At 65.5% G+C, this 115,343-nt stretch carries 95 protein-coding genes and 2 riboswitches (2 of these 97 running past the window's edge); of the genes, 45 read left to right on the forward strand and 50 right to left on the reverse strand.

All coding sequences use genetic code 11. From position 1 onward, the window contains the following. From EPB08_RS12885 to EPB08_RS12915, 7 genes are all read right to left on the reverse strand, one after another. On the reverse strand, window positions 1-1,312 hold the 5' portion of the coding sequence (locus tag EPB08_RS12885) for an ABC transporter permease (RefSeq protein ID WP_130619519.1). The gene continues 2 nt to the left of window position 1, outside the view; 1,312 of the gene's 1,314 nt are visible here — the first part of the coding sequence; its start codon is at window positions 1,310-1,312; its stop codon straddles the left edge of the window (only 1 of its three bases is visible, at window position 1). Between the two features lie 61 nt (window positions 1,313-1,373). After that, the gene (locus EPB08_RS12890; protein ID WP_130619520.1) at window positions 1,374-2,096 is read right to left on the reverse strand and encodes an ABC transporter ATP-binding protein; all 723 of its coding nucleotides are present in this window, start codon (window positions 2,094-2,096) and stop codon (window positions 1,374-1,376) included. 29 nt (window positions 2,097-2,125) lie between these two features. Beyond that, on the reverse strand, window positions 2,126-3,397 hold the full coding sequence (locus EPB08_RS12895) for an efflux RND transporter periplasmic adaptor subunit (protein ID WP_130619521.1): 1,272 nt from the start codon (window positions 3,395-3,397) through the stop codon (window positions 2,126-2,128). A 196-nt stretch (window positions 3,398-3,593) separates the two neighbouring features. Continuing rightward, window positions 3,594-4,172, reverse strand: a complete 579-nt coding sequence (locus EPB08_RS12900; RefSeq protein ID WP_130619522.1) for a hypothetical protein — start codon at window positions 4,170-4,172, stop codon at window positions 3,594-3,596. Between the two features lie 137 nt (window positions 4,173-4,309). Beyond that, the gene (gene hemP, locus EPB08_RS12905) at window positions 4,310-4,531 is read right to left on the reverse strand and encodes a hemin uptake protein HemP (RefSeq protein ID WP_130619523.1); all 222 of its coding nucleotides are present in this window, start codon (window positions 4,529-4,531) and stop codon (window positions 4,310-4,312) included. 91 nt (window positions 4,532-4,622) lie between these two features. Continuing rightward, on the reverse strand, window positions 4,623-5,516 hold the full coding sequence (gene bla / locus EPB08_RS12910; protein WP_130619524.1) for a subclass B3 metallo-beta-lactamase: 894 nt from the start codon (window positions 5,514-5,516) through the stop codon (window positions 4,623-4,625). Window positions 5,517-5,709: 193 nt separating this feature from the next. Next, window positions 5,710-6,678 (reverse strand): potassium channel beta subunit family protein, encoded by a 969-nt coding sequence (locus tag EPB08_RS12915; protein ID WP_130619525.1) that lies wholly within the window; start codon window positions 6,676-6,678, stop codon window positions 5,710-5,712. A gap of 148 nt (window positions 6,679-6,826) precedes the next feature. Between EPB08_RS12915 and ahr the strand changes: the two genes are divergently transcribed. Both ahr and EPB08_RS12925 read left to right on the forward strand, forming a co-directional pair. Continuing rightward, complete coding sequence (ahr, locus tag EPB08_RS12920; RefSeq protein WP_130619526.1) at window positions 6,827-7,846, forward strand: NADPH-dependent aldehyde reductase Ahr; 1,020 nt, start codon at window positions 6,827-6,829, stop codon at window positions 7,844-7,846. Window positions 7,847-7,879: 33 nt separating this feature from the next. Further along, the gene (locus tag EPB08_RS12925) at window positions 7,880-8,122 is read left to right on the forward strand and encodes a DUF6868 family protein (protein WP_130619527.1); all 243 of its coding nucleotides are present in this window, start codon (window positions 7,880-7,882) and stop codon (window positions 8,120-8,122) included. Window positions 8,123-8,176: 54 nt separating this feature from the next. On the opposite strand, the gene EPB08_RS12930 is transcribed toward EPB08_RS12925, so the two are convergent. From EPB08_RS12930 to glyA, 15 genes are all read right to left on the reverse strand, one after another. Further along, on the reverse strand, window positions 8,177-8,746 hold the full coding sequence (locus tag EPB08_RS12930; RefSeq protein ID WP_130619528.1) for a hypothetical protein: 570 nt from the start codon (window positions 8,744-8,746) through the stop codon (window positions 8,177-8,179). A gap of 352 nt (window positions 8,747-9,098) precedes the next feature. Next, window positions 9,099-9,647, reverse strand: a complete 549-nt coding sequence (locus EPB08_RS12935) for a phosphatidylglycerophosphatase A family protein (protein ID WP_130619529.1) — start codon at window positions 9,645-9,647, stop codon at window positions 9,099-9,101. Beyond that, complete coding sequence (thiL, locus tag EPB08_RS12940) at window positions 9,644-10,621, reverse strand: thiamine-phosphate kinase (RefSeq protein ID WP_130619530.1); 978 nt, start codon at window positions 10,619-10,621, stop codon at window positions 9,644-9,646. The genes EPB08_RS12935 and thiL overlap by 4 nt, the downstream gene beginning before the upstream one ends. A 37-nt stretch (window positions 10,622-10,658) precedes the next feature. Further along, entirely contained in the window at window positions 10,659-11,195 is a 537-nt protein-coding gene (locus tag EPB08_RS12945; RefSeq protein ID WP_130619531.1) for a GNAT family N-acetyltransferase, read from the reverse strand. After that, a complete protein-coding gene (gene nusB, locus EPB08_RS12950; protein WP_130619532.1) occupies window positions 11,195-11,641 on the reverse strand; it encodes a transcription antitermination factor NusB in 447 nt (148 codons plus the stop codon). The genes EPB08_RS12945 and nusB overlap by 1 nt, the downstream gene beginning before the upstream one ends. After that, window positions 11,641-12,102, reverse strand: coding sequence for a 6,7-dimethyl-8-ribityllumazine synthase (gene ribH / locus EPB08_RS12955; RefSeq protein ID WP_130619533.1), 462 nt, complete (start codon window positions 12,100-12,102; stop codon window positions 11,641-11,643). The genes nusB and ribH overlap by 1 nt, the downstream gene beginning before the upstream one ends. 47 nt (window positions 12,103-12,149) lie before the next feature. Then, window positions 12,150-13,115, reverse strand: coding sequence for a muramoyltetrapeptide carboxypeptidase (ldcA, locus tag EPB08_RS12960; protein ID WP_130619534.1), 966 nt, complete (start codon window positions 13,113-13,115; stop codon window positions 12,150-12,152). A 179-nt stretch (window positions 13,116-13,294) separates the two neighbouring features. After that, a complete protein-coding gene (gene ribB, locus EPB08_RS12965) occupies window positions 13,295-14,386 on the reverse strand; it encodes a 3,4-dihydroxy-2-butanone-4-phosphate synthase (protein WP_130619535.1) in 1,092 nt (363 codons plus the stop codon). A 144-nt stretch (window positions 14,387-14,530) separates the two neighbouring features. After that, window positions 14,531-15,172 carry a riboflavin synthase gene (locus tag EPB08_RS12970; protein ID WP_130619536.1) on the reverse strand — a complete coding sequence of 214 codons (642 nt, stop codon included), beginning with the start codon at window positions 15,170-15,172 and terminating at the stop codon, window positions 14,531-14,533. A 131-nt stretch (window positions 15,173-15,303) separates the two neighbouring features. Further along, a riboswitch (FMN riboswitch) is annotated at window positions 15,304-15,471 on the reverse strand. A gap of 97 nt (window positions 15,472-15,568) precedes the next feature. Then, window positions 15,569-16,585, reverse strand: a complete 1,017-nt coding sequence (locus EPB08_RS12975; RefSeq protein ID WP_130619537.1) for a Gfo/Idh/MocA family protein — start codon at window positions 16,583-16,585, stop codon at window positions 15,569-15,571. Continuing rightward, window positions 16,582-17,448, reverse strand: coding sequence for a phytanoyl-CoA dioxygenase family protein (locus EPB08_RS12980; RefSeq protein ID WP_130619538.1), 867 nt, complete (start codon window positions 17,446-17,448; stop codon window positions 16,582-16,584). Before EPB08_RS12980 ends, EPB08_RS12975 begins: the two co-directional genes overlap by 4 nt. A gap of 41 nt (window positions 17,449-17,489) precedes the next feature. Further along, on the reverse strand, window positions 17,490-18,590 hold the full coding sequence (ribD, locus tag EPB08_RS12985; protein ID WP_229238326.1) for a bifunctional diaminohydroxyphosphoribosylaminopyrimidine deaminase/5-amino-6-(5-phosphoribosylamino)uracil reductase RibD: 1,101 nt from the start codon (window positions 18,588-18,590) through the stop codon (window positions 17,490-17,492). 193 nt (window positions 18,591-18,783) lie between these two features. After that, on the reverse strand, window positions 18,784-19,305 hold the full coding sequence (gene nrdR, locus EPB08_RS12990) for a transcriptional regulator NrdR (protein WP_130619539.1): 522 nt from the start codon (window positions 19,303-19,305) through the stop codon (window positions 18,784-18,786). A 3-nt stretch (window positions 19,306-19,308) separates the two neighbouring features. Then, window positions 19,309-19,812 carry a hypothetical protein gene (locus EPB08_RS12995; RefSeq protein ID WP_130619540.1) on the reverse strand — a complete coding sequence of 168 codons (504 nt, stop codon included), beginning with the start codon at window positions 19,810-19,812 and terminating at the stop codon, window positions 19,309-19,311. Beyond that, window positions 19,805-21,058 carry a serine hydroxymethyltransferase gene (gene glyA, locus EPB08_RS13000; protein ID WP_130619541.1) on the reverse strand — a complete coding sequence of 418 codons (1,254 nt, stop codon included), beginning with the start codon at window positions 21,056-21,058 and terminating at the stop codon, window positions 19,805-19,807. Before glyA ends, EPB08_RS12995 begins: the two co-directional genes overlap by 8 nt. Before the next feature lie 142 nt (window positions 21,059-21,200). Between glyA and EPB08_RS13005 the strand changes: the two genes are divergently transcribed. From EPB08_RS13005 to EPB08_RS13015, 3 genes are all read left to right on the forward strand, one after another. Beyond that, complete coding sequence (locus EPB08_RS13005) at window positions 21,201-22,292, forward strand: alpha/beta hydrolase family protein (protein ID WP_130619542.1); 1,092 nt, start codon at window positions 21,201-21,203, stop codon at window positions 22,290-22,292. A gap of 1 nt (window position 22,293) precedes the next feature. Continuing rightward, on the forward strand, window positions 22,294-22,893 hold the full coding sequence (locus EPB08_RS13010) for a TetR/AcrR family transcriptional regulator (protein ID WP_130619543.1): 600 nt from the start codon (window positions 22,294-22,296) through the stop codon (window positions 22,891-22,893). 219 nt (window positions 22,894-23,112) lie between these two features. After that, window positions 23,113-24,108 carry an aldo/keto reductase gene (locus tag EPB08_RS13015; RefSeq protein ID WP_130619544.1) on the forward strand — a complete coding sequence of 332 codons (996 nt, stop codon included), beginning with the start codon at window positions 23,113-23,115 and terminating at the stop codon, window positions 24,106-24,108. 55 nt (window positions 24,109-24,163) lie between these two features. Here the strand turns inward: EPB08_RS13015 and EPB08_RS13020 are convergent, their stop codons facing one another. Next, window positions 24,164-25,072 (reverse strand): DUF817 domain-containing protein, encoded by a 909-nt coding sequence (locus tag EPB08_RS13020; protein ID WP_205746349.1) that lies wholly within the window; start codon window positions 25,070-25,072, stop codon window positions 24,164-24,166. Between the two features lie 209 nt (window positions 25,073-25,281). On the opposite strand from EPB08_RS13020, the gene ettA reads away from it, so the two are divergent. The 3 genes from ettA to EPB08_RS13035 all read left to right on the forward strand — a co-directional run bounded on the left by ettA (window position 25,282) and on the right by EPB08_RS13035 (window position 29,166). After that, entirely contained in the window at window positions 25,282-26,943 is a 1,662-nt protein-coding gene (gene ettA, locus EPB08_RS13025) for an energy-dependent translational throttle protein EttA (RefSeq protein WP_130619545.1), read from the forward strand. A 190-nt stretch (window positions 26,944-27,133) separates the two neighbouring features. Then, the gene (gene pyrF, locus EPB08_RS13030; protein ID WP_130619546.1) at window positions 27,134-27,946 is read left to right on the forward strand and encodes an orotidine-5'-phosphate decarboxylase; all 813 of its coding nucleotides are present in this window, start codon (window positions 27,134-27,136) and stop codon (window positions 27,944-27,946) included. Between the two features lie 263 nt (window positions 27,947-28,209). After that, the gene (locus EPB08_RS13035; protein ID WP_130619547.1) at window positions 28,210-29,166 is read left to right on the forward strand and encodes an MBL fold metallo-hydrolase; all 957 of its coding nucleotides are present in this window, start codon (window positions 28,210-28,212) and stop codon (window positions 29,164-29,166) included. Window positions 29,167-29,176: 10 nt separating this feature from the next. Here EPB08_RS13035 and EPB08_RS13040 read toward each other — a convergent pair whose 3' ends face one another. The 4 genes from EPB08_RS13040 to EPB08_RS13055 form a co-directional block, all read right to left on the reverse strand. After that, window positions 29,177-30,325, reverse strand: coding sequence for an acyltransferase family protein (locus EPB08_RS13040; protein ID WP_130619548.1), 1,149 nt, complete (start codon window positions 30,323-30,325; stop codon window positions 29,177-29,179). A gap of 282 nt (window positions 30,326-30,607) precedes the next feature. Beyond that, the gene (locus EPB08_RS13045; protein WP_130619549.1) at window positions 30,608-31,384 is read right to left on the reverse strand and encodes a virulence factor family protein; all 777 of its coding nucleotides are present in this window, start codon (window positions 31,382-31,384) and stop codon (window positions 30,608-30,610) included. Continuing rightward, window positions 31,381-33,942, reverse strand: a complete 2,562-nt coding sequence (mprF, locus tag EPB08_RS13050; RefSeq protein ID WP_229238327.1) for a bifunctional lysylphosphatidylglycerol flippase/synthetase MprF — start codon at window positions 33,940-33,942, stop codon at window positions 31,381-31,383. Before mprF ends, EPB08_RS13045 begins: the two co-directional genes overlap by 4 nt. Window positions 33,943-34,131: 189 nt before the next feature. Beyond that, window positions 34,132-36,147 carry an OPT family oligopeptide transporter gene (locus tag EPB08_RS13055; protein WP_130619550.1) on the reverse strand — a complete coding sequence of 672 codons (2,016 nt, stop codon included), beginning with the start codon at window positions 36,145-36,147 and terminating at the stop codon, window positions 34,132-34,134. Window positions 36,148-36,830: 683 nt separating this feature from the next. On the opposite strand from EPB08_RS13055, the gene EPB08_RS13060 reads away from it, so the two are divergent. Further along, on the forward strand, window positions 36,831-39,926 hold the full coding sequence (locus tag EPB08_RS13060; protein WP_229238328.1) for a TonB-dependent receptor: 3,096 nt from the start codon (window positions 36,831-36,833) through the stop codon (window positions 39,924-39,926). A 91-nt stretch (window positions 39,927-40,017) separates the two neighbouring features. Here EPB08_RS13060 and EPB08_RS13065 read toward each other — a convergent pair whose 3' ends face one another. After that, window positions 40,018-41,622: a tetratricopeptide repeat-containing sulfotransferase family protein gene (locus tag EPB08_RS13065; RefSeq protein WP_130619551.1), complete on the reverse strand. Its 1,605-nt coding sequence runs from the start codon at window positions 41,620-41,622 to the stop codon at window positions 40,018-40,020. Window positions 41,623-41,738: 116 nt separating this feature from the next. Continuing rightward, window positions 41,739-42,278, reverse strand: coding sequence for a peptide deformylase (def, locus tag EPB08_RS13070; RefSeq protein ID WP_130619552.1), 540 nt, complete (start codon window positions 42,276-42,278; stop codon window positions 41,739-41,741). A 204-nt stretch (window positions 42,279-42,482) separates the two neighbouring features. On the opposite strand from def, the gene EPB08_RS13075 reads away from it, so the two are divergent. From EPB08_RS13075 to EPB08_RS13105, 7 genes are all read left to right on the forward strand, one after another. Continuing rightward, the gene (locus EPB08_RS13075; protein ID WP_130619553.1) at window positions 42,483-44,558 is read left to right on the forward strand and encodes a carbon starvation CstA family protein; all 2,076 of its coding nucleotides are present in this window, start codon (window positions 42,483-42,485) and stop codon (window positions 44,556-44,558) included. Window positions 44,559-44,568: 10 nt separating this feature from the next. Continuing rightward, on the forward strand, window positions 44,569-44,766 hold the full coding sequence (locus EPB08_RS13080) for a YbdD/YjiX family protein (protein WP_130619554.1): 198 nt from the start codon (window positions 44,569-44,571) through the stop codon (window positions 44,764-44,766). 146 nt (window positions 44,767-44,912) lie between these two features. Continuing rightward, on the forward strand, window positions 44,913-45,416 hold the full coding sequence (locus EPB08_RS13085; RefSeq protein ID WP_130619555.1) for a DUF2127 domain-containing protein: 504 nt from the start codon (window positions 44,913-44,915) through the stop codon (window positions 45,414-45,416). A gap of 807 nt (window positions 45,417-46,223) precedes the next feature. Then, window positions 46,224-50,084, forward strand: a complete 3,861-nt coding sequence (gene purL / locus EPB08_RS13090) for a phosphoribosylformylglycinamidine synthase (protein WP_130619556.1) — start codon at window positions 46,224-46,226, stop codon at window positions 50,082-50,084. Between the two features lie 39 nt (window positions 50,085-50,123). After that, on the forward strand, window positions 50,124-50,876 hold the full coding sequence (locus EPB08_RS13095) for a hypothetical protein (protein WP_229238329.1): 753 nt from the start codon (window positions 50,124-50,126) through the stop codon (window positions 50,874-50,876). A gap of 71 nt (window positions 50,877-50,947) precedes the next feature. Then, window positions 50,948-51,856 carry a glycosyltransferase family 2 protein gene (locus tag EPB08_RS13100; protein WP_229238330.1) on the forward strand — a complete coding sequence of 303 codons (909 nt, stop codon included), beginning with the start codon at window positions 50,948-50,950 and terminating at the stop codon, window positions 51,854-51,856. Further along, window positions 51,853-52,755, forward strand: coding sequence for a DMT family transporter (locus EPB08_RS13105; protein WP_130619557.1), 903 nt, complete (start codon window positions 51,853-51,855; stop codon window positions 52,753-52,755). Before EPB08_RS13100 ends, EPB08_RS13105 begins: the two co-directional genes overlap by 4 nt. Window positions 52,756-54,211: 1,456 nt before the next feature. Here the strand turns inward: EPB08_RS13105 and EPB08_RS13110 are convergent. Then, window positions 54,212-54,955: a DsbC family protein gene (locus tag EPB08_RS13110; RefSeq protein WP_130619558.1), complete on the reverse strand. Its 744-nt coding sequence runs from the start codon at window positions 54,953-54,955 to the stop codon at window positions 54,212-54,214. Between the two features lie 108 nt (window positions 54,956-55,063). Further along, entirely contained in the window at window positions 55,064-55,975 is a 912-nt protein-coding gene (xerD, locus tag EPB08_RS13115; protein WP_130619559.1) for a site-specific tyrosine recombinase XerD, read from the reverse strand. A 64-nt stretch (window positions 55,976-56,039) separates the two neighbouring features. Between xerD and EPB08_RS13120 the strand changes: the two genes are divergently transcribed. From EPB08_RS13120 to EPB08_RS13130, 3 genes are all read left to right on the forward strand, one after another. Further along, window positions 56,040-56,549, forward strand: a complete 510-nt coding sequence (locus EPB08_RS13120) for an RDD family protein (protein WP_130619560.1) — start codon at window positions 56,040-56,042, stop codon at window positions 56,547-56,549. Window positions 56,550-56,559: 10 nt separating this feature from the next. Beyond that, window positions 56,560-57,321 (forward strand): class I SAM-dependent methyltransferase, encoded by a 762-nt coding sequence (locus tag EPB08_RS13125; RefSeq protein WP_229238331.1) that lies wholly within the window; start codon window positions 56,560-56,562, stop codon window positions 57,319-57,321. Between the two features lie 96 nt (window positions 57,322-57,417). Next, window positions 57,418-58,680 (forward strand): polyhydroxyalkanoate depolymerase, encoded by a 1,263-nt coding sequence (locus EPB08_RS13130; RefSeq protein WP_130619561.1) that lies wholly within the window; start codon window positions 57,418-57,420, stop codon window positions 58,678-58,680. Between the two features lie 114 nt (window positions 58,681-58,794). Here the strand turns inward: EPB08_RS13130 and ltaE are convergent, their stop codons facing one another. Then, window positions 58,795-59,811 carry a low-specificity L-threonine aldolase gene (ltaE, locus tag EPB08_RS13135; RefSeq protein WP_130619562.1) on the reverse strand — a complete coding sequence of 339 codons (1,017 nt, stop codon included), beginning with the start codon at window positions 59,809-59,811 and terminating at the stop codon, window positions 58,795-58,797. 134 nt (window positions 59,812-59,945) lie between these two features. Here ltaE and EPB08_RS13140 point away from each other — a divergent pair, with 134 nt between their 5' ends. Further along, window positions 59,946-60,224, forward strand: coding sequence for an HU family DNA-binding protein (locus EPB08_RS13140; RefSeq protein ID WP_130619563.1), 279 nt, complete (start codon window positions 59,946-59,948; stop codon window positions 60,222-60,224). A gap of 149 nt (window positions 60,225-60,373) precedes the next feature. Then, the gene (locus tag EPB08_RS13145) at window positions 60,374-62,122 is read left to right on the forward strand and encodes a glucan ABC transporter ATP-binding protein/ permease (protein WP_130619564.1); all 1,749 of its coding nucleotides are present in this window, start codon (window positions 60,374-60,376) and stop codon (window positions 62,120-62,122) included. An 887-nt stretch (window positions 62,123-63,009) separates the two neighbouring features. Here EPB08_RS13145 and lptG read toward each other — a convergent pair. Beyond that, on the reverse strand, window positions 63,010-64,110 hold the full coding sequence (gene lptG / locus EPB08_RS13150; RefSeq protein WP_130619565.1) for an LPS export ABC transporter permease LptG: 1,101 nt from the start codon (window positions 64,108-64,110) through the stop codon (window positions 63,010-63,012). After that, window positions 64,110-65,216, reverse strand: a complete 1,107-nt coding sequence (gene lptF, locus EPB08_RS13155; RefSeq protein ID WP_130619566.1) for an LPS export ABC transporter permease LptF — start codon at window positions 65,214-65,216, stop codon at window positions 64,110-64,112. The genes lptG and lptF overlap by 1 nt, the downstream gene beginning before the upstream one ends. A gap of 206 nt (window positions 65,217-65,422) precedes the next feature. Here lptF and EPB08_RS13160 point away from each other — a divergent pair, with 206 nt between their 5' ends. Continuing rightward, the gene (locus EPB08_RS13160) at window positions 65,423-66,910 is read left to right on the forward strand and encodes a leucyl aminopeptidase (RefSeq protein ID WP_130619567.1); all 1,488 of its coding nucleotides are present in this window, start codon (window positions 65,423-65,425) and stop codon (window positions 66,908-66,910) included. A 55-nt stretch (window positions 66,911-66,965) separates the two neighbouring features. Continuing rightward, entirely contained in the window at window positions 66,966-67,388 is a 423-nt protein-coding gene (locus EPB08_RS13165) for a DNA polymerase III subunit chi (protein WP_130619568.1), read from the forward strand. A 162-nt stretch (window positions 67,389-67,550) separates the two neighbouring features. Here EPB08_RS13165 and EPB08_RS13170 read toward each other — a convergent pair whose 3' ends face one another. Then, entirely contained in the window at window positions 67,551-71,108 is a 3,558-nt protein-coding gene (locus tag EPB08_RS13170) for a hybrid sensor histidine kinase/response regulator (protein ID WP_130619569.1), read from the reverse strand. 207 nt (window positions 71,109-71,315) lie between these two features. Here EPB08_RS13170 and EPB08_RS13175 point away from each other — a divergent pair, with 207 nt between their 5' ends. Genes EPB08_RS13175 through EPB08_RS13185 form a run of 3 tightly spaced genes read left to right on the forward strand, consistent with a single transcriptional unit; the run spans window position 71,316 to window position 73,038 of the window. After that, window positions 71,316-71,906: a YceI family protein gene (locus EPB08_RS13175; RefSeq protein WP_324615277.1), complete on the forward strand. Its 591-nt coding sequence runs from the start codon at window positions 71,316-71,318 to the stop codon at window positions 71,904-71,906. After that, complete coding sequence (locus EPB08_RS13180; RefSeq protein WP_130619571.1) at window positions 71,903-72,481, forward strand: cytochrome b; 579 nt, start codon at window positions 71,903-71,905, stop codon at window positions 72,479-72,481. Before EPB08_RS13175 ends, EPB08_RS13180 begins: the two co-directional genes overlap by 4 nt. Next, window positions 72,481-73,038, forward strand: a complete 558-nt coding sequence (locus tag EPB08_RS13185) for a YceI family protein (protein ID WP_130619572.1) — start codon at window positions 72,481-72,483, stop codon at window positions 73,036-73,038. Before EPB08_RS13180 ends, EPB08_RS13185 begins: the two co-directional genes overlap by 1 nt. A gap of 109 nt (window positions 73,039-73,147) precedes the next feature. On the opposite strand, the gene EPB08_RS13190 is transcribed toward EPB08_RS13185, so the two are convergent. Further along, the gene (locus EPB08_RS13190; protein ID WP_130619573.1) at window positions 73,148-73,393 is read right to left on the reverse strand and encodes a glutaredoxin family protein; all 246 of its coding nucleotides are present in this window, start codon (window positions 73,391-73,393) and stop codon (window positions 73,148-73,150) included. Window positions 73,394-73,596: 203 nt separating this feature from the next. On the opposite strand from EPB08_RS13190, the gene EPB08_RS13195 reads away from it, so the two are divergent. Then, window positions 73,597-75,765, forward strand: coding sequence for a TonB-dependent siderophore receptor (locus EPB08_RS13195; RefSeq protein WP_130619574.1), 2,169 nt, complete (start codon window positions 73,597-73,599; stop codon window positions 75,763-75,765). A 46-nt stretch (window positions 75,766-75,811) separates the two neighbouring features. On the opposite strand, the gene EPB08_RS13200 is transcribed toward EPB08_RS13195, so the two are convergent. The 5 genes from EPB08_RS13200 to EPB08_RS21080 are packed head-to-tail and all read right to left on the reverse strand — an operon-like array spanning window position 75,812 to window position 81,295. Then, complete coding sequence (locus EPB08_RS13200; RefSeq protein WP_130619575.1) at window positions 75,812-76,723, reverse strand: MurR/RpiR family transcriptional regulator; 912 nt, start codon at window positions 76,721-76,723, stop codon at window positions 75,812-75,814. Window positions 76,724-76,733: 10 nt separating this feature from the next. Next, window positions 76,734-78,056: a peptide MFS transporter gene (locus tag EPB08_RS13205; RefSeq protein ID WP_130619576.1), complete on the reverse strand. Its 1,323-nt coding sequence runs from the start codon at window positions 78,054-78,056 to the stop codon at window positions 76,734-76,736. A gap of 24 nt (window positions 78,057-78,080) precedes the next feature. Then, window positions 78,081-79,103, reverse strand: a complete 1,023-nt coding sequence (locus EPB08_RS13210) for a dipeptide epimerase (RefSeq protein ID WP_229238332.1) — start codon at window positions 79,101-79,103, stop codon at window positions 78,081-78,083. A gap of 15 nt (window positions 79,104-79,118) precedes the next feature. Beyond that, the gene (locus EPB08_RS13215; protein WP_130619577.1) at window positions 79,119-81,107 is read right to left on the reverse strand and encodes a serine hydrolase domain-containing protein; all 1,989 of its coding nucleotides are present in this window, start codon (window positions 81,105-81,107) and stop codon (window positions 79,119-79,121) included. 32 nt (window positions 81,108-81,139) lie between these two features. Further along, entirely contained in the window at window positions 81,140-81,295 is a 156-nt protein-coding gene (locus EPB08_RS21080) for a hypothetical protein (RefSeq protein ID WP_165418500.1), read from the reverse strand. Window positions 81,296-81,624: 329 nt separating this feature from the next. On the opposite strand from EPB08_RS21080, the gene EPB08_RS13220 reads away from it, so the two are divergent. Together EPB08_RS13220 and EPB08_RS13225 are read left to right on the forward strand one after the other, a co-directional pair. After that, complete coding sequence (locus EPB08_RS13220) at window positions 81,625-83,007, forward strand: L-serine ammonia-lyase (protein WP_130619578.1); 1,383 nt, start codon at window positions 81,625-81,627, stop codon at window positions 83,005-83,007. A gap of 304 nt (window positions 83,008-83,311) precedes the next feature. Beyond that, window positions 83,312-84,919, forward strand: coding sequence for an APC family permease (locus EPB08_RS13225; RefSeq protein WP_130619579.1), 1,608 nt, complete (start codon window positions 83,312-83,314; stop codon window positions 84,917-84,919). Between the two features lie 155 nt (window positions 84,920-85,074). Here the strand turns inward: EPB08_RS13225 and EPB08_RS13230 are convergent, their stop codons facing one another. The 4 genes from EPB08_RS13230 to EPB08_RS13245 all read right to left on the reverse strand — a co-directional run bounded on the left by EPB08_RS13230 (window position 85,075) and on the right by EPB08_RS13245 (window position 89,557). Continuing rightward, complete coding sequence (locus EPB08_RS13230) at window positions 85,075-86,160, reverse strand: homoserine dehydrogenase family protein (RefSeq protein ID WP_130619580.1); 1,086 nt, start codon at window positions 86,158-86,160, stop codon at window positions 85,075-85,077. Continuing rightward, window positions 86,157-87,347, reverse strand: a complete 1,191-nt coding sequence (gene metB / locus EPB08_RS13235; RefSeq protein WP_130619581.1) for a cystathionine gamma-synthase — start codon at window positions 87,345-87,347, stop codon at window positions 86,157-86,159. Before metB ends, EPB08_RS13230 begins: the two co-directional genes overlap by 4 nt. A 36-nt stretch (window positions 87,348-87,383) precedes the next feature. Continuing rightward, entirely contained in the window at window positions 87,384-88,412 is a 1,029-nt protein-coding gene (gene metX / locus EPB08_RS13240) for a homoserine O-succinyltransferase MetX (RefSeq protein ID WP_130619582.1), read from the reverse strand. A gap of 87 nt (window positions 88,413-88,499) precedes the next feature. Beyond that, window positions 88,500-88,616: riboswitch (SAM riboswitch) on the reverse strand. A gap of 149 nt (window positions 88,617-88,765) precedes the next feature. Beyond that, on the reverse strand, window positions 88,766-89,557 hold the full coding sequence (locus tag EPB08_RS13245; RefSeq protein ID WP_229238333.1) for a hypothetical protein: 792 nt from the start codon (window positions 89,555-89,557) through the stop codon (window positions 88,766-88,768). A gap of 209 nt (window positions 89,558-89,766) precedes the next feature. Between EPB08_RS13245 and EPB08_RS13250 the strand changes: the two genes are divergently transcribed. From EPB08_RS13250 to EPB08_RS13285, 8 genes are all read left to right on the forward strand, one after another. Continuing rightward, a complete protein-coding gene (locus EPB08_RS13250; RefSeq protein ID WP_130619583.1) occupies window positions 89,767-90,123 on the forward strand; it encodes a DUF1304 family protein in 357 nt (118 codons plus the stop codon). A gap of 82 nt (window positions 90,124-90,205) precedes the next feature. Continuing rightward, on the forward strand, window positions 90,206-90,868 hold the full coding sequence (locus EPB08_RS13255; RefSeq protein WP_130619584.1) for a M24 family metallopeptidase: 663 nt from the start codon (window positions 90,206-90,208) through the stop codon (window positions 90,866-90,868). A 204-nt stretch (window positions 90,869-91,072) separates the two neighbouring features. After that, on the forward strand, window positions 91,073-92,674 hold the full coding sequence (locus EPB08_RS13260) for a peptide chain release factor 3 (protein ID WP_130619585.1): 1,602 nt from the start codon (window positions 91,073-91,075) through the stop codon (window positions 92,672-92,674). 284 nt (window positions 92,675-92,958) lie between these two features. Next, window positions 92,959-93,870 (forward strand): CPBP family intramembrane glutamic endopeptidase, encoded by a 912-nt coding sequence (locus tag EPB08_RS13265; RefSeq protein ID WP_229238334.1) that lies wholly within the window; start codon window positions 92,959-92,961, stop codon window positions 93,868-93,870. Between the two features lie 74 nt (window positions 93,871-93,944). Next, window positions 93,945-97,607 carry a response regulator gene (locus tag EPB08_RS13270; protein ID WP_130619586.1) on the forward strand — a complete coding sequence of 1,221 codons (3,663 nt, stop codon included), beginning with the start codon at window positions 93,945-93,947 and terminating at the stop codon, window positions 97,605-97,607. Next, entirely contained in the window at window positions 97,604-98,473 is an 870-nt protein-coding gene (locus tag EPB08_RS13275; RefSeq protein ID WP_130619587.1) for a CheR family methyltransferase, read from the forward strand. Before EPB08_RS13270 ends, EPB08_RS13275 begins: the two co-directional genes overlap by 4 nt. A gap of 1 nt (window position 98,474) precedes the next feature. Then, complete coding sequence (locus EPB08_RS13280; RefSeq protein ID WP_130619588.1) at window positions 98,475-99,044, forward strand: chemotaxis protein CheB; 570 nt, start codon at window positions 98,475-98,477, stop codon at window positions 99,042-99,044. Then, entirely contained in the window at window positions 99,041-100,036 is a 996-nt protein-coding gene (locus tag EPB08_RS13285) for a diguanylate cyclase domain-containing protein (RefSeq protein ID WP_130619589.1), read from the forward strand. Before EPB08_RS13280 ends, EPB08_RS13285 begins: the two co-directional genes overlap by 4 nt. A 3-nt stretch (window positions 100,037-100,039) precedes the next feature. Here EPB08_RS13285 and EPB08_RS13290 read toward each other — a convergent pair whose 3' ends face one another. The 3 genes from EPB08_RS13290 to EPB08_RS13300 form a co-directional block, all read right to left on the reverse strand. Further along, window positions 100,040-100,510: a hotdog fold domain-containing protein gene (locus EPB08_RS13290; protein ID WP_130619590.1), complete on the reverse strand. Its 471-nt coding sequence runs from the start codon at window positions 100,508-100,510 to the stop codon at window positions 100,040-100,042. 107 nt (window positions 100,511-100,617) lie between these two features. Continuing rightward, entirely contained in the window at window positions 100,618-103,089 is a 2,472-nt protein-coding gene (locus tag EPB08_RS13295) for an acyl-CoA dehydrogenase (RefSeq protein ID WP_130619591.1), read from the reverse strand. Window positions 103,090-103,132: 43 nt separating this feature from the next. Continuing rightward, window positions 103,133-104,026, reverse strand: coding sequence for an alpha/beta fold hydrolase (locus EPB08_RS13300; RefSeq protein WP_130619893.1), 894 nt, complete (start codon window positions 104,024-104,026; stop codon window positions 103,133-103,135). A gap of 120 nt (window positions 104,027-104,146) precedes the next feature. Between EPB08_RS13300 and EPB08_RS13305 the strand changes: the two genes are divergently transcribed. The 5 genes from EPB08_RS13305 to EPB08_RS13325 all read left to right on the forward strand — a co-directional run bounded on the left by EPB08_RS13305 (window position 104,147) and on the right by EPB08_RS13325 (window position 108,863). Further along, window positions 104,147-104,725, forward strand: a complete 579-nt coding sequence (locus tag EPB08_RS13305; protein WP_130619592.1) for a TetR/AcrR family transcriptional regulator — start codon at window positions 104,147-104,149, stop codon at window positions 104,723-104,725. 235 nt (window positions 104,726-104,960) lie between these two features. Then, entirely contained in the window at window positions 104,961-106,721 is a 1,761-nt protein-coding gene (locus EPB08_RS13310; protein ID WP_130619894.1) for a phosphoenolpyruvate carboxykinase (GTP), read from the forward strand. A gap of 228 nt (window positions 106,722-106,949) precedes the next feature. Then, the gene (locus EPB08_RS13315; RefSeq protein ID WP_130619593.1) at window positions 106,950-107,501 is read left to right on the forward strand and encodes an RNA polymerase sigma factor; all 552 of its coding nucleotides are present in this window, start codon (window positions 106,950-106,952) and stop codon (window positions 107,499-107,501) included. Then, window positions 107,498-107,941: a hypothetical protein gene (locus tag EPB08_RS13320; RefSeq protein WP_130619594.1), complete on the forward strand. Its 444-nt coding sequence runs from the start codon at window positions 107,498-107,500 to the stop codon at window positions 107,939-107,941. Before EPB08_RS13315 ends, EPB08_RS13320 begins: the two co-directional genes overlap by 4 nt. Before the next feature lie 19 nt (window positions 107,942-107,960). Continuing rightward, complete coding sequence (locus EPB08_RS13325; RefSeq protein ID WP_130619595.1) at window positions 107,961-108,863, forward strand: DUF4097 family beta strand repeat-containing protein; 903 nt, start codon at window positions 107,961-107,963, stop codon at window positions 108,861-108,863. A 75-nt stretch (window positions 108,864-108,938) separates the two neighbouring features. On the opposite strand, the gene EPB08_RS13330 is transcribed toward EPB08_RS13325, so the two are convergent. Further along, complete coding sequence (locus tag EPB08_RS13330; protein WP_130619596.1) at window positions 108,939-109,850, reverse strand: hypothetical protein; 912 nt, start codon at window positions 109,848-109,850, stop codon at window positions 108,939-108,941. Between the two features lie 265 nt (window positions 109,851-110,115). Between EPB08_RS13330 and EPB08_RS13335 the strand changes: the two genes are divergently transcribed. Further along, on the forward strand, window positions 110,116-113,016 hold the full coding sequence (locus EPB08_RS13335; RefSeq protein ID WP_130619597.1) for a bifunctional diguanylate cyclase/phosphodiesterase: 2,901 nt from the start codon (window positions 110,116-110,118) through the stop codon (window positions 113,014-113,016). Between the two features lie 68 nt (window positions 113,017-113,084). Here EPB08_RS13335 and hslO read toward each other — a convergent pair whose 3' ends face one another. Beyond that, window positions 113,085-113,984, reverse strand: coding sequence for an Hsp33 family molecular chaperone HslO (gene hslO, locus EPB08_RS13340; RefSeq protein WP_130619895.1), 900 nt, complete (start codon window positions 113,982-113,984; stop codon window positions 113,085-113,087). A 119-nt stretch (window positions 113,985-114,103) separates the two neighbouring features. Between hslO and mtgA the strand changes: the two genes are divergently transcribed. Together mtgA and EPB08_RS13350 are read left to right on the forward strand one after the other, a co-directional pair. Then, on the forward strand, window positions 114,104-114,844 hold the full coding sequence (mtgA, locus tag EPB08_RS13345) for a monofunctional biosynthetic peptidoglycan transglycosylase (RefSeq protein ID WP_130619598.1): 741 nt from the start codon (window positions 114,104-114,106) through the stop codon (window positions 114,842-114,844). 410 nt (window positions 114,845-115,254) lie between these two features. Next, window positions 115,255-115,343 carry the start of a CBS domain-containing protein gene (locus EPB08_RS13350; protein WP_130619599.1) on the forward strand. It continues 340 nt past the right edge of the window, so only the first 89 of its 429 coding nucleotides appear in the window; the start codon lies at window positions 115,255-115,257; the stop codon falls past the right edge of the window.

Here is a 115,343-nt window from a genome sequence, read left to right on the forward strand (position 1 = left end):
AATTGGATTTCAGCTGCCACGCCGGCTGTACCTGGGCGGCGCGCCATGTGGGATAGAAGGCCGCCAGCACCGTCGCCAGGATGGCGACCAGTACGGTCAGCAGCACCAGCGACATATCCAGCGTGGCGAGCTTGGCGATGTCCGGTTCGAACACCAGCGACACGCCCATCACGCCCAGGCCCGTGAGCAACAGGCCCACCACGCCGCCGGCCAGGCCGATGGCCGCCGCTTCGATCAGGAACTGGAGATAGATCTCCCTGCGCGTCGCACCCAGCGCGCGGCGCACGCCGATCTCCGAAGAGCGCTTCATGAACTTCGCCAGCAGCAGGCCCACCGTGTTCACCAGGCAGATCAGCAGGAAGCCCAGCGACACCATCATCGAAACCTTCGCCTCCTGCGGCACCACCTTCTGGTAATCCAGCCAATCCACGACATCGCGCAGGCGCGTGTTGGGCGCCCAGCGGAAGCGACCGGCGCGCTGCTGTTCGGCGGAATAGCCGTTGAGGTACTGACGATACGCATCGGCATCGGCCTTGGTCGGCAGCTCGGCCCAGAAGCCCAGCCAGACGCATTCCGAGCGAATCCAGGCATCCCAGCCGTTGCCCGAGTCGTGATTGCAGTTGTTGTTGCCGTTGGTGGGTGTCTTCAGCTCCACGGCGCGCGTGAAGGGGATGAACACCTGGATGGGGTCATCGAAGCCACTGGTATTGATGACGTCGTAGAACACCGGCTCGGGGTTCCACTTGTCGGCTACGCCGACGATGCGGTAGTCGCGGCCATTGAGGTTGATGTTCTTGCCGACGCTGTTCGCGCCGTTGAACAGCTTGTCGTTGAGATCCTTGCCGATGACCGCCACGGCTGCGTGGGCGTCGTCCTCGCTGGCCGTCCAGCCATGGCCATACAGGAAGGGAATGTTGAACATGGGGAAGGCATCCGCATACCAGCCGTAGCTGGTCTCGCGGAACGGCAGCATCGCCGGGTCGGCCGGAACGATCGACATGGCCGCCGGATACAAGGCCGTCTGGCGCTTCGCACGCTTGTCGCGCATCAGGTTGATGGCGTCGGTGTACGTCATCGCATTGGGCGGCTCGCCCTTGTTGTCCTTGGCGGAATCCGGCCCCCAGTTGTCGATCTGCGGCACATAGAGCTGCGACGACTTCTCCGGAATGGGATTGTTGGACGTTGCGCGGAACACCGAATAGGTGGTCATCGACGCGGCCACGCCGCAACCGATCGCCATCACCATCAGCGCGGTCAACAACGGATTTTTGCGCAAGCTGCGCAGGCCAAGCTGGAGGTAATAGGCAAACATGGGCATCCGCTCAATGAGTGTCTGCCTCCCGCCGCGAGGCGGGAGGATTCCGTGACAAGAATCAGGCCGGCGAGTTGGCGCGCGCCGCATGCACCGCCTGGTGGAAGCGCGGATCTTCGGCAAGATCGACCACCTGGCCGTCGATGATGTGCACGTTGCGCTGCGCGCGGGCGGCGAGTTCCGGATCGTGCGTCACCATCACGATGGTGGCGCCTTCGCGGTGGATCTCTTCGAGCAGCTCCATCACGCCACGGGCCATCTGCGTATCCAGGTTGCCGGTCGGTTCGTCCGCCAGCAGCAGGCGCGGCGAACCGGCCAGTGCACGCGCGATCGCGACGCGCTGCTGCTGACCGCCGGAGAGCTCGGCCGGATAGTGCTTGGCGCGCGAGGCCAGGCCCACGCGCTCAAGCGCGTTCATGATGCGGTCCTTGCGCTCCGGACCCTTCATGCCGCGATAGCGCAGCGGCACTTCGACGTTGTCGTAGACGTTGAGGTCGGGGATCAGGTTGAACGCCTGGAAGATGAAGCCAATCTTCTCGTTGCGGATCTTCGAACGCTCGTTGTCGTTGAGGTTGCTCACCTCCACGCCATCCAGGTGGTACTGGCCGCCGGTAAAGGTCTCGAGCAGGCCGGCGATGGTGAGGAAGGTGGTCTTGCCCGAGCCGGACGGACCGGTGACGGCCACGAACTCGCCTTCGTTCACGTTGATGTTGAAATCGCGCAGCGCGTAGGTCTCCACCACTTCAGTGCGGTAGACCTTGGACAGGTGGGTCATCTTGAGCATGGTTGCGTCCTTCGGTGGTTCGGTGGTGGTTAGTTGCTGATGGCGACGCGCTGGGCGCCCTTGAAGCTGTCGGTGCCGGAGATCACGATGCTGTCGCCTTCCTTCAGGCCATCGAGGATCTCGACCTTGTCGATGCTGCTGGTGCCGACGCGGATCGGATGCTTCTCGGCGACGCCGTCGCGCACGATGTAGGCATAGCTGCCGCCGGACTCGTCGACGAAGGAGCCGCGCTGCACGGTGAGTACGTTGTCGCGCTTGTCGAGCAGGATGCGCACGGACAGGCGCTGGTTCTGGCGCAGCTGCTTGGGCGTTTCGCCTTCGAAGCGCAGGCGGGCAGCCACTTCGCCGTTCACGACTTCCGGCGAGATGGCGCTGACCAGGCCCTTCCACACGCTGCCGTTGCCGCTGATCTCGCCGGCCATGCCGATACCGAGGTCACGCGCGAAGCTTTCCGGCACCTTCATTTCCACTTCCAGCGCGCTCAGGTCGATCACGCTGAGCAGCTGCGCGTCCTTCGCCACGGTGGCGCGCTCGGCGATGAAGAGCTGGCCGACCTGGCCGTCCACCGGCGACTTCACGTTGAGGTCGTCCACCTGGCGCTGCAGGTCCTTCACCAGCAGCAGCTGGCGGTCATGCGCGAGCTTCTTCGACTCGATGTCGAAGTTGAGGCTGTCGGTGTTGGTAGAGAGATCCGTCTTGGCGTGTTCCAGCGTGATGCGCGCCTTCTCCAGCGCGTCCTTGGACTTGTCCACGTCCATGCTGGGCACGGCGCCGAGCGAGAACGCCTTCTGGTAGCGGGTCAGGTCACGCTGGGCGCTCTGCTGGTCGATGTTGGCGTTGTCGTAGGCTTTCTGCAGCTCGCCACGGGTCTTGCGCGCGTCGATCTGTGCACGCAGGTAGTCCACCTGCATGGCGTCGGCCGCGCTCTGTTCCTGTGCGAGCTTGTTGGCGAGCTCGGGGCTGTCGACCACGGCCAGCACCTGGCCCTTCTTCACGGCGTCGCCGGCGTGCACCTTGAGCGTCACGGCACCGCCGTAGGTGGCGTAGAGCGTGGGGCTGACCGCCGCCACCACCTTGCCCTCGGCCGCGATGTCGCGCACGAACGGGCCACGCGTCACGGTGGCGAAGGCCAGGCGGGAAGCGCTGACCGAGGCGTCTGCCGAAAACAGGCGGCCGATGCGCGGACCGAACAGCGCCAGCAGCGCCAGCAAGGCGACGCCGCAGCCGATCAGGATCATGCGGCGCTTGCGATTGGGTTTGACCTCGACCAGACGGTCTTGCGCGGAGGTGTCACGAATCATCGATGTGTCCCTGGCCGCGGACAATGCGGCCCCTGGTTCCCTGTCAGCAAGCGCCGTGCCAACCCGGAATCGATGATTTAGTGGATGATTTTCAGCGAGTTAGATCCGCACCCACGTGGCGGACAGTTGTCCGCGGACACCGGCACGGACAGACGGACAAGCGTCCGCGGACGCGTGAGACGCCCCGCCACGCGCTTCAGCCCGATGCGAGCTCCACCGCCGCGGTGCGGGCGGCCTCGCGGGCGATATCGCGTCCCAGCGTCGACAGATGGCCCAGCGGCACGGTTTCCAGCAGCTCCAGCGAGCCCAACCGCCGCGTGCGGAAGCACACCAGCTCGGCACTCGAGGCGCGGCAGGCCACGTGGTCCGGACACAGCGGCGTGGCAGGCAGTGGCTCGCTGCCGGCAAGCAGCGCATCCCAGGCGAGGTAGTCGGTGTCCGGCAGCAGGTGCACACGAGCACAGAAGTTGCCCTGCCCGTCGACGCCATCGATCCATTCACGCGGACCGTCCGCACCGATCATGCTCGACACGATCAGCTGCTCGATGCGCAGCACCGGCGCCAGTTCGCAGCGCGAGGCCAGCCAGCCTGCGGGCAGCGACCACGAATGCTGGGCCGCGCAGCGCGCCGGCAGATAGAGCACGCTGCCCAGCATCGGCAGGCGTGCCGCGAGTTCAGGCCCTTGCATCGACACCAGGCAACGGCTGATGGACCAGCTCACCGCGTCGCGGGACGGGCGAATGGTGGCGAAAGCGTGCGCGAGCCAACCGAACATCGTCAATCTCCTGAGGGGAGGCGACCCGGCTGGCGTTCCAGGGGAACGGCGTGGCGATAGGCCTGTGGCGTCCGGCGGCAGGCCGGACCGGGAATGAGGGGCATCCTTGCCCTTGCTGCTTCCGAGGGGAGAAGCGGCTACTTGGTGAGGATCAGCTTGTCGTTGCGGGTCAGGCGCAGGTGGTACTCGTTGCCCTGGTGCTGGATCACCAGCTCGCGCTCGCCCATGAGCAGCGACTGGCTGGAAACGCGGCGCGTCTCGCTGGCATCCAGGTGGGCCGGGGTCTTGAGGCTGAGCAGACGGAACGAGCGCGCCGGCAGTTCGGCGCCTTGCGGCAGGGACAGGACGCTGGTCGTCATGGTGAGGCTCCGCGGTCAGAGGGGTGACACTCAGATGATAATAATTCTCATTTGAGTGTCAAGCCACTGATGCGCCGATGCGACGTCCTGTTCAGCGACCGCCCTTGGCGCCCGTCGCCGCGGCCTTTTCCTTGGCCACGCGCGAATCCAGGTTCGCGCTCCCCTCCTCGGCATAGGCCCGGCAGGCATGGCCATTGATCACCGGATCGGGTTTGGTGCCCGTATCGCGCTGCGCCACGCGTTCGAGCAGGTCGCTCTGGTCCGGGTGCGGCGACAGCAGGATGTCGCAGGGCAGCGCCGCGATGGTCTCGATGCTGCGGCGATAGTCACGCAGGCGCTCCGGATGCGCCGGATCGCTGAAGCGGTAGCCGTCCGCCGCGAACGCACCGAGGCTGTCGGCGTACACGATGTTCATGCAGCGCCCGGCCTCGCACGATCGCCAGGTCCACGTCGTGGCGCCCGGCGTGTGGCCCGGCGTGTAGTGCGCGGTGATGGCGATGTCACCCACATGCACCACGCCGCCATCGGCCACGGTGGTGACCTTGGCGATCGGCGTGAACGGAGAGGCTTCACCGTACTGCGGGTCCGCGGGATCCTTGCCGCCCAGCATCAGCGCCTTGGCACCCGCGCTGCTCGCTTCCACGCGTGCGCCGCTGTCGCGTGCAAGTTCGGCAATGGCGCCGGCGTGATCGAAGTGCGCATGCGTGTTGAGGATCACCTTCACGTCAGTGATGCGAAAACCCAGCGCCTGGATGTTCGCCTCGATCTGCTTCGTGTTCTGCGGCAGCGTGCCGTCGATCAGCACCAGACCTTGTGGTGAGGTGATCAGGATCGAGGTGAGGCCGCGAGTCCCCACGTAGTACGTGTTGCCGTAGATGCGGAACGGCTTCTGCGGCTGGCTCCATTCGGGAGGGCCGGCGAATGCAGTGGAGACGGCAGTCAGCGTGAGCGCGGCGAACAGCGCGGTGCGAAGCGTGGGCTTCATGCGTGGGGAGTCCTTGAAGAGGTTTCGACACCGTGCCGCGAAGAACCGGCATCCGCAGGGCGTGACATGGCGAAACAGAGGCACGGCGCGGGCGATGTAGGAGCGCACCCAGTGCGCGAAAAGCCAACGAAGCGATGATGCCGCTCCGCTGCTATCGCGCACTGGGTGCGCTCCTACACAAGGCACCGGCGGGTCAGGCCAATGCTTGCTCGATCCGCTGGATCACGGCGGCATCCATCCGCGGCAGCACGTCGAGGGCGGCCAGATTGTGTTGCAACTGGTCCAGCTTGCTCGCGCCCAGCATCACCGTGGACACGTGGGGATTCACCAGACACCACGCGACCGCCAGCTGCGCCATCGACACGCCGAGATCCGATGCGATCGGCGCCAGGCGCCGCACCTTGTCGATGCGATCGCCGCCCTGCTCAAGAATCGCCTCGCGCAACCATTCGTAGCCAGGTTGCGCCAGGCGCGTATCGGACGGCACGCCATCGTTGTACTTGCCGGTGAGCAGGCCGGACGCCAGCGGCGACCAGATCGTGGTGCCCATGCCGTAGGCGTCGTACAGCGGCGCGTATTCCTGCTCCACGCGTTCGCGATGCAGCAGGTTGTACTGCGGCTGCTCCATCGTCGGTGCGAACATGTGGTTCTCGCGCGCAATCCGGTGCGCTTCGATGATCGCTTCCGCCGGCCACTCGCTGGTACCCCAGTACAGCACCTTGCCCTGGCGCACGAGGGTATCCATCGCGCCGACGGTTTCCTCGATCGGCGTATCCGGATCGGGCCGGTGGCAGAAATAGAGATCCAGGTGTTCCACACGCAGGCGCTGCAGCGCCTGGTGGCAGGCCTCGATCACGTGCTTGCGCGAGAGGCCGCGCTGCGTCGGCAACGGATTTTCCGCCGCGCCGAAATACACCTTGCTCGACACGCAGTAGCTGTCGCGCGGAAAGCGCAGGTCGGCCAGCACGTCACCCATCAGCGTTTCGGCCACGCCGTGGTTATAGGTTTCCGCGTTGTCGAAGAAGTTGACGCCGTGATCGTGCGCCATGGCCAGCAGGTCGCGCGCCAGCGACCGTCCCACCTGCCTGCCAAAGGTGACCCAGGCACCGAAGGACAACGCGGACAACTGCAGGCCGGATTTTCCGAGACGTCGATATTGCATGGGTTTACTCCGGTGCATGGGGATGGACCAGCATGCCAAGAGCACGCCCGCCGCGTCCATCGCCACGGCCTATACGCGACGCCAACGAGGCGCGAGCTAGGCTTCGGCGTTCCCCGTGATGTCCCTTCTTCCGCTTCGGAGTGCAGACATGTCGCAAATGCACGGTTGGTCGGCGCAGCAGGCAGGCAAGCCCTTGGTCCTGGAGCAATTCGACCTGGGTCCGCTGGGCGCCGAAGACGTGGAAGTCGCCGTCGATTACTGCGGCATCTGCCACTCCGATCTCTCCATGATCAACAACGAATGGGGCATGGCGCGCTTTCCCTTCGTGCCCGGCCACGAGGTGATCGGCCGCGTCACCTCGCTGGGTGAGCACGCCAAGGGACTGCAGGTCGGTCAGCGCGTCGGCATCGGCTGGACGGCCAGCAGTTGCATGCATTGCCATCCGTGCCTGTCAGGACATCAGAACCTGTGCCCGAACTCCGTAGCGACGATTGCCGGTGGCCACCAGGGCGGCTTCGCGGACAAGGTGCGCGCCCACTGGGCATGGGCCATTCCCCTGCCGGAGGGCATTCATCTCCCGAGTGCGGGACCGCTGCTGTGCGGTGGCATCACCGTGCTCAAGCCGTTCCTCGCCTATCGCATCAGCCCCAGCGCGCGCGTTGGCGTGGTCGGTATCGGCGGGCTTGGCCATATGGCGTTGAAATTCGCCCGTGCGTGGGGCTGCGAAGTCACCGCCTTCACCTCCACCGCCTCCAAGGCCGACGAGGCGCGATCCTTTGGTGCGCACCACGTCGTCTCCAGCCGCGATGCCGACGCCATCAAGGCGATCGCCGGCTCGCTCGATCTGTTGCTGGTGACGGTCAACGTGCCGCTGGACTGGAACGCCCTGCTCGGCACGCTGGCACCACTCGGGCGCATGCATGTGGTTGGCGCCGTCATGGAGCCGATCCCCATCTCCGTGTTCGCCCTGATGGGCGGCGAGCGCGAAGTGTCGAGCTCACCCACCGGCTCGCCAGTCGACATCGCCACCCTGCTCGATTTCGCTACACGACACGACATCCGCCCGCAGGTGGAGATGTTTCCGATGGATCAGGTGAACGAGGCGCTCAGGCATCTCGCCGACGGCAAGGCGCGCTACCGCATCGTGCTGGAGCAGAAGGCGCGCTAAGCTCGGGAGCACTATCCCGGGAGAGCAAAGCCCATGAGCGTCGACTTGCTGCGCGCCGTGCTTGGATGGTCGGCGATCTTCAACCTGGTGCTGGTTACGATATGGTTCGCGCTATTTCGCGGCCTGCACGACCGCATGTACGCGATGCACAGTCGCTGGTTCCATCTTTCCGAGGAAACCTTCGACAGCATCCACTATGCCGGCATGGCCTGGCACAAGCTCTCGACCTGGCTGCTGTTCATCCTGCCCTATTTCGCGCTGCGCCTGGCCGCCTGAGGCGATCCCTGCGCAGCGCGTCGGCGAGGCAACGGCCCCGCCGACGATCATCGATCAAGGCAGCAAATGGACGTCCATGCGCTGGTCGATGCCTTCGTCCGCTTCCGGCCGCGACACCGTCTTGCGCAGGTTGTCGCTGGTTCCCCAGGCCTTCAGCGCCGCCAGCACGGCATCGTCCTGCCCGTCCTTGCGCATGTAGATGTCGAGATGGCGAAAGTCCTCGCATCCGGTCTCGCAATGGAAGCTGGAGAACGCCATGCCCTCGATCTGGCCGAACTCGTTGAGCACGATCGCCGCCGCGCTGCCGCCGCAATCACGCGAGGGGCAGGCCGAAAACAGGTAACGCTTGTCGGCCAGCACCAGCATGTTTTCCGACGTGCCGCCGAAGGCGGACAGCGCCTGCGAACTCACGGAGCGATCGGTGCTGAAGTAACTGGCTTTTGCGTCGCCAGCGAAATGACTCAGCGCCTGCACGAAGCCATTGGCGCGCGCGAGCGCCTTGGCATCACTACAGGTCGAGGGATCGATCAATCGACACGGACCCGTTGCCGTCGCCGCCGAGACCGACATAGACGCGCTCCACGCGAGCGCGATCAGACACGCCAACTTGAGAAGCTTGCGCATGACACCATCCCCTGAATGGTCGAACCCTGCCCCCGACCGCAACCACCCTAGGGCTGCGTCGATACCCGCCATGGCAGCTAAATTCCCCCGTCATGGCCTCGCGAATTCGTCTCGCACGCGCCGCAAAAACCTGCGCAAGATGGCCATCCAAACGTACATCCTGTGCGACCTGGAGCCCATGAAACACCGTCTTTTGTGACAGCTACAGGCGGCCGGCGGCATGTGCTACTACGAATACGTACGTAGTAGATGCTACCCATACCACGCTTTCCATAGGAATTTTGACCGGCATTTGTGAAGGCTGCCTTACGAGGCGCGTTGCGCGCCATCCGCGGCCCGCACTCGGGAGTCGTTACAGGCGCAGAAAAAACGCCAGCACGATAGCAGCGAATACACCGGCGACGACGTCATCGACCATCACGCCCAGACCACCCTTGAGCTGACGATCCAGATTACGGATCGGCCAGGGCTTCCACACGTCGAACAGGCGGAACAGCAGGAAGCCGATCACCACGCTCGACCACGAGGCCCACAGTGCGGGAATCAGGGTGGGCGTCAGGGCAATCCACATGCCCACGAATTCATCCCACACGATGCTGCGGTGATCGTCCACGCCCACCGCGCGCCCCGCGATGCCGCAGGCCCACACGCCACCCACGAACGCGACCACGATGGCGAAGACATAAAGCTGCATGGGCAGCGTTCGCAGCAGCAGCCACGGGATGAGCGCGGCCAGCGATCCGAAGGTGCCCTGCGCGAACGGCGCGAGGCCGGAACCAAAACCACACGCAATCCATCCCGCCGGCGTGACCAGCAGCATGCGGCGTTGTTCCGGAGTCAGCGTCTTCTTGTCGGCGCCGATGTCATTGTCGTTGTCGGTGACGTCGTCGTTGTCGCTCATGCGAAGTGATCCCAGCCGCGATGTATGGTTTCCAGCCATTGGCCGTGCTCGTCACGCACGCGCACGCCGGCGCCCTCGACCATGCGCCCGATGCGCGTGGCGCCGCAGCCCAGTCTGGCCAGGTCTCCCTGTACTTCGGCAACCTGAGCGGGCGGCACCGTGAAGCAAAGCTCGTAGTCGTCACCACCGGAGAGTGCAAAGTCGCGCGTCACGACTTCGTCGAAGGCGCCCAGCAGCATGGATGAACGGGGCAACAGCGAAGCGTCGATCTCGGCCCCCAGCGCGCTGGCCTCGCAAATATGGCCGAGGTCGGCGAGCAGTCCGTCGGACACGTCGATGCATGCGGTGGCGCGGCCACGCAGGGCCAGTCCGGCCTGCAATCGGGGTATGGGGCGATGCAGGCGTTCGATCAGGTAAGCCGCACGACCGTCGCCCTCGGCCACGCGCGCACCGGCCTGCAGCAAGCGCAGGCCTGCCGCGGCATCACCGAGCGTACCGGTCACCAGCACCACGTCGCCGGCGCGGGCACCGGCACGCGTGAGCGCCTGGCCGGGAGGCACGAATCCGTGCACGGCCACGCTGATGGTCAACGCGCCACTCGTGGTGTCGCCACCGATAAGGGCCAGTCGGTGTGGCTGCGCGAGCTGGGCGAACCCCTCGGCAAAGCCATCGATGAACTGCTGCACCTGCTCCACCGGCTTGCGCGGCAAGGTCAGCGCAAGCAGCGCCCAGGCCGGGCTGGCGCCCATGGCGGCGAGGTCGGAGAGGTTCACCGCCAGCGACTTCCAGCCGAGGTCGGCCGGATCGGTGCCGTGTGGGAAATGCACGCCCTCGACCATGGTGTCGACGGCGATGGCCAGCTCCTGGCCGGCGGGCGGCGCCACCAGCGCGGCGTCGTCGCCTATCCCCAGGCGCACGTCCTCGCGGCCTTGCGCGGTACGTTCGCGGATGCGGTCGATCAGGCGAAATTCCATGGATGCGGCCCGTAGGTGTGAAGGGTCGCCGTCGATGCTACCGGCTGAACACGACGGTGGGACCGCCGTGGTAGGTCGATTCCTGCCAGCGCTTGAAGCCCGCCTTCTCGGCGACGCGGATCGAAGGCTGGTTGGCAGGGTCGATGATGCAGACCGCGCGCAGGTCCGGTCGATGCAGCTCGGCCCAGGCGATTGCCGCGGCCACGGCCTCGCTCGCATAGCCCTTGCCGTGGGCATGCGAAGCCAGGACCCAGCCGAATTCCAGCATGCCGTCCAGCGAAGGCTGCAGGTCACGCCTGAAGTCGGCGAATCCGATATCGCCGATATAGCGGCCCGTGGACTTCTCTTCGACAGCCCAGTAGCCATAGCCCAGCACGGTCCACAGGCCCATGTACTGCAGGAACCGGCGCCAGACTTCTTCCGACGTCTGCGGCCGACCGCCGATGAACCGGGTCACCGTCGGGTCGGACCAGATCGCGAGGCGCTCGGCGTGATCTTCGGCGCGATGCGCCCGCAACCGCAGGCGCTCGGTCTCGATGACGGGAACGGGGGACTGCCGCTCCGCGCCGGCCATCAGCCGCGCTTTTCCGTGGAGCGCAACGCGGTGGCGAGCTTGTCCAGCACGCCGTTGACGTAGCTGTGGCCGTGATCGGCACCGAAGCGCTTGGTGACCTCGATGGCCTCGTTGATGATCACGCGGTAAGGCACGTCCGGGCGGTACTTCAGCTCGTAGGTGGCCAGGCGCAGCGCAGCGCGCTCGATCGGATCGATCTGCTCGACCTCGCGGTCCACGTACGGCTTGATGGCCTCGTCGATGGCGGCGACATGGCGCTCGACGCCATGCAGCAGATCCTCGAAATACTCGAGGTCGGCCACTTCCATGTCCTGCTCATGGCGGAACTGGTCGATCACGGCACCCATGCGGCTGCCACCGATCTGCCAGGCGTACAGGGCCTGCAGCGCGCGGCGACGGGCGCGCGAGCGCGCGGCGAGGTCGATGCCTTCGGGACGGTTGCTCATCACAGCTTTCCGTACAGGTTGACCATCTCGAGCGCAGCCAGCGCGGCATCCGCGCCCTTGTTGCCGGCCTTGGTGCCGGAGCGCTCGATGGCCTGCTCGATGGTGTCGGTGGTCAGCACGCCGAACGCCACCGGCACGCCGGAGCTGTAGGCGGCCTGGGCCAGGCCCTTGGCGCACTCGCCGGCCACATAGTCGAAATGCGGGGTGGAACCACGGATCACCGCGCCCAGCGCGATCACCGCGGCGTACTTGCCGGAGTTCGCCACCTTGTGCGCGGCCAGCGCGATTTCCCAGGCGCCCGGCACGCGGATCAGCTCGATCGCGTCGTCCTTCACGCCATGGCGCACGAGCACGTCACGCGCGCCGGCCACCAGGGGCTCGACGACGAAGCCGTTGAAACGGCCGGCGACGATGGCAAAACGGCCTTTGGGCGTGGCGAAATCGCCTTCGATGGTCTTCATGAATAGGGGCTTCCTGAGGGCTCGATGGCCCATGCGGGCCGGCTATTTTACGGGATTTGGGGCAACTTGCCCGGATCCGGGCGGGAAACCGCCCCGGACAGGTGCGGATGGCCCCTGAATGTGAGGCTGGCCTGCCCGTCGGCGACGCGCAGCCGCGCGGGAACGCCGAACGGGAGGGTGAACTTGTTGGCCTCGTGCCCGAACGGCAGGTCGCGGACCACCGGGATATGGGCGACCCGGCTGATGTGATCCAGGGCGGCAGGCACGTCATAGCCGTTGTCGTAGTCGTGCGGACGACAGTGGGTGAAATGGCCCAGCACCAGCGCCCGCTGGCGATCCAGCACGCCGGACAGGTGCAATTGGTACAGGAGGCGCTCGATACGGAACGGCGGCTCGCCGACGTCCTCCAGGAACAGGATGCCGTCGTCGATCCGGGGGAAATAAGGCGTGCCGATCAGGCTGCAGAGCATGGCCAGGTTGCCGCCCCACAGCGGACCTTCGACATCGAGCATGGTGTCGGTGCTGGTCGCCCAGCGCGCCGTGGCTTCCGGCTGTGTTACCGCAGCCCAGAAGTGTTCCCACATCAACTCGTTGAGCACCGGCGCGCCAAAGTCGGCCCCCAGCATCGGGCCGCCGAACGTGACCATCCCGGTCTTCGCATACAGCGCCATCTGGATCACGGTGAAATCGCTATGCCCGACCAGCAGCGTGGACGTGCCCTCGAGCCGCTCGCGCAGCGCGCCGTAATGGATGTGCTCCAGCAGGCGCGTGGCGCCATAGCCGCCGCGCACCGCCAGCACGATGTCCGGCAGGGACGGATGGATGGCCAGATGGTTGAGGTCCGCCAGGCGCTCCGCGTCACTGCCGGCAAAACGGTGCTCGGCCCGGTCCAGCACGTCGAGCCCGTCGATGGTGCAACCGGCGACGCGCAGGCGCGCCACGCCACGCGCCATGGCGTCGTAGTCGTGCGGATAGCCCGAAGGCGCAATAAGGCGGACGGTCGTGGAAGTCATGGCTGGCCGATGGTGAGGAAAGCCCGAGTATGCCGGTGATGGTATGGCGTGGAAGTGGCGAAGCGATGCAAAGCTCCTGCCTGTAGGAGCGCACCCAGTGCGCGACCGCGGAGCTTCGGTGTATCGCTGCGTAGGCTTTTCGCGCACTGGGTGCGCTCCTACAAAGGAGGCTAGGTGCTTTACACGTGCTCGACCACTTCCAGCCCGAAGCCACCCAGGCCCACCATCTTGCGCGGCGTACCGAGCACGCGCAGCTGATGGATGCCCAGGTCGGCCAGGATCTGCGCGCCCAGGCCCAGCTGGCGCCATTCCTGCTGCTGTGCCTCTTCCGGCTCCTGCACCGGCGGCTGGCGATTGAGGCGGCGCAACAGCACGTCGGCGGTGTCCTCGCCCGACAGCACCAGCAATGCGCCGCGATCCTCGTCGGCAATGCGGCGCAGCGCGGAGGTCACCGTCAGGCCCAGGTCATCACGCTGCAGATGCAGCACATCCGACAGCGTGTTGCGCACATGCACGCGCGTCAGCACCGGCGCACCGTCATCCACCTTGCCGCGCAGCAGCGCGAAATGCAGGCCATGGCGGATCGCATCGCGATAGGCCACCAGGCGGAACGGGCCGAACTCGGTCTGCACGTCTTCCTCGTACACGCGCTGCACCGTCTTCTCGGTTTCCAGGCGGTAGCGGATCAGGTCGGCAATGCTGCCGATCTTGAGGCCATGCTTCTTGGCGAACACTTCCAGCTCGGGACGGCGGGCCATCGAGCCGTCCTCGTGCAGGATCTCGATCAGCACCGCCGACGGTTCCAGCCCCGCCAGCGCCGCGAGATCGCAGCCCGCTTCGGTATGGCCCGCACGCGTGAGTACGCCACCCGGCTGTGCGGTCAGCGGGAAGATGTGGCCCGGCTGCGCCAGATCCTGCGGCTTCGCATCCGACTTCACCGCGACCTGGATGGTGCGCGCACGGTCGTGCGCGGAGATGCCTGTCGTCACGCCTTCGGCCGCCTCGATCGAGACGGTGAAATTGGTGTGGTACGACGAGGTGTTGTCCACCACCATCGGACGCAGGCCCAGCTGACGCGTGCGCTGCTCGGTCAGTGTGAGGCAGACGAGGCCACGGGCCTCGCGCACCATGAAGTTGATGTCCTCCGGGCGCACCATCTGCGCGGCCATGATGAGATCGCCTTCATTCTCGCGATCCTCGTCGTCGAGGATCACGACCATGCGGCCGGCGCGGATGTCTTCGAGGATTTCGGGGATGGTGTTGAAGCTCATGGATCTGGATTCCGTATGTTTTTTCCTTCTCCCTTCGGGAGAAGGTGCCCGAAGGGCGGAAGAGGGTGCGAGCGGAGCGGTACGTGGAAGGTCACGCAAGCCCCGCACCCTCACCCCAGCCCTCTCCCGGAGGGAGAGGGAGTCTTAGGCGAAGCCGTGCTGCTTGAGAAACGCCTCATCGAGTCTCGGCGCATCGCCACTGGCGATCAGCCGCTCGATGTAGCGCGCCACCACATCCACTTCGATGTTCACCGCATCACCTGCCCTGCGTGCATGGAATGCCGTGTGTTCCACCGTATGGGGGATAAGGTTCACTCCGAAGCGATGCCCGTTCACCTCGTTGACGGTGAGGCTGGTGCCATCGATGCAGATCGAGCCCTTCGCCGCGATATAGCGCGACAGGTTCGCCGGCACTTCGAAGGTCCAGCGCTGGGAACGCCCGTCCGGGGTGACCGATACGACCTTGCCCACGCCATCGACATGGCCGGAGACGAGATGGCCGCCCAGGCGGTCGGCCAGGCGCAGCGCCTTCTCCAGGTTCACTGGATCGCCGGCCTTCAGTTTGCCCAGCGTGGTGAGGGACAGTGTTTCGTTGGAGACGTCCGCACTGAAGCCGCGCGACTCCAGCGTCACCGCGGTGAGGCACACACCGGACACGGCGATGCTGTCGCCCAGCTGCACGTCGGTGAGATCGAGATCGGCGGTATCGACATGCAGGCGCACGTCGCCGCCGCGCGGTTCAAGCCGCGCAATGCGGCCCACGCTCTGGATAATGCCGGTGAACATCAGCGCACCTCCTGCGCGGAGGCGGCGATGGAACAAGAACGATGCTTGGACATGAAACGTTTCCCGCGTGAATAGCTGCGAAAAACGCCCCAAGGCGTCAGGCAGGCACACGCCCGCGAGGGCCTGCGCCGTACCGTCTTCTCTCATCCGGACTTTCTGGAAGCCATCGCTGGCTTCCAACCGTCGGCTCCGGCATTGGACCGGATCTGCTGACCTTCCGAGGACACCGGAAGCGCTCGCGGGCTCGCCCCGAAGGACCTACCGCCGGTGGGGAATCGCACCCCGCCCTGAAGACGTCGTTTGTGGTTTTTGCCGGCGAACCGGCCGGGAGATTCTAGCACCTTCCCGCCCGCCGACCCGGCCAAGGTCGTCCACGGGCGGGAACGCTGTGTCGCCTCAGGCCCCGATCAGCTGGCCGGTTTCCCGGCGGTAGTCGTGCAATACCTGGTCCATCACCCAGCTGGTCCGCGCCCCCGTTTCATCGGTGGAGGGACAGGCGCCCTTGTGTCCGGTGAGCTCGGCCACGATGGTCTCGATCAGCGGCTGCTGGATGTGCAGCGGGTTCTCGACATGGTGCTCGTGCGTGCCGCGTGCATTCTCGACCGTGATCGGCCCGTTGCCGAAGGTGGCGAAAGCGATGCGCCCTTCGTCACCGACCACCTCGATCTGGTCGTGGTGCTTGTAGCTGTCGAAATTCCACAGGCCCGTACCCAGCATGCCGTTGCCGAAGGCGAACGACATCGCCACGGTATCTTCCGGCGGATACGCGCCCAGCTGGTTGCTGGCATGGCCGCTCGCCGAGACGATGGGTCCGAACAGCCAGTCGAGGATGTCCAGCGTATGGCAGCCGATGTCCATGAACACGCCACCGCCGGAAATACCGGGCTGCACGTGCCAGGGCAGGTTCTTCGGATCGTGGTAGCGCGGATGGTGCGGCTCGTGCAGCACGGTGTTGACGATACGCGGCGTACCGATCGCCCGTTGACCGAAGATCAGCTCGCGCACCTTCTGGAAGCGCGGCAGCGCGCGGCGGTAGTACGCCACGAACACCGGCACGTTCGCCTGGCGCCCCGCATGGATGATCGCCTCGCACTCGTCATGGTCCATCGCCATCGGCTTTTCCACGTACACCGGCTTGCCGGCGGCAATGGCCATCAGCGCGTACTGCTTGTGCGTGGAGGGCGGCGTGGCGACGTAGACCGCATTTACGTCCGGGTCGGCGATCAGCTTCGCCGCGTCGTCGTACCAGCGCGGCACGCCGTGGCGCTCGGCATAGTCGCGTGCCTTGTCGCCATCGCGGCGCATCACCGCCACCAGCGCGGAGTTCGGCGTCTTGCTGAAGCCGGGGCCACTCTTCACTTCGGTGACGTTGCCGCAACCGATGATGCCCCAGCGGATCGCTGCCGTTGTCATGTGGTCTTGAACTCCTTCTTGAGGAATTGCTGGTGATAGGCGTGAAACACGTTCACTTCGGGATGTTTGGCACGTTCGACCAGATGCGCGCGCAAGGCCTCGCGCACGCACGGTGCCAATGATTCGAGATATTCCAGCGAGTACTCGGTATGGTCCAGCACGCCGAAATGCAGCGTCGGCGCATGCTCGGCGGAATGGAAACCCAGATGGATGGTGATGCGCCGGTCCTGCAGCACACCGCCATAGCCGCGATGCACCGCGTAGTTGTTGTAGAACACCGCCTCGCCCGGCTGCACCACGATCTGCTTGCCATCGCCCAGTTCGGGCGCATCGATCGGCGCCATCTTCTCGGTGTTGCCGAAAATCGCACGCTCCTCGGCATTCAACTGACGACGATGGCTGCCGGGCACGATCCACAGGCAACCATCCGTGGTGAGCGGCATGTTCATCTGCACGTAGTTGTAGTGATAGTCGGGGCTGAACCAGTTCTGGTCGACCTGGTCGTCCGGCACCTGCAGCACATCACGATGCCAGCCCTGGCGATAGTCGACGCCAGCATCGCCGTAGAACAGCGATGCGCCGTCGACGATGATGCGCTCGCCCAGCAAGCCACGACAGACGTCGAGGACGCCCTCGTTGCACACGATGTCCTGGATACCGGGGATCGCCTTGCCCGGCTGCAGGAACTGCAGGTTGCTCATGCGCTGCGTTTCGCCGCGCTCACGTCGCGAGTCGTCCACGGCAGCGACGTATCGCGCCACCGTCGCATCGTCGAGAAGCTTGCGGACCAAGTAACCCTGCTCACGGAAGAAGGTGAGTTCGGCATCGCTGAGAACGGATGGGCGTGGCGTGGACTGAGTCATGTCTTGCACCTGGTGATCAACACGGCAAGGAAGCGTTGCGTTCAGGCGATCGGGCGCAGCTGCAACCGCAGGTCGTCGCCCAGCACGCGGCGATCGATGGTGCGGAGTTTCCAACGCGAGGCCATATCGGTCAGTGAAGGCAGCCCCAGCAGCGGCCGTGCCGTATCGCCAAGCAGCACCGGTGCGACGTAGAGCAGCAGCTCGTCGACCAGCCCGGCGGCAAACAGCGACCCGCACAGGCTGGGACCCGCCTCCACATGCAGTTCGCTGACATGGCGTCGCGCAAGTTCATCCATCGCAGCGTGCAGGTCGATCGCCCCACCTTTCTCCGCCACCACGGCGAGCTCGGTCGCCTGGTAGCGGGAATCCGTCGGTGCGTACTGCTCGTTGTGCAGCACCAGCGTGGGCGCGCTGCCATCGAGCACGTGGCTGTGGGGTGGCGTGCGCAGGCGGTTATCCAGCAGCACACGCCACGGTGGCGTAAAGGCCTCGCCCTCGGGCAGACGCACGGTGAGGCGCGGATTGTCCGCCAGCACGGTGCCCGACCCGGTAAGAATGGCCGAACTGCGAGCCCGCCAGCGCTGCACGTCCGCGCGCGCCGCCTCGCCCGTGATCCATTTGGATTCGCCATTCGCCAACGCGGTACGGCCATCCAGGCTCATGGCGAGCTTTACGCGCACCCAGGGGCGGCCACGCTCGATGCGGCTGAAGAAGCCGATGTTGAGCTCGCGTGCCTGCTCACGCATCAGGCCGGTTTCGACCGTGATGCCCGCATCGCGCAGCTTGCCGATGCCACGCCCCGCCACCTGCGGGAACGGATCTTCGGCTGCGATGACGACACGCGACACGCCGGCGGCGATCAGCGCATCCGCGCAAGGTGGCGTGCGGCCATGGTGCGCGCAGGGCTCGAGCGTCACGTAAGCCGTGGCGCCACGCGCCTGCTCACCAGCCTCGCGCAAGGCGAACACCTCGGCGTGGGGCTCACCGGCGCGTTGATGAAACCCCGTACCGACCACCTGCTCGCCATGCGCGATCACGCAGCCGACACGCGGGTTCGGATGCGTGGTGTACAGGCCACGCTCGGCCAGGCGCAGGGCGTGTGCCATGTGAGCGTGGTCGATGGCGGTGAAGGTGGCGGTCATGGGGTAGCTCTTGCTTCCTCTCCCCTCCGGGCGACCCGAAGGTAGTCCCTGTGGGAGAGAGGACTGAGGTGAGTCCCTAAAAGGGGATAAAGGGTGGGTGCTCGCGGGACACTAGAAAAAGCGACTTCTCTGATGATGGCTGCCGCAAGAGTGGTCCCTCACCCTGCCCTCTCCCCGGAGGGGAGAGGGGATATCACGAGGACTTCTTGCGCCGCGCCACGCTCTCGCCCAGCAGCGACAGCTGCAGCGCTTCCAGCTCCGGCAGGTCGCGCTCCAGCTTCTCGATTTCCTCGCGGAAGGCCTGCACGTCCTCGAACTTGCGATAGACCGAGGCAAAGCGCACATAGGCCACCTGGTCGAGCTTCTTCAGCTCGCGCATCACCAGCTCGCCCAACTGGCGCGAAGGCACTTCGCGTTCGCCGCAGCGGCGCAGGTCGTTGATGATCTCGCGCACCGAGGTATCCACGGAATGCGTGGGCACCGGTCGCTTCTGCAAGGCGCGTTCGAAGCTCACGCGCAATTTGTGTTCGTCGAAAGGCTCGCGGCGCTCGCCGCTCTTCACGATCGAAGGGAGCTTGAGCTCGGCGGTTTCGAAGGTGTTGAAGCGCTCGCCGCACTTGGGGCACTCGCGGCGGCGACGCACGGTTGCGCCGTCCTCGGCGAGGCGTGAATCGATCACGCGGGTGTCTTCGTGCTGGCAGAAAGGGCAATGCATGGCTTAAAGAGTGCGCCGTTTTGCGGAAAAACGCACCAAGGCGACCCCAAGGAGGAACAGCAGCGACCAGCCCAGGTACAGCGAATGGAAAGTGAACTGGTACGACCAGTAGACATCGCCCATGGCGCGACCGGCGTCCGTCAGGCTGCTTCCATAGATGGTCTGTGCACGGCGGATCGCCGACCAGAGCATGGCCACGGGTGTCACCAGCGCGCCCCAGCGCAACCATGGCGATCGCGATGTCACCCATGCGGCGCCATGGCGCACGAAGCCCACGACGAGGTACCAGAGCACCAGAACCGACGGCAGCGTCAGTGAAAGCAGCACGATGGAAAGCAAGGCCAGCGCCTGCGCAGGGACACCTGCCGGCCAGCCTCGAGGCAACATGGCGGGCGACATGCCCAGGGCAAACAGCACCGCGCCCGTCAACGGCAAGACGTAGACGAGCGCGAACAGCGCCCCGCCGGCTTTTGCAATCGCCGAGGGAGCGCCGTAGCTATCAGCCATACACCGGGTACTTGTGGCACTGCGCGGTGACCTTCTCGCGCACCTTGGCGATGACGGCGTCATCGTTCGGCGCGTCGAGCACGTCGCAGATCCAGTTCGTCAGTTCCACCACGTCCGCTTCCTGGTAACCGCGGGTGGTGACCGCCGGCGTGCCCACGCGCAGGCCCGAGGTGACGAAGGGCTTGCGGGGGTCGTTCGGCACGGCGTTCTTGTTGACCGTGATGTGCGCCTTGCCCAGCGCCTCTTCCGCGTCCTTGCCGGTGACCTCGCGACCGATCAGGTCGACCAGCATCAGATGGTTCTCGGTGCCGCCGGAAACGATCTTGTAGCCGCGCTCGATGAAGGTCTTGGCCATGGCCTTGGCGTTCTTCACCACCTGCGCCTGGTAGGTCTTGAAGGCCGGTTCCAGCGCTTCCTTGAAGGCCACTGCCTTGGCGGCGATCACGTGCATCAGCGGACCACCCTGGATGCCCGGGAACACGATCGACTGCAGCTTCTTCTCGATCTCTTCGCCGGCATCCTTCGCCACGATGATGCCGCCGCGCGGACCGCGCAGCGTCTTGTGCGTGGTGGAGGTGACCACATGCGCGTGCGGCAGCGGGCTCGGGTACACACCCGCGGCGATCAGGCCGGCGACGTGGGCCATGTCCACGAACAGGTAGGCACCGACCTTGTCGGCGATGACGCGGAAGCGCGCCCAGTCCATCACCTGCGAGTAGGCGCTGAAGCCGGCAACGATCATCTTCGGCTTGTGCTCGAGAGCAAGGCGCTCGACTTCGTCGTAATCGACCAGGCCCTGCTCGTTCACGCCGTACTGCACGGCGTTGAACAGCTTGCCCGACACGTTGACCTTGGCGCCGTGGGTGAGGTGGCCGCCGTGGGCCAGGCTCATGCCCAGGATGGTGTCGCCCGGGTTCAGCAGCGCGAGGTACACGGCCTGGTTGGCCTGCGAACCGGAGTGCGGCTGCACGTTGGCGTAGGTGGCGCCGAACAGCTGCTTCAGGCGCTCGATCGCGAGCTTCTCGGCGACGTCGACGAATTCGCAGCCGCCGTAGTAGCGCTTGCCCGGATAGCCTTCGGCGTACTTGTTGGTCAGCACGCTGCCCTGCGCTTCCATCACGCGCGGGCTGGCGTAGTTCTCCGAAGCAATCAGTTCGACATGGTCTTCCTGACGACGGGCTTCGTCGGCCATGGCCTGGGCCAGTTCATTGTCGTAACCGGCGATCGTCTCGTGCTTCGGGAACATCCTGACCTCGTGGGATTGGCTGCAGGGATAAGAACGCGAAATTGTAGCGGCCGTGTGCTAAGCGGACCACCTCCAGGCACTTGCGACGTCATTTCGTACAACGTACCGTACATTGCACGCAACCTAGGTGAAGGATCTGCCCATGCTGACTGCGACTCTGAGCGCCACGGCGCGCCCGCGCCGCCTACTGCGCTGGATGGCCCCCATCCTCTTTCTGCTGGCCCCGCTGGCCCTTGCCGCACCAGCCACCGGCGTTGGCATGGCGCCTATCCGCATCCCGGACCCGGTCAGCGGCGGCCAGACCGACGGTTTCGTGTTCTACCCCTCGACTGATGCCACCCCGGGAACCACCACGCTGGGACCCTACGAGGTTGCCGCCAAGCCCGGCGTGCCGGCGGTTCCGGGCGCCAAGCCGCTGGTGGTGATCTCGCACGGCAATGGCGGCTCGCGCCTGGGGCACCACGACCTGGCCACCTTCCTGGCCAGCCACGGTTTCATCGTGGCCACGCTCAACCACCCCAAGGATGATTTCGAGGACACCAGCGGTGTCGGTCACATCGAGGTGCTGGCCGGTCGCCCGCTGCAGGTGAAGTCGACCATCTCCATGCTGCTGGCCGACCCGCACTGGAAGACCCTGATCGATCCCGACCGGATCGGCGTCGCCGGTTTTTCCGCCGGCGGTTACACCAGCCTGATGGTGGTGGGCGCCAGGCCGCAGTTCAGCCGTTTCGTGGACTTCTGCGAGCAATACCCGAAGGACGAGAACGTCTGCGGCAAGCTGGCCGAATTCCAGAAGGAGGCGGACAAGGATGGCCTCACCCTGCGCCAGCTGATGCAGCGCACGCAGGACCAGCTCTATCGCTATGGCGACACCGCCGATCCGCGCGTAAAGGCGGCCTTTGTCATGGCACCGCTCAGCCTGATCTTCGACGCGCACAGCTTCGACACCGTGCACGCGCCGATCTACCTGTATTACGGCCAGAACGATCGCGTACTGCGACCCGATGCCAACGCCCGCCACATCCAGCCGCTGATCCACACCCTGGTCGGCGTCAAGGAAGTGCCGAAGGCCGACCACTGGGTGTTCCTCGTCCCGTGTACGCCAGCCCTGATGAAGGAGATTCCCGAGTTGTGCAGCGATCCCGCGGGCGTGGACCGCAAGCAGGTGCACGCGCAGATCGACGCGGACGCGCTGGCGTTCTTCCGCCAGTCCCTCCATCTGCCGGCGCACTGAGATGCCACGCGCCCTCAGCGAGCAGGAGACCGAGGCCTTCCGCGAACGCCTGTGCGAGACGGCGGCGCGGCTGTACGTGGATGAAGGCCCGGGCGCCGTCACCATGCGCCGCCTCGCGGCCGACATGGGCGTCGGTACCATGACGCCGTACCGCTATTTCGAAAACAAGGAAGCCATCGTCACCGCGGTGCGCACGCGCGGACTGCACCGGCTATGCGAGGCGATGGAACGCGCGCTGGCTTCACCCGGTGATGGCCGCACGCGCAGCCGCGCCGTGCGCGACGCCTACATCGCCTTCGCCCACGACAACATGGCGGCTTATCGCCTGATGTTCGAATACCCCGAGGCCAACCAGGACGACCCGGCCTATCGCGAGGCGCACCAACGCATGTGGCGCAACATCGCCGCCCATGTGGAGGTGATGATTGCCGAGGGCACGGTCGAGGGCGATCCGGCCATCATCGGCCATCAGATCTGGGCGGCGCTGCACGGCGCGGTGATGCTGGAGATCGTCGGCATGCTCCCTGAAGGCTATGACGCGGCGTCACTGCATACACGCACGGTGAGCGCTGTGTTCGAGATGGCAAAGCCGAAGCGATAAGCGCCCGACGATCACTCCCTCTCCCCTCCGGGGAGAGGGTTGGGGTGAGGGGCGGGTGCTCGCCCCTATGTAGCTACGTAGCGTGGCCTGGCTTCACGATTTCGCAAGGTTGCCCCCTCACCCTGCCCTCTCCCCGTCGGGGAGAGGAAACAAGCTCGGCACATGGCAAGCACTCTGCACAGGCGCACCATACGCGGCCTACCGCCCACGGGGCCCCCCATGCAGCAACGCACCCTCGGCAAGCACGGTCCCCAGGTTTCCGCCCTTGGCCTCGGTTGCATGGGCATGTCCGGCATGTACGGCGCCTCCGACCGGGGTGAGGCCATCGCCACCATCCATGCCGCGCTCGACGCCGGCATCACCCTGCTCGATACCGGCGACTTCTACGGCATGGGCCACAACGAGATGCTGATCGGCGAGGCGCTGGCAGAACGTCCGCGCGACAGCTACAGGCTCAGCGTGAAGTTTGGCGCTCAACGCGGCCCCGCCGGCGACTGGCTGGGCTACGACGCGCGCCCGGCTGCGGTGAAGACCGCGCTGGCCTATACGCTGCAGCGTCTGCGCACGGACTACATCGACATCTACCGCCCCGCCCGCCTCGACCCCAACGTGCCGATCGAGGACACCGTGGGTGCCATCGTCGACCTGGTGAAAGCAGGCTACGTGCGTTACCTCGGCCTGTCCGAGGTCGGCCCCGACACCATCCGCCGCGCCAACACGGTCATGCCCGTCGTGGACCTGCAGATCGAGTACTCGCTGGTGTCGCGCCGCATCGAGGAGCGCATCCTGCCGACCTGCCGCGAGCTGGGCATCGGCATCACCGGCTACGGCGTGCTGTCGCGCGGCCTCATCAGCGGCCACTGGTCGAAGGACAGGCCGGCCGACGCACGCGACTTCCGCACGCACAGCCCGCGCTTCCAGGGCGACAACCTTGCCCACAACCTGAAGCTGGTCGACGCCCTGCAGGATCTTGCGTCATCGAAGCGCTGCAGCGTGGCCCAGGTCGCGATTGCCTGGGCGCTCGCCCGGGGTGAGGACATCGTACCGCTGGTGGGGTCGCGCACCCGCGAGCGGCTAAAGGAGGCGCTGGGTGCGCTGGACGTGACGCTCACCGCGGATGACCTCGCTTCGCTGGAAAGCGCCTTCCCTCCTGGCGCCGCGGCGGGCGATCGCTACAACACGCACGGCATGGCGTCGCTGGATAGCGAGCGCTGAGTCTGAAGCGCCACTTGTAGGAGCGCACCCAGTGCGCGACCGCGGAGCATCGGCATCACCGCTCCGTCGGCTTTTCGCGCACTGGGTGCGCTCCTACAGGGGCGGCGCGCTGCCGTTGCGCCACCGCCGATACCATCACGTAGCTGATCACCATCAGCAGCAGCCACGCGCCAAGCTTGCCGAGTGGCACCATGGCCCAGCCATGGCGCTGCGCTGGATATCGCCACGCGGCCGCGAACGTACCCACGTTCTCGGCCAGCCAGATGAACAGCGCCACCAGCACGAAGCCGAGCAACAGCGGCATGCGGCGGTGAACATCGCGGATACGAAACAGGATCCACGTGTGCCCGAACAGCCACGCCAGCGCGCCGAACAAAACCCAGCGCATATCCGGCAGGAAGTGGTGCGTGAAGAAGTTCACATAGATCGCCAGCGCAAGCCACGCAGTGGCCGCAAACGGCGGATGCCTCACGAAGCGGAAATCAAACAGCCGCCACGCCCGTGCGATGTAGCTGCCCACGGCGGCATACATGAACCCGGTGAACAGCGGCACGCCGCCGATGCGCAGCACGGAAGGCTCGGGATATATCCAGGAGCCCATGGCGGTCTTGAACACTTCCATGGCCGTACCGACCACATGGAACGCAAAGATCACCCGGGCTTCGGCCGGCGTCTCCAGGCCCGTCGCGATCAGCACGAGCTGCAGCAGCAGGGCCGCCAGCACCAGGAAGTCGTAGCGCGCCAGCCAGGCATGCGGCGGGTACCAGGCCCACGTGCCCAGCAACAGCGCGAGCATGCAGCCGCCAAACAGGCAGGCCCGCGCCTGCTTGATTCCGAAGCAGACGAACTCATGTAGTAGTACGGCGACTCGGCCGCGTCGCGCGGCCCAATGCGCCACCCGCCGATCCAGCACCGCCGCACGCCGCAGCGTCAGCTCCGTAGCCAGCATGCCCATACCGGCCATGGCCTTCTCCCGGGGAAAAGGCCAGCCTGGACGGGTCATCTGTCGCCATGAGGGCACCAGCGGGCCTGGGCGGGGCGAAATCGTCGCCAACAGAGGGCTTGCCGGTCACCGGGACGCCCTTGTGACCCGCTATAATGCTGGGTTTGTTACCCACTCTGACGCACCCGCCAGCCTTGCCGGCCGGTGTCGTGCACGCCGCCGGAGGCTCCATGCAGTACATCTACACCATGAACGGGGTCAGCAAGATCGTTCCCCCGAAGCGCCACATCATCAAGGACATCTCGCTGAGCTTCTTCCCCGGCGCCAAGATCGGCCTGCTGGGCGTGAACGGCGCGGGCAAGTCCACGGTGCTGCGGATCATGGCCGGCGTCGACAAGGACTTCCAGGGCGAAGCCCGTCCCCAGCCGGGCATCAAGGTCGGCTACCTGGCGCAGGAGCCGCAGCTCGATCCCGAGAAGACCGTGCGTGAAGCGGTCGAAGAAGGCGTTTCGGTCGTCCTCGATGCGCAAAAGCGCCTGGAAGAGGTCTACGCCGCCTATGGCGAAGAAGGCGCCGATTTCGACAAGCTCGCCGCCGAACAGCAGGAGCTGGAAAACATCCTGGCGGTGAACGACGCCCACGCGCTGGAGCGCCAGCTGGAAGTGGCCGCCGATGCGCTGCGCCTGCCGCCGTGGGACGCCAAGATCGGTCCGCTGTCCGGTGGTGAAAAGCGCCGCGTGGCGCTGTGCCGCCTGCTGCTGTCCAAGCCGGACATGCTGCTGCTGGACGAGCCTACCAACCATCTGGACGCCGAGTCCGTGGATTGGCTGGAGCAGTTCCTGCAGAACTACCAGGGCACCGTGGTGGCCGTCACCCATGACCGCTACTTCCTCGACAACGCCGCCGAGTGGATTCTCGAACTCGACCGCGGCCGCGGCATCCCCTGGAAGGGCAACTACACCGAGTGGCTCGAGCAGAAGGACGCCCGCCTCAAGCAGGAAGCCTCGCAGGAAAAGTCGCGCCAGAAGGCGATCGAAAAGGAACTGGAGTGGGTGCGTTCGGCTGCCAAGGGCCGTCAGTCCAAGGGCAAGGCTCGCCTCAACCGCTTCGAGGAACTGAACTCGGTCGAGTACCAGCGCCGCAACGAAACCAATGAAATCTTCATTCCGCCGGGCGAGCGCCTGGGCCAGGAAGTGATCGAGTTCAAGAGCGTCAACAAGGCGTTCGGCGACCGCGTGCTGATCGAAGACCTGTCGTTCAAGATCCCGCCGGGCGCCATCGTCGGCGTGATCGGCCCGAACGGCGCCGGCAAATCCACGTTCATGAAGATGATCATGGGCAAGGAGCAGCCGGACTCGGGCGAGGTGAAGCTGGGCCACACGGTCAAGCTCGCCTACGTCGACCAGTCGCGTGACGCGCTCGATCCGAAGAACAACGTGTGGCAGGAAGTGTCCGGCGGCTCGGACATCCTCACCATCGGCAACTTCGAGATCCAGTCGCGCGCCTACATCGGCCGCTTCAACTTCAAGGGCACCGACCAGCAGAAGATCGTCGGCCAGCTGTCCGGTGGTGAGCGCGGTCGCCTGCACATGGCCAAGACCCTGCTGCAGGGTGGCAACGTGCTGCTGCTCGACGAACCGTCGAACGACCTGGACGTCGAAACCCTGCGTGCACTGGAAGACGCGCTGCTCGAATTCCCGGGCTGCGCCGTGGTCATCTCGCATGACCGCTGGTTCCTCGACCGCATCGCCACGCACATCATCGCGTTCGAAGGCGATTCGCACGTGGAGTTCTTCCCGGGCAACTACAACGAGTACGAGGCCGACAAGAAGCGTCGTCTCGGCGATGAAGCTGCGAAGCCGCATCGCGTGAAGTACAAGAAGCTGGCTTGATGCTGTAGCCCCTCTCCCCTTTGGGAGAGGGGTTGGGGAGAGGGTGCGAGGCTTGCGCGAGGTTTCAACGAAGCGCTCCGCCCGCACCCTCACCCGCCTGCCGGCACCCTCTCCCGACGGGAGAGGGATGCACCAAGTAAGACTGCGCAGCACACTTCTGCTGCCGCTGTGCCGACCCAAGGAGACCGCCATGCACTTCATGCAATCCCTGCAACAGGCATGGGCCCGAAACAACTCCCTCGTCTGCGTCGGCCTCGACCCGGAACCCGCAAAGTTTCCTGCGCACCTCAAAGGCCGCAGCGACGCGGTGTTCGAATTCTGCCGCGACATCGTCGACGCCACTGCCGACGTCGTGTCCAGCTACAAGCCCCAGATCGCCCACTTCGCCGCGCTGCGTGCCGAAGACACGCTTGAGCGACTGATCGCGCACATCCACGACAAGCACCCCGGCGTGCCGGTGATCCTCGACGCCAAGCGCGGCGACATCGGCAGCACGGCGCAGCACTACGTCACTGAAGCGTTCGACCGTTACAAGGCCGATGCGGTGACGCTCAACCCCTACATGGGCCGCGATTCCGCGCAGCCCTTCCTCGATCGTGCCGACAAGGGCGTGATCCTGCTGTGCCGAACCTCCAATCCGGGTGGCGCAGATTTCCAGGCGCTCGACTGCGGCGGCCTGCCGCTGTACCTGCGCGTGGCCGAAACGATTGCCCGCGACTGGAATGGTCATGGGAACTGTGCGCTGGTGACCGGCGCCACGTGGCCGGAAGAACTCGGCAAGGTGCGCGCCATTGTCGGCGACATGCCGTTGCTGGTGCCGGGTATCGGCGCCCAGGGTGGCGACGTGGAAGCCGTGCTCAAGCATGGGTGCAGTGCGAATGGCACCGGCCTGATGATCTCTTCTTCGCGCGCCATTCTTTATGCCGGTCATGGCGAGGATTTCGCAAAAGCGGCACGCGCAGCAGCCATCGAGTTGCGCGACACCATCAATCGCTATCGCTGATTCGGCGAAGCACCGCCGCAGCATGAATGGGGGCAATGGCGTTTCTCGCCCCCCCTGTAGGAGCGCACCCAGTGCGCGATCGCCCCTCGCCCCAGTCTCCACATTCGCACCGCACCTAATTGTGGGAGCGCACCCTGTGCGCGACAGCCTTTCGCCCCGGTCTGCACGCTCGTCATCCCGGCGCCAGCCCCAGAACTGACACCCGCGGTCCACCCCTCCCCCACCCTTGCCATCCCGCCATCCCAGCCGGACCATCAACGGCCATGGCCTCCCCTATCGACTTCCGCCCATCACGTCGCCGCCTGCTTCAGGCGACCGGACTCGCGTTGGCCGCCGGCGCACTTTCGCCCTGGCGCCTGCGCGCGGAACAAGCGCATCGCTCCCGCCTGATTCTGCTCGGCACGGCCGGCGGCCCGACGCCGAAGGCCGATCGCGCCGCACCGGCCAGCGCCATCGTGGTCGATGGCGTGATCTACGTGATCGACTGCGGCAACGGAGTCGCCAGGCAGATGGTCAAGGCGGGCCTGAACCTCGGCGCCTTGCGCCACATCTTCATCACCCACCAGCACTCCGACCACAACGCCGACGCCGGCAACCTGCCGTGGCTAGCCTGGTCTGGCCCGCTGCACACGCGCGTGGACCTGTGGGGACCGCCGCCGCTGACTGACATGACGCGGCAGTTTCTCGCCATGAACGCAGTCGACATCCACATTCGCGAGTCCGACGAAGGACGCCCGCCGCTGGCACCGCTGCTCGTCCCGCACGATCTGACCGAGCCCGGTGTGGTCATGCAGGATGAGCGCATCAAGGTCACCGCCGCGCTCGTCCAACATCCGCCCGTGGCGCCGGCCTTCGCCTATCGCTTCGACTGCCCCGACCGCAGCATCGTGTTTTCTGGTGACACGCGCCCTTCCGAGAACCTCATCAAGCTCGCGCACGGTGCCGACGTGCTGGTGCACGAGGTGATGTACCTGCCCGCACTGGAGAAGCTCATCGGCAGCGAGCCGAATGCGGCACGGCTCCGCGAACACCTGCTTGCCAGTCACACCACCACCGAACAGGTCGGTCGCGTCGCCACCGAAGCCGGCGTGAAGACGCTGGTGTTGAATCACTTCGTGCCCGGCGGCAATCCGCCGGTGCCGGACGAGGTGTGGCGCGATGCGGTAGCGCCCCATTTCAAAGGGCGACTCGTCGTCGGCCACGACCTGACGGAGCTGTGATTCTTTCCTGCTAAGCAGCCGCAACGACTGTCGCGGCAGGCGCAGGCAACATCCGTGCGCGCAACCAACGCTCGGCCGGCGTCGACACATAACGCTCCAGCAGCGCGCCCAGCAGCCAGCACAGCGGCAGCGCCGGCAGGTACCACAGGAACCCCCAGGCGACCTGACTGCCTGCCGCCTTGTACGCCCAGATGAGCGGGGTGACCACGAACATGTGGGTGAGATAGATCTCGTAGCTCAGGCGTCCCCACGAACGCAGCCAGCCGAACCCGGGCAAGGGTCGACCCCCGCTGCGCCATTGGCTGGCCAGCACCAGGCACAGCGCCGCGCCAGTCAGCACCAGCATGTAGCCATTGCGCAGCAGGCTCCAGATCGCCACGCCATCGAACATCACCCAACCCATCGCCAGCACGCCCAGCCCAGCGAGCAACCGCGACGTACGCACCGACACCTCCGGATGGCGCGCCACCAGCAAGGCGCCAAGCACACCCGTAGCAATGGCCGCCATGCCGGGGAGGTACGCTTTCTCCTGCCAGATCTCATTGCCCTCCAGCGCGGCCCGCGTAAGCGGTAGCGACAACGCCAGCAGCACCAGCAAGGGCACCAATACCGCATTGCGGCGAACCAGCAGGCAAACCAGCGGAAAGCCGAGGTAGAACACCTCCTCGATCGATAGCGACCACAGCACGTCCCAGTTGCCCGGGAGATAGCCGGTCATGCCCTCGTACCAATTGAGGTGGAAACCCAGCGCCGCGACGATGGCGCGCGGCAATGACTGACCCTCGCGGTGGATCACGTAGTCGCGTACCCCCAGCAGGTGCAGCGCGCTCAACACGGCCACCAGCAACAGCAGGCAAGGCACGATGCGCGAGAAACGTCGCGCATAAAACGCGCGCGCATCGACCTGCGCCAGCGCCCCATCACGACGCAGCACGTTGCCGGCGATGAGAAAGCCGGAGATGACGAAGAAGATGAAGACGGCCTCGTAACCGTTGTAGTTCAAACCGCTGAGCACGCCCTTGGGCACGAAGCCGGCCAGCACGCCCTTCTTGAGCGGTATGCGCAAACCGATGTGGTGCAACACCACGAGCAGGATCGAGAACCCACGCAGCAGGTCGATGCCGTTGTTGCGCCCTGCGTGTACAGACGTCTGTTCCATCAGCCAAGGCTCCCCATCACGAAGTCGACGAGTAGCGCAGCTCAAGGGCCGGCATGACGTCGGAACGGCCCTCAATGTAGCGCACGGCCTGTGGCTTGTGACGTCCCTTACGGCAGCTAAGTGCGTCGCGCAGAAGCCGTCCCTTCCCTGTAGGAGCGCACCCAGTGCGCGATCAGGTGCAGGGCGATAGCGCGACTGGTGTCTAGCGACAGCCGACCATCGGCGCTATCTGCCACCCTGCGGTCGCGCACTGGGTGCGCTCCTACGACAGCAAGCGAACCATCAGTGCGCCGGCAGATCCTGGATCATCTGCTGCGCCAGCCCTTCGTAGTTGTAGTCGAAGTGATGGTCACCCTTCTTCGCATAGACCTTGATCCACGCGGGAAGGTCGGTTTCGGCGCAGATGGTTTCGTCCTTGTCGTCGAGACCGTAGTAGCAGACCACCGGCGGGTGGCCGTCCAGTGCCAGCAACGGCGCACGGGCGTCGTAGTGCTTCACCGGATTGAGCCACTGGAAGAAATCCTGCGTGTGGGTCTTCCACCAGCCTTCCTTCATATAGCCTTCCATCTCGATCTCGAAGTTCACGTCCTTGCTGGGCGAGAGCATCACGATCTGGGCGATGCGCGCACGCCCTTCCGGACTGAGCTTGCCGACGATGGAAGGCAGCACGTCCGCGCCGAACGAAAAGCCGATCAGCCAGATGCGCTTTTTCTCGCCGGTAGCGACCGTCTTCGCGATGAGCGCATCAAGGTCAGCCGCGGAATCCTCCGCGGAGCGTTCGCGCCAGTAGTACTGCAGCAGGCTCACGCCGACCACGGGAATGCCATGCGAGGCGATGATCTTGCCGAGCGACTGGTCCAGATCGCGCCAACCGCCATCGCCGGAATAGAACACGGCCACCACGTCTTCGCGCCCCGCCATCGGCGTAACGCCGGGCTTGGCCGGGACCGCCACGATCGATTCGTCCAGCGTCGCGTGATGCCACGGCTGCCAGGCCCACAGGCCGATACCGGCGGCGATCAGGATGACCAGCGCAATCCACTTCCAGAGTCGTTTCAACGGCGCACCATGCCAGACAGACCACCCGAAATGAGGCTCGCCACATTGGCGAATACCAGCGGCAATGCGATGCCGTTAGGCACCGCGAGGTATCGAGGTTCCCACACGGGATCGAATTTGTCCTTGTACTTGTGCAGGCCACGGAAGTTGTAGAAGCGTTCGCCGCGACCGAACAGCAGCGCGCCCAAGCGGCTCCACAACGGCGCGGTGCGGCGGTTCTGCAGGCCGGAGAACGGTGCCATGCCCAGATTGAACCAGCGGTAACCTTCGCCCTTCGCCCACTGCATCAGCTCGATGAAGAGGAAATCCATGATGCCGGAGGTGCCTTCGGGCATATGCCGCATCAGGTCGAGCGAGGCCTCTTCCTTGCTGTCGGTGAGGAACAGGTTGGCGAACGCGACGATTTCCTCGTTCTGCCAGACCAGCGCCATCGAGGTGCGTTCCAGGTAGGCCGGATCGAAGGTGCCCAGCGAGAAGCCCTTCTCGCGCACGCCCTTGTCGCGCATCCACGCATCGGAAATCGCCTTGAGGCGCGGCAGCAACGAGGCCACCGACGAGGCGGGAACGATCTCCATGCGCATGCCTTCGCGCGTGAGCTTGTTGACCGTGTTGCGCAGCACCTTCTTCGACTTGCCGTCGAGATTGAACTCGGGCAACGACACGCGAGCCTCTTCGCCGATCTTGATCAGGTTCATGCCGACCTCGAGGTAGAGATCGAGGTCTTCAGGGCGAACCTGATAGAACAACGGCCAGCCACCCGAGCGCTCGCACAGGTCACGGAAGGACCACACCAGTTCGCGACGCGCGTCCTCGTCCTCGCCCACCGGATCGCCCATCGCCACCCAGCTGCGACCTTCCACGTCGTACATGATGAACGCCTTGGCATCGGCATCGAACAGCAGCGTCTTGTCACCCATCAGCGCCAGATGCGCCTGCGCCGAGCTGTACTGCTTGATCAGCGGCAGCGCCTTCTGCAGGTCCGCCTCGCCAGGCAGCTGCAGGTTCGGTCGCGCGGGGCGGATCAGGTTCGCCAGCGCGAACAGCAGGCCCGCCGACGCCGCGCCCACCAGCGCACGCAGCGCACGCGGCGCACCACCGTGATAGAAGCTGAACTCCCACCACAGGTTGTTGCTGTATTCCACGTGCTTGTAGCTGAAGCCGACCAGCCAGCCGGCACAGACCAGCACCGCGACGATGGCGATGATCCATCCCCACGAGAAGCTCGCACTGAACATCGAGGCGCGGCGGTAGAACAACTGGTGCGCCGGAGCCAGCGCCAGCGCCAGCAACGACAACAGCATGGCTTCTTCGTAATCGATGCCCTTGAGCAGCGACAGCACCGCGCCGAGCACCAGCAGGATTAGCGTCAGCACATAGGCCGCGTCGAGGCGGCGCTGCAGGCCGCGTGCGAGGATCAGCAACATCATGCCGACCACGCTGGACAGGAAGTGCGAGACTTCCAGCACGGCCAGCGGCAGCACGTCGCGCAGGATCGCCATGCGCGCCGGCAACGCCGACGTGGCACCGGAGAACAGCAGCACTGCACCCGACACCATGGTCAGGCCGGCAAAGAACGGTGGCAGCAGCCCGGTGAACCACGGCGCCAGCAGCGCCTTCTGGCGCAGGCCGCGAGCCTCGCGCCACAACACCACCAGGGTGGCGGCGAGCAGGGGCAGGAAGTAGTAGATCAGGCGATAGGCAGCGAGCGCGCCGAGGATAGGTGCCTCGAGGCCCTGGTTGCCCGCCGCGCCGAAACCGGCGAGCATCACCGCCTCGAACACGCCCAGACCACCGGGAACGTGGCTGATCAGGCCGGCGATCTGCGCCAGCACGAAGATGGCGAGGAAATGCCCGAAGCCGGTGTCCACATCGTTCGGCATCAGCAGGTACAGCACATAGGCCGCCAGGCCCCAGTCGATCGCGCCCACCAGGATCTGGCGCGCAGCGATCAACGGTGACGGCAGGCTCACGCGCCAGCGCCAGAGGCGCAGCGGGCGGCTCAGCAGCCTTCCTCCCACCAGCCACAGCAGCGGGATCAGGGTGAGCAGCACGGCTACCGGCAACCGCAGGCTCGCCAACGGCAAGGAGGGTGGCACCGGCACCAGCAGGAGCGTCACGCCGGTGAGCGCACACAGGCCCAGCCAGAAGCTCAACGTGGTGTAGACCACCACCCGCGCCACTTCAGCGGTGGTGAGCCCGGCCTGGATATAGAAGCGATAACGAATGGAACCGGAGATCAGCAGCGCCATGCCCAGCGCATTGCTGAACGCGTAGCTGATGAAGGAAATGAGGCTGACCTGCGGCCCCGGGAGGCGCTTGCCGATGTACGCAAGGCCAAACCAGTCGTACAGGATCATCATCCCGTAGCTGCCGGCGGTGAGCAGCACGGCCAGGGCGATGCGGTGGTTTTCCAGCCCGTGGACGTAGCGCGCCACCTCGCGGTAGCTCACCTCGCTGGCCAGGCGATGCAATGCCCACAGCGCCAGGCACAGCATGGCGACGGAAAGCAGCGGACCGGCAAGCCGACGCAACCTGGCCGCCAGGCCAGGGCGAGTCATCACCTCACCGGAAGTCGAGGCGTTTGCCCCAGTCTGCTCCACCACGCGTATACCGCCTCCACATCAACCCGCGCGCAGTACGTTACCTGCGACCGCTTAGGATAGCCTGTCGAGGCTGTCTCCTGTTCGATCGTGGCATGAGGAGATGACATTAGGTTGCGGCCGCGTCAGCTGGCCGCAACCCCGGTGTTAAGCCTTGGCGTTCAGGCCCTTGGCCATGCGGGCCACCCAGCGGTACATCACGAACACGACGGCAGCGAAAGCGATGCCGCCGATCCACTGCGCGGCTTCCGCAAAACCGGGGCCGACCAGCGACAACGGATTCTGCTGATTGCTGAAGCCCAGCTTGTCCGCGAACGCCACCAAGGCCGCAATCAGCACGCCAATGATGCTCTCACCCACGATCAGGCCCGAAGCCAGCAGCACGCCGAGCTGCTTGGTGGTTTCCGGCTTGGCCGAGCGGTCCGCGCGACGATCGAAATACCAGCCGACAATCGAGCCCACCACCACCATCAGAGTACTGACCGTCGGCAGGTAGATGCCCAGGCCCACCGCCAACGGCGGAATACGCGTGTGCTTGGTGGTACGCGCGAGGATTTCGTCGATGATGATGATGGCGACACCAATCCAGATGCCCGTGACGATCAGGCCCCAGTCGATGTCGTTGGTGATCACCCCCTGCGCCAGCGCGGAGATCAGACCGGCCTGCGGCGCTGGCAGCGCCTGAGGACCGGCCCCGGCTACACCGACGAAGCCGTAGGCCTTGTTGAGCAAGTCCAGCACCGGCGGAATCACCGCCGCGCCGGCGATCACGCCCACCACCAGCGCCACCTGCTGGCGCCACGGCGTGGCGTCGACCAGCTGACCGGTCTTCAGGTCCTGCAGGTTGTTGTTGGCGATGGCCGCCACGGTAAACACCACCGAGGTGATGAACAACGCGAACGCCACCAGCGCCTTGCCCTCTTCCGGACCGACGTGTGGCTTCACGAACGCCACCAGCAGCAGCGCCGCGGCGATCACCACCAGGATGCCCACGCCCGACAGCGGGCTGTTGGACGAACCGATCAGACCGGCCATGTAGCCGCACACGGTGGAGACAAAGAAACCCATCAGCACCACGAAGGCCACGCCACCGACGGCGAGCACGCCAACGTGGTCACCCAGGCCGCTAGTGGTGCCGAAGTAGCCAAGCAGCCAGCCAATCGGCAGGAAACAGGCGAGCGTGATCAGACCGACGATACCGATCGGAATGTCGCGTTCGGTGCGCGGCAACGTATCGGCCTTGCCGGCCTTGCGCACGCGTGAAGCGGCCATCGCGGACGTCAGCCCGCTGATCACTGGCTTCACCAGCTTGGCGAGCGTCCAGATCGCGGAGACGCCGATCGCGCCGGCGCCGACAAAGCGCACCTTGTGGCTCCAGGTGGCATTGGCGAGATCCGCTACCGAGGCGGACATGTCGCCTAGCAGCGAATAGTGCGGCACACCCCAGCCCCAACCAATCAGCGCACCGATGAGCATCGCGATGCCTACCGAGATACCCACGAGATGGCCGATGGCGAACAGGGCAAACGAGAGACTGAAATCGAAACCGCTGACAGCACCCTTGTCATTGACGCGGAAGCTGCGCACGAAGTCTGAAGCGAACACCTGCGTAGCGACCACGACTGCGAACAGCGCCGAAACGATGCTGCCCCACAACACGGCGAGCAGGCCTGCACGGCCTTCTTCCACGCTGTTGGCATCCGCGTCGTCACCGGCGCCAACCTTGAGCACTTCGGCACAGGCCAGGCCTTCGGGATATGGCAAGTCGGTGTCGGTCACCAGCGCACGGCGCAGCGGGATCGAGTACATCACGCCCAGGATGCCGCCCAGTGCGCAAACCGCGAACGAGGTCCAGAACGGGAAGTCCGCCCACCAGCCGATCATGATCATGCCGGGCAGCACGAAGATGATCGACGACAGCGTGCCCGCCGCCGACGCGATGGTCTGGACGATGTTGTTTTCCTGGATCGTCGAATCCTTGAAGCCGCGCAGCAGGGCCATCGAGATGACCGCCGCCGGGATCGAGGTGGCGAAGGTGAGGCCGGCCTTGAGGCCGAAGAAGACGTTGGCCGCGGTGAACACCACCGTGATCACCACGCCGAGGATGAGACCGCGGACGGTCAGCTCTTTGCGCGCTTCGGCGCTGGGATGGTTGCCGCTCACGAGTTCATGCCCGTCATGTTCGATGTCTCCCCCTGGGTGCCGCCTGCCGGCAGCCTGGCTATTTGGTGTGCCTGCCAATGGCGGGCCGCCCGTAGGGTTGCCGGATTCGGGGGGATTGGCAACGGGTTGACTTAAGGCTCGGCCGTCCTGAGCAGCGACCTATCCAACGCACGGGTCATTGGCCCGACGAACGTGCTGCCCGCTCCCTGCCCACATCGAGCCATCGAAGCCTCGGCAGACGGAATGCACGCGACGGTGGCCTGGCAACCCCATTCGGCCCCAATTGCCCGACCGAAAAGAGAAAAAATTATCCCGCGACACCGGGGCATTCGAAGGGCAGGAATCGCAAGACCGCACGAACGGAGCCGACACGCGATCAATGATAACAATATGTTAAGCAAGCCCTCCGTCAGGACTGCTCAAGAACTCTCGAATTTCGCAATATCTTGCTGATTAATGGCGTTTTTTTGCTGTTTACATTTCGATCACATGACCTTTATGGTCCGCCCTTGGGTGGTTTGCAGTTTTAGATAACTGATAAAGGCGCAAGCCATTTCTAGTGGGGGCGGCGGGCCATTGTGGTCGCGCCATTCTGTTAACGGGGAGAGTACGAAGTGACTGTGAACAAACTATCGTCGGCATCCAGGATGCCGGTGCGGACGGCGTTGGCCGCGGCCATTGCCATGAGTGTCGGTTTTTCGGGCCTTGTGCATGCACAGGCGACCACCGGCACGATCTCGGGCCAGGCTCCTGTAGCCGCAGGCGAGACCGTACACATCGTGGGCGGCTCGGGTTTTGACCGCACCGTGCCGGTCGACCAGTCCGGTCGCTACACCATCACCTTGCCGATCGGCAAATACGATGTCTCGCTGGTACGCGACGGCCAGACCGTGCAGACCATGCAGGGCGTGACCGCGCTGGCCGCCAGCGCCGTGACCGTGGACTTCGGCGCCGCAGGCGGTACCGAGAACGCCAAGAACCTGTCGAGCGTGACCGTGGTCGCGAACGCCATTCCGGCGATCGACGTCTCGTCCACCACGCAAAGCACCGTCATCACGCAGGAACAGCTCAGGCAGCTGCCGCTGGCGCGCAACAGCGCCGCCATCGCCTTGCTGGCCCCGGGCGTCGTGCCGGGCGCGACCGCTGACGGCGGTGGCCCCACCGGCGAACCGCTGGTGTCCTTCGGCGGCTCGACCGTGGTGGAGAACGCGTACTACATCAACGGCTTCAACACCTCCGATCCGATCTCCAACTCGGGCGGCATCACCCTGCCCTATGGCGCGATCGCCCAGCAGGAAACGCTCACCAACGGCTACGGTCCGGAATACGGCCGTTCCACCGGCGGCGTGATCAGCCAGCTCGGTGCCAGCGGCACCAACACGTGGCACTTTGGCGGCGCCGTGTTCTGGCAGCCGGAAGACTGGCAGGGCACCCCGGGCAACACCTATTACAACAACCCGGCCGTCACGCCCGCGCTCGCCGCGTCCAATTCGGCCTATGCCGGCAAGACGCCGGGCAACCTGTACGACTACCGCAACGACAACACCTCGTGGAATCAGGTGTATGACTTCTATGTCGGCGGCCCGCTGATCAAGGACAAGCTGTTCTTCTTCGTGGCTGCCGAAGCCGCGCGCAGCGCCTCCGAGACGGTGACCCGCAACGTCGGTGCGCCGTACGAGTACCACAACAACTTCAAGGATCCGAAGTACTACGCCAAGATCGACTGGAACATCACCGACAGCAACATCCTGTCGTTCACCGGCGTAAAGAACACCCACGCCTTCAACGGCGACACCTACAACTACGACTACAGCACCAAGCAGGCGGGTGACTTCAACGGTTACCAGCAGTCGTACAAGAACTCCTTCAAGCTGGGCGTCGCCAACTTCACCTCGTACATCACCGACGACCTCACGGCGAACGCGATGTACGGCAAGATGAAGGGCACGTACTACTCGGAGGTGCCGGGCCAGGCATCGACCGATCCGTCCATCCTCGACTCGGCCTTCCAGAACCCCGCGTACTGCCCGACCGCCAACTGCACCAACAGCCAGACGATGACCTATCTCGACAATCCGGACCACCGGACTGAAGAGACCAACCTGCGCCTCAGCCTGACCTACAAGCTGGGCGACCACACATTCAAGGCCGGTATCGACAACCAGACGTCGAAGGACATCGAGGACGGTACCGTCACCAGTGGTCCGGGCTACTACTGGGATTACGGCTACATGGATCCGGCCAACGCGATCGTTGGTGTCCCTGGCGTGAGCCCCTATGTGGCCCCCTCGCCCAACGGCTATTACGTGCAGCAGGGCATCTACCTGACCAGCGCCACGGTGCAGGTGAAGCAGCGCGCGCAGTACATCAGCGACGACTGGCAGGTGACCCCGAACTTGCTGTTGAAGCTCGGTCTCCGCAACGACTCGTTCACCAACTACAACCCCGACAGCGAACCCTACGTACGCCTGACCAAGCCGCAATGGGCGCCGCGCCTGGGCTTCAGCTGGGACATCATGGGCGACTCCACCATGAAGCTGTTCGGCAATGCCGGCCGCTACTACCTGGCACTGCCGACCGGCGTTGCGCTGCGTGAGGCTTCCGCCTCCACGTACACGGGCCAGTACTACACCTACACCGGCATCGATGCGAACGGCGTTCCGACCGGCCTGACCCCGATCCCGTCGTATGGCCAGACCCAGGGTGCCGGCGTGCCCGTGTCGGGCAACAACGAGTACGGCCAGCCGCTCGATCCGGGCACGGTCGCTTCGCAGAACCTGAAGGCGTCCTATCAGGACTCCTACGTACTGGGCTTCCAGCATCAGTTCAGCCAGTACTGGACCTACGGCGTGACGGCGACCTGGTCGAAGATGAACAACATCATCGACGACACCGCCGAAGGCCTGACCACCATCTGCTCGGCAGCCCTGGCGCAGAACCCGGGCCTGGCCAACGAGCAGCCGGTGAACGCCAACGCCGCCGGCAACGTGAACTGCGGCAATGTGCTCAACGTCAACGGCAGCATCCTGATCAATCCGGGCAAGACCAACGACTACAAGATCGCCAACGTCAATGGCGGCTACGTGAACGCCTCGGTGGATCCGATCTCGATGGGCTTCCCGCCGGCCTACCGCCACTACTACTCGCTCGAGATGTACCTGGAGCACGTGTGGGACGGCAAGTGGCGCGCCAAGTTCGACTACGTGTACTCCAAGAGCTACGGCACCACCGAGGGTCCGGTGCAGTCCAACATCGGCCAGGCGTCGACCTCGCAGTCGGCTACCGAGCAGTGGGACTTCGGCCAGCTGATGTCCTACGCCAACGCCGTGCAGTCCAACTCGCGCAAGCACGTGTTCAAGGCCTACGGTACCTACCAGTTCCTGCCTGAGTGGTCGCTCAGCGGCGTGGTGACCCTGGCTGCGGGCACGCCCAAGACCTGCCTTGGCCTGTATGGTCCGGACCAGCAGGACCCGGTCTCTTACGGCAACTCCTACCACTGGTGCGGTGGTCAGCCGGCGCCGATCGGCACCACGGGTTACACGCCGTGGCTGCACACGCTGGACCTGGCCCTGGAATACCGTCCGGAGTGGGCGGCCAAGAAGCTGGCCCTGCAGCTGCAGGTCCGCAACGTGCTCAACGAGCAGAAGGCCACCCAGGAGTATCCGTACTTCGGCTCCACCGGCGCTCCCAACGCGTCCTATGGCGCACCGTACGTGGGCGGCTATACGACGATGGAAACCCCGCGCGTCGTCCAGCTCGGCGTCACCTACGACTGGTAAGTGTCGGCAAAGGTACGGAGCGGCCAACTCGGGCCGCTCCGTACAAACAAGAAAGCCGCCGGATATCCGGCGGCTTTTTTTTCGACATCCGTCAGAGCAGGCCGGCGGAGCCTAGCCGTTCGCGCAGCGGTGACAGCTGTGCCTCGTAGTTCGCCAGTCGCGACGTGTTCTTCTGCAACGGTTGGCGCACCTGGGCTGCACTCGCCGTGCTGAGTACGGTGCGCGAGGTGGCGTGGAAGTCGAGGCAGGCTGGATCAAAAGCAAGGCCGCAGAAATCCAGCAGGCGTCGAATGCGTGCCTCCGGCTCGGCCACCAGCGCTTCGTACGAATGGTCCAGCACCTGCCCGGGGAAGCGCTGCTGCCAGAAGCGGCACAGGCGCGCATAGTCCGCGTAGTGGCTGGCCATCTCTTCGAGGTCGTAGCTGAAGTGCGAGCCCACGCTGAAGAGCTGGCGATAACAGGCGAAACAGGTTTCCACGGCATCACGGTGGCCGTTGACCACGCGTGCGCCAGGCAACATCGCCAGCGCCGCACCGAGGTATTGCCAGTTGAGCATGTTCTTGTCGGTAAAGCGGGGCCGCTGCTGGCGCCAGCGCGCGGTGCGCGCCAGGTATTCGCGCCCCAGGCGCGCCCAGTCGTCCGCGGTGGCAGAGGGCACCCACTGCGGAAACGCCATGCCACGGCGCGAGGATTCCTCCTCGATGAGCTGCGGGAGATCGGTGATTTCGTCGGCGCCCTCGACCAGCGGATGCGATGCGAGTATCTGCTCGGTCAGCGTGGAACCCGATCGCGGCAGGCTGACGATGAAAATGACCTCCTGCCCCAGCGTGGCATCCACCGGTTCAGTCGCGGGCTGCGCGAACGCCGCCATGATGGCGTCGACCTGGCGACTTTCCGCTGCGGCATCCCAATGCAGCTGTCGCCGCTTGAGCGCATTTGCCTCGCGCAGTACCTCGAAGGACTGCGCGTAGGCGGCGTGGTCCTCCAGCGCCTTCGCCAGCGCAAAGCCGATGGCGATGCGTGCGTCGGCAGCCAGATCCGGTTGGCGGAACAGCTGCTGCAACTGGGCCCGATCGGCGTCACCGAAGGATTCGGTCTTGAGGTTGGCCAGCGCATGCCAGGCCACATGGTTTGCCGGCTGCTGGCGTAGCACTTCCCGATAACTCGCCACCGCGGCAGAGATGTTGCCCAGGCTGACCTGCGTATCGGCCAGGCTGTTGCGCGCAGTGACGTGCCTGGGATCGAGTTTCAGCACCTGCTCAAACGCCCGGCACGCGTCCTCCCTGCGCATGTTCACCTTGAGTGCCTTGCCCAGGTTGAACCAGGCCGGCGTCATGCCGGGCGCCCGTTCGCACGCGCGATGGAAAGAGGCCATCGCCGTTGTAACGTCGCCCCGCTCGAACTGTGAGATGCCCAGGTACATCAAGGTGGGAGCGTCATCGGGGCGAAGCCGCAGCGACTCATCGAAGCTGCGGATGGCCGCGGCGTGGTTTCCGCGCATCTGCGACGCCACGCCCTGCAGCATGTGTGCCTCGGCACTCGCCGGCGCCATCGCCAGGAGGCTTGCCAGCGCACGCTCGGCCAACTCGTGCTGGCCGCGTGCCAGCGCGCTACCCGCGTCCAGGAGGAAGCCGCGCGCCGCCGGGGACAAACCTGCCGCGCGATCCACCGGCGTAGGGGCCTGGTTTGCCGTCATAGTGCGAGCCTTCGGAAATAAGCGTACGAGGGATGGAACTATAGGGTGCGCGGCGCTCCTTCAGCGAGCCGGTGCAGCCTTGCCTTCCGGGCTTTCCACGGTGGAAGCCCGGAAGGCTACTCGTCCGCCCCCGCATCCATCCCCGGAAACAACACTTCCGTGTAGCCGAACTTGCTGAAGTCCGTGATCCGCGACGGATAAAGCCGTCCAATCAGGTGATCGCATTCGTGCTGCACCACCCGCGCGTGAAAGCCTTCCGCCGTGCGATCGATCTGCACTCCCTTGGGATCCAATCCCTGGTAGCGGATCAACGTATAGCGGTTCACCGCGCCACGCAGTCCCGGCACGGAAAGGCAACCTTCCCAGCCTTCCTCCATGTCCTGCGAGAGCGGCGTGATCACCGGGTTCAGCAGGATGGTGCGCGGCACCGCCGGCGCATCGGGATAACGCTCGGAGCGGTCGAAGCCGAAGATCACCAGTTGCAGGTCCACGCCGATCTGCGGCGCGGCCAGCCCGACGCCGCCGGCGTCGTGCATGGTGTCGAACATGTCGGCAATGAGCGCATCGAGTTCTGCGCTACCGATCATCGCGTCGGGTACGGACGGAGCCACCCGCAGCAAACGCGGATCGCCCATCTTCAGAATCTCGCGGATCATGAAAAACCTCGCATCTTCATTGGTTTGGCATGGGCCGGGAGGCCACTGCCCCGCCGGCCAGTGTACCCGCCGGGCATGTCGGCCACGTGTACCGGCGCTAAGCCCGCATTCGACCAATGGCTAATATTTGCTGGCGCATAATGGCATTGACCCCCGGAGCCACCGGGACGACCCTGTCGGGGGACTGTCCAGGAGCCGATCCGCATGTCTACCGTCGCCGTCAAACCTAGCCCGGCAGGAAAGATCCTGTGGGCCGCCATCGCCATCGTGGGCGCCTGGTGCCTGGGCGTCGTCGCCCTGCGCCGTGGCGAACCCATCAACGCCATCTGGCTGGTCGCCGCCGCGATTGCCGTGTTCGTCATCGGCTACCGCTTCTACGGCAAGTTCATCAACGATCGCGTGTTGCAGATGGATCCCACGCGCGCCACCCCGGCCGTGTTGCGCAACGACGGCCTGGACTATGTGCCGACCGACAAGTGGGTCGTGTTCGGACACCACTTCGCCGCCATCGCCGGCGCCGGTCCGCTGGTGGGTCCCGTGCTCGCCGCACAGATGGGCTATCTGCCCGGCACGTTGTGGATCCTGTTCGGCGTGGTGTTCGCCGGTGCGGTGCAGGACTTCATGATCCTGGGCCTATCGGTCCGTCGCGACGGACGCTCGCTCGGCAACATGCTGCGCGACGAGCTCGGCCCGGTGGCTGGCATCGTCGCCATGTTCGGCGTGCTGGTGCTGATGATGATCGTGCTGGCGGTGCTGGCGCTGGTCGTGGTCAAGGCACTCACGCACAGCCCATGGGGCACCTACACGGTGGCGTGCACGATTCCGATCGCACTGCTGATGGGCGTGTACCTGCGCTGGATTCGCCCGGGCAAGATCCTCGAAGTGTCGATCATCGGCCTGATCCTGCTGTTGCTGTCGATCTGGAGCGGCGCCGCGGTGGCCGCCTCGCCGACGCTGGCCCCGATCTTCGACTTCGACGCCAAGTCGCTGGCCTGGCTGCTGATCGCCTACGGCTTCTGCGCCTCGGTGTTGCCGGTGTGGCTGTTGCTGGCACCGCGCGACTACCTCTCCACCTTCCTCAAGATCGGCACGATCCTGCTGCTGGCGCTGGCCATCTTCCTGGCTGCCCCGACGCTGCAGATGCCCGCGGTGACCAAGTTCATCGACGGTACCGGCCCGGTGTTCCAGGGCAACCTGTTCCCGTTCCTGTTCATCACCATCGCCTGCGGCGCCGTGTCGGGCTGGCATTCGATCATTGCCTCCGGCACCACGCCCAAGCTGATCGCCAGCGAAGGCGAGGCGCGCATGATCGGCTACGGCGGCATGCTGATGGAGGCCTTCGTCGCCATCATGGCCCTGGTAGCCGCCGCCTCGCTGCACCCGGGCGTGTATTTCGCGATGAACTCGCCGTCTGCATTGATCGGCACCACCGCGCAGGACGCTGCGACCGCCATCAGCCAGTGGGGCTTCGTGGTGACGCCGGACGAACTGCTGACCACGGCGCAGAACATCGGCGAGAAGACCATCCTCAGCCGCGCCGGCGGTGCGCCGACACTGGCGGTGGGCATGGCCCAGCTGCTTCACGGCATCATCCCGGGCGAAGGCATGATGGCGTTCTGGTACCACTACGCCATCCTGTTCGAAGCGCTGTTCATCCTCACCACGGTGGATGCCGGCACGCGCGTGGGCCGCTTCATGATCCAGGAGATCGCCGGCCTGGTGCACAAGCCGCTGCAGCACACCGAATCGTGGACCGGCAACCTGCTCGCCACCGCGATCTGCGTGGGCCTGTGGGGTTACTTCCTGTACCAGGGTGCGGTTGATCCGCTGGGCGGCATCAACACGCTGTGGCCGCTGTTCGGCATCGCCAACCAGATGCTGGCTGCGGTGGCACTGATGCTGGCGACGGTGGTTACCGTCAAGCTCAAGCGCGAGCGCTACGTACTGGTGCCGGGCATCCCGGCGATCTGGCTGGTGATATGCACACTCACCGCCGGCTGGCAGAAGCTTAGCGGCCCGATCAGCTTCACCGCCGCCGCGCAGAAGTACGCCCAGGCCGCCGCTGACGGCAAGCTTCTGGCACCGGCCAAGTCGGTGGAGGAAATGCAGCGCATCGTCACCAACAACTATGTCGATGCCGCACTTACCGGCATCTTCATGTTGCTGATCCTTACCATGCTCGGTTTCGCGCTCAATGCGATACTCAAGGCATGGCGCATCAACCACCCGACCGCGCACGAGGAACCGTACGTGGCATTGGGGAGCGTGCCCACTCGCTGAGGGCTGCGATATGAACCTGCCTGATCTGCAAGCGATACGGAAATGGGCGGTGCAGACCGCCCGCCTCTGCTGCGGCATTCCCGACTACGACGTGTATGTGCAGCACCTGCGCACGCACCACCCGGAGCGGCCCGTGCCCAGCTACAAGGAGTTCTTCCGGGAACGCCAGGTCGCCCGCTACAAGGGCACTGGCGGCCGCTGCTGCTGACCCATCGCAAAGGCTAGCCCAGAGGCCACGCCCCATGCCGGGGCGTGGCCTCTGTCGTTTTGTCCATGACCTCCGTCGCTGGGCATTTCGCATCCCTGCCCCCATCATTCCACGGCGCCCATGCAAGGCCGGCCCATCGTTGACCCATGACCGAGCACCATCTCACCAAGCCCACCTCCGAAGTGGAGGCACAGCACAGCCTGGGCCTGCGCATCATCGCCATCTACAAGGGGATCAAGACCGTGGGGCTGCTGTTTGCGGCCGCCGCCGCGTTCCACCTGGAGCGCGAGCAGAACTTCGACCGCTTCGTGCACTGGCTGGAACACCTCTCGCTCACCGACACCAACGGCCTGCGCTGGCAACTGGTCAGCCTGCTGCAGCAGTGGGGACATAGCCGCTTCATCGCGGTGGGACTGGTAGCGATCGGTTACGCGGTGATCTTCGCGACCGAGGGCACCGGCCTTTGGCTGCGCAAGCATTGGGCGGAGTGGTTTACGGTGATCGCCACCGGTTCGCTGATTCCGCTGGAGTTCTACGAGGTGTTCCACCACTTCAGCTGGCTGAAGCTGGCGGCACTGCTGGGGAATATCGCGATCGTGGTTTATCTGGTGAGGATTGCGATGCAGCCGAGGCCGAAGAAGGAACATTGAGGTTTGCTGTTCTTCAGCGCGCGGCAATTCAAGCCCCCCAACGCGAGCCGTAACTCCCTCCGCTCCGTTGTGCGAGCTTTAGCTCCCTCTCCCTCCGGGAGAGGGCTGGGGAGAGGGTGCGGTTCTTGCCCCTTGGCCCGGATGTAAGCAAGAGGGGTATAGCCTCGGCGCTGATCCATGCCCTACCGCCAGCTTGCCGCCTACGCGGCGGGCGTTTCGATCCCCTGCCGGCGCTCGAGTCACTTTTCTTTTGCTGGCCCACGCACGCGCTCTTTGCGTGCGAACGGCGAAGCCGGCCCGAAGGGCGGAGGGCGAATGCCCGGAGTCAAAGAAAAGTAACCCAAAGAAAATGGCCTTTAGAGCCAGGGCTCATAGCGATACGTTGGATACAAGCCTGAAGTTTCCGGAGCCCGGATTGCGACCGCCTCCGCCGCTAGCCAGCGGCTACACCGCAACGCGTCAATGCGCTGAGGACTGAAAGCGGAGCCCGCTTCGCTCCCTCTCCCCTGCGGGCGACCCGAAGGTAGTCCGTGTGGGAGAGAGGGCTGGGGTGAGGGGCCAACCTTGCCTCAGTCCCGATGGCCACGGCACAGCGGCCTCCCGATCAGGTCAACGCCCGGAAACTTCGAACCTGTCGTTTTTCCTGGCGGCAAAAAAGCCAAAAAGAATCCAAGAAACAAACGCTTAGAAAGCCACGCCAGCCATCCGGCGCATCCTTGGGCCACTTCTACCCCTCTTGCTGCGCCGCAGAAACCCTCACCCTCCTTGAGGTACAATGCGCGTTTTCGCATAGCCCCCGTTCCCCGCATGATCGCACTCGACGGGCAGAGCGCCCTCTCCCCTTTTCGTCTCGAACGCCTGAACGCCCGCCTCGAAGCCATTCACCGTGGCACGCGCGTGCAGTCTTCGTGGTTCATCTATTTCATCGACGCCGACCGCACGCCGGAAGGTGAGCAGCATCGTCGCCTGCTCGAGGTGCTCGAGGCCAAGGACAGTGCGCCAGAGCGCGCCTCGCTGTGGGTGGTGCCGCGACTGGGCACCATCTCGCCGTGGTCGAGCAAGGCCACCGACATCCTGCATGGCGCCGGCTTCGACGTGCGCCGCGTGGAGCGTGGCGTGGCCTGGCAGGTGGCCGGCCTGCCGGCGGCCGACCAGCCGCAGTACGACGCCGTGATGAACGTGCTGCACGATGCGATGACGCAGTCGGTGCTCACCAACCTCGACGAGGCGACACACCTGTTCCTCGGCGGCCAGCCCGGTCCGCTGGTCTACATCGAGCTGGGCGGCGACGCCAAGGCGGCGCTGGACAAGGCCAACAAGGAACTGGGCCTGGCGCTGGCCGACGACGAAATCGAATACCTCGCGGACCGCTACGCCGAGCTGGGCCGCGACCCGACCGACGCCGAACTCTTCATGTTCGCGCAGGCCAACTCCGAGCATTGCCGCCACAAGGTGTTCAACGCCAGCTGGACGCTGGACGGTGAAGAACAGCCCAAGAGCCTGTTCGCGATGATCAAGAACACCCACCAGCATTCGCCTGCCCACACGCTGTCCGCCTACAAGGACAACGCGGCGGTGGTCGAAGGCTACGAGGGCAACCGCTTCTTCGCCGATCAGGACGGCGTGTGGCGCGCGCACCCGGAACGCGTCGAGTACGCGATCAAGGTGGAGACGCACAACCATCCCACCGCCATTGCTCCGTGGCCGGGCGCCGCCACCGGCGCCGGCGGCGAGATCCGCGACGAAGGCGCAACCGGCCGTGGCGCGAAGCCGAAGGCCGGCCTCACCGGTTTCTCGGTGTCCGACCTGCGCATTCCGGGCCTGCCGCGTCCGTGGGAAGTGGATCGTCCGTTGCCGCCGCACATGGCGACGGCGTTCGAGATCATGCGTGACGGCCCGCTGGGCGCCGCCGCGTTCAACAACGAATTCGGCCGCCCTGCCCTGGGCGGTTATTTCCGTACCTACGAGCACGAGACCGGCGAAGCCGGCGTGCGCCGCGGCTACGACAAGCCGATCATGATCGCCGGCGGCCTCGCCAACATGCGCGCGGGCCACGTGCAGAAGCGCGACGTGCAGCCCGGAAACAAGGTGATCGTGCTGGGCGGCCCGGCGATGCTGATCGGCCTGGGCGGCGGCGCCGCCTCGTCGGTCGCCTCGGGCACCTCGAGCCAGGAGCTCGACTTCGCCTCCGTGCAGCGCGACAACGCCGAGATGGAGCGTCGCGCGCAGCAGGTGATCGACAGCTGCTGGGCACGTGGCGACAAGAATCCGATCGTCAGCGTGCACGACGTGGGTGCGGGCGGTCTGTCCAACGCGATTCCCGAACTACTCAACGACGCGGGTGTCGGTGGCCGCATCGATCTCGCCAGGGTGCCGTGCGACGACCCGTCGCTGTCGCCGATGCAGATCTGGAGCAACGAGTCTCAGGAACGTTACGTGCTCGCCATCGGCGCTGCCGACCTCGAGGAATTCGAGGGCTACTGCGCGCGCGAGCGTTGTCCGTATGCAGTGGTGGGCGAGGCAACCTCGGAACGTCGCCTGATCGTGCACGATCCGCGCACCGACACCACGGTGATCGACCTGCCGATGGACGTGCTGTTCGGCAAGGCGCCGCGCATGCATCGCGATGCCAAGCACCTGAAGCCGCGCGTCGACCTGGTGCCCGACCTCACCGGCATCAGCATGGACGAGGCGCTGCTGCGCGTGCTGCGCCTGCCCACCGTGGGCAGCAAGAGCTTCCTCATCACCATCGGTGACCGCACCGTGGGCGGCCTCAACCATCGCGATCCGATGGTCGGCCCGTGGCAGGTGCCGGTAGCCGATGCCGCCGTCACCATCACCGACTTTGACGGCTATACCGGCGAAGCGATGGCAATGGCCGAGCGCGCCCCGGTGGCACTGCTCAACAGCGCCGACGCGGCCCGCCTTGCGGTGGGCGAAGCCATCACCAACCTGGCGGCGGCGCCGATCGCTTCGCTCAGCGAGGTGCGCATGTCGGCCAACTGGATGGCGGCCGTGAACTACCCGGGCGAAGACGCCGCGTTGTTCGACGCCGTGAAGGCCGTGGGCATGGAACTGTGCCCGGAGCTGGACATCTCCATTCCGGTCGGCAAGGACTCGCTGTCCATGCAGACCGTGTGGAAGGACGGCGACACCACGCAGCGCACCGTTTCGCCGGTGTCGCTGGTGATCACCGGTTTCGCCCGCGTTACCGACGTGCGCCGCACGCTGACGCCGCAGCTGCGCCTGGATCGTGGCGACTCGGAACTGTGGCTGCTCGACCTCGGCGCCTGCCGCGACCGCCTCGGCGGCTCCGCACTCACGCAGGTGTTCAACCGCGGCGGCGGCGTGCCGCCGGATCTGGATGACGCCAAGCGCCTGAAGTCGCTGTTCAACCTGGTGCAGGAAGCGAATGCCGGCGGCCTGCTGCTGGCGTATCACGACCGCTCCGACGGCGGCGTCATCGTCACACTGCTGGAAATGGCCTTCGCCGGCCATTGCGGCCTGGAAATCCATCTCGACGGCTGGGCGGAAGCCGCACTGCGCGCCCTGTTCAACGAGGAACTCGGCGCTGTCGTGCAGGTGGCCACGGCCAACCGCGAAGCGTTCGAGGCGCTGCTGGTGAAGCACGAGCTCACCGGCATGGCCTATCGCATCGGCCGTCCGAAGGAAAAGCTCGGCATCAAGCTGTTCCACAACGGCGAAACGCAGTTCAAATGGAACTGGCGCACGTTGTTCGAAGCGTGGAACCAGACCAGCCACGCCATGCAGCGCCTGCGCGACAACCCGATCAGCGCCGACGCCGAGAACGAATGGCGCCTGGACGATGCCGATCCGGGCATCAGCCCCAAGCTCAGTTTCGAGCCGGCCGACGACATCGCCGCGCCGTACATCGCCAAGGGTGCGCGTCCGCGAGTGGCCGTGCTGCGCGAGCAGGGCGTCAACGGCCAGGTGGAGATGGCGGCTGCGTTCACGCGCGCCGGCTTCGACGCGGTGGACGTCCATATGTCCGACCTCGCCAGTGGCCGTATCAAGCTCGCCGACTTCCGCGGCCTCGCCGCGTGCGGCGGCTTCTCGTATGGCGACGTGCTGGGCGCGGGTCGTGGCTGGGCCACGTCCATCCTGTACAACGAATACCTGCGCGCCGAATTCAGTGCGTTTTTCGCCGATGCGCAGCGTTTCGCGCTGGGCGTGTGCAACGGCTGCCAGATGATGAGCCAGTTGAAGGACATCATCCCCGGCGCACAGCACTGGCCGAAGTTCCTGCGCAATGCGTCCGAGCAGTACGAAGCGCGCGTGGCCACGCTGGAAGTGCTCGATTCGCCGAGCATCTTCTTCAAGGGCATGACCGGCTCGCGCATTCCGGTGGCGGTGGCGCACGGCGAAGGCCGCGTGAGCTTCCCGTATAGCTGCAGCCCGTCGAAGTCGGGTAGTGCACTGCGCTACGTCGACAACCGCGGCAAGCCGACCGAAGACTACCCGCTCAACCCGAACGGCTCGCCCGGCGGCCTCACCGGTTTCACCGCCGCGGATGGTCGCGTGACCATCATGATGCCGCACCCGGAGCGCGTGTTCCGTTCGGTGCAGATGAGCTGGCATCCGGAGAAGTGGGGCGAGGATTCGCCGTGGATGCGCATGTTCCGCAACGCCCGGGTGTGGTGCGGCTGATGCCGGATCGCCACGCCAGGCCTCTGCTGCAGGCCTGACGTGGCTGCCCACGTGACGCGCCGGTGGGTGCACCTGCTGCCAGCGCTGGCGTGGATGGGCCTGATGGCCCTGCTGCCATGGTGGATGGGCTTGCCGTTGTGGCTGCTGCTGGTATTGGGCGCGGTGATGTTCCATCACCGCATCGAGCACTACGCCGAACTCAGCCGCCGCGGCTTGCGCTGGGGCCTGCCCGGTCTGCTGTTCGCGGCGCAACGAGCGCTGGGTGGCGACCTGCTCGCCTGGGGTGTGGCCCTGCTCGGCGCCCTGGCCGGCTACTCGCTGATCGCGCTGATGGAATCGCTGCTGGATCGACGCGTCACGCACAAGCCTGGCGCAACGGTGACGCCCGAATGGAGTGAGTTGGCAATGGCGCCGGTCGGCCCGCCCGCCCATATCATCGAACTGGCGCGGGTCAGCTGGAACGAAGCCGCTGGCGAATTCATGGATCCCGAGGGCGACTCCGTGCGGTTCGAGCAGCGTGGCACCGGGCGCGGACGCTATGTGTTCGCGCAGGGACGCGTGATCGACCGCGCCAGCCCGCACTACTGCTTCGGGCCAAACGATCACTGGTTCGCGGCCCGGCTGCCGGGCGACCGCGGGGACATCCTGTGGGACCGGCACAACGACCACGTTCATCGGCTCGCCGGCTGGGTGCTCAGCGGCTGGGATGGCGAGCAGCCTTGGTTGGCACGTGGTGCCGATGGGGTTCCCACCCCGCTGCACGAGGTGCTGGGACGAGGACGCCGGCACTGACCCGGTTTGTGTAGACGCCCGATTGCCCTTTCACGTTCAGAACACGCTCTGCCTCCAGCATACTTGTCGTAGTGAATATCGATACCGCCTCCTCCCTATCCTCCGCGCTGCCGCTCAGCGTGATCGTGGTCGCCGCCGACAGCGGCCCGACCCTGCGCGACTGTGTGCGACGCGTGCTGGCCTGCGAACTGCCGCTGGAAATGATCCTGGTCGACAATGCCTCGACCGACGGCATTCCGCAGGCCATCGCACGCGCGCATGAAAGCGACACGCGCCTGCGCGTGGTTTACAACCATGCGAACCTGGGCTTCGGACCGGCGGTGAATCGTGGTGTCGCACATGCGCATGGCAAATCCGTGCTGGTGCTCAACCCCGACTGCCTGATCGACAACGCGACGCTGGTTCGCATGCTCGAGGTCCTCACCACGCAGCAGCGCGTCGGCCTCGTCGGCGCCGTGGTCTGCGATGAGAACGGCCAGCCTGATCCGGCCTCTTATCGCCGCGATCCGCTGCTGAAGCGTTCGTTGAACACCATGTTCAACCGCCCCGGCGAAGGCGTGAACATCGAAGGCCCGATCCCACGAGAACTGGTGGAAGCGGAAGCCGTGTCGGGCGCGCTGATGCTGTTGACGCGCCGCCTGTTCGACTACCTCGCGGGCTTTGATGAAGACTATTTCCTGCACTGCGAAGACCTGGACCTGTGCCGTCGCGTGCGCGACGCCGGCTACAAGGTGATGCTCGCCGGCGACGTACGCGTGCTGCACGGCAAGGGCAGCTCGAGCCGGCATCGTCCCGTGTTCGTCAGTCGCCACAAGCATCGCGGCATGTGGCGCTGGTTCCGCAAGTTCGACCCCGAAGCACGCAAGCCGTGGGTGTCGGCACTGGTATGGCTCGGCATCTGGTCGCATTTCCTGCTGCAGATCCCCGGGCAATGGCTGCGACTCCTGCAGCGCCGGCTCGCCCGCGGGAGTGGCGCATGAGCGCAGCGGAGCAGCGCACCGCCGCACTCGCCACCGTCGGACTGATCTGCGTCACCGCCATCTGGGGTTCCACCTTCTTCCTCATCAAGGATCTGGTGGCGCGCATGCCGGTGGCGGATTTCCTCGCCGTGCGTTTCGTGATCGCCGCAGTCGCGATGGCATTGCTGTTTCATCGTCACTTGATGCGCCTCAGTCGTCGCGAGTGGCTGCAGGGCATCGGACTGGGTGCCGTCTACGGCATCGCCCAGTTGCTGCAGACGTCTGGCCTGGAACACACCTCGGCAAGCATCAGCGGTTTCGTCACGGGCATGTATGTGGTGTTTACGCCGTTGCTCGGCACCGTGCTGTTGCGCCAGCGCTTGCCATCGATCACCTGGATCGCCGTGCTGCTGTCGGTGGGCGGCCTCGGCCTGCTCGCCTTGCACGGTTTCAGCGTTGGCTACGGCGTGTGGTTGACCCTCATCTCGGCTGCGCTATACGGCCTGCATATCGTGGGACTGGGCGCCTGGTCGCGACCGGGCAGCGCGTTTGCGCTGTCCACCGTGCAGATGCTGGTGATCGCATTCGTCTGCCTGCTCGCCACCCTGCCCACCGGTCCGACCTTGCCGCCTGATGGCGGCGCGTGGGCGGCGGTGGTGTATATGGCGCTGGCTGCCGGTGCGGGTGCGATGCTGGTGCAGACATGGGCGCAGGCACATCTGTCATCGACGCGCGCGGCCATCGTGATGACGATGGAGCCGGTGTTTGCGGCGGGCTTTGCCGTGACCTTCGGACACGATGCACTCACCTGGCGCATGGTGATCGGCGGCTCGCTGGTGTTGGCGGCGATGTATCTGGTGGAGCTGGTGCCGCGTGGGAGTGCCGTGGTGCAGGCAGAGGGTTTGCATCACGAGGTGTAGTTAACCTGGCGCTGCGTGGCCGGCGCCCTTGTAGGAGCGCACCCAGTGCGCGACCGCCTTTCGCCACGGTCCTTCCTATCCGTCACTCCTGCTAAGGCAGGAGTCCAGTGACTTTCGTCTTTGATCTGACATTGTCGCCGACGGGCTCGCCTGCCGCGGGCTTCCGAGCCACTCGCGATCCCCGTTCGCCGCGATACTACCTACCCGTCACTCCTGCGAAGGCAGGAGTCCAGTGACTTTCGCCTTGGATCTGGCGTTGTCGCCAGCGGGTTCGCCTGCCGCGGGCTTCCGAGCCGCTCGCGATCCCCGTTCGCCGCGATACTACCTACCCGTCACTCCTGCGAAGGCAGGAGTCCAGTGACTTTCGCCTTTGATCTGGCGTTGTCGCCGACGGGCTCGCCTGCCGCGGGCTTCCGGACCGCTGCCGCGGCCCGGGTCACTTTCTCTTGCTTGCCCAAGAGAAAGTAACCAAAGAGAACGGCACCCCGCATGGCGCTGGCAGGGCTGCGCCCAGCCAGTCCGTGAGGGGCGGCCGGGCTTTTCGACCGGGCTCCTGCCCGGACGAAAAGTGCCCGACATCCGTGTCGGGCACCCCTGCGGGGCCTATTCGTCCACCCCTCACCGCCACACAGGGGAGGTTTACAGGCTCGTGCCGCTGCGCGGCACATCGTGATGGGCAAAGAAGTAGCAGTGTGTATTCGCTGTCTTTGACATCAAACGGTTAGGGCACCTATCCACAGGCTTCGCCCATGGGCTTCCACACGGGCTGTGGAAAACATTGGTGTGTGCTGCCCGATGTTTGTTTGCGGGTCGCGCACTCACACTGTCCTCGGCTCAGCTTTGAGTTTGGCCTTTGCTTTTGGCTTTTGACCTTTGCGACCGGGGCGCAAGGCGGTCGCGCACTGGGTGCGCTCCTACAGAGAGAAGCCCGCTCTTCGCTTTGGCTCATGATCTCCCCTCCCCTATGTCGCGGCGGGCGGGTGGAGGAACAGCCCGAAGGGTGGCCGGCAGGACGCCGGCCAGTTTGTCGTCAGGGCAGGAGGCCCTGTCGACAAACCCCGTAACCCGCCCGCGGACCTTCCGGGCGATAGCCCGGAAGGCGCGGCATCGGGGTGGCCTTTCTCTTGGTTACTTCTCTTTGGCCATGCAAAGAGAAGTGACCCGCTGCCCGGCAGGGCAGCGGAAGCCCGCGGCAGGCGAGCCCGGTCACGACGGTACCCAGAAGAGCGAAAGTCACTGGATGCCTCGCTGCGCTCGCCCCTTCGGGGCCGCCCTACGGGCGTTCTGCGCGCTACGCGCTTGTCCAGCCTGCGGCTGTTGATAAGCGCCTCGCGGGAATGACGGATAGGAGAGGCGGTGGCGAAAGGCGGTCGCGCACAGGGTGCGCTCCTACAGTGGGAGGAGAGGAAGAAGCGTGGGCTCTCGGCGTGGGCTCTCGGCGTGCGCAACCGCGCCCTCAGCTCCCCTTGCTGAGCTTCTCCAGCATCTGCGCAGGCGTCATGTAGCCACCCAGCATCGTGCCGTCTTCGCCAATCACGGCAGGCGTCCCGTTCACGCCAAGCTTCACGCCCAACTCGAACTCGTCCTTGACCGGATTCGGGCAATTGGTTGCCTTCGGCGCCTTGCCCAGCTTCGCTGCGGTGAAGGCCGCCTTGCGATCGGCGGAGCACCACACCGACACCATCTCGTTGTAGGTCTTCGTCGTGCGGCCCGCCTCGTCGACCACGCCCTCGCGCGGCCACGCCACGTACTCGATCGCGATGCCGGCCTTGTTGTAGTCGGCAATGTGTTCATGCAGCTGGCGGCAGTAGGCGCAATTGACGTCGGTGAACACGGTGACGCGATAGCGCGGCTTGGCAGGCGAGAACACGATGCGATCGGCTTCCGGCACCTTGGCCAGCTCGGCCTTGCGGAAGTCGGCCCAACCATCGAGGTTGCGCTTGTTGGCGAGGTCGATCGCGTCGCCGTTCAACATGTACTTGCCGTCGTTGCTCACGTAGACCAACTGGCCCGAGGCGATTACCTCGTAGAAGCCCGGGAACGGTGCCGGCCTCACCGAATCAATATTCACCTTCGGCGCGAACGACAGCACGGCCTTGCGCACGGTGCTTTCGGGACCGGCCGCGGTGCCATCGGGAGCGGCACAGGCGCTGAGCGCGAAACCGCTGACGCACAACGCCAGCAACCATTGCTTGAACATCGTCTACCTCATGAATCGGCATTTCCGGCGGGCGGAAACACAGGGAAGCTGCATTCTCGCACAGCCGGATGAACCGGGCTGTTGGCGGATTGGCACACCCGGCGCGTCTCAGCCGCGCGGATGGTGCTGCGCGTGCAGGCGCTTGAGGCCCTCCTTCGCCACCAGCGTGTAGATCTGGGTGGTGCTGAGGGCGCTGTGGCCCAGCAGCATCTGCAGGGCGCGCAGGTCGGCGCCGTGGTTGAGCAGGTGGGTGGCGAAGGAGTGGCGCAGCACGTGGGGCGAGATGCGCTTGGGCACGATCCCGACCGTCGAGGCATGGCGTTTCACCAGGGTCCAGAACATCTGCCGCGTCATGCCCTCGCCGCGATTGCTGAGGAACAAGGCCCGTGGCTGGCGCCCCTTGGCCAGGATCGGGCGCGCGGTCGCCAGATAAGCCTCGATGCGCTCGGCGGCCACCTCGCCGATCGGCACCAGGCGGTCCTTGCCGCCCTTGCCGGTAACGCGCACCACGCCCTGGCGCAGATTCAGCGCACTCAGCGGCAGCTCCACCAGCTCGGAGACACGCAAGCCCGAGGCGTACATCAACTCCAGCATGGCGCGGTCGCGCAGGCCCAGGGTAGTGGTGACATCCGGTGCGTCCAGCAGGCCCTCGATCTCGCGCTCGGCCAGCGCCTTGGGCAGGCTGCGGGGGGTCTTGGGACGCTCGATCAGCAAGGTGGGATCGTCGAAGCCCGGTTCGATACGCGCGAGATGGGCGTAATAGCGGCGGAAAGCCGACTGCCGCCGCGCCAGCGAGCGCACCGCCACCGGCTGGCTGCCATGGTAGGCGGACAGATGCTGGCGCCGAGCGCTGTGCAGAGCGAGGCCTTGCGTACCCAGCCAGCGCGCGAGCGACTCCAGGTCGCGACGGTAGGCTTCGAGCGTGCGCTCGGCCAGGCCATCCTCCGACCACACGCGCTCGATGAACGCATCGATGCTGATGCGGTCCGCTTCGGCGATACTTGGTGATTCCTGATGCATGGACGCGATGCTCGCCGCCGGCCACGTCGGGTGCAAGCGATCCCTCCTACCGGCAGCCCGTTCGATGACGTCCATCACCGCTTCCAACCCCGCGACCTGTCCGCTGTGGCGCCGCCTGACCGCGCTGGTCTACGACCTGCTTGCCGTCGTCGCGATCGTGATGGTGGTGGGTTACGTCTGCCAGCGGATCACCGGGGGCACCCTGATCAGCACCGAAGGCCACCCGCAGATCGCCTGGTGGTACCAGCCACTGCAGGCGCTGGTGGTATCGGGCTATTTCGTTGCGTCCTGGATGCGCGGCGGCCAGACGCTCGGCATGCGCCCCTGGCGTATCCGCGTCACCACTGCCAACGGTGGTCCCCTGACGCTGGGACAGGCGCTGATCCGGCTGGCCGCCGCAGCACTGCCGCTGCTGTTGCTCGGGCTCGCACCGTGGATCGGTACACGCGGTGCGTTGTGGGCGGTGGTCATCGCATGGGCGGTCTGGTTTGGCGTGGCGGCGTTCGACTCGCGCCGCCGAGCTGTCCACGATGTGATCGCGCGCACGGAATTGCACACGCGAACTTCACGTTGACGTCAGCCTCATGCGCCACACTGCGCGCATGCCCAGCCTCGCCCTTCCCCGACGGACCGCTGCAGAAGTCCGCCGTATCAACGAAGATTTTTACGAGTCGCTGTGGGCGGGCTCCCGTCTGGTCGAGCCCAGCCGTTTCAACACCTGGCCGATCGTTCGCGATCTCGCGATGGCGCTGCCGCGTCGGCTGGAAGTGGCACCGGGGTTGCGTCCCCGCCTCCCTTTGGACGGCACCTATTTCGTCGACATGAGCCCTGCCGCCACAAAGGGCTTGCGTGCCCACGGCGCCACCGCACTGCGCGGATCCCTGAGCTCGTTGCCGTGTCCCACCGCAGGATTCGACCTGATCTGCGCCCTGGACATCCTCGAACACCTGCCCGATGACGAACGTGCACTGCAGGAGCTTACGCGCGTCGCCGCTCCGGACGCGCGCATGCTGCTTTCGGTGCCGCTGCATATGGACGCATGGACCGATTTCGATGATTTCGTGGGCCATGCCCGCCGCTACGAACCCACCACGCTGGTGCGTCGCCTGGCCGCTCACGGCTGGACCATCGAGCGGAGCGCGGTCTATGGCATGCAAGCCAGCTCCTCGCGACTGCTGGCCCTCGGCCAGTGGTACCTCACGCACCACCGTGAGCGCGCCTTGTGGTGGTACAACCATGTGCTGATGCCGCTGGGCGTGCGCCTGCAGAAACCACTGCAGTGGCGATCCGGCCTGGGTTCGACCGAGGGCGTGGACGAACTGGTATTACTCTGCCGCCGGACGTAAGCGGCTGATTCAGCAAGCCTGAGACGATGCGGCGGCGCAGCACGGCTTGCCCAAACCGGTTAAGATGCGGCATTCCGTCGCTTCCGGTTCCACCGCATGCTCTATCAGATTCATGAGTGGCAGCGCGCCATCCTTGGCCCACTCAGCCACTACGCCGAAGCCAGCGCCAAGATGTTCAGCGACGTCACGAGCCCGTTCTCGCACGTCCCGGGCGCGGATCGACTGGCCGCCGGTTATGAGCTGCTGCACCGGTTGGGCAAGGAGTACGAGAAGCCCGCCTTCAACCTCCCGCAGGTGACGGCGCACGGCCAGGAAATCGCCGTGATCGAGCGCGTGGTGCTGGACAGGCCGTTCTGCCAGCTCAAGCGCTTCAAGCGCTTCAGCGACGATCCGGACACCATCGAAAAGATGAAGAACGACCCCGCCGTGCTGGTGGTCGCTCCGTTGTCCGGCCACCACGCCACCTTGCTGCGCGACACCGTGCGTACCCTGCTGCAGGACCACAAGGTGTACATCACCGACTGGGTGGACGCGCGCATGGTGCCGGCCAGCGAAGGTGCGTTCCGCCTCGACGACTACGTCGCCTACATCGAGGCATTCATCCGCCATATCGGCGCGCGCAACGTGCACGTGGTCTCGGTGTGCCAGCCTACCGTGCCGGTACTCGCCGCGGTGTCGTTGATGGCCGCGCGCGGCGAGGACACGCCGCTCAGCATGACCATGATGGGCGGGCCGATCGAACCGCGCAGCAATCCCACCGGCGTCAACAACCTCGCCACCACGCGCCCGTTGAGCTGGTTCAAGGGCAACGTGATCCATACCGTGCCGGCGAACTATCCGGGCAGCGGGCGCGAGGTGTACCCCGGCTTCCTGCAGCACGCGGGCTTCATCGCGATGAACCCGGGCCGCCACCTCAATTCGCATTGGGACTTCTACGAGAACCTGCTGCGCGGCGACCAGGACGACGCCGAGGCGCACCGCAAGTTCTACGACGAGTACAACGCCGTGCTGGACATGCCGGCCGAGTACTACCTGGACACCATCGCCACCGTGTTCCAGCAGTTCCTGCTGCCGCGCGGCCTGTGGGACGTTTCCGGCGAGCGCGTGCGACCCGAGACCATCAAGAACACCGCCCTGTTCACCGTGGAAGGCGAACTGGACGATATCGCCGGCCTGGGGCAGACCGAGGCCGCGCATGACCTGTGCAGCGGCATTCCGGCCAAGCGCCGCGCGCACCGCGTGGTCGAAGGTGCCGGCCATTACGGCATCTTCAGCGGACGCCGCTGGCGCCAGACGGTTTATCCGGAAGTGCGCGACTTCATCCGCAAGTTCAACAAGCCGGTGAAGCAGAGCGCCTGACCCCGCGTTCTTCCCTGTAGGAGCGCACCCAGTGCGCGAACGCAGATTGCGGCATCACCGCTCCGTCGGCTTTTCGCGCACTGGGTGCGCTCCTACATGGGATGGAGCACCGTCTCAGCGCGCGAAGAAGGTGCGGAACGCCGCCACCGTGCGCGCGACACCTTCGTCATCGATATCCAGGTGCGTGACCAGGCGCAGCGTCGGCAGGTAGCCGATGCTGATGCGTATGCCGTCCGCCCGCAGATGGGCGTCCAGTTCGCGCAGGCGATCCGCCGGCACATCGATGAACACCATGTTGGTGAACTGTCCAAGCAACTTCACGCCGGGAACGTCACCCAGTCCCGCCGCCAGCATGACCGCACGCGCATGATCCTCGGCCAGGCGATCCACGTGATGGTCCAGCGCATGCTGCGCGGCCGCCGCCAACAAGCCGGCCTGGCGCCAGCCGCCACCGGCCACCTTGCGCCAGCGCCTCGCCTTCTCGATCAATGCCTGCGAGCCCACCAGCACCGAGCCCACGGGCGCACCCAGGCCCTTGGAAAAACACACCGACACGCTGTCGAAGTACTGGGCGATCTCGCGGGCCTTCACGCCACTGGCGACCGCCGCGTTGAACAGGCGCGCACCATCGAGATGCAGCCCGAGGCCACGGGCACGCGCAAAATCGTGCGCGGCACGCAGGTAATCCGCCGGCAGCACGCGGCCATGCCAGGTGTTTTCCAGTGCCAGCAGCCGCGTGCGGGCAAAATGCGGATCAACCGGCTTGACCGCTGCGGCCAGCTTGTCGAGCGGCAGGGTTCCATCGACGTCGTGCGGAATCGGCTGCGGCTGGATCGAGCCCAGCACCGCCGCACCGCCGCCTTCGAACTTGTAGGTGTGCGCATCCGCGCCCACCAGGTACTCGTCACCACGCTCGCAATGCGACATCAGCGCGAGCAGGTTCGATTGCGTGCCCGTGGGTACGAACAGGCCGGCCTCGAAGCCCAGATCATCGGCCACCTGCTGCTGGAAGGCATTGACGGTGGGATCCTCGCCGTACACGTCATCGCCCACGGCCGCATCGATCATCGCGGCTCGCATGGCAGGCGTGGGGCGGGTGACGGTGTCGCTGCGCAGGTCGATCGTGTCCACGGTGGTCGCTCGTCGGAATACAGACGGCCAGCTTGCGCACTTGTCGGCCGCTAGGCAAGCCGCTTTCAGATCAACGCCTGCGCCACTGTCCCGCACCATGCTTCCTCCTTGGCACTCACAAGGAGATCACCACCATGAACAGGAAGGATGTGGTTGGGCAAGTCGCCGCAATGACCGGGCTGGCGACGCCTGTATGCGAGAAGGCACTGGAAGCCTTCGAGGACGTCTGCGGCGATGCACTGACCGGCGCCTTCAAAGGTACCCGCCACAACCACGCCCGCGTCATCGCCGAAATGGCCAGACGAACGGGAGCCAGCGAACAGGCATGCCAGGACATCCTCAAGGCTTTTGAGAAAGTCCTCGAAGATACCCTCCGCGACAAGCTCGGCTTCGGCCGGAAGAAGGGCCTGTAGCGGCGACACGCGCTGTCCCGGCATCCCGATGGCTGACGCCTCCGGGATGCCGTGCAGGGCCACGTGGCACCCGCGAGGCAGAGCCACGGCGATTGGGCTAGCCTTTCCCATCGGCGCCATCCGCTCGGGATGTACAAGGAGCCGTGCTCATGTCGTTCATGCGTCTGTACCTGCGCGTCATCGGGCTGCTGGCGCCCGAACGTCGGCTGGCAATCACGCTGGCGCTGGCGAACCTGGCGTTGGCCGGCGTGTTCTTCCTGGAACCGGTACTTTTTGGCCGCGTGGTCGACGCGTTGTCGGCGGACAACGGGCGCGCTGCGCGGTTGATTGGCCTCTGGGCCGGCGTCGGTTTCGCGGGCGTACTCGCCAATGTGTGGGTGTCGCTGCATGCGGATCGGCTGGCACACCGGCGCCGGCTCGCCGCCATCGCGCTGTTCTTCGAACATGCCGCATCGATGCCATTGTCCTTCCACGGCGAATACCACACGGGCCGCCTGTCACGCATCATGAACGTCGGCGTCAGCAACCTGTTCAACCTGTGGCTGAGCTTTTTCCGCGAGCACCTGGCGACATTGCTGTCGATCATCGTGATGATTCCGGTTGCCCTGTGGCTGAACTGGAAGCTCGCGCTGCTGATGATGGCGCTCCTGCTGTGCTTCTCCATCTTCAACGCCGTCGCGGTGCAACGCACGCACAAGGCGCAGGGCGAAGTAGAGGAACTCCACCATGAAATCGCCACGCGCGCCGGCGACGTGTTCGGCAACGTCACCGTGGTGCAGAGCTTCACGCGGCTGGCCGCCGAATCGCGCGCCCTGCACGAACTGATGACCCGCACGCTCAATGCGCAGTATCCCGTGCTGCGCGGCTGGGCGATCCTTTCGGTACTCAACCGGGCAGCCAGTACGCTGACCATCGTGGCGATCTTCGCCGTCGGTGCCGCACTGCATGCGCGCGGCGAAATCAGCGTCGGTGGCATCGTCAGTTTCGTGGGTTTCTCGATGCTGCTGATCGGGCGACTGGAGCAGTTCGCCACCTTCCTTTCGAACCTGTTCTTCCAGTCGCAGTCACTGCGCGATTTCTTCACCGTGCTCGACCGACAGTCGGAGATCGAGGACCGCCCGGGCGCGATCGTTTTGCCACGTGTGCAAGGCGACGTTGTATTCGAACACGTGAGCTTCGGTTACGACCCGGTGCAGCCTGCCCTGCATGGCCTGAGCTTCCGCGCGCCGCCCGGCAGCACCATCGCCCTGGTAGGCCCGACCGGCGCCGGCAAGAGCACCGCGCTCAGCCTGCTCTACCGCGCCTACGATCCATCCGAAGGGCGCGTCACCATCGATGGCCATGATGTGCGCGAGGTGACGCTGGAATCGCTGCGCAGGAACATCGGCGTGGTGTTCCAGGACGCGGGCATGTTCTATCGCTCGATTCTCGAAAACCTGCGCGTGGGTGATCCCGAGGCGGATGCAGCTTCAATCGAGAACGCCGTCGCGGCCGCGGAAGCAGCCACCTTCATTTCGCGCAAACCCGAGGGGTTGGAGACCTTGGTCGCCGAGCGCGGCCGCTCACTTTCCGGTGGCGAGCGCCAACGCCTGGCCATCGCCCGCGCCATGCTGAAGGATGCACCCATCCTGATACTTGACGAAGCCACCAGCGCACTCGACAACGCGACCGAGGCGCGCATCCAGCGTGCGCTGGATCGGCTGACCAAGGGGCGCACCACGTTCGTGATTGCGCATCGTTTGTCGACGGTGCGGGATGCGGATTTGATCCTTGTGCTGGATCAGGGGCGGTTGGTGGAGCAAGGCAGGTTCGACGAACTGATTCGTCTGGGTGGGTTGTTTGCGCGTCTGGCGGAGGATGGGAAGTTTGCGCCTGATGCGGAGGTAGTGGAGGGGTAGCTGTTTGCTTCCCTTTGGGGATGTGAACGGGGCGCGGTCGTCTCTCGCTCCGGCTGCATGTTTTTGGGCTTTTTGTCTGAGACTACGGTTTTGCCTTCGGTAGCTCCGTTCCCGCCAGGTTGCCGCCTACGACGCAATGCTAGTCCCTGTGGGACGCGGCGGGCGTTTCGATCTCCTGCCGGAGTTCGAGTCACTTTTCTTTTGCTGGCCCAAAAGAAAAGTAACCCAAAGAAAATGGCCTTTAGAGCCAGGGCTCATAGCGGTATGCGGGATAGAAGCGCCGGATGACTTAGGCAAGCCGAATCAGGGACGTGCTACCTCCAAGGGAGCGGCTACACCGCCACGCGCCGAAGCGCTGAGGGCTTAAAGCCGGCCTGGGTGCCTTTGGAGTGCACTCGCTAGATTGACCCCTCACCCCAGCCCTCTCCCCGGAGGGGAGAGGGAGCGAAGCGGGTGCGGCTTTAAGTCCTCAGCGCATTTGCGCGTGGCGGTGTAGCCTCTCGACGGCGGCGGAGGCGGTCGCAATCCGGGCTCCGGAACCTCCAAGGCCTTTCCCTGCGGAGTGCTGCCAGCTCTGGCTCTGAAGGTCGTTTTCTTTGGGTTACTTTTCTTTTGGACCAGCAAAAGAAAAGTGACTCGAGCGTCGGCAGACGATCGAAACGCCCGCTGCGTAAGCGGCAACCTGGCAAAACCACGGCAACCGTAGGCCAAAGCCCCTGCACGACCAGCTTCGCTGTTGTGAAGCACCTACTGCTTTCGCAGGAATGACAAGCATAAAGACCGAGACAAAAAGTGCTCACTCGCAAGGTGCGCCATACACAAAAATACGCACCAACAAAAAGGGCAGTGTCGCCACCGCCCCTCTCGCAAAACGAAAACCCGGTCAGCTACCCGTGCTTCCTGAAATACAACCAGGCAATCACCGCCAGGATCACAGCAGGCAACAAGTTCGCCATCAACGGCGGCACGCCATACACCGTGCCGAAGCTCACCATGGCCTTCTGCAGGAAGTACCAGCCGATCGCCAGCAGCATGCCGATGAACATGCGCTTGCCCAGGCCACCCGAGCGCAGCGTGCCGAACGAGAACGGCATCGCGCACAGCACCAGCACCAGCACGTTGAGCGGATACAGCGCGCGGCCCCAGAAGGCGTTGGCGTAGGCGCCAGGGTTCTGGCCGTTCTGTTCCAGATAGGTGATGTTGCGACGAAGGTCGCGCATCGGCTGGTACTGCGGCTGGATCACCGACAGCTCCAGCACCTGCGGATTGAGCCTCGAATCCCAGCGCTCATTGGCGACTGTCGTGCTGTGGGTGCCCTTGTCGTCGAGCGTGGTGCTGCGCACCTGGTTCATCAGCCACTGGTGGCCATCGTGCTCCGCGGTCTGCGCCCAGTCGAAGCGTGCCACCTGGCCATCAGGCGTCAGCGTGAACACGCGTACGTCATGCAGCTGCACGACGCTGTGCGTCTCGGTACGCCTCACCGTCACGCCCTTGGCGTTGATGATGCGCGCACCGTCGCGCGCCCACAGGCCGGAAGCGCCGCCCATGCCCACGTTGTTTGAGCGCATGCGCAACTGCATGGCCTGCGCTTTCTGGTCGCCCCACGGCGCAGCCGTCTCGCCCAGGATCACCACACCGAAGATGAGGATGGCCACCACGCCCACCGCCGAGACGGCGATGCGCAGCTTGGAAAGGCCGCAGGCGCGCAGGGCGGTGAGCTCGTTGGTAGACGCCAGGCCGCCAAGACCCAGCAGGCCGCCGATCAGCGCCGCATTGCCGAACATCTCGTAAAGGCGACGTGGAAAGGTCACCAGCACGTAGATCACGGCATTGGTCACGGTGTAGCCGTTCTTGCCCACGTTGCCGAGCTGGCGCATGAGCTGGACCACGGCATCGAGGCCGGTGATCACCAGCCATACCATCAGGATCGATGCCAGTACGGTCGTACCAACCAGCCAGTCGACACGCTTGACGCGCAACGCGGCCATCAGGCACCCGCCCTTCGCGGCTTGCGCTCGACATACTGGCTACGGAACATCCAGGCGGCAATGCCGAACACGATCAGCGACAGCATCCACATCGGTCCCGAGTGATGCCAGTGACCCTTGATGAGCTGGCCACGACACAGCGCCATCATCAGGTAATAGCAGTAGAACGCGAGCACGGCCAGCAACAGGCGCCCGAAGCGCGGTTCGCGCGGGCTCTGGCGCGACAGCGGCAACGCCAGCGTCAACAGCACCAGCGTCATCGCCGGAGCGATGGTGCGCCACGCGAACTCCGCGCGCGTATCCGGGTTGTCGGTACGCAGCAGGGCCATCGTGGTGAGCGAGTGCGCGGGATCTTCATCGTCCGTATCCGACTGCACGTTGGACAGCGACGCGTCGTTGCGCTCGTACTGCATCTTGCGCCAGTTGTCCGCACCCAGCGGGATGTCGTACTGGAAGCCGTTCCACAGCGCCAGGAAGCGGCCGCTGCCGTCGGTCTCCTGATAGAGCTGGCCACGCTTGCCGGTCACCAGCTTGATATGCGGAACGTTGTCCTTGCCGATACGTTCGGTGGCGATGAACGTGTTGCCCAGCGTGCTGCCGTCGCGGCTGAGCTGATCGACGAAGATGATGCCGCCCTTGCCCGGCAGCTCGGTGAAGCGGCCGGCATCCAGGCCGGCGGCGATCACCGACCGGTTCGCTGCCGCCACCAACTGGTCGGAGGTGCGCGCCGCCCACGGCCCCAGCCACAGCGACACGAGGCCGACCAGCAGGGCGATGCTCGCGGCGAGGATCGACATCGGGCGCAGCAGGCCCGAGGCGCCCATGCCCGAGGATGCCAGCACGTGCATTTCGCTCTCGCGCCACATGCGACCGAGGGCGAGCAGCACGCCGAGGAAGGCCGACAGCGGCAGCAGCGTGGTGAGGCCATCCAGCATGTTCAGGCCCAGCACCTGGAACATCACGCTGGCCGGGAAACTGCCATTGGCCACCTGCTGCAGCACGTGCGCAAACGAGATGCCGGACATGATGGCCAGCAGCACGATGGCAGTGGCGGCTACGCTCTGAGCCAGCTCACGCAGGAAATAACGATCGAGGATGCTTAGCACCGGCCCTCACGCACGCATTGGCCCGCACGGCAACGCCGCCCGCGGGGTGACAAATAACGGTGAAGTGTAAGCGCTCTCGCCCCGCTCATGGGGACAGGTCCTCGACATGGGATAAGATGAAGGGCTTGGCGCCGCCCTTCCCGGGGCCCGGCAAACCCCAAGTCTAGCCTGTCCGGGCCTTTCCGGACCTTTCTGCAGGACACGATATGACTCTCCAGTTCAGCCTCGGCTCCGCCGCTCCCGAAACCGTCGAAACCCCCTGCGTGGTGGTCGGCGTGTACGAGAACGGCATGCTCACCAGCGCCGCTGCCCGCGTGGACACCGCCGCGCATGGCGCGATCAAGCGCCAGGTCGAGAGCGGCGACATCACCGGCAAGGCCGGCACCACGGCCGTGCTGTTCGCGCCCGAGGGCATCGCAGCCAAGCGTGTGCTGGTGGTCGGACTGGGAACGCAGAAGACCTTCGATGGTGCACGCTATCAGAAGGTGACCATCGAGGCCGCGCGTGCGCTGGGTCGCCTGCCGATCGACAGCGCCGTGTCGTACCTGGCCGAAGTCGACGTGCCCGGCCATGACGCCGCCTGGCGCGTGCGCACCGCCGCCCTGGGCGCCGACTACGCCGCCTATCGCTACACCGCCACCTTCAAGCCGCGCGAAAAGAGCGCTCAGCCGGAGCTGGGCGCCATCACCTTCGTCGCGGGCGACGACGCGCAGGCCGGCCTGCAGCAGGCCGCCGGCATTGCCGAAGGCGTGCGCTTCGCGCGCGAACTCGCCAACCTGCCGCCGAACATCTGCAACCCCGCCTACATCGCCGCGCAGGCCGAGCAGTTCGCTGCCGCGCACGACAAGGTGAGCTGCACCGTGCTTGACGACGAGAAGATGGGCGAACTGGGCTTCGGCTCGCTGCTCGCCGTCGGTCGCGGCTCGGCCAACAAGCCCAAGCTCGTGATCCTCGAGTACAAGGGCGGCGTGGAAGGCGACAAGCCGTACGCCTTCGTCGGCAAGGGCATCACCTTCGACACCGGCGGCATCAGCCTCAAGCCCGGCCCGGGCATGGAAGAAATGAAGTACGACATGGGCGGCGCTGCCGGCATGCTCGGCAGCTTCGTCGCCACGGTGAAGCTGGGCCTGCCGGTGAACCTGGTGTGCGTGGTGCCGGCCGTGGAAAACATGCCCGACGGCGACGCCTATCGCCCGGGCGACGTGCTCACCAGCCTGTCCGGTCTCACCATCGAAGTGCTCAACACCGATGCGGAAGGCCGCCTGATCCTGTGCGATGCGCTGACCTACACCGCGCAGACGTACCAGCCGAAGGTGCTGATCGACGCCGCCACGCTTACCGGTGCCTGCGTGATCGCGCTGGGCAAGCACGCCAGCGGCCTGATGAGCAAGCACGACGACCTCGCCGCCGAGCTGCTCGCCGCCGGTGAGCACACGCTGGATCGCGCATGGCGCCTGCCGCTGTGGGACGACTACCAGGTGCAGCTGGAATCGGGCTTCGCCGACGTCGCCAACATCGGCGGCAAGAATGCCGGCGCCGTCACCGCAGGCTGCTTCCTGGCGCGCTTCACCGAAGGCCAGCGCTGGGCACACCTGGATATCGCCGGCACGGCATGGGACGAAGGCCGCAAGGGCATGGCCACGGGCCGCCCGGTGCCGCTGCTGGTGCAGTGGCTGATCGATCGCGCCGCCTGATCCCTCGACGCCCTTCCGGCCAACGCCGGAAGGGCGAACCCACAAGGCTTACGCCATGCCTCGCGCCGACTTCTACCTGATCGACAAGCCGCGCTTCCGCGAACAGCCGCTGCTGCTGGTATGCGAGCTGGCCAAGCGCGGCTTTGCCGCGCAGCAACCGATGCTGATCCTCGCGCGCGATTTCGCGCAGGCCGAAGCCATCGACGAACTGCTGTGGGAATTCGACCAGGACGGCTTCATCTCGCATCAGCTCGCGGGCGATGACGATGACGAGTTCACCGCCGTGCTGATCGTGCCGCCCGGCATGGAGCCCGCCGACCGGCCATTGCAGATCAACCTGCGCGAGGAGTGCGCTCCTGGCCGCTACGACCGTGTGCTGGAAGTGGTGGCCGCCGACCCCGCCGAGCGCGATGGCTCGCGGGTACGCTGGACCGAATACAAGCGTCGCGGCTTCGAGGTCAACAAGTTCGACATGTAGAAAGGGCGCTTCGGCGCCCTTCTCTTTTCGCCACACCGGCTTTCGTAGGAGCGCACCCAGTGCGCGACCGCAGAGCAGCGATGTCGCCACGACGTGGCGTTCTCTCCGGGGCAGGCTTTTCGCGCACTGGGTGCGCTCCTACAAATGCGCACAGGCGAGGGCCTATGAGGTCGCCTCATCAATGCGAGCCGCCATCTGCTCGTTGATCGCATCCTGCAACTGCTCGCCGCTCAGCGGCTTGCGCAGGAAACCATCCATGCCCGCCGCATGCGCACGCGTTTCCTCATCGCCACCGGATCGCGCGGTAATCGCCACGATCGGCACGTGCTGGCCCGGCTCTTCGCGCTGGCGGATCAGGCGCGCGATCTGGAAGCCGTCGATGCCGGGCAGGTCCAGGTCCAGCAGGATGATGTCGCATGGCGCCTGCGCGAGTTCGGCCAGCGCGGCCAGGCCGTTGCCTACGTAGTGCACCACGTGGCCCGCGCGTTCCAGCAGGCCACGGATCACCGCTGCCACGATGGCGTCGTCCTCCACCAGCAACACTTCAAGTCCACGCCCTGTTGCGGTCTCTCCCGGTGCAGCCGTCGCGGGCGCCGGCTCCTGGGCAACAGCCAGCGGCAGGCGCACATGGAAGGTGCTGCCAAAGGCGACCTTGGACTCCAGCTCGATGCTGCCACCCATCATGGCGACCAGCTCGCGACAGATCGCCAGGCCCAGGCCGCTACCGGCGCGGCGCTGAGGACCGGTCACTTGTTCGAAGCGCTGGAATAGCCGCGCCTGGCTGGCCTCGGGGATGCCGGGACCGGTATCGATGATGCTGAAGCGCAGGCCATCGTCGGTGCGCCGCACGCGCAACGTGACGCCGCCGCGCTCGGTGAACTTCAGCGCGTTATTGGCAAGATTCAGCAGCACCTGCTTGATGCGCAGCGCATCGCCGACCATGCGATGCGGCAGGTCCGCCGGCATGTCGATCTCGAAGCGCAGCCCCTTCGCGCGTGCCTGCCCCAGCTCCAGTTGCGCGACGTCCTCGACCAGCGTGCGTGGATCGAACGGTGCGTTCTCGAGCTCCAGCTTGCCGGCCTCGATGCGGGCCAGGTCCAGTGCGTCGTTCAGCAGCTTGAGCAGCATGCCGCCGGAACGCTGCATGGCCTCGGCGTACTCGCGCTGCGTGGCATTGAGCGGCGTACTCAGCAGCAACTCCGCCATGCCCATCACGCCCGTCATCGGCGTGCGTATCTCATGACTCAGCGTGGCGAGGAACTGGGTCTTCGCCGCGCTCGCCTGCTCGGCCAGACGGCTGCGCTGTTCGGCCAGCTGGATCTGGTGACGCTGGGCCAGGCGACGACGCCACGCCTTGAGCGCACCCCACACCAGCAACAACACCAGCAGCACATAGCTGCACCATGCCCACCAGCGCAGCCACGGCGGCGCCTGCACGTGAATCTTCAACGGCTGCGAAAGCTGCGACCACACGCCGTCGGCGCCGGCCGCCGTCACTTCGAGCGTGTAGTCGCCATGCCCGAGGCCGGCGAAATCGCGCTCACCGCGACCACCCATATCCACCCAGCCGGCATCGAGTCCGTGCAGGCGAAAGCGATAGCGGTTCGCCGCCGGATCCACGTACGAGAACACGCGCGCTTCGATCACCAGGCCGCTGTCCCGCCAACCTAGCGAAAGTCCGCCGGAGGCCGGTAGTGACAGGTCCTGCACCACGCCGTGGCGACGCACGACGATATGCGTGATCGACACCGGCGGCGGCGACACGTGCTCGTCGATGCGATTGGGATTGAAGGCCATCACGCCGCCAAGCGTCGGCGCATAGATGGTGCCGTCCGCCATGCGGCCGAAGCCGCGCAGGAATTCACCGTTGCTCAGGCCGTCCTGTAAACCCAGTTCGTGGAAGCGCCCGGTGGCGGGATCGAACCGCCACAAGCCGTCGCGACCGAAGATCCACACGCGGCGATGCTTGTCCACCGCAAGATCCACCACGTTGATGGACGGCCAGCCGTGCGCCGCATCCACCTTCCGATCGAGCGCGAGGCCGTTCGCCGTGTTGTGGTACAGCTCGAGGCCGGTCGGGCGCGCCATCCACAGACCATCGTCGGTGAAATCGAAGGCATCCACCGCCTGGCTGTTGTCCACGCCTGGCACCGGCTCGAAATGATCGTGGTTGCGGTCCAGGCGCAGCATGCCGCCGTCGCTGGCGTACCAGAACGCGGCATCCTTCAACGTGAGCTGGCTTCCCCAGCGGGCCTTTTCCTGCGCGGGAAGGACAGCCACCGGCGTCACCTCCAGCGTGTCCTGGTCGATGCGGTACAGGCCTTCCCCGAACGTGCGCGCATACAGCTTGCCGTCCGGGCCCAGCTCCACCTCCAGCGGATGCTTCATGCCGCGTCCGCTGGCGGGCACCTGGTCCAGCTTGCCGTCGACATAACGGAACAACGCGCCCTGCACCGTCAGCCACAGGCGTCCCGGTCGATCCTCGGTCATGCCCAGCACGTCGCCACGCAGGCCCGACAGTACGTGCTCGACCTTGCCCGTGGCAGGCGTCAGCTGATCCACGCGACCGTTGCGTTCGCCGACCCAGATCGAACCGTCGCTGCCGCGGGCCACCGACGAGGCCACCGAATCGCGCAGGCTGCTGTCGTCGTCAGGGATGTGGGTGAAGCGACTGACGCCATTCCAGCCCGGCGCGAGATAGCCCACGCCGCCATCGAACAACGCGATCCACAGGCCACCCTCGTTGTCGGGGTGGATCTGCCACACCCAGGTACCCGGCAGATTGCCGTGCAATACCGGCGCGTCGGTGACAGGCTGGATGGGCGCACCCTTGCCGTTCTGCAGATACAGGCCGCGCTGGGTGCCGACCCACAATCGCCCGGCACGGTCACGCATGCTGCTGAGGATGTTGGTCTCGGGCAGCTCGCCACGCCCGATCTGTCGCGCCACGTCATCGGCGCCCACCACGAACAAGCCGTACGAGGAGGCGATGCGCACCTCGTCGCCCTCGCCTTCGATGCGCCACGCATCCAGCGGTTGCCCCGGCGTTGCAGGGTGGATCAGGTGAAAGTCGCCCGCTTCGTCGCGACGAAAAATGCCGTTGTCGCTGCCCACCCACAGCTGGCCGCGCCCGTCGACGAACAACGCACCCACGATGCCGAGTTCTTCGGGCCGCGTGCCGGTGACCACGATGTGGTCGAAGCCGCGACCATCCTGCCGCATGCGGTCCAGGCCCGAGGCCGTTCCCACCCACAGTGAACCGTCATCGGTCTGCGCCAGGCTCCACGCCTTGTCGCTGGCCAGGCTGGCCGGGTCGGCAGGATCGTGTCCCCAGTGGCGGAAGGTATTGGAGCGCTCGTCGTAACGGTTGAGCCCCGCCTCCAGTCCCGCCGCCCACAGGCGTCCACCTCGATCGAACATCAGCGAAGAGATGCCGTTGTTGAACAGCGACTGCGAATCGCCCACCACGTGGCGGAACACCTTGAAGCTCACACCGTCGTAGCTCGCGATGCCGCTCTTGGTGCCGAACCACATGACGCCATCGGGCGCCTGCACCACGGTGTACACGCTGCTGCTGGGCAGACCCTCGGCCGTGCCGTAGCGACGGAACTGCGGTGTCGGCAAAGCCATGGCCGCCTGCGCCACGACCGGCGTGGTGGTGGGCGTGGCAACGAGCGGGCCCGCGAACAGGAACGCGCTGAACAGCAAGGACGGCAGCATGATCTCCCCCGAGAGGGATCGATCATGCCAGACCGACGATGTCAGAACGAGCTTGGGACAAACCCGAAAGCGCTGACGGATGCCCCATCAAGATCCCGTGAAGGCACCGCTCCGGAAACAATCCGTTCCGCGGCCGCCGCTGGCGCCTCCCCGGCGGATCATCCAGACTTCGGCCCCATGCACATCTCCCGCCTGACAAGACGGTTCGTGTTCGCCATCGCGTGCGCCTGGCTCCCGCTTGCAACGCTGCAGGCGGCGCCGGCCACTTACCGCTATGACACCACGCATAGCCAGGTCCTTTTCAGCGTCGACCACAACGGCTTCTCGCGCCCGTTCGGTCGCCTGCACATCGCCCGCGGCTGGCTGCGTTTCGACCCGGACGACTGGAGCCAGTCCGCCACCGAACTGGACATCGACCTGGACAGCCTGGACATGGGCGATGCGGCGTGGAACGCCGCCGTGAAGAAACCCGCCTTCCTTGACGTGGAGAAAGGCCGCTACGCGCATTTCGTGAGCACCTCGGTGGAACGCAAGGACGACACGCACGGCGTGTTGCACGGCGAGCTCACCTTGCGTGGCGTGACCCGGCCGGTGGAACTGGCATTTACGACCAATCGCCGCGGTGGAACCATCTACGGCATGCATACCACGGCCGGTTTCTCCGCCACGACCATGCTCAACCGCGATGATTTCGGCATCACCTCCAATGCCAACTCGGTCGGCCACGGCGTCAGCGTCTGGCTGGAGCTGGAAGCCATCCAGGACGACAAGGCCCAATCCAACAAGGAATCTCCATGAGCCTGCGCAGCGACGACCGCCGATGGGGTTCGGTCGCCAAGTTCTTCCACTGGACCACGGCCCTGCTGATCATCGGCAACGGCATCTTCGGCCTGATGATGGATCTGGCCGGTTCGCCGATGCAGAAGATCAACTGGCTGGCGTTGCACAAGTCGATCGGACTCACCGTGCTCGCACTGCTGTTGCTGCGGCTGGTGTGGCGCCTCGGCGACCGCCGCCCCGCCGAAGATCCCGCGCCGCGCTGGCAGCAGCTCGCCGCGCATGGCGTGCACCTGCTTCTGTATCTGCTGATCGCCGCGATCCCGCTGAGCGGCTGGTGGTTCAACTCGGTCACCGGCAAGCCGCTGCAGTTCTTCAAGCTGTTCAACCTGCCGCCGCTCGGCGCCGCCAACCACGACCTGCGCCATCTCTCCCACAGCATCCACGAGAACCTGTTCTGGTTCCTGGTGCTGCTGCTGGTGCTGCACGTCGGCGGTGCGCTGAAGCATCACCTGATCGATCGCGACAACACGTTGCTGCGCATGCTCCCCTTCCGTCGCCTGCGCAATGACTCCCCCTCCCCAGGAGAACGTTGATGACTTCCCTCAAGCTCGCTGCCCCGCTTCTGCTCGCGCTTGCCCTGCCGAGCCTCGCCAGCGCCACTGACTACGCCGTGCAGCCGGCCGGCAGCAAGCTCGGCTTCGCCGGCACCTTCCAGGGCCAGGCGTTTGACGGCACGTTCGGCAAGTGGACGGCCAACATCAGCTACGACCCGGCCAAGGTCGCCACCTCGAAGTTCGAAGTGGACGTGGACCTCGCCAGCGTGAAGACCGGCGACAACGATCGCGACAGTGCGCTGCCCGGCGCCGACTTCTTCAACGTGGCGAAGTTTCCCAAGGCGCACTTCGTGACGACCGGCTTCCGTCAGAACGGCGCGGTAGTGGTGGCCGATGGCAACCTCACGCTGCGCGGCGTGAGCAAGCCGGTAAGTCTCAACGTGACGTTCAAGTCGCAGGGCGGCAACGCCACGCTCGACGTAACCGGCACGGTCAAGCGCCTGGACTATGGCGTCGGTGGCGGCGAATACGCCGATACCTCGGTGATCGGCGCGGACGTGAAGGTCAACGCGCACCTGGTGCTCACCGCCAAATAATCCGGTGCCCCCTCAGGGGCCACTCTTTTTTTGTAGGAGCGCACCCAGTGCGCGAAAAGCCTACGGAGCGCAGATACCGAAACTCCGCGGTCGCGCACTGGGTGCACTCCTACAAAGTCTCCGTGTTCTCCAGGAACAGCCGCACCGCCGTTGCATCGAACGGCCAATCCAGCTCGCGCCCGTCCTGATTGTCGCGCAACACCGGCACGCGTACGCCATAGCGCTGTTCCAGCGCTTCTTCATCATCGACCCACACGCTGTCGAAATCGGGCGCGCGCGCCTCGGCCATCACGGCCAGCGCCTGGTCGCACAGGTGGCAGTAGTCCCGCTGGTAGAGCACATATCGCATCGGCATAAGCGCCGGACGATAACCCAGCGCCAAGGTTGCCTGCGAGCCCGGCCTCCTCCGTGTCAGCCCTGCGCGGCATCTCGCCGGCCCAGGAGACTGGCAAACTTAAATGATAATAACTATCATTTACCAAATAGGGCCCAGCCATCGCCAATGCCCTCGGTGCGTCCGCGCCGAACTCCCTATACCAACAAAACAGGGCTACCCCGATGCCATTCCACGCCTCGCTCACGCGACGCTATCCCTTGCACTGCCGCCTTGCCGTCGCCCTCGCCCTGGCGCTTGCCGCCCCCTTGTCCCATGCCGGCGATGCCCCCGACGCAGCCGACACCACCAAGGTGAAGAACCTGGAGGGCGTGCAGGCCACCGCCACCGTCACGGGCGATGGCGACTCCTACACCACTCACGCGACGGACAGCGCCACCCGCCTTTCGCTTTCGATGCGCGAGACGCCGCAGTCGATGAGCGTGGTGACGCGCCAGCAGATGAACGACTTCGGTCTCAACAACATCAACGCCGTGCTGGACAACACCACCGGCGTCAACGTGGAGCGCGTGGAAACCGACCGCACCTACTACAGCGCACGCGGCTTCGACGTCACCAACTTCCTGACCGACGGTGTCGGCCTGCCGTTTGCGGACGGCAACCAGCAGGGCGATATCGACACTGCCGTGTACGAACGCGTCGAAGTGCTGCGTGGCGCCAACGGCCTGTTGTCGTTCACCGGCAATCCGTCGGCCACCATCAATTTCGTGCGCAAGCGTCCCACCGCCGATTTCCAGGGCGATGTCGGCGTCACCGTGGGCAGCTGGGACAACCGCCGGCTGGACGTCGACCTGTCCGGTCCACTGAATGATTCGCGCACTGTGCGCGGTCGACTCATCGCCGCCGACCAGGACACCGACAGTTACCTGGACCGCTACAACCTGCGCAAACAGGTGCTCTCCGGCATCGTCGATGCGGACCTCAGCAGCAGCACCCTGCTCACCGCAGGCGTCACCTACCAGAAGAACAAGACCCACGGCGGCATGTGGGGCGCGTTGCCGCTGTACAACACGGACGGCACGGCGACCGACTATGACCGCTCCACCAGCACGTCTGCCGACTGGTCGCACTGGAACATCGCCGATACGCGAAGCTTCCTCGAACTCACCCAGGAGCTGGGCAACGACTGGCGTCTGAAGGCCTCGCTCAACTATCGGCGCGTCACCGAAGACAGCGACCTGTTCTACGTCTACGGCACGCCGGATGCGCAGACCGGACTGGGACTGTTCTCCTATCCGTCTGCCTACAACAGCACCGAGAAGCAGTACGTGGCCGACCTGTATGCCACCGGTCCGTTCGAGCTCGCCGGTCGCCGCCATGAGCTCGTGCTCGGCGCGAACTGGGCGAAGGACGACGTGCACCAGCTGTCCGGCTACGGTGTGGGCATCGGCACACCGTTGCCGCCGCTCGACCAGTGGACCGGCGACTATCCGATGCCGTCCTTCGACGCGTACTACGGCAACGGCGACTTCCATATCAAGCGCAAGAGCCTCTACGCCACCGCGCGCTGGAGCCTCGCCGATCCGCTGACCCTGATCACCGGCGCCAGCCTCGTGCACGTCGAGGAGAGCGGCGTGAACTACGGCACGCCCAGCAACTACAGCAAGACGGAAACGACGCCTTTCGTCGGCGCGGTCTACGACCTGTCGAAGAACTACTCGCTGTACGTCAGCTACGCCAAGCTGTTCAACCCGCAGACACAGACCGACGTCAACAACAGGGTACTCGATCCGGTGACCGGCGCGAATCTCGAGGCCGGCGTCAAGGGCGAGTGGTACGACGGCCGCCTCAACGCGACGTTCGCCCTGTTCCGCACGCGCCAGGACGGTCTCGCCGAATACGCCGGACACAACCTGGCCACCAACCAGGATTACTACTCGGGCATCGATGCCACCGCGAAGGGTTTCGAGTTCGATGTGAGCGGCCAGCTCACCGATCATTGGCAGATGAGCGGTGGCTACACGCAGCTGGGCCTGCACGATCCGGACGGCGCAAACGTGCGCACCTACGTGCCGCGCCGCACGTTCCGCCTGTCCACGGTCTATCGCGTGCCGGCACTGGAAGGCCTGCGCATCGGCGGCACGCTGCGCTGGCAGGACCGCATCTACCGCGACCAGCAGGACGTCGCGCTCGACGGCAGCGAGATCTACACGACCCAGGCGTCCTATGCGGTGCTAGGGCTGATGGCCGGTTACGACTTCAACCCGCACTGGAGCGCGACGTTCAACGTCGACAACGTCACCAATCGCAAGTACATCACCAGCCTGTACTGGTCGCAGGGCTTCTACTCGGCTCCGCGCAATTACATGGCGAACGTGCGCTACACGTTCTAAGGCGGGTACCGGTGGAGCGGAGATCGACCTTCCGCTCCACTCAGGCTCAGCGGCCGGACTTCGACGGAGTACGACCCTTGCGGCGGGTCGCCGTAGCGGCCGCGTCCTTCTTGCCGACGTCGGTGTTGTCCCGTTCGAGGTAACCGGCAAAGTGCTGGCGAAGGCGATTGATCTCGGTGATCCGATCCATCACGTCGCCCTGCTCCTGCACCATCGCCGTCGTCAACAGGCTGAACAGGCTGGTGTAGGCGCTGAAGCTGTGCCACGCGCGGTCGGCCTGGATCATCAGCACATTCGGCGTCAGCTCGCGGGCCCAGTAGCACTCCGTATCGGTGATCAGCACCAGCGGAATGCCGCGCTCCACCACTTCCTCCGCCAGCGTGCGGAACTGCTGGAAATAGCGACGCATGTCGATCAGCACCACGCAGCTGTTGCGGGTCGAGTCGAGCAGCATGTCGGCATACGCGCCGTCCATGCCCGCATTGAACGACACGTGCTGGCGCACCTGCTGCAGCATCGCGGCAAAGCCCAGGCCGAGAAACGTGCCGTGATGGAAGCTGGACACCGTCACGCGATCGGCGGTCGTCAGTAGCTTCACCACCGACTTCCATTCCTTCGTACCCGCCAGCGCGTGCGTGCTGGTCAAGGCGCGGATTTCGGCATGCAGGTGTCCGGCGAGCGGATCGACATCCCGTGATTTCTCCACATCCTTGTAGAGGTGCCGCCAGGAGGTATCGGTACGCAGCTCTTCCTTGAGGTCGCCGACGCCTTCATAACCGAGGTTGCGCAAGAAGCGCCCCACCGTCATCTGGCTGACGCCGACCCGCTTGCTCAGCGAGGCCGCCGTTTCGAAGGGCACCTCACGAATGTTCTGCAGCAGGTAACTGGCGATTTTCTGCTCGGACGCCGTGAATGTTTCCCAGCGGTCCTTCAGCTTTTGTTGGAGATTCTTGGTCATCGCCGCCTGCTTATCGGGAAAGCACCATGGCCGCGCTCGCGTCATCGCGCGCTTCAACGTGGCCCAACCGCAGGCCTAGGATATACAAAAGCACTGACGCCAGCCCTGCGATCATGCCGATCAGCGCGAAGAACCAGCCGTGCGTCAGGCTGCTCCACAAGGTACCCAGGGCGCCGGCCAGCAGGTTGCCGAAGAAGCCCGCGAAGAACCAGGTCGCGATGCTGGTCGCGCGAAAGCCTTCCGGTGCCATGCGCCCGAACAGGCCAAGACCGATCGGAAGGATGTAAAGCTCACCCAGCGTCATCATGACGAACCAGCCCACCAGCCAGACCCAGCTGGCCTGCGTTCCATGCGCATCCGACCACGCGGCCACGCCTGCCAGGATCAGGTAGGAGGCGCCTACCACGGCCGCACCAAACGCCATCTTCTTCAACCACGGCGTCTCGATGCCGCGCTTGGCCAGGCGCGCCCAGCGGATCACCAGCAGCGGCGTTGCGGTGAACACCACCAGCGAGTCGAGCGACTGGAACCAGGTCATCGGGATGCTCCAACCCGACGTCACGTGGCGGTCGACGCCCTCGCTCGCCCACAGCGCGATGGTGTTGCCCACCTGCTCGTACGCGCCGCGGAACACCACCACGATGGCCGCGACGGTGACCAGAAAGCCAAAGCGCTGCAGCACGGCGCGATCCACCGGGTGCCGCGTAGTCGCGGCGGCTTCGATCCGTGCCGGCTCGGGCGGCAGGTAACGGCTGCCACCAAGATAAATCACCAGCGACAACAGCATGCCGATGCCCGCTGCCGTGAAGCCCCAGTGCCAGCCGAATGCTTCACCCAGCGTCCCGCAGACCAGCGGCGCGAGGAAGGCACCGAGATTGATGCCGATGTAATAGATGTTGTACGCGTTGCTCGCGCGCGCATCGCCATGCTTGTACAGGCCTTCGATCTGGCTGGCCAGACTGGGCAGGAACAATCCGTTGCCCAGCGCGATGGTGGCGAGCGCCGGGTAGAACAGCGGCTCGGACGCCATCATGAAATGGCCCAGCGCCATGGTGGCACCGCCGATGACGACCGAGTTGCGCTTGCCCAGCCAGCGGTCGGCGACGATACCGCCGAACACCGGCGTGAAATACACGAACGCCGCGTATACGCCGTAGATCAGCGACGCATGCTCCTGCCCGATCTTCAGGTGCATGGTCATGTAATAGACCAGCAGCGCGCGCATGCCGAAGAAGGAGAACATCTCCCACATTTCGGTGAGAAACAGGATGCTCAGGCCGGCCGGGTGGCCAAACCAATTACTTTCCCGGGCCGGAATTCCCGCTTTGGACATGCGCTACGTCACTCCCCTGATGGCTTATGCGTCGACGGCGGTGGCGCCGCCCCAGACTTTCTCGGAACACCAGATGCGCCCGTCTTCGTATCGGGCGGCCTGCGCGCGATCGGACACCAGGAACTGCGGACCGTCGAGGTCAACCACCATGCACAGCGCACCGACCACGAAGCCCGGCGCCATCGACCATGAGGTACCGCCCATGTTGCCCACCATCAGCTTGAAGCCCAGCTCGCGTGCGCGCCTGGCCAGGATGAGCGCCTCGGTGAGGCCACCGCACTTGTCCAGCTTGATGTTGATGACGTTCACGCGGCCGACCAGCTTGTCGAGGTCGCCGTGGTCCTGCACGCTTTCGTCGGCCGCCAGCGGGATCGGGCAGGCGAGCCCGTCCAGCCACGCTTCCTTGCCGACCGGGAACGGCTGCTCGACCACCGCCACGCGGCTTTCGACCAGCGCCGGCAGCAACGCTGCGAACGATTCGGGCGTGAAGCCCTGGTTCGCGTCCACCATCAGCCATGCATCCGGGCAGGCCGCGCGCACGGCACGCACGCGGTCCGCATTGCGATCGTCATCGGTGAGCTTGAGCTTGAGCGCACGCGCCTGCGTGTAGTTGCGTGCGCGCGTCGCCATCACCTCGGGTTCCTCGGCGCCCACCGTGAAGGTGGTCAGCAGCGGCTCGGGCGGATTGAGCCCCGCCAGCTGCCACACCGGCTTGCCCTGCTGCTTGGCTTCGAGATCCCACAGGGCGCAGTCGACCGCATTGCGCGCCCCGCCCGGCGGCAGCAGCGTCAGCAACTGCTGACGCGTGATGCCCCCTTCGATGATGTCGTGCAATGCCCCCACCTGCTGCAGCATGGAGGTCGGCGTGTCCTGGTGGTAGTACACGCCGAGCGCCTCGCCATATCCCGCGTGACCCTCGCTTTCCAGCCGCACCACCAGCATCTCGTTGTGCGTAAAGGTATAACCGGTGATGCGGAACGGCGCAGTCATTTCGACCCGCTCGATCGACGCCGTCAGCTTCACTCGCTTGATACCGTGCGTTGTCACCAACGACCTCCGGCCTTAGAAGCGCACGTTGAAGCTGATCATCCCGAACGCCAGGATGAACCACGCCAGATACAGGGCCGCGAACGCCAGTAGCGTCTCGCCCACGCGCACCCACAAGCCGCGCAACGCCAGCTGCCAGTTGCGCACCGTGTGGAACACCACGGCAAGCGCGCCTACCAGGGACACCGCGCCCAGCACGTACAGCAGGTAGAACCACGGCGTCGCCGAACCGCGCAGCAGCAGGTTCTCGTCCGCCGAGATCGCGGCGACCAACACCACCCAGCCCAGCAGGTCGCCCAACAGCAGCAGTGCACCGATGCGCGACCACAGGCGGCTGCGGCGCAGTACCAGGGCAACCTCGAACGGACGCTTGTAGCGGCGACGCATCCACGCGCCCAGCCACCAGAACAGCAGCGCACCGAGCACCACCACCAGCGACAGGCTGGCCCACAGGCTCACCGAACCCATGCTCTTGGCGGCCGGCACGCGGTTGAACACGAATACCGGCGAGATATCGTCGGTGGCCCAGTACTTGATGTTGCCGTTCGCGTCGGCAATGAAGTCCAGCTTGCGCTGGCCGTTTTCCTCGACGTAGTGCAGCGGGCTGACTTCACGCCAGTGCAGCGGCTGGCCGGCGTAATCACTCAGCGCGGCGATGGTCAGCGTGCCGTCCGGCATCGCGTTGACCTGCATCTGTCCCAGCAGGTTGAACGGACGCAGCGCGCTGAGGTTGATGCGGCTGGACTCGTACCAGCCTGCCACGCGAGCGGCGTCGGCCTTGGCGGATGCGATCGCCGGCTGTTCCTGCAGCGGATGCGGGAAGTAGCGATCCAGGAAGGCAAAGAAGATCGCGCCGCGGATCGTATGCGCGCCACCCACGGCGCTGCCGAGGCTGTTGAACGACATGAACACACCCACGTTCTTGTCGAGCAGCAGGTGCAGGTCGCTGTGGAACACTTCGGTGTCGCCGCCATGGCCGATGATGCGCAGGCCGTTGCGGTCTTCCTGGTAGAAGCCGAGGTCAAAACCCACCATGCCCTTGGACGCGGTGTACTGCGGCGAGTGCATCAGCTTGGCGGTGTCTTCCTTCAGGATGCGCGAGTCGCCATAGCGACCATCCTGCAGCTGGGCGATCATGAACTGGGCCATGTCGATAGCCGACGAGCTGAGCGCGCCGGCCGGAGCCGGGTCCACCCATTCAAACGGCTGCGCCTTGCCATCGGACGCGGTCTTGTAGCCCTTCGACATCAGCGGCTCGAGCGTTGCCGGCAGCGGCTGGGCGAACGACGAGTGCGTCATGTTGAGCGGCTGGAGGATGTGCGTCTGCACGTAGTCCTCGAACCGCTCGCCGGAAACGCGCTGCACGATGTAGCCCGCCAGGCCGCAGCCGTAGTTGGAGTACGCCACCGTCTCGCCCGGCGGGAAGATGCGCGCCGGCAGGTGGGTCTTGAGATATCGCTCGAGATTCACTTCATCCGAGGTGGCCGGCAGCAGGTCACGCGCCACTTCCTCGAAGCCCGCCGTGTGGGTCATGAGGTTGCGCAACGTGACCGGCTTGCCTTCGTACGGCGGAATCTTGAAGTCGATGTAGTCGTTGACGTCGTGGTCCAGGTCGACCTTGCCCTGCTCGACCATCTGCATCACGGCCGTCCAGGTGAACAGCTTGGACGTCGAGCCCGGGCGGAACAGCGTCGTTTCCGGCGAGATCGGCTGGCGGGTCTTGAGATCGGCGTAACCGTAACCGCGCGAGAACAGCACGTTGCCGTCCTTCACCACGGTGATCACGCCGCCCGCGATGTCACCGCGCTGGATGGCAAAGGGCACGAGGCCATCGAAGAAGCTGGACAGATCTTCGCTCGTCAGCGCGTGCGTGGACGTGTCCTGCTGCGTGGCCGCAGCGGCCTCCGCGGGCTGTGCCGGCGGCACGGACGGCACTTGGGCAAAGCCCAGCGTCGCCGTTGCGCAGGCAGCCAGCGCAACCAACCGTTTTACAAGGTGCTTCATGAAACACTCCAAAGTTGGGTGCAAGAGGTGGCTCAAAGCTCGGCGCTTGCGGAAACGTCGATGGTGCGCGGTGTCTGGTACGTGGCGGCGTCGGGCGGCTGCGCGATGGCGCAGAACGAGCCCATCAAAACGGCCGCGATAGCCGAACAGTTACAGCGACGGCTGAACTGCGTAAGACGAAGATCCATCAGGTTCTCCCCCCGGAGATTCAGGCATTCGCCCCTGCAGTGGTATCAGCATACCATTGTAGTGTCAATGGTATTTCCATACCTTTTCCGACTACATCGCGATTCACGCGTTAACACGCGGTATGGACGTCCGAATCGCCGCCGGCCCCGTCAGCGGCAGTCGCGCCATACAAAAGCCGGATGCATCGAATGAACGCATGCCGTGCAAGTCACCCGTGTGGGCACGGCGCACCATACGCGCGCGCACCGAAACCATCGCTGCGCCGCGGCAAACAACATTCGGCGGGCCGCGTAGAATGTGCGGTTCCCCCGCCCACTCGCGTGTTTCCATGGCTGTCAGCGTATTCGACCTGTTCAAGATCGGCATTGGCCCCTCCTCCTCGCATACCGTCGGCCCCATGCGCGCCGCGGCGCGCTTTGCCGAGCGCTGGCTGGAGGAGAAAGGCGTGCTTGATCGCGTGACGCGCGTGCGCGCCGAGCTCTACGGCTCGCTGGCCATGACGGGTCGCGGCCACGGCACCGACAAGGCCGTGCTGCTGGGCTTCGAGGGCGAGCATCCGGACACGGTCGATCCCGACCTCATTCCCGAGACGCTCTCGCGCATCCGTACCACACACCGCCTGCGCGTGCTGGGCAAGCATGAGATCGAATTCGAGGAGAAGCGCGACCTCGTCTTCAACAAGCGCCAGAAGCTGCCATTCCACACCAACGGCATGCGTTTCTCCGCCTATGACGCCGAGGGCCACGAGCTGGCCACCCGCGATTACTACTCGGTAGGCGGCGGCTTCGTGGTCAACCACGACGAAGCGGCCGAAGACCGCATCGTGGCCGACACCACCGACCTGCCCTATCCGTTCTCCACCGGCGACCAGATGCTGGAGCTGTGCCAGAAGCACAACCTCTCCATCGCGCAGCTGATGATGGAAAACGAAAAGGTGTGGCGCAGCGAGAACGAGGTGCGCTCCGGCCTGCTCATCATCTGGAAAGCCATGCAGGACTGCGTGAACCGTGGCCTGCGTTCGCCGGGCGTGCTGCCGGGCGGCCTCAAGGTGACGCGTCGCGCACCGGCGATGGCGGCGGACCTGCGCGACCAGCCGGAAGCCTCGCTGAAGGATCCGCTGACCATCCTCGACTGGGTGAACCTCTACGCGCTCGCCGTGAACGAGGAGAACGCCGCGGGTGGCCGCGTGGTCACTGCGCCTACCAACGGCGCGGCGGGCATCGTGCCGGCGGTACTGCACTACTACCACCGCTTCTGCCCGAAGTCGGACGAGAACGGCATCATCGATTTCCTGCTCACCGCGGGCGCAATCGGCATCCTCTACAAGGAGAACGCCTCGATCTCCGGCGCCGAAGTGGGCTGCCAGGGCGAAGTGGGCGTCGCCTGCTCGATGGCCGCAGGCGGCCTCACCGCCGCGCTGGGCGGCAACGTCCTGCAGGTGGAGAACGCCGCCGAGATCGGCATGGAACACAACCTGGGCCTCACCTGCGACCCGATCGGCGGCCTGGTGCAGATCCCCTGCATCGAGCGCAACGCGATGGGCTCGGTAAAGGCCATCAACGCCAGCCGCATGGCGCTCAAGAGCGACGGCAAGCATCGCGTCTCGCTGGACAAGGTGATCGCCACCATGCGCGACACCGGTCGCGACATGAAGGACAAGTACAAGGAAACCTCGCGCGGCGGCCTGGCGGTGAACGTCATCGAGTGCTGATGATTTGCTCCCTCTCCCCTCGGGGGAGAGGGCTGGGGTGAGGGGCCAATCTTGCCGGGCCGCCAGATCGAGCCTGGCTTCTTTGCCACTCTTTCGCGAGCACCCGCCCCTCATCCCGACCTTCTCCCCGCAGGGGAGAAGGGGGCAAGCCACGCCCACTTTCCACAACCCATTCAACAACCTACCTGCTGCGCCGCGGCATCGCCCGTGACTCCTGGCGGGCTGACACGGCCCTGACCGGTCTGTCATCATCCGACCCTTATGTCGCCCAGAGGCGGCCCGTTCCACTGACCTGGGGACCTGCATGTCTCATTCTTCGATCCGACGCGACGTCGGTCCGTTCGCCCTCATGCTTACCGGCCTGGGGTCGATCATCGGCTCAGGCTGGCTGTTCGGTGCGTGGAAGGCCGCCGGTCTGGCCGGCCCCGGCGCCGTCTGGGCCTGGGTGCTGGGCGCTGCGATCATCATGACCATCGCGCTCACCTACGCCGAGCTCGGCGCCATGTTCCCGGAGTCGGGCGGCATGGTGCGCTACAGCCACTACTCGCACGGTTCGCTGGTGGGCTTCATCGGCGCATGGGCCAACTGGATCGCGATCGTCTCGGTGATCCCTGTGGAAGCCGAAGCCTCGGTGCAGTACATGGCGTCGTGGCCGTGGCAGTGGGCACAGGATCTGTACATGCACATGCCGGACGGCTCCGGCGAGCTGTCCCATGCGGGCCTGGCTATCGCCGCCGTGTTGGTGATCATCTATTTCCTGCTCAATTTCTGGAGCGTGAAGCTGTTCGCGCGTTCCAACACGCTGATCACCGTGTTCAAGCTGGTGGTGCCGGCCGCTACCGGTCTCGCCCTGATCGCCAGTGGTTTCCACAGCGAGAACTTCTCGGTGGGCATCCACGGTGATGCACACGCGATCGACTTCGCCGCCGTGCTCACCGCCGTAGCGACCGCGGGCATCGTGTTCAGCTTCAACGGCTTCCAGAGTCCGGTGAATCTCGCCGGCGAAGCGCGCAATCCGGGCAAGAGCATCCCGTTCGCGGTGATCGGCTCGATCCTGCTCGCCACTGTCGTCTATGTGATCCTGCAGGTGGCCTACCTGGGCGCGGTGCCGCCGGACATGCTGGCCAAGGCCGGCTGGCACGGCATCGATTTCCGCTCGCCGTTTGCCGAGCTCGCCATCATCGTCAACCTGCACTGGCTGGCGATGCTGCTGTACGTCGATGCCTTCATCAGCCCCAGCGGCACCGGCATGACGTACACCGCCACCACGGCCCGCATGATCTACGGCATGGAGCGCAACGGCACGCTGCCGAAGATCCTCGGCCAGGTGCACCCGAAGTGGGGCGTGCCGCGTCCGGCGATGTGGTTCAACCTCGCCGTGTCGTTCCTGTTCCTGTTCAAGTTTCGTGGCTGGGGCACGCTGGCGGCGGTGATCTCGGTCGCCACCATCATTTCCTACCTCACCGGCCCGGTGAGCGCGATGACGCTGCGTCGCACGGCGCCGAACCTGCATCGCCCGCTGCGCATCGTCGGCCTGCCGGTCCTCGCCGGCGTCGCCTTCATCATGGCAACGGAGCTGCTCTACTGGGCGCGCTGGCCGCTGACCGGCGAGATCATCCTGCTGATGGTCGTCGCACTGCCGGTGTACCTCTACTACCAGGCCAAGAACAACTGGCACGACTTCGGACGCCAGATGAAGGGCGCCTGGTGGCTGATCTGCTATCTGCCCACACTGGCCCTGGTGTCATGGGTAGGCAGCGTGGATTTCGGCGGCCAGGGCTACGTGCCCTATGGCTGGGATCTCGCCATGGTGGCGGTGGTCGGTCTGGCGTTCTACCTATGGGGCGTGAAGTCCGGCTGGCGCACGCCGTCGGTGGAAGAGGCGGAAGCCAATCCGCACGTGCACGACTGATCGGCACACCACTACCGGAAAACAAAAAACGCGCGGTGTAAACCGCGCGTTTTTTATTGGGCGATGAGGTAGTCGCGCACAGGGTGCGCTCCCACAACAGCGACGCAGATCTTCTGTAGGAGCGCACCCAGTGCGCGATCCAAGCCGCGCTACGCTCACACCAGCGCGAGCACATCCCCCAGCAACGCCTGCGCCGTCACCTCCGGCCCCGCACCCGGCCCCTGGATCACCAACGGCTGCGTGTTGTAGCGCGTGGTGCTGAGGGCGAACTGGTTGTCGGTGCCGTAGAGGCGCGTGGCCGGATGGTTGGCCGGCACTTCCACCAGGCCCACCCGGGCACGGCCGCGCTGGTTAAGGCGCGCCAGGAAGCGCAGCGAACCGCCGCGCGATGCTGCTTCGGCATGACGTGTCGCCAGCGGCTCGTCCAGTTCCTCGAGGCGAGCGAGGAAGGTTTCCACATCCACGCCGCGCAGGCTTTCCGGCACCAGGCTTTCCACTTCCACTTCGTCCGGACGCAACGCGAAGCCCGCGCAGCGCGCGAGGATCAGCAACTTGCGCGCGACGTCTTCGCCGGAAAGATCCGAGCGCGGATCGGGCTCGGTGTAGCCCAGTTCACGCGCACGACGCAGCAGCGCGGAGAACGGCTGGCTGCCGTCGTACTGGTTGAACAGGTAGGAGAGCGAACCGGAGAACACGCCCTCGAGCGTGAGCAGCGCGTCGCCGCAATGACGCAGGCGGCGCAGCGTCGAAATCACCGGCAGACCCGCGCCCACCGTCGCCGAGTCACCGTAGCGACCGCCCTGCGCGAGCGCAGCCTGCAAGGCGCGCCAGCCAGGCAGATCGCCACCGGCCAGCGACTTGTTCGCGGTCACCACGTGGTAGCCGCGCGCCAGCCATTCCGAATGACGCGAAGCGAGCGTGCCGCAAGCGGTGGCGTCGATGATGACCTTCACCGAGGCGTCGTTCGCATCCAGCGCGGACAGCAGCGCGGCGTCGTCACGCACGTCGCCGTGACTCTTGAGCTTCTCGCGCAGAGCACGATCGGCCAGCTGTTCCGCATGCGTCTGCTGGCGGCGCGAATTGGCAGCGCCAACCAGGCGGATCGAAGACGCTGCCGGCGTATTGAGCAGCTTGAGGAAGGCGCCGCCGACCACACCGGTGCCAAGCAGCACCGCGGCGATCGACGCGTGTGCCTGCTGTTTCGATGCGGCTACCGTTTCTGCCGCCAGCACCGCGCTCATGCGCTCACCCGGCGTTTGCCTTCGCCCACGGCCAGCGCACGCGACAGCGCAGCGTCGAGATCGCGCAGCAGGTCATCGCCATCCTCGATGCCCACCGACAGGCGCAGCAGGCTGTCGGCGATGCCGGCGGCGCGGCGCGCCTCCGGCGCCATCGAGGCATGGGTCATCGTGGCCGGATGCGCCACCAGGCTTTCCACGCCACCCAGCGACTCGGCCAGCGAGAAATAGCGCAGGCCGTCGACGAAGGCCTCGATGTGCGGCACGTCGCCTTCGATCTCGAAACTCAGCATGGCGCCGAAACCCAGCTGCTGGCGTGCGGCCAGCGCATGGCCAGCATGGCTCTCCAGACCCGGGTAGTAGACCTTGCGCACGGCCGCATGGCCGTCCAGACGCTCGGCGATGCGCACGGCGTTTTCCTGGTGCTGGCGCAGGCGCACGCTGAGCGTGCGCAGACCGCGAAGGGTGAGGAAGCTGTCGAACGGCGCGCCGGTGAGGCCGTTGCAGTTGCCCCACCACTTCAGCTGGTCGGCCACCGCCTGGTCGCGCGCCACCACGGCGCCGCCCACCACGTCGCTATGACCGTTGATGTACTTGGTGGTCGAGTGCACCACCACGTCAGCGCCCAGCGTCAGCGGCTGCTGCAAGGCGGGCGAGAGGAAGGTGTTATCCACCACCAGCAGCGCGCCCACGGCGTGCGCGGCCTGCGCCACGTGGCGGATGTCGGTGATGCGCAGCAGCGGGTTGGAGGGCGTTTCCACCCACACCAGTGACGGCTTGAGCGCCAGGCCTTCGGCCAGCGCGTGGCCGTTGGTGAGATCGACGAAGCGCACCTGGAAACGGCCCTTCTTCGCCCATGCGTCGAGCAGGCGCCAGGTGCCGCCGTAGCAGTCATGCGCGGCCAGCACCAGCGAACCCGCCGGCACCAGCTCGAGCGCGAGCGCCACCGCGGCCATGCCGCTGGCCGTCACCACGGCGCCGACGCCCTGCTCCAGCTCGGCCAATGCCTCGCCCAGCAGGTCGCGCGTGGGGTTGCCGCTGCGCGAGTAGTCGTAGGCGCGCTTGTTGCCGAAGCCGTCGAACGCATAGTTGGTGGACAGGTGCAGCGGCGGCACCACGGCGCCGTGCTGGGTGTCCGATTCGATGCCGGCGCGCACGGCGCGGGTACAGGGGGCGGGGGTGTCGCTCATGGTGAATCTCCGTGCGTGATGCTTATCGGTATCGGGTCAACAGCCGGCCAGTGCTTCGCGCAGCAGCGGCGCGAGACGGTCGGTCTCTTTCAGGAAGGCGTCATGGCCGTAGGGCGACTCGACCACTTCGAGCGTGGCCGGGCCATGCAGGCGGCGCTGCAGCTCGCACAAGTCGGCCAGCGGCACCAGGCGATCGGACGGAAAGCCGATCAGCGTGGACGGCGCGGCGATCTCCTCGGGCTGCACGTCATGCAGGTCGATGGATTCGGACAGCGCGAGGAAGCGCTCCACGTCGAAGCGTTCGACGAAGCGGCGACCGGCGTGCTCCAGGTAGTCCTCGACCGGGAAGTGGAAGCGGCCTTCGCGGAACTCCGGGGCGGCGGCAAAGCGCTTGGCGAACTCCTCGCTGCCGCGATAGGTGGTCATGGCCAGCTGCCGGGCCAGCGCCAGCGCCTGCTCGGGCTGACCGCAGTCCTGGCCCAGGCGCACGATGCCGCGCTGCACGGAGCGCTGGGCCGTGGCCAGCGGATGCGGGCGATGTGCGCCGGCCAGCAGCACCAGGCGGCCCAGCGCATACGGATGGCGGGCGGCAAAGGCGAGCGCGGTCATGGCGCCGTAGGAGGAGCCAATGAAGGCATGCACGCGGCCGATGCCCAGCGCGTCGACCAGCGCCGCCAGAACGTCGGCCTGATCCTCGCTGGACACGGCCTGCACGCCATCGAGGTCGGCCGGGGTGATCCAGTCGATGGACAGCACGCGGTAACGGTCCAGGTCCACCGGGCGACCCGCACCCACCTGCTCCTGCCACCAGCCCGCGGCGGTCTCATCGTCCAGCGCGACCACGTCGCGACTGGCCGAGATGCCGCCCTGCACGATGACCGTGGGCGCGTCCGGCGCGCCGCACCACAGGTAGCGCACATCCACTTCGCGGGGGGCGCTGCCGTACTTGGGGGTGAGCGTGACGCGGCGGGTGCTGCGCTGGGTGGTGAGATCCGGCCGCATGGCGCCGGCGGCCGCTACAGAGGCGGACACAGCGGGCGGTACGGGTTGCGGCTGGCTGGACATCTCGATCTTCTCCGGTCGGGCATCGACCTGCGGACCGGAGAAGAGAGCCGACGCACGGCCAGCGGATGCGCGGGCGGTGCGGTTCTGCCCTCATCTCGCGGCTGGCGCCCGTAGCGCCGCCGCAGGAATTGGCACCGTTGCGGAAAGATTCCGCAGGTTGCCCCGGCTTCAAAGGGCCTGTCCCTCAGCCGGTCTCGATGAGTGAAGGAGAATCTAACGGCAGGCGTTACCTCGTGTCAATAGACGTCTAAACGTCTATGCACCTAGCCATCGGCTTATTTGTGATGGAAATCGTCGGTTTCGCGTGAAACCTTGCCGTGCCAGGGCCTTGGCGGCCCCGGCAGGGCATCGACTCACTGCTTGACCGCCTCGAAGGTCATCGTGCGATCGCGCAGCTTGTCGTCGAACAGCACGTGCATGGTCTTGCCATCGGCGGATACGGTGGAGGTGAGCACGGCAACCACCTTGCCGTCGCGCTTGTCGGTCTCGACCATGGAGTTCTTGCCGGCCGTCTTCACGGTGACGGCACTGATGCCGGGATCGCCCTTGTAGGGCCCTTCGGTGCCGTCCATCTTCACCTGGTACGACTGCCCGGTCGGCGAGCTCATGCTCAACATGCCGCCGTCTTCCTTGAAGGTGATCTCGGTGGCGTTGTCGGACATCTGACCCATGCTCGCCGTAACCCATGAGCCGGAGAGTGCGTGCGAGCCGGCGGGCCCCGCGGCAACCTGCTTCAGCTCGCCAGTACCGGTCACCGGCGCGCCGCTGGAGTTGCTGCTGTCGCTGAATTCGACATGCGCCGTCTTGCCATCGGGAGCCACGGTAGTGGTGGAAGCCGCCACGACCTTGCCACCCTTCTTGTCGGTCTCCTTGACGGTGTGCGCATCCACGACCTGCACGGCCATCGCATCGAAATAAGGATGGCCGGCAACGGGATGATCCTGCCCGTCGGCCTTGATGCTGACGGGCGGAACGCAGGTCTTGCACTCGTACATGCCGTCCTTCAGCACGAGCACGTCGGGCTTCTTGGGCATCTGCACCTTGCTCATGTCAACCTTCCAGGTACCGTCGAACGGCCCGCCGGCCATGGCGCCGATCGGGCAAAGCAACAGCAGGCACAGCCCCGCAGACAGTGACTTGTTCATGATGGTGACTCCGCAGTTGGATTGGCCGGGCGATGCCCTACCCCTGGCGCGACGTCACTGTCCTTCGGGCGAACTCCCTTCGGACCCAGCCCCACGAAGCTACGCCGGGCCACCGGGGGCGGCCATTGGCCGGAAGTGTTAGCGCGGGTTTGCCGCAGCTGCCACGGGCTGCAACACTGCGCGCCTCGCCCAGCCACCTGCCCACGCCGATGTCCTTGATCGCCACCCTCGTCGTCGCACTGGTCGCCCTGCTCCATGTGTGGTTCCTGGTGCTGGAGATGTTCCTGTGGACCCGCCCGTCGGGCCGGCGCGCCTTTGGCCTCAGCGAGGAGTTCGCGCAGCAGTCGAAAGTGCTTGCGGCCAATCAGGGGCTCTACAACGGCTTCCTTGCTGCCGGCCTGCTGTGGGGGCTGTGGATGGGCGCCAGCGGGCGCCCAGTGACCCTGTTCTTCCTCGGCTGCGTCCTGGTCGCCGGCGTGTTCGGCGGGCTGACCGCCACGCGCAAGGTGTTGTGGATCCAGGCCCTGCCGGCGCTGGTCGGCATCGTGCTGATGTTGCTCGCCTGACGGCTGGCGCGGCGCGCGGCACCTGCCTGGCGGGCCGCCCTGTGCGAAGCTTTCCCTCCCCCACCAGCCTCTCGCTGCCTTCATGACCCCTACCCCACAGGAAGCGGTCGGCGACCGCTTCGACCCCCAACGGATGCAGCACGCCCGCGAGCGCAGCTGGACCGCCCTGCAGGGCATTCGGGCGCGAATGACCCCGGGCATCGGCGAAGACGACGCCAAGGCCATGGCGCTTGAGGTGTTCCGCGAATTGGGCATGGAACGCCTGTGGCATCCGGTGATCATCCGCATCGGACCGAACACCACCAAGACCTACCGCGAACGCTCCGAGCCCGACGCTCGACTGGGTGAGAACGACATCTACTTCATCGACCTCGGGCTGGTGTTCGACGGCCATGAGGGCGACGTGGGCGACACCTTCGTGGTCGGGCATGCCCCGCAGATGCAGGCCTGCGCCGAGGCGGCACGCCAACTCTTCCACCGTGTGGCCGACGCCTGGCGCATGCGCGGCCTCAGCGGCGAGGCGTTGTACACCTTCGCCGAACAGCAGGCCGAAGCGATGGGCTGGCGGCTCAACCACGAGATCAAAGGGCATCGCGTCAGCGATTTCCCGCATTCGGTGCACAAGGCCGGCGACCTGGGGGAGCTGGGTGAGCGGCCCTCGAGCGGCCTGTGGATCCTGGAGATCCAGATCGCCCATCCCACCGAGCCCTATGGGGCGTTCTACGAGGATTTGCTGACGGCGTAAGGCGTCTTAGCGGCCCCTCCCTTGTGGGAGCGCACCCTGTGCGCGACCGCGGAGTGGCGGGGTACCTCCGTGTTCGGTCGTCGCCTGAACGCACGGCCGGGCGTCACCGCTCCGTAGGCTGTCGCGCACAGGGTGCGCTCCCACAGACCGGCACCCCTCCCCCACCCTTGGTACAATGGCGGGTTCGCGAGCCCAGAAACCGCCATGTCCACGCATCTCACCGAAACCCGCCGCCGCCGCACCTTCGCCATCGTCAGCCACCCTGACGCGGGCAAGACCACGCTGACCGAAAAGTTGCTGCTGTTCGGTGGCGCGATCCAGATGGCCGGCTCGGTGAAGGGCCGCAAGGCCGCCCGCCACGCCACCTCCGACTGGATGGCGCTGGAAAAGGAGCGCGGCATCTCGGTGACCTCGTCGGTGATGCAGTTCCCCTACGAGGGCCGCATCGTCAACCTGCTGGACACCCCGGGCCACGCGGACTTCTCCGAGGACACCTACCGCGTGCTCACCGCGGTGGACTCGGCGCTGATGGTGATCGACTGCGCCAAGGGCGTGGAGGAACGCACCATCAAGCTGATGGAGGTGTGCCGCCTGCGCGACACGCCCATCATGACCTTCATCAACAAGCTCGACCGCGAGGGCCGCTCGCCTATCGAGCTGCTGGACGAAGTGGAGTCGGTGCTGGGCATCGCCTGCGCGCCGCTGACCTGGCCGATCGGCATGGGCAAGCGCCTGAAGGGCGTGTACCACCTGCTGCTCGACGAAGTGCACGTGTTCGAGCAGGGCAAGAATTTCACGCGCCAGGATTCGACCATCTTCAAGGGCCTCGACGCCCTGGGCCTCGAAGCCGCCATCGGCGCCGAGGCCTTGGCCGAACTGCGCGATGAACTGGAACTGGTGCAGGGCGCCTCGCATCCGTTCGACGTCGAGCAGTACCTCGCCGGCAAGCTCACGCCGGTGTTCTTCGGTTCGGCGGTGAACAACTTCGGCGTGCAGCTGCTGCTGGACTTCTTCGTCGAGCACGCGCCCTCGCCGCGCTCGCGCGCCACGCTCTCGCGTGAGGTGAAGCCTGACGAAGGCGCCCTCACCGGCTTCGTATTCAAGATCCAGGCGAACATGGACCCGGCCCACCGCGACCGCATTGCCTTCATGCGCGTCTGCTCGGGCACCTACAGCGCCGGCATGAAGATGATGCAGACGCGCACCGGCAAGGACGTGCGCATCGCCAACGCGCTCACCTTCATGGCCAGCGACCGCGAGATCGTGGAGAACGCCTATCCGGGCGACGTGATCGGCCTGCACAACCACGGCACCATCGGCATCGGCGATACCTTCAGCGAAGGCGAGATGGTCAGCTTCACCGGTATCCCGAACTTCGCGCCCGAACTGTTCCGCCGCGCGCGCCTGCGTGACCCGCTGAAGATGAAGGCGCTGCAGAAGGGCCTGGCCCAGCTGTCCGAGGAAGGTGCCACGCAGTTCTTCCGTCCGCTGATGAGCAACGACCTGATTCTCGGCGCGGTGGGCGTGCTGCAGTTCGACGTGGTGGCCTACCGCCTCAAGGACGAATACGGCGTGGATGCCAGCTTCGAGCCGGTTACCGTGGCGACCGCGCGCTGGATCCATTGCGACGACGCCAAGAAGCTCGAGGAATTCCGCGAGAAGAACGCCAACAACCTCGCCATCGACGCGGCGGGCGAGCTGGTCTATCTCGCACCGTCGCGCGTGAACCTGCAGCTCGCGCAGGAGCGTTCGCCCGCGGTGCGCTTCTCGGCCACGCGTGAACACGCGACGTCGATCGATCTCTAAGCAAGCCTTTCCTGCACCCTCACCGTCGTCCCTGCGAACGCAGGGATACGGCGACTTCCGCTTGCAAGCCAAGGCGCTGGATTCCTGCCTCCGCAGGAATGACGGGCATGCAGTTCCCCGCATCGTCGCCGCTGTGCCGCGCTGCTGGATAGCCTGCAGCTGATCAGGCGGAGACGGCTCGGTACACAGTCGGGGGTAGCGTCCAGGCCGCCAGTGACCACCGGCCCGTGCCCAACTCCACCTGCACTGCTACGCTCCCCGCGTCCAACAGGGGAGTGTCCTTCGTGCCAGCCAGCCAGATCGCCTTCACCACACCCGCCTCCGCGACACCCTGGCAACGCTGGATGGTGTTTTCCCCCGTCGCGCGCATCGCTTTCTTCGTTGTGCTCTTCTTCACCCTCTTTGAGCTGACGTCCAACGTGAACCTCGGCTTCTACGGGCCGGGCACGACGCCCCTGTCGCATGTATGGGGCAATCTGTTCGTGCAACTGGTGTCCACCGGGGTGGCCTACGCGGTGGTGGTGAAAGCCATCGAACGCCGCGCCATGCGGGAATTCGCCCTGCGCGACCTGCCCGCGCTGCTCCCGGCCGGCCTGTTGCTCGGCACTGCGCTATTCAGTGCGGTCGTGCTGGTGCTGTGGCTGGCCGGCAGCTATCACGTCACCGGCATCGACCAAGGCGTGGACTGGTTTCCGGCCGTGTTGTCCGTAGGTATTACCGCGGGCATCAGTGAGGAAATCATCACCCGTGGCGTGCTGTTCCGCATCGTGGAGGAAGGCCTGGGCACCTGGTGGGCGCTGGCCATTTCCGCGCTGTTCTTCGGCGCGGCGCATATCTTCAATCCCGGCGCCACGCTGTGGAGCTCGCTGGCCATCGCCATCGAGGCCGGCGTCCTTCTCGCCCTGCTCTATCACGTCACCCGTTCGCTGTGGCCCTGCATCGGCTTGCATGCGGCGTGGAACCTCATGCAGGGCACCGTGTTCGGCATCCCGGTGTCGGGCACCTCTGCACACGGCTGGCTGGTCTCCGAACGCACTGGTCCGGATTGGCTCAGCGGTGGCAAGTTCGGCGCGGAAGCGTCCGTCGTCGCGCTCATCCTGTGCTCGTGCTGCTCGGCCGTGTTGCTGATCATCGCGTTGCGCCGCGGCACCATCGTGCCGCCTGCATGGCGCCGCCGTGCGCCCTCTGCCGCCTGACAGCTGCTATCGCCTTCACAAACGGGTGGCTAACCTGATCGCCACCGCCCGGCTCGCCCAACGCCAAGGTCACCATGAACGACAGACCCGCGGTCCCGCCCCGCAGCAAGTACTCCTGGCTTGCGCATCAGCCGGTGCAATACAAGATCCTGCTGGCGATAGGCACCCTGCTGCTGCTCTTCGTCATCTCCGGCATCGTGACCCTGCAGTCGGTGGGTCGGCAGACCACGAGCTGGCACTGGGTCAGGCATAGCTACGACGTTGAAATCAAGCTGGATGATCTGACGCAGTCGCTGATGCAGAGCCAGATCTCGGCCCGCACCTTCGTGCTGACCCGCAACACGGCCCAGCTGGATGCATTCCAAAAGTACAACCGCGTCACCGACGAGCAGATCGCAGAGCTGCGCCGCCTGACTTCCGACAACCCCCTGCAGCAGGCGCGCATCGACCGGCTGCAAGAGCTTGCCGTCAAATGGCAGCAGGAAATCACCGTCAAGGGTATCGACGCGATCCGCAGCGTCACCGCTACCGATCCGATCGCCGCAGCCGTACAGCGCGAACGTATCCAGAGCACGTATCTGAATGAGCTCGCGGTACCCATGGAAGACCTCACCGGTCTGATCCAGCAGATGGATGCGACCGAACAGTCCCTGCTCGACCAGCGCGAAGAGGCGCAACGCCGGGATTTGCGTTTCGTACAGCTCGTCACCGGCCTGACCACGTTGCTCTCTCTGCTGCTGGGCGCTTCGGTCATCCGCATGACGTTCCGGCTCATCACGCGACCGATCCGGCGCATGACCGACCTGATGACCCGCCTGGCAAACCATGACCACACGGTGGAAATCCGGCAGGTCGAACGCCGCGACGAGATCGGCGAGATTGCCCGTGCCCTGCACGTGTTCAAGCAGATGGCGATCGAAACCAGCGAGCAGACCTGGGTGAAGACGCATGTCTCGCAGATCGCCGGTGACCTGCAGACGGTGGGTGACCAGCGCGAATTCGGCGAGCGGCTTACCGGCACGCTGGTGCCGCTGCTGCAGGCAGGCGTCGGCGTGTTCTACCTGTACGACGAGGAGCACGGCCGCCTGCACCTGGTGGGCAGCTACGGCTACCAGGAACGCCGCCACCTCAGCGCCGAGTACGGGATCGGCGAGGGCCTGGTGGGTCAGTGCGCAGTGGAGCGCAAGCCGATCACCCTGCAGGAAGTGCCCGAGGACTACGTGCGCATCCACTCCGGGACGGGCGAGTCCACCCCGCGCGCGATCACCGTGATGCCGCTGTTGCTGCGCGAGAAGCTGCTGGGCGTGCTGGAGATCGGCAGCTTCCAGCACTTCACCGAAACCCAGCTGCGCCTGCTGGACGAGTTGCTGCCGATCGCCGCGCTGTCGCTGGAAAACCTCGGGCGCGCCCTGCGCACGCAGGACCTGCTCCATCGCACCAGCGAACAGGCGGACGAACTGCGCGCCTCCGAGGAGGTGCTGCGCCGCCAGCAGGAAGACCTGCAGACCACCAACGAGGAACTCAACGAGAAGACCCGCGAGCTGCAGGAGCAATCGCAACGCCTGCTCGCCTCGGAGGAAGAATTGCGCGTGCAGACCGAAGAGCTGCAGGCATCCAACGAAGAGCTTCGCCAGAAGACGGACACGCTCAACACCCAGAAGCAGATACTCGAAGCGCTGCAGCGCGAGACCCAGGAAAAGGCCGAGGAACTGGCGCGTGCCAGCCAGTACAAGTCCGAATTCCTCGCCAACATGTCGCACGAGCTGCGCACGCCACTCAACAGCCTGCTGATCCTTTCACGCAGCCTGGCCGACAATCGCGAAGGCAATCTCGACGCCGAGCAGATCGAATCGGCACGCATCATCCACGACTCCGGCAGCAACCTGCTGCGGCTCATCAACGACATCCTCGACCTGTCCAAGGTCGAGGCCGGCAAGATGGAAATCGTGCTCGACGAGTTCCCGCTGGCCGATCTCGAACGCGCACTGCAACGCACGTTCAGTCACGTGGCGCAGGAAAAACAGCTCGGCTTCCACGTGGACATCGATGCCACGCTGCCGGCGGTCATCTGCACCGACGCGCCCAAGCTGGAGCAGGTCGCGAACAACCTCATCGGCAATGCGTTCAAGTTCACCCACCAGGGTTCGGTCCGGGTGCAGATAGGACGCCCGTCGACCGCCATCGCGCTGCCGGCCGCCCTGCAGGGCAGGGACACGCTGGCCATTGCGGTCAGCGATACCGGCATAGGTATTCCGCCGGACAAGGTGCAGAAGATTTTCCACGCCTTCGAGCAGGTGGATGCGAGCACCAGCCGCCAGTACGGAGGTACCGGCCTGGGCCTGACCATTTCCAAGCGCATCGCCGAGCTGCTGGGTGGCGACATCATGCTGCAGAGCGATGTGGGGCATGGCAGCACGTTCACCATTCTTCTCCCGCTGCAGGGGCCTTCCGGCACCACGGCTACGCCGTCCGCGACAGCCTCCAAGCCAGCCACGGCACGCCCCTTGACGACCTCGGCCCTGTTGCCGGAAACCGTCGAGGATGACCGTGGCCATATCGCCGCTGACGACACGGTGATCCTGATCATCGAGGACGATCCGGTGTTCGCGCGCATCCTCGCCGACATGGTCCGCCGCAAGGACTATCGCGTGCTGGTCGCCATGGATGGTGAATCGGGACTGCAGCTGGCGCACAACCACACGCCCACCGGCATCCTGCTCGACGTGATGCTGCCTGGCATGGACGGCTGGACGGTGATCGAGCGACTCAAGGAAAACCCGGCCACCCGCCACGTGCCGGTGCATTTCATTTCGGCAGTGGACGAGGCCAGCCGCGGCCGCGACCTGGGCGCGGTGGGCTTCCTGACCAAACCGGTGAGCCGCGAAGCGATCGGCGCGGCCTTCGAGCGCCTGCTGCATTTTGCCGAAGGCCATATGCGCCACCTGCTCATCGTCGATGACGATGCCGATTCGCGCGCGGCGCTGCGCACCCTGCTGCGCCAGGAAGACGTCACGATCGACGAGGCAGGCACCGCGGAACAGGCGCTCGAGCTGGTCAAAGGCACCCACTACGACTGCGTCGTGCTGGACCTTGGTCTGCCGGGCATGTCGGGCATCGAATTCCTGGAACAATTGTCGGCCAGCGGGAAGGTCCCACCGGTGGTCATCTATTCCGGCCGCGAACTCAGCCGCGAGGAAAGCCTGAAGCTTCGCCAGTACACCGACAGCATCGTCATCAAGGGAGCCCGCTCGCCGGAACGCCTGATGGACGAGGTGAGCCTGTTCCTGCACAGCTTCCAGGGCGGGCAGCAGCGTCACACCGCGTCGACACCTGCGACGCAGGCCGCGCCGGATGCCGGGCAGCTACGCGACCGCAAGGTGCTGCTGGTCGACGACGACATGCGCAACCTGTTTGCGCTGTCCAAGGTGCTTCGCGGCTGGGGCATGCACGTGACCATGGCGCAGGATGGCCAGAAGGCGCTCAAGGTGCTGGACGAGCACGACAGCATCGAGCTGGTCCTGATGGACGTGATGATGCCGGTGATGGATGGCTACGACACCATCCGCGGGATCCGCTCGCAGGCGAAGTTCACGCGGCTGCCGATCATCGCGCTCACCGCCAAGGCCATGCGCGGCGATCGCGAAAAATGCCTCGAAGCCGGCGCCAACGACTATCTGTCCAAACCGATCGACATCGACAAGCTGTCGTCGATGATGCATGTGTGGCTGCACAGATGAACAAACCTGCCGGCCCCGTGCGCACCACCGACACCGCCCTCGAGGACATCGAGGTCGAGTTGTTTGTGCGTGCGCTCAAGCTCCGGCATGGCTACGACTTCAGCCAGTACGCACCTGCCTCGCTCAAGCGGCGCGTGTTGCAGCTGGTCCAGTCCCAGCAATCGGGCACGGTGAGCACGCTCACCACGCGCCTGTTGCATGAACCGGGTTTCCTGCCCGTGGTGCTTGAGGGGTTGTCGGTACCGGTATCGGAAATGTTCCGCGATCCGGACGTGTTCCTCGCGTTGCGCGAGCAGGTGTTCCCCGTGCTGGCCTCCTATCCGCAGATCAATATCTGGCAGGCCGGATGCGCGCATGGGCAGGAGGTGTATTCGCTGGCCATCCTGCTCGAAGAGGCCGGGCTTTACGAACGCACCCAGATCTACGCTACTGACTTCAACGAGAGTGCGCTGCGCCACGCCCAGGAAGGCATCTATCCGGCAAGGGAGGCGCAATTGTGGTCGCGCAACTATCAGGCAGCCGGCGGCAGGCATTCGCTGGCCGACTACTACAGCGCGCGCTACGAACTGATCAAGCTCGACCAGCGGTTGCGCCGCCATGTGACCTTCGCCAATCACAACCTGGTCGCGGACGAGGTGTTCTGCGAAGCGCACCTGGTGCTGTGCCGCAACGTGCTGATCTATTTTTCCGACCCGCTGCAGGACCGCACGCTCGCCCTGTTCCGCGACAGCCTCGTGCGTGGCGGCTTCCTCTGCCTGGGCACGCGCGAAAGCCTGGATTTCTCCCCGGCTGCCGCTGACTTCACGCCCGTCAACGCTCCCCTGCGCATCTATCGTCTCGGGTCGCGCACCACGGGTGTGGACTGATATGGCCGCACCCGTAGCCATTGTCATCGGATGCTCGGCGGGTGGCCTCACCGCGCTGGAGATCCTGTTCTCCGGCCTGCTCCCCATCCTGCCGCAGCCCATCGCCGTGTGCTGCCACACCGGCTCGGCAACCGTGGACCTGATGTGCGAATTGCTCGCACGTCACGCCAGCATGCCGGTAGTGGAAGCCCGCGAACGCGCGCCACTGGAGGCGGGCGTGATCCACGTCGCACCCAGCGGCTATCACCTGCTGGTGGAGCCCAGCCGGCGCTTCTCGCTGTCGGTGGACGAACGCGTGAGCTATGCGCGTCCGTCCATCGATGTGCTGTTCGAATCGGCCGCCGAGGCCTATCGAGACACCCTGATCGGCGTATTGCTGACCGGGGCCAACAGCGACGGTGCCGAAGGACTGGCGCGCATCCGTCGCAACGGCGGCCTTGCCATCGTGCAGGACCCGGCCGACGCCGAATCGCCCGCCATGCCCATGGCTGCGCTCGACATCGCCGGCACCGACCATTGCCTTCCCCTGGCGGCAATCGCGCCGCTGCTCAATCGCCTCTGCCTGCCATGACCACTCCAGCTCCCAAGATCCTCGTCGTCGACGATACGCCTGCCAACCTTGTGGCGATGCGCCGCCTGCTGGCCGACAGCGGAGCGCAGGTATTCGAAGCCGGCAACGGCAACGATGCGCTGGCGCTATGCCTTGACCACGAGTTCGCACTGATCCTGCTCGACGTGAACATGCCGGAGATGGACGGCTTCGAAGTCGCCTTCCTGATCGGCGAGGATGAACGGTTGCGCGACACGCCCATCATCTTCGTCACGGCGGCCTATGCCGATGACATCAACCGCGTGCGCGGCTATCACTTTGGCGCGGTGGACTACATCTCCAAGCCGATCAACGACATGATCCTGCAGTCCAAGGTGCGCGTATTCCTCGAGCTGTACCGCGCCCGCGCGGAGCTGAAGGCGACGCTGACCGCACTGGAGGAGCGCAATACGCAGCTCAACGCCGAAATCGCCGAGCGCCAGCGTATCGAGGAACGCATCCGCCATCAGGCCACGCACGACATGCTCACCGGTCTGCCCAACCGCACGCTGTTCCATGATCGCCTGGGCACCGCCATGCAACGGGCACCGCGCCATCAGGTCGATTTCGCACTGGCCCTGCTGGACGTCGACGGCTTCAAGGGCATCAACGACAACCATGGCCATCCGGCGGGCGATGCATTGCTGCAGGCGATTGCGGACCGCCTCGGTAGCGAAGTACGTGCGAACGATACCGTCGCGCGGCTTGGCGGCGACGAATTTGCGCTGATCCTGGAAGACGTGAGCGACGTTGCTTCGCTGGTGAAGCGCTGCGAGGAAATATGCGCCGTACTCGCCCAACCCTATCCACTGGAAGGACGCCATGGCGCCTTCACCGCGCACGTCAGTGCCAGTCTTGGCGTCGCGGTCTGGCAGGGCATCGGGCAAGGCGATGAGGAATTGATCCAATGCGCCGACCGCGCGCTTTACCAGGCCAAGGACGCCGGCAAGAACCGCTGCGTGCTCGCCTCGTAACCTTCAACCCTGTTTGCGGGGCGACAACCACATGTCGATGCGGGCACGGAACACGGCATCGCCGGCCGCGTTGCGCACGTTGATGTTCACGGGCCACGCGTAGCCGCTGGTCGCTTCCACGGCAGCGGCCTCGGGTGTCGCTTCGGCGCGCAACCTACCCTTCGCCTTGGCCAGGTATTCCACCGTCATGCCCTTGGGAATCCAGCGCATGCTGGAAGGAATGCTGACGTCCGTCATCATGCCGGCGGTGAGCTCCGCCGCGTTGCACAGCGCGATCGCATGGACGGTACCGATATGGTTGTGCACGCGGCGTCGGTCGCGGATATCCACCGTGCAGCGTCCGGGCTCCAGCGCCACGAAGCGCGGCGCAATGGTTGCGAAGTAAGGCGCCTTGAAGCAGATGAGGCGGCCATACAGCCAGCGGCCGCCCGGCAGGGAAACCAGCTTCCGGTACAGCGACAGGGTCTGGCTCATGGCAAATCTCCTGCTTGGGCGGCCCGCTTGCGCCGCCCGGCTGCTACATCAATCGAGATGCGAGAACCCGATCGTCGCCCCGGGCGAGCCGGGGCGACGGGTCAGCTTCAGGCCGCGTCCGCCAGCTTCTTGTTGCGCTCGGCACGACTTGTCGCCGAACGCAACTCGGCCGGATCGAAGTCGTCGACGGCGATGAACTCGGCCACGCCTTCGCGCACGCGCTTGAGCAGGTCGTGCTCGGCCGCACTGATCACCCCGGCCTGCAGCGCTTCGGCGAGCTGGCCGTTGTAGTCGTGCGACTTGAACTGACCGGCCTTCTGCGCCTTGCCGAACTTGCGCTCCACCGGCTCCGCCGCGATCACGTCAGGCAGCAGCGCGTTCATGCGGCCAATGGTGTTGTTCGCAGTCGGTGCGAGATACGCCCACTCGGTGAGACGGTCGCGCGCCTCGCCTGGCGCCGTGATGAGCGCGGCGACGCGACGACCGAGGCGATCCGACGGCGGCACTTCGCGACGACCATATGGGAACACCAGCACACGCAGCAGCCAGGCCACCGGCTTCACCGGGAAGTTGCGGATCGCACCATCCAAGGCCATCTGCGTGCGCCACATGCACTCATGGAACGCCCAGGCCAGCAGCGGACGATCCGCTTCCGGACGGCCGGTGTCCTCGTAGCGCTTGAGCATCGCGCTCGCGATGTACAGGTAGCTCAACACGTCGCCGAGACGCGCGGAGAGCTTTTCCTTGAACTTCAGCTTGCCGCCGAGCACGCCCATGAAGGTATCGGCGCACAGCGCCAGCGCAGCCGAGTAACGATTGAGCTTGCGGTAGTAGCGACGCGTATAGGCGTCACCCGCCGTGTCACCGATGCGCGAACCGGTAAGGCCCAGCGTAAAGCTGCGCACCGCGTTGGAAATGCCGAAGCCGATATGGCCGAACAGGGCACGGTCGAACGTGCGCAAGCGCTCGCCGTAGTCGGCGATCGACAACGCCTGCATTTCCTTCAGCACATAAGGATGGCAGCGGATCGCACCCTGGCCGAAGATCATCAGGCTGCGCGTCATGATGTTCGCGCCCTCCACCGTGATCGCGATCGGCACGCCCTGCCAGGCGCGGCCCGCATAGTTCTTCGGGCCCAGCTGCACGGCCTTGCCGCCATGCACGTCCATCGCATCACCCGCGATCACGCGACCCCATTCGGTGGCGTGGTATTTGGCGATGGCGGACGGCACCGCCGGCTTCTCGCCTCGGTCCACCGCCGCCGCCGTGGCGCGCGACAGTGCTGCGGTTGCGTAGGTGAGGCCACCGATGCGCGCGAGCGCCTCTTCCACGCCCTCGAAGCGGGCAATGGACAGGCCAAACTGCTTGCGCATGCGCGCATACGCGCCGGTCGCGGCCACCGCGGCGCGCACGCCGCCGGTGGCGTTGGACGGCAGCGAGATCGCGCGGCCGACCGACAGGCATTCCACCAGCATGCGCCAGCCGTGGCCGGCCATGTGCGGGCCACCGATCAGCGTCGACAGCGGCACGAACACGTCCTTGCCGTGCAGCGGACCATTCTGGAACGGGATATTGAGCGGGAAGTGGCGGCGGCCGATTTCCAGGCCCGGCGTCGAACGCGGCAGCAGCGCCAGCGTGATGCCCAGGTCTTCCTTGTCGCCCAGCAGCTTCTCGGGGTCGTACAGGCGGAAAGCCAGGCCCACCACCGTGGCGATCGGCGCCAGCGTGATGTAGCGCTTGTCGAAGGTGAGCTTCATGCCCAGCGTCTCGACGCCATCCACCATCTGCTTGCACACGATGCCGAAGTCGGTGATCGACGTGGCATCGGAACCGGCGTATGGGCCGGTGAGCGCGAAGCAGGGAATTTCTTCGCCCACCGCCAGGCGCGGCAGGTAGTGGTTCTTCTGCTCGTCGCTGCCGTAGTGAAGCAGCAGCTCCGCCGGGCCCAGCGAGTTCGGCACGGCGACGGTGGAGGCCACCGTCGCGGACATCGTCGCCAGCTTCTGCAGCACCGCCGAATGCGCCAGCGCCGAGAAACCCAGGCCGCCGTACTGCTTCGGGATGATCATGCCGAAGAACTTGTGCTTCTTGATGAAGGCCCAGACTTCCGGCGGCAGGTCGGCCAGTTCGTGCGTGATCTGCCAGTCGTCGATCATGCCGCACAGCTCTTCGACCGGGCCGTCCATGAAGGCCTGCTCCTCCACGCTCAGCTCGGGCCGCGGCTGCGTGAGCAGCGCGTGCCAGTCGGGTTTGCCGGAGAACAGTTCGCCTTCGAAACCGACGGTGCCCGCCTCCAGCGCCGTCTGCTCGGTCTCGGACAGCTTCGGCGTCACCTTGGCAAACATCTTCAGCAGCGGCGCGCTGATCTGCTTGCGACGGAATTGCTTCATCAGCAGCGGCACCGCGATCGCCAGCTCGATCACGAGCAGCACGAAGGTGGTCCAGGGTGCACCGGTCAGCGCACCGACCACGACAGTGGTAATCACCGTGGCGATGGCCCATGTACGCAGGCTGCTCCGGTGATAGGCACAGGCACCGGTGGCAATGAGTGCCGCCAGCAGGGTCAGGATTACGGACATCACAACACCTCGTTACGGATGAAGACTTGGCAGATCAAAGGGTTCATACGGCCACCGCATCGCCGCGGTCGACATTGGAGAGTTTGCCCACGAACCGTGCTATCTCACGGGTGAAGACATCGTTGGCATCGCCGGCCACCATGTGGGTGGCGCGCGGCAATTCGACGTGCTCGGCATGCGGCACCAATTGCAGGAATTCATCGACGGTTTCGCGCGACACCACATCGCTGCGACCGCCAGAGAGCAGCAGCACCGGCACGCGCACTTTCGCCGCCGCCGCCATCAGGCGCGGCTGGTAGCGCTCGCTTTCCTGGATCAGCTGGCCGCCCAGCAACGCAGGATCCCAGTGCCAACGCAGCCGGCCATCGCTGCCTTCACGCAACAGCGGACGAAGCTGGTCTTCGGATTTGCGCTCGGCGCGGTGGGGCAGATAGCGGGCGATTTCCTCGGCGGCCTCGGCGTAGCTGGCGAAACCATCTGGGTGCGCCTGCATGAAGGCCAGGATGCGCTCGACGCCAGCGGTCTCCCAGCGCGGCGTGATATCGACCATCACCAGAGCACGGAACGAGTGGGGGTCGATCTCGCCGGCCAGCATCAGGCCCAGCAAGCCCCCCATGGAGGCACCCACCAGGATCGGCTTGCGCAGTTCGGCATGCGCCAGCAGGCGCAGGTCACCGACGAACTGCTCCATGTGGTAGTCCCCGCCAGCCACCCGGCCACTCTCGCCGTGACCGCGGGCATCGAACGTGACGCAGCGATAACCCTGCTCCGCCAACGCGGTGGAGGCGCCGCGCCAGGCGCCGCGGGTCTGGCCGAAGCCATGGGCGAACAGCAGCGTCGGGCTGCCCGAAGGGTGGCGCACCTCAACGGCGAGCTCGAGGCCGTCAACCGAGGCCACTCGTGTCACCGGGGTTTCGATGGGGGATGTCGATACCATACGCATGAGTATGGATTGCGACAAACCGCCACGTCAATATGTGCCGACCCGACGGCAAGGCGATTCGGGGACCTGAAGTTTCAACCGATGCACGCTCCCCGACTGAGTTAACATACGCACATGAATGCAAGCGCCAAACCTGAACGCACTCGCCTTTCCGCCGAGGATTGGGAAGACGCCGCCCTCAAGCTGATCGCCGACCAGGGCGTCAACGCCCTCGCCGTCGAAGCCCTGGCCCGCCAGCTCGGTGTCACCAAGGGCAGCTTCTATTGGCATTTCCGCACCCGCGAAGCCCTGCTCCAGGCCGCCCTGGAGCGCTGGGAGCAGTACGGCGAGCGCGAGGTCATTTCGCAGATCGAGTCCATGCCCGATCCGCGCGCCCGTTTGCCGGAGCTGTTCCGCCGCGTGGCACATGAGCTGGCGCCCCACCGGGTCTATGCCGCGCTGCTCAAGGCGCTGGACCACCCGCAGGTAGTGCCGGTGATGGCCCGCGTTTCCCAGCGCCGCATGGAATTCCTCACCACCATCTACCGCGAAGCCGGGCTGGACTCGCAGGAAGCGCTCAACCGCGCCCGCCTCACTTATGCCGCCTATGTCGGCTTCCTGCAGCTCAACTTCACCCTGGGCCTGCCGCGGATCAGCCACGATGAGTTCGACGCCTACGTCGAACACATGATCAGGACGCTGACTCCGAACTGAGTTCGGGGGGGCATCTGCCTACACAAAACGCCGCCTTCGGGCGGCGTTTTTTATGGTCTGCGCCCACTGGTAGCAAAGCGGTCCAAGTGGTCTGCAATCCGGCCCCTAACTGCCGGCTCAGGCAGCATTTTATGGTGCGCCCAGTTACCTTTTGCTGCGTCCCACCTTGCGATGCCAGTGCACGTAAGTTAGCGTTTCTACTCTTTTTTAGCTTAAGACCAGAGTGAGGAACATGATGTCGAGCAAGCTGGAATCGCTGCAGCGCTGGGTTGACGAAGTGGCGGCCCTGACCCGCCCCGCGAAGATCCATTGGTGCGACGGCTCTGATGCCGAATACCGCCAGCTCGTGCGGCAGATGCTGCAGACCGGCGACTTGATCGAACTCAACCAGCAGACCCACCCGGGTTGCTACCTCCATCGCTCGAGCCCTTCCGACGTGGCCCGAGTCGAACACCTCACCTTCGTCTGCACCAAGGACGAGCAGGACGCTGGCCCGAACAACCACTGGATGGCTCCTACGGACGCGCACGCCAAGATGGACGCGCTGTTCGACGGCTGCATGGAAGGCCGCACCATGTACGTCATCCCGTACTGCATGGGCCCGATCGATTCCCCGCTGGCACGCTGCGGCGTGGAGATCACCGACAGCCCGTACGTGGTGGCCAACATGCGCACCATGACTCGCATGGGCGCCGCCGCACAGGCACGCATCGAGCGCGAAGGCAGCTTCGTAAAGGGCCTGCACTCCACCGGCGAACTCGACCCCGAGCGTCGCTTCATCATGCACTTCCCCGAGGAGCTGACCATCAAGTCGTACGGCTCCGGCTACGGCGGCAACGCGCTGCTGGGCAAGAAGTGCCACGCGTTGCGCATCGCCAGCTACCAGGCGAAGTCCGAGGGTTGGCTGGCCGAGCACATGCTCATCGTCGGCATCGAGAACCCCAAGGGCGAAACGCACTACGTCGCCGCGGCGTTCCCGTCGGCCTGCGGCAAGACCAACCTCGCCATGCTCATTCCGCCGGAGGGCTACCGCAAGGACGGCTGGAAGGTGTGGACCGTGGGCGACGACATCTGCTGGATGCGCCCCGGCGCGGATGGACGTCTATACGCCATCAACCCGGAAGCCGGCTACTTCGGCGTCGCCCCGGGCACCAGCGTCGCTACCAACCCGAATGCGCTGACGACCATCGCGCGCGACACGATCTTCACCAACGTCGCCGTCACCGCAGACAACCAGCCGTGGTGGGAAGGCCTGCCGGGCAAGCCGGTCACCGATTGGCAGGGCCGTCCGTACGATCCGGCCAACGGCCCGGCCGCCCATCCCAACTCCCGCTTCACCGTGAGTGCGAAGCAATGCCCGACCTGGTCGCCGCGTGCGGAGGATTCGCAGGGCGTGCCGATCAGCGCCATCGTGTTCGGCGGCCGCCGTCCGTCGCTGGTACCCCTGGTGTTCGAGGCGCGCGACTGGGCACACGGCGTGCTGATTGGTGCGGCGATGGGCTCGGAAACCACCGCCGCCGCCACCGGTGCAGTGGGCGTGCTGCGCCGCGATTCGATGGCGATGAAGCCGTTCGCCGGCTACCACTACGGCGACTATTTCCGTCACTGGCTGTCGTTCGACAAGCAGGGCGCCAAGCTGCCGAAGATCTTCCACGTGAACTGGTTCCGCAAGGGCGAGGACGGCCGTTTCCTGTGGCCAGGTTACGGTGACAACCTGCGCGTGCTGGAGTGGATGATCGACCGCGTCGAGGGTCGCGCCAAGGGCCGTCAGACGCCGATCGGCACCGTGCCCTCGGATGGCGAGCTCAAGCTCGACGGCCTCTCGCTCGACCGTCGTACCGTCGACACCCTGCTCCACGTCGACCACACCGGCTGGAGCGACGAGCTCACGGCCATTGGTGAGTACCTGCACAGCTTCGGCGATCGACTGCCGGACGCATTGCACGTTGAACAGCAGCGCATCGCCAAGGCGCTGGATACCGCCGAGGCCGCTTGACCCAACGGCCGGCCACAACAATGGCCGGCCTCACCTATCCCCTGTAGGAGCGCACCCAGTGCGCGACCGCGGAGCTACGGTCTCACCGCTCCGTAGGCCTTTCGCGCACTGGGTGCGCTCCTACAGGTGCGAGAATCGGCCTCACTGGCCACTTCTCTAAACCCTTCCGATCTTCGGCGCATCCAAGCTGGCAAGATGACCGCAGCCTGCCCAGCCACCGGAACCCTGATGCCGCCTCCAGCGCCTGCCGCGGAGCCTACTGACACGGACGATGTCCGCGCGGCCGCGGCTGGCGACAGGCAGGCGTTCCATCGGCTGTATCGGCTGCATGTGGACCGTGTCTATGGTGCCGTCTACCGCCTGGCCGGCTATGACCACGCCCGTGCGGAAGACCTCACGCAGGATGCGTTCGTGCGCGCCTGGCAGAAGCTTTCCGGGTTTCGCCACGAAAGCTCGTTCGGTACATGGCTGTACCGCCTGGCGGTGAACGTCGCGCTGATGGATATCAGGGCACGTGGCGCCGATCCGGTGAGCATGATGGACGAGGACAATATCCCCGACCGCGGCGTGACACCGTTCTGCGCGGCCGAGCGCGAAGAACTTGAACGTGCCATCGGCAAACTGCCGCCGCGGGCACGTGCGGTACTGGTATTGCACGACATCGAAGGCTGGCGCCACGAGGAAATCGGCGTCGAGCTGGGCATGGCAGTGGGATCGTCGAAAGCGCAGCTGCATCGCGCACGCGGCCTGCTGCGGAAAGTATTGGGAGAACAGGCATGAACGAATTCGAATGGCTCCGCCAGACCCGCGCCCTGCGCGAACCCGTATCGCCACGCCGCGACCTGTGGCAGGCGATCGATGCCGCGCTGGATGACGCCACATCGAACGCCCCGGCGCCGCGCCGCAGTACAGCGCAGCGCGCGCAAGGCTGGCTGCTCGCCGCCAGTTTTGCGGGCATGTCGCTGCTTGCCGGCAGCCTTGCCGTACACCTGCGCGATCGCCCGCTTGCGACGGCAGCAATCCAGGCCACGCCGGACACCGAGCGCTGGCGCCCGTCGGATCCGCGTCTCGCGGGTGCGGCCGTGGAATTTGATGCCGCCGGCATGGAGCTGCGCCAGGCCATGGAACAGGCACCCAATTCACCTGCATTGCAACGCCTGCTATATCGCATGCAAAAACAACAGTCGCAGCTGCGACAGTTGGAACACCAGGCTGGTTGAGTCCAGCGGAGCCTTCACCATGAAAACCGCACGCATCATCCCACTCCTGCTCAGCCTGTCGATCGGCCAGGCCCTGGCCGACACGCCCATCAACCTCAACCATGACGCAGCACCCAACGCGCGCATCAGCATCAGCAACGTGAAGGGCGCAGTCACCATCACCGCCTGGGATCGCAACCAGGTGCAGGTCGGCGGCCGCCTTGGCGATGGCGCAAAGCCGCTCGCCATCGAGGGCAGCAACAGCGACATGACGATCAAGGTGGAGTCGCAGGGCAAGGCCGGATGGTTCAACTGGAACAACGAGAACTCGATGGGCTCGACCACGCTGGACATCCGCGTGCCCAAGGGCGCCTCGCTTGATGTGGACGTGGTGAGTGCACCGCTCAGCATCGACGGCATCGAGGGTGGGACGATCAAGGCCAATACGGTCAGCGGCAAGGCCCGCGTGAACGCGCGCTCGCCCCGCATCGACGTGGACAGCGTAAGCGGCAGCATCGAGCTGGCCGGCAGTGCGGATCGCGTGTCGTTGCAAACCGTGAGCGGCGACATCCTCGCTCCGAACGTGATCAGCGATGCGGACTTGCAGACCGTGTCCGGCCGCATCCGCGTCAGCGGCGGACCCTGGCGGAAACTCAGTCTCAGCACGGTCTCCGGCGATGTGCAGCTGGCTGGTGGCCTCGCTCCCAACGGCACCTTCGACGTCGACAGCATGAGCGGCGACGTGCAGGTGCAGGTGCCCTCCAACCTCTCGGCCGTGATCCACGCCAGCACCTTCAGTGGCGACCTGCGCAGCGATTTCGGTACTGTGCAGAAAGTGGAGCACGGCCCAGGCAGCGAATTGCAGGCCACCGCCGGCTCCGGCAGCGCCAAGATGAAGATCGAGACCTTCAGCGGCGACCTGCGGATCCGCCGGCAGGACTGAGTTTCGCTACCGCAACGAAAAACGCCGGGCATGGCCCGGCGTTTTGCTGTCTGGGGAGCCGCGAGGCTCTACCGATCAAAGATCCTGGTGGTACTGCACGTACGGCGTGCGGGACTGATCCGGCTCCGGGCCTACCGGCGTGTTCAGACTGTTGCCCGACGACCACAGATTCTGCGCGCCGATGCTCAACTGACCCTGCCACGGCAAACGCCAGGTCACGCCCAGGTCGATGCTGCTCCAGCGGCGATCCGGGTTGCTGTAACCCGCACCCGGGACGCCAGCCTGCGGCTGCATGGTGCGACCGACGATGCTGCCGCTCAACGGGCCACTGTCCACGCCGAAGCTCAGCGCCTTCTGGTCGAGCGCATTGACGCCGAGCATATTGCCCGGGAGCAGGTGCACGCGACCCACGCTGGCGCCGAGATCGATACCGCTCTTGGCGTCCAGCGCCAGACGTCCGCGCGCATTGACCTGCGTGCTGCTGTCAAAGCCGGAAAGGCCGTTCACACCGGGCGTGGCGCCGGGCAGCAGGCGTGGCAGGTTGGCGTTGCCAGGCACGGAATCCGTACCCAGGCTCAGGCCAAGGCTGTAACGGCCGGTGCTGTAGGTGGCACCCACTTCGCTGCCGATGACACGCGGCGCCTGGTTGTTAGCCCAGTCATGCTCGCTCACACCGACATGAGCCTGCAGGTTCGGGCCCACGCCATACTGGACATCGGAGGACTGCACGGTTGCCGAATCGAGCGCCCGGAACTGCAACGGAGCATCGGCGCGCTGGGCCGTCGTCAGCGAATCACTGCGGCTCTGCACGGCCATCCATTGCCCGTTGGCACCGCGCCACAACGGCACGGAGCCTGAGCTGGACGAGTCCGGAGCCTGTGTAATCAAGCGGTTACCAGCTGCATCGTACCAATCATTGGCCGCAGACTGCCCTGCCGCGACAAACGGCATGAACAGCAGTGGCAATGACAAGATCAAACGACGCATGTACGCGATAACTCCCGCGGCACCTGTATAACGGGCTGGAAGTCGTCCCCTCCCAGAGACGATTACGCCCGAACGATACCACGTTTTACTTTTTACTAACACCCAAATCTTGGCTTTGTGAACCAGATCGGTTATCACCTGAATCACGTTTTTTTGACATTCTGGATCACCATTGGTTCCTCCCGTGGTGTCAGCCAGCGACAAAGCTGAATGGAGGCGCTATATAGTCGCTTCTGTCGACTACGCGCGGACCTGCCTGCGACTGATGACTTCGGCCCCGACCAGTAAAACGCCTACGCCATGGCCGGCAGAAAGTGGTGTCGCCGCCATGCATGCCGCCGTGGAACGCCTGTTCCGCGCGGCAGATGCTGCCAGCGTGCTGGAGATCTGCGAGGCCATGCTCGGCGAACTGGGGGTCGAGGGACAGCTCCACTGGCGCCTGCTGGGGGATCCGGTCCAGCTCGACAACGAGGTGATTCAGCTCGATCTGGCAGAGGACCCCCAGGCCCTGCGCTCGCTCGTGCTGGAGCTTCCGGCGAACGCCCCCTACGACGCCCAGCGCGAGCACATGGCATGGATCGGCCGCCTGGCCGCGACGCGCCTTCGTCAGCTCGCCGAAACGTCCCGCCTGTACGAGGCCATTTCGCGCCTGGCGCTGGCTGAACGACTGCAGCGTGCGCTCTACGCCATCGCCGACCAGGCGGGCGCCGAGCACAACATGACCGAGATGATGCATTCGCTGCACGCCATCCTCGGCAGCCTGATGTACGCGGAGAACTTCTACATCGCGTTGTACGACCCGGCCACCGACACGGTGCGCTTTCCGTACTACGTCGACACCATGGACAAAGACCCGCCCTCGCCCGACGAGTCGGTGCCGCTGCAGGAAATGCGCCACAGCCTGACGTGGAACCTGCTCCAGTGCGGCCAGGCCGTGATGGGCTCGTGGGCAGAGCTTGCTGAGCAGTTCAAGGGACGCTTCATCCAGGTCGGCCCCGTCTGCGAACACTGGCTAGGCGTCCCCCTGCTGCGCGACGGCCGCGTGGTGGGCGGCATCGTGATGCAGAGCTATCGCGACGACACCCACTACACCCAGCACGATCGCGAACTGCTCAGCTACGTGGCCAAGCACGTGCAGACCGCGCTGGAGCGTCGCGAGGCGCACGAGGAGCTGGAACGCCGCGTCTCCAGCCGTACTGCCGCCCTGCGCGAAGCGAACCGCGTGCTGCGCCAGCAGGTGCTGCAGCGCCAGCGTGGCGAACGCCTGCAGGCGGCGCTGTTTCGCATCGCCGAACTGGCCAACGCCTCGGAGAGCCTGGACAACTTCTACGCCGCCGTTCACCGCGTGATCGGCGGCCTGCTGTACGCGCGCAATTTCTACATCGCGCTGCTGGACGAAGAGCAGAAGACCCTCAGCTTCCCTTACTCCGTGGACGAATTCGACACCGTGCGCCTGCCGCGCGCGCACGGTCGCGGCGTCACCGAGTACGTGCTGCGCCATGGCAAGCCGCTGCTCGCCAGCCCCGAGGAATTCGAGCGACTCGAGCACGAGGGCGAGGTCACCCATCGCGGTTCGCGCTCGGTGTGCTGGCTGGGCGTGCCGCTGATCTGGGGCGACCGCGCCATGGGCGTGCTCGCCGTGCAGAGCTATTCGCCCGAACACACCTACGATGTGCGCGACCAGGAATTGCTCACCTTCGTGGGCTACCACGTCGCCAACGCCCTGCAGCGCAAGCACACCACCGAATCGCTGAAGCAGGCCTACGCAAGCCTGGAGCGCCGTGTCACCGAACGCACGCGCGCACTGGCGCTGGCCAACCGCGATCTGCGCGAGCAGATCGCCGAGCGTGAGCGCGTCGAGCGCCGCCTGAAATACGAAACCCTGCACGACTCGCTGACCGGCCTGCCCAACCGCACGCTGCTGCTGCAACGCCTGGAGCAGGCGCTGCAGCGCTATCACGGCGACACGCAGGAACTGTTCGCCGTGCTGTTCATCGACCTGGACCGCTTCAAGGTCATCAACGACTCGGTGGGCCACCTGGTCGGCGACGACCTGCTGTTCCAGGTGGGTGGACGCATCCGCGCCTGCCTCAAGACGCGCGACGTGGTGGCGCGCCTGGGCGGCGACGAGTTCGCCGTGCTGGCCGAAGGCATCACCGATCCCAAGATGGCGCTGCTGATCGCCGAACGCATCATCGACGAGTTGCAGGCACCGTTCCGTCTCGGCGCCAAAGAGATCTTCACTTCGGCATCCATCGGCATCGCACTGCCCAGCCCGCATTACCAGCGGCCCGAAGAACTGCTGCGCGACGCGGACGCCGCGATGTACCGCGCCAAGGACGAAGGCCGTCACCGCGCGGCCGTGTTCGACGATCGCCTGCGCCGCGAAGCACTGTCGCTGCTGGAAATGGAAGGCGACCTGCGCCGCGCGCTGAGCCGCAACGAATTCGTGCCGTTCTACCAGCCCATCGTCGCGCTGCAGAGCGGGCGTACGGTGGGCTACGAAGCGCTGCTGCGCTGGCGGCATCCGGACCGCGGCCTGCTCACCCCGGCGGATTTCCTTGCCGTGGCGGAGGAGAGCGGCTGCGCGGAAAGCATCGACTGGCAGATCTTCGAACAGGTCTGTGCGCAGGCCGAGGCGCTGGCGGGTCCGGATGGCTTCGTCAGCATCAACGTGTCCGGCCGGCATTTCCGCTCCACGGACCTGGATCGCCAGCTGCTGGACATGATCCAGGCCCATCGCCTGCCGCCACGCTGCCTGCGCATCGAAGTGACCGAGCGTGCCCTGCTCGAGAACGCGATGCAGGTGAAGCGGATGCTCGACAACCTGCGCTCCCACGGCGTGAGCATCGCGCTGGACGACTTCGGTACGGGCTACTCGTCCTTGAGCTATCTGCACCAGTACCCGATCGAGACGCTGAAGATCGACCGCTCCTTCATCGTGGAACTGCCACGCGAAGGCGGCCATGGCACCGCCGTGGTGCGTGCGATCCAGGCCCTGGCCAATTCGCTGCAGATGCAGGTGATCGCCGAGGGCATCGAGGACGAGGAGCAGCGCCAGGCCTTGCTGCGCATCGGCTGCCGTTACGGGCAGGGCTTCCTGTTCGCCACGCCGAAGATGGCCGAGGTGTGGCTGCAGCGCGAGCATCACTTCGCACTGCCTTAGAAACCGCCCGCAAGACGAAAAAAAACGGGCCCGACTGCGAGCCCGTTTTGCATTCCACGACGACGGGATTATTGCGCCGTCGTCGGCGCACTCGCCTGCGGACTCGGGCTCAACAGGTGCTCTGCGTCGATGCGATCGAACGTGTAACGCTGTGCACAGAATTCGCAGATCACCTCGATCTCGCCTTCGCGTGCCTCCAGCGCCGCCTCCACTTCGTCGCGACCGAGCGAGCGCAGCACCGCTTCCACGCGCTCGCGCGTGCAACTGCAACCGAAGGCCAGCGGACGCGGTTCGAACAGGCGTACCGATTCTTCATGGTACAGGCGGTACAGCAGTTCCTCGGGCGCCGTGGCGAGCAATTCCTCCGCCCCCAGCGTGGCGGTGAGGTGCTGGATGCGCGTCCACGCGTCCTCGTCCTGCACGGCGTCGATGCCGCCTTCGTCCGGCAGTTTCTGCAGCATCAGGCCAACCGCATGTTCACCATCGGCCGCCAGCACGATGCGCGCCGGCAACTGCTCGGACTGGCTGAAGTAGTTCTCCAGCGCCGAGGCCAGGTCCGGATGCTGCAGGTCCACCAGGCCCTGGTAGCGTTGGCCGCGTTCAGCAGCGCCGATGGTGATGGCCATGATGGCCTTGGGCATCTCGGCCAGGTTCAGCGTCTCCGGCAGCGGGTCGGACCAGCGCGCCAGGCCACGCAGACGCCCCTGGTCCGTGCACTCGGCGAACAGCAGACGCAATGGACCGGCGCTCTTCAACTCCACCGACAGCGCGCCCTCCAGCTTGATGTTGCCGGTCAGCAGCGCACTGGAAGCGAGCGTCTGGCCCAGCACGGAGCGCAGTGCAGCCGGGTAAGCCGAACGGCCGGCAACTTCGCGCCAGGCCGCACCCAGACGAACCAGCACGCCGCGCACGCCGGCGCGCTCGAGCATGAATCGGTGCAACACATCTTCAACAAGCACGGTTTCCACGACGGGACCTCTCAAGGGCAATCCCCCAACATGGGGGTGCTTTTCGTCAGGCACAACACGCCGGCGCGGCCGGGCAAAGACGCCCCTTATACTGCCGCCAACCCTGTCCACGCGCCGCCATGACTTCACGACGCCCGCTGTTCGCCCGCCTGCTCCGCCTTTTCGCCCTGCTCTTGCTGTCCTGGCTGGCCCTGAGCTGGCTGATGGTGCTGGTGCTGCGATTCGTGCCGCCGTGGACGTCTGCCGTGATGATGGAGCGCCAGGCCAGCGCGCTGCTGCACGGCGAGAAGGATTTCCAGTTGCGGTACCGCTGGGTGCCGTGGAACCAGGTGTCGCCGTATGTGCCCCTGGCCATGGTCGCTGGCGAGGACCAGAAGTTTCCGTTCCACCACGGCTTCGACTTCGACTCCATTCAGGATGCGATGGACGCCGCCGACGAGGGCCGGCGCCTGCGCGGGGCCAGCACGATCAGCCAGCAGACGGCCAAGAACCTGTTCCTGTGGAATGGGCGCAGTTTTGTCCGCAAGGGCCTGGAAGCCTATTTCACCGTGCTGATCGAACTGAGCTGGCCCAAGCAGCGCATCCTCGAGGTGTACATGAATGTCGCCGAGCTCGGTGACGGCATCTATGGCGTGGGCGCCGCCAGCGACGCCTTCTTCCATGTGCCGCCCTCGCGACTGGGTGCTGCGCAGGCCGCCCGCCTGGCTGCGGTGCTGCCCAGCCCGCGGCGCTTTCATGCCGACCGTCCCACAGCCTACGTGCAGGCGCGCGCGAACTGGATCCAGCAACAGATGGGCCAGCTGGGCGGCCCGGGCTATCTGCAGGGTCGTCAGCCTGTTCGCGATACCCGGCGACGCTGACGCTCGCCACGAAGCGTGGCGGCGCACTCGTTGCGGCCACGTCCCCGGGGGACCGTGACCGCGATCATGTAGCGCCTCACCGCGGTCGTGCGCGCCTGCAACCAGGCCAACGCACTCGAAGCGCACCACGGGAAACGGAGCCGTGTGTTCGACCGACTGCCCATGGAATGCAACGTGCTGTTCGTGGGCGACGGCAGCCACGACGACACCTGGTCGGCGAGCGCCTGGGACGCAATGACGCCGAGAGCAAGCAGCGCCCGCTGTACTTCATCGAAGAGCGGCACCCGGTTCGGGCGCCGGCGCGGGATGGCATCCAGCACCACGCTTCACATCCCCCCAACACCACATCGACGCCGCAGCGCTAGACTCGTTGTATGCGGCCTGTCCGCGGCCGCCTGGGAGGTTCAAGCATGCGCCAGGTCAAGCATTTGCTGGAAGGCAAGGGCACCGACATCTTCAGCATCGCACCGGACGCGCCCGTACTCGAAGCGATCAAGCA

The sequence above is a fragment of the Dyella amyloliquefaciens genome (assembly GCF_004296575.1).
GTDB classification, from domain to species: domain Bacteria; phylum Pseudomonadota; class Gammaproteobacteria; order Xanthomonadales; family Rhodanobacteraceae; genus Dyella; species Dyella amyloliquefaciens.

Coding starts and splice junctions, on each gene's coding strand:
- ribH (WP_130619533.1), bottom strand. CDS start 12,102: ATGAAGACCATCGAAGGCGATTTCGCCACGCCCAAAGGCCGTTTTGCC.
- EPB08_RS13145 (WP_130619564.1), top strand. CDS start 60,374: ATGTCGTTCATGCGTCTGTACCTGCGCGTCATCGGGCTGCTGGCGCCC.
- ribD (WP_229238326.1), bottom strand. CDS start 18,590: ATGACCGCCACCTTCACCGCCATCGACCACGCTCACATGGCACACGCC.
- EPB08_RS13190 (WP_130619573.1), bottom strand. CDS start 73,393: ATGCCGATGCGATATGTGCTCTACCAGCGGGACTACTGCCACCTGTGC.
- EPB08_RS13205 (WP_130619576.1), bottom strand. CDS start 78,056: ATGTCCAAAGCGGGAATTCCGGCCCGGGAAAGTAATTGGTTTGGCCAC.
- EPB08_RS12945 (WP_130619531.1), bottom strand. CDS start 11,195: ATGGCCGGCGCGGAGCGGCAGTCCCCCGTTCCCGTCATCGAGACCGAG.
- EPB08_RS13170 (WP_130619569.1), bottom strand. CDS start 71,108: ATGCTGCCGTCCTTGCTGTTCAGCGCGTTCCTGTTCGCGGGCCCGCTC.
- EPB08_RS12890 (WP_130619520.1), bottom strand. CDS start 2,096: ATGCTCAAGATGACCCACCTGTCCAAGGTCTACCGCACTGAAGTGGTG.
- lptG (WP_130619565.1), bottom strand. CDS start 64,110: ATGGCCGCGTTGCGCGTCAAGCGTGTCGACTGGCTGGTTGGTACGACC.
- EPB08_RS12915 (WP_130619525.1), bottom strand. CDS start 6,678: ATGCAATATCGACGTCTCGGAAAATCCGGCCTGCAGTTGTCCGCGTTG.
- EPB08_RS13015 (WP_130619544.1), top strand. CDS start 23,113: ATGCAGCAACGCACCCTCGGCAAGCACGGTCCCCAGGTTTCCGCCCTT.
- EPB08_RS13255 (WP_130619584.1), top strand. CDS start 90,206: ATGACCCCTACCCCACAGGAAGCGGTCGGCGACCGCTTCGACCCCCAA.
- EPB08_RS13215 (WP_130619577.1), bottom strand. CDS start 81,107: ATGAAGCACCTTGTAAAACGGTTGGTTGCGCTGGCTGCCTGCGCAACG.
- EPB08_RS12975 (WP_130619537.1), bottom strand. CDS start 16,585: ATGACAACGGCAGCGATCCGCTGGGGCATCATCGGTTGCGGCAACGTC.
- EPB08_RS13185 (WP_130619572.1), top strand. CDS start 72,481: ATGACTTCCCTCAAGCTCGCTGCCCCGCTTCTGCTCGCGCTTGCCCTG.
- EPB08_RS13010 (WP_130619543.1), top strand. CDS start 22,294: ATGCCACGCGCCCTCAGCGAGCAGGAGACCGAGGCCTTCCGCGAACGC.
- metB (WP_130619581.1), bottom strand. CDS start 87,347: ATGAGCGACACCCCCGCCCCCTGTACCCGCGCCGTGCGCGCCGGCATC.
- EPB08_RS12925 (WP_130619527.1), top strand. CDS start 7,880: ATGAGCGTCGACTTGCTGCGCGCCGTGCTTGGATGGTCGGCGATCTTC.
- EPB08_RS13195 (WP_130619574.1), top strand. CDS start 73,597: ATGCCATTCCACGCCTCGCTCACGCGACGCTATCCCTTGCACTGCCGC.
- EPB08_RS13270 (WP_130619586.1), top strand. CDS start 93,945: ATGAACGACAGACCCGCGGTCCCGCCCCGCAGCAAGTACTCCTGGCTT.
- EPB08_RS12895 (WP_130619521.1), bottom strand. CDS start 3,397: ATGATTCGTGACACCTCCGCGCAAGACCGTCTGGTCGAGGTCAAACCC.
- mprF (WP_229238327.1), bottom strand. CDS start 33,942: ATGACTCGCCCTGGCCTGGCGGCCAGGTTGCGTCGGCTTGCCGGTCCG.
- hemP (WP_130619523.1), bottom strand. CDS start 4,531: ATGACGACCAGCGTCCTGTCCCTGCCGCAAGGCGCCGAACTGCCGGCG.
- EPB08_RS13230 (WP_130619580.1), bottom strand. CDS start 86,160: ATGAGCGCGGTGCTGGCGGCAGAAACGGTAGCCGCATCGAAACAGCAG.
- EPB08_RS13300 (WP_130619893.1), bottom strand. CDS start 104,026: ATGGTATCGACATCCCCCATCGAAACCCCGGTGACACGAGTGGCCTCG.
- EPB08_RS13040 (WP_130619548.1), bottom strand. CDS start 30,325: ATGGAACAGACGTCTGTACACGCAGGGCGCAACAACGGCATCGACCTG.
- EPB08_RS13325 (WP_130619595.1), top strand. CDS start 107,961: ATGAAAACCGCACGCATCATCCCACTCCTGCTCAGCCTGTCGATCGGC.
- metX (WP_130619582.1), bottom strand. CDS start 88,412: ATGTCCAGCCAGCCGCAACCCGTACCGCCCGCTGTGTCCGCCTCTGTA.
- ldcA (WP_130619534.1), bottom strand. CDS start 13,115: ATGACTTCCACGACCGTCCGCCTTATTGCGCCTTCGGGCTATCCGCAC.
- glyA (WP_130619541.1), bottom strand. CDS start 21,058: ATGTTCCCGAAGCACGAGACGATCGCCGGTTACGACAATGAACTGGCC.
- EPB08_RS12935 (WP_130619529.1), bottom strand. CDS start 9,647: ATGAGCGACAACGACGACGTCACCGACAACGACAATGACATCGGCGCC.
- EPB08_RS13075 (WP_130619553.1), top strand. CDS start 42,483: ATGTCTACCGTCGCCGTCAAACCTAGCCCGGCAGGAAAGATCCTGTGG.
- EPB08_RS12995 (WP_130619540.1), bottom strand. CDS start 19,812: ATGGCTGATAGCTACGGCGCTCCCTCGGCGATTGCAAAAGCCGGCGGG.
- EPB08_RS13275 (WP_130619587.1), top strand. CDS start 97,604: ATGAACAAACCTGCCGGCCCCGTGCGCACCACCGACACCGCCCTCGAG.
- EPB08_RS13085 (WP_130619555.1), top strand. CDS start 44,913: ATGACCGAGCACCATCTCACCAAGCCCACCTCCGAAGTGGAGGCACAG.
- EPB08_RS12930 (WP_130619528.1), bottom strand. CDS start 8,746: ATGCGCAAGCTTCTCAAGTTGGCGTGTCTGATCGCGCTCGCGTGGAGC.
- EPB08_RS13260 (WP_130619585.1), top strand. CDS start 91,073: ATGTCCACGCATCTCACCGAAACCCGCCGCCGCCGCACCTTCGCCATC.
- EPB08_RS13280 (WP_130619588.1), top strand. CDS start 98,475: ATGGCCGCACCCGTAGCCATTGTCATCGGATGCTCGGCGGGTGGCCTC.
- EPB08_RS13140 (WP_130619563.1), top strand. CDS start 59,946: ATGAACAGGAAGGATGTGGTTGGGCAAGTCGCCGCAATGACCGGGCTG.
- EPB08_RS13315 (WP_130619593.1), top strand. CDS start 106,950: ATGCCGCCTCCAGCGCCTGCCGCGGAGCCTACTGACACGGACGATGTC.
- EPB08_RS13290 (WP_130619590.1), bottom strand. CDS start 100,510: ATGAGCCAGACCCTGTCGCTGTACCGGAAGCTGGTTTCCCTGCCGGGC.
- EPB08_RS12900 (WP_130619522.1), bottom strand. CDS start 4,172: ATGTTCGGTTGGCTCGCGCACGCTTTCGCCACCATTCGCCCGTCCCGC.
- EPB08_RS13245 (WP_229238333.1), bottom strand. CDS start 89,557: ATGAACAAGTCACTGTCTGCGGGGCTGTGCCTGCTGTTGCTTTGCCCG.
- ahr (WP_130619526.1), top strand. CDS start 6,827: ATGTCGCAAATGCACGGTTGGTCGGCGCAGCAGGCAGGCAAGCCCTTG.
- EPB08_RS13125 (WP_229238331.1), top strand. CDS start 56,560: ATGCGCCACACTGCGCGCATGCCCAGCCTCGCCCTTCCCCGACGGACC.
- EPB08_RS13005 (WP_130619542.1), top strand. CDS start 21,201: ATGCTGACTGCGACTCTGAGCGCCACGGCGCGCCCGCGCCGCCTACTG.
- ettA (WP_130619545.1), top strand. CDS start 25,282: ATGCAGTACATCTACACCATGAACGGGGTCAGCAAGATCGTTCCCCCG.
- EPB08_RS12970 (WP_130619536.1), bottom strand. CDS start 15,172: ATGTTCACCGGCATTATCCAGAGCGTGGGCCGCATTGCGCGGCTTGAA.
- EPB08_RS13295 (WP_130619591.1), bottom strand. CDS start 103,089: ATGTCCGTAATCCTGACCCTGCTGGCGGCACTCATTGCCACCGGTGCC.
- EPB08_RS13285 (WP_130619589.1), top strand. CDS start 99,041: ATGACCACTCCAGCTCCCAAGATCCTCGTCGTCGACGATACGCCTGCC.
- EPB08_RS13320 (WP_130619594.1), top strand. CDS start 107,498: ATGAACGAATTCGAATGGCTCCGCCAGACCCGCGCCCTGCGCGAACCC.
- pyrF (WP_130619546.1), top strand. CDS start 27,134: ATGCACTTCATGCAATCCCTGCAACAGGCATGGGCCCGAAACAACTCC.
- EPB08_RS13335 (WP_130619597.1), top strand. CDS start 110,116: ATGACTTCGGCCCCGACCAGTAAAACGCCTACGCCATGGCCGGCAGAA.
- EPB08_RS13035 (WP_130619547.1), top strand. CDS start 28,210: ATGGCCTCCCCTATCGACTTCCGCCCATCACGTCGCCGCCTGCTTCAG.
- EPB08_RS13080 (WP_130619554.1), top strand. CDS start 44,569: ATGAACCTGCCTGATCTGCAAGCGATACGGAAATGGGCGGTGCAGACC.
- EPB08_RS13220 (WP_130619578.1), top strand. CDS start 81,625: ATGGCTGTCAGCGTATTCGACCTGTTCAAGATCGGCATTGGCCCCTCC.
- EPB08_RS12980 (WP_130619538.1), bottom strand. CDS start 17,448: ATGACTCAGTCCACGCCACGCCCATCCGTTCTCAGCGATGCCGAACTC.
- nrdR (WP_130619539.1), bottom strand. CDS start 19,305: ATGCATTGCCCTTTCTGCCAGCACGAAGACACCCGCGTGATCGATTCA.
- EPB08_RS13120 (WP_130619560.1), top strand. CDS start 56,040: ATGACGTCCATCACCGCTTCCAACCCCGCGACCTGTCCGCTGTGGCGC.
- thiL (WP_130619530.1), bottom strand. CDS start 10,621: ATGGAATTTCGCCTGATCGACCGCATCCGCGAACGTACCGCGCAAGGC.
- EPB08_RS13160 (WP_130619567.1), top strand. CDS start 65,423: ATGACTCTCCAGTTCAGCCTCGGCTCCGCCGCTCCCGAAACCGTCGAA.
- EPB08_RS13060 (WP_229238328.1), top strand. CDS start 36,831: ATGAGTGTCGGTTTTTCGGGCCTTGTGCATGCACAGGCGACCACCGGC.
- EPB08_RS13305 (WP_130619592.1), top strand. CDS start 104,147: ATGAATGCAAGCGCCAAACCTGAACGCACTCGCCTTTCCGCCGAGGAT.
- EPB08_RS13310 (WP_130619894.1), top strand. CDS start 104,961: ATGTCGAGCAAGCTGGAATCGCTGCAGCGCTGGGTTGACGAAGTGGCG.
- EPB08_RS13225 (WP_130619579.1), top strand. CDS start 83,312: ATGTCTCATTCTTCGATCCGACGCGACGTCGGTCCGTTCGCCCTCATG.
- EPB08_RS13250 (WP_130619583.1), top strand. CDS start 89,767: ATGTCCTTGATCGCCACCCTCGTCGTCGCACTGGTCGCCCTGCTCCAT.
- EPB08_RS13105 (WP_130619557.1), top strand. CDS start 51,853: ATGAGCGCAGCGGAGCAGCGCACCGCCGCACTCGCCACCGTCGGACTG.
- EPB08_RS13165 (WP_130619568.1), top strand. CDS start 66,966: ATGCCTCGCGCCGACTTCTACCTGATCGACAAGCCGCGCTTCCGCGAA.
- purL (WP_130619556.1), top strand. CDS start 46,224: ATGATCGCACTCGACGGGCAGAGCGCCCTCTCCCCTTTTCGTCTCGAA.
- EPB08_RS13020 (WP_205746349.1), bottom strand. CDS start 25,072: ATGGCCGGTATGGGCATGCTGGCTACGGAGCTGACGCTGCGGCGTGCG.
- xerD (WP_130619559.1), bottom strand. CDS start 55,975: ATGCATCAGGAATCACCAAGTATCGCCGAAGCGGACCGCATCAGCATC.
- nusB (WP_130619532.1), bottom strand. CDS start 11,641: ATGAGCAACCGTCCCGAAGGCATCGACCTCGCCGCGCGCTCGCGCGCC.
- EPB08_RS13330 (WP_130619596.1), bottom strand. CDS start 109,850: ATGCGTCGTTTGATCTTGTCATTGCCACTGCTGTTCATGCCGTTTGTC.
- def (WP_130619552.1), bottom strand. CDS start 42,278: ATGATCCGCGAGATTCTGAAGATGGGCGATCCGCGTTTGCTGCGGGTG.
- mtgA (WP_130619598.1), top strand. CDS start 114,104: ATGACTTCACGACGCCCGCTGTTCGCCCGCCTGCTCCGCCTTTTCGCC.
- EPB08_RS13065 (WP_130619551.1), bottom strand. CDS start 41,622: ATGACGGCAAACCAGGCCCCTACGCCGGTGGATCGCGCGGCAGGTTTG.
- EPB08_RS13110 (WP_130619558.1), bottom strand. CDS start 54,955: ATGTTCAAGCAATGGTTGCTGGCGTTGTGCGTCAGCGGTTTCGCGCTC.
- ribB (WP_130619535.1), bottom strand. CDS start 14,386: ATGAGCTTCAACACCATCCCCGAAATCCTCGAAGACATCCGCGCCGGC.
- EPB08_RS13200 (WP_130619575.1), bottom strand. CDS start 76,723: ATGACCAAGAATCTCCAACAAAAGCTGAAGGACCGCTGGGAAACATTC.
- EPB08_RS21080 (WP_165418500.1), bottom strand. CDS start 81,295: ATGGATCTTCGTCTTACGCAGTTCAGCCGTCGCTGTAACTGTTCGGCT.
- EPB08_RS13130 (WP_130619561.1), top strand. CDS start 57,418: ATGCTCTATCAGATTCATGAGTGGCAGCGCGCCATCCTTGGCCCACTC.
- bla (WP_130619524.1), bottom strand. CDS start 5,516: ATGAAGCCCACGCTTCGCACCGCGCTGTTCGCCGCGCTCACGCTGACT.
- EPB08_RS13180 (WP_130619571.1), top strand. CDS start 71,903: ATGAGCCTGCGCAGCGACGACCGCCGATGGGGTTCGGTCGCCAAGTTC.